Genomic DNA, 101,858 nt, shown 5'->3' on the forward strand with positions numbered 1-101,858 from the left:
AGGGCCAGCGAGACGAGGAACGATTCGCCGCCCGACAGCGAGTGCACGGAGCGCAGCTCGCCGCCCATGTCCTGGTCGCGCACCATCAGGCCCAGCGACGGCTTGTCCGGATTGTCGATGCGTTCCAGCTGATAGCGGCGCGCCAGATGCTGCAAATGCGCATTCGCATAGCCGAGCAGCACTTCCAGCGTGAATTGCTGCGCGTAGTTGCGAAATTTCTTGCCGTCGGCCGAGCCGATCAATTCATCCAGGCTGGCCCAGCGCCGCTCGATGACGGCTTGCGCCTCGATTTGCGCCAGCATCGCTTGCGCGCTGTGGCGCCTGGCGTCGTCCTGCGCGATGGCCAGGCGTAACCGCGTCGCTTCCTGGTTGGCTGCCTGGCGTTCCTGCACCAGCGCGTCGAGCGCCACCTGCAGCGCGGCCTCGTCCATTTCCATCGCTTCCGGCGGCTGCTGCACATGCGCGGCCAGCTGCTGCCGGCGTTCGGCCAGCACGGAAACGGCCGCCGTGTGGCGGTCGGCGATCACTTGCAGGGCGTCGCGTTCGGCGCGCATGGCGTCCGGCGCGATTGCCAGGTGCGCGCGCAAGCCGGCCATGTCGGCGGGCGCGTGAGCAGGATGGGCAAGCTGGAACTGGCGCAGCCAGTCGTGCAGCGCGGCGGTGGCGCCGTGTTCCTGTTCACGCAAGGCGGTCACGCGCTGCGACAGCTGCGCGCACGCTTCGTCCAGGCGTGTGCGCGCTTGGCTGGCCGATTGCGCCGCCGTTTGCTGCTGCGCCAGTTGATCTTTTGCACGCGCGATGGCGCCTGCCAGCGCGCCTTCCACCTCGGTCACGGCTTGGCCCTGCCATAGCGCGTTGCGCCCGGCTTGCAGTGTCGTGCGCTGTTTGTCGGCGGCGGCAAAGGCGGCGTGGGTCTCCTGCGCCGTTTGCTGCGCCTTGCCGGCGGCCAGCAGCGCCGCGTCCAGCTGCGCGGCCAGGGTGACCAGCGCGTGGCCGCGGTGGTCCTGGTCCGCCTGCTGTTTCAGCCATTGCCGGCTTTCCGTTTCGCGCGCGGCGCGGAAGGCGGCCGGGCCGGCGCGCCAGCTGTCTTTCCAGTCCTCGGCGCCGTCGGCGTCGGCGAACGCGCCATCGAGCTGCGCCAGCAAGGCATCGAGCGCGGCGCGCGCCGTCTCGCCCTTGTCGGCGTTGCCCGCTTGCTGCGCCTGCAGTTGCGCCAGCCGCGCTTGGGCATCGGCGACGGTGCTGGTGCAGCGCGCGTGTTCGCTGGACGCCAGTTCATGCGCCGCCTGCGCCTGCTCGCGCCGCGCGCCGGACTGGCGCAGCGCCGTTTCCTGCTGCGCCAGCGCCTGCAAACCGGCCGCATTCGCCGCCAGCTGCTGCGTGAACCAGTCCGCGCGCTGATTTGAGGGCGGCAGTTGTAACGTGTCCGCATACGGCCGCCACTGCGCGTCTAGGGCGGCGATGGCGGGCGGCAGGGCCGCTAGTTCGGCATCCGTTTGCGCCTGCTCGCGCGCCGTCGCTGCCAGCGCCGCCCTGTGCGTGGCCAGTTGTTCCACATTGCCGCGCGCTTGCGAGCGGCAAGCCAGCACCTCATCTTGCAAGCTGGCCAGCATCGCCTGCAAGGCGTCATCGGCGTGGCTATACGGGTGTTCCAGCGCGCCGCAGACGGGGCAGGGCTGCTCGTCCTGCAAGGTGGCGCGCAGCTGCTCGACGCTGGCCGCGCATGCCGCTTCCGCGCCCTTCAAGGATTTTTCCGCCTGCGCCAGGCGCGCTTCCAGCAGCGGCGTTTGCGCCGCTGCTGCCGCCAAAGCCGTACTTTCCGTTTGCGCGGCCTGCGCCAGCTGGGCTGCCCTGGCTTGCCAGTGCGCCAGCGTCTGCTGCTGGCGTGCCAGTTCGCTCCAGGTTTTTTCCGCGCTGGTCAAGATGCGCGCGTGCGCCTCCAGCTGGCCGCGCTGTTCCTGCAGCGCCTGGCCATCGATGGCTTGTACGGCTGCCTGCGCCTCGCGCCGCTGCGCATCGCGCACGGCCAGCGCGGCAGCGGCGCTGGCCAGCGCCGCTTGCGCCGCCTGCGTGGCGTCAAAGGCCAGGCGCACCTGCTGCGCCGATTCGGCCATGCTGGCGTCGGCCGCATCGGCTTGCGCGGCCGCTTGTCCTGCCTGGGCAAACAATTGATCCCACAACTGCCAGGCTTGCGCCAGTGCCTGCCACTGCTGGTGCGATGCCAGCCACAGACGGCCCGCTTCCTGTTCCGCCTGCGCGGCGTGCTGGCGCTGTTGCAGTGCCTGCAGCGTGCTGCGCGCCGCCTCGTTGGCCTGGTCGGCGGCCTGCGCGGCCTGCCGTGCCTGGCCATGCGCGGGCAGTTGCGCCAGGATGCCGGCGTCGAGCGCCTTGGCTTGATCGAGCAGGGGCGCCGCATCGCGCTGCGCCGCTTCACTGGCCAGCAAGGCCGCCGTCGCCAGCTGCACGGCCTGCGCCAGTTGCGCTTCGGCGGCGACGGCTTGCGTCGCCTGCACGCGCGACGCTTCCAGTGCGGCGCCGCTGCCGGCGATGTCGCTGGCCAGGCGCGCCACCTCGTCGATCAGGGGCCGCGCCGGCTGTAGTAATTCCCATTGCGCCAGCGCCGCGCGGCGTTCTTGCGCAGCGGCGCGTTCGGCATCCGCGCTATCGAGCGCCTCTTGCGCGGCCGTCACCTGGGTTTGCAGCTTGTGCGTCTCCTGGTGCCAGCGCTGCTGCAATTCCAGCACCGCCTTGCGCAGGTCGATGTGTTGCAGCGTGGTGTCGGCCGCGCCGCACAGCGCCTCGGTGTCGCTGCGCTCTTGCGGCGACAAGGGCCGCTGGTCGGCCAGTTTTTCGCCCAGGCGTTCGAGGATCTGCTTTTCCTTCTTTGCCCGCTCGAAGGCGCGCATGGAAATGTCGGTATAGATGCTGCTGCCCGTCAGAGTTTCCAGCAATTCACCCCGTTCATTGTCTTCCGTCTTGAGGAAGGTGGAAAACTCGTTCTGCGCCAGCAGCACGGCGCGCGTAAACTGGTCGAAGGACAGGCCGATGCGCTTTTCGATCTCTTCCTTGACTTCCGTCTTGGTGCCGCCGATGGGCTGCAGCGCGGGCAGCTGGTGCAAGCTCATGGCGGTCGCCTGCAGCGCCCCTTCGGCCCGGGTGCGCGAGCGGCGCACGCTCCAGCGCGCGCGGTAGCTGGCGCCGTCGTTGCCGACAAAGTCCACTTGCGCGTAGCCGTCCGGCGTGCCGCGGCGCAGCAGGGTGCGCGTATCCTGGGCGTTGACGGTCTCCTTGCCCACGTCGGGCAGGGCGCTGCCCCGTCCCAGCACTTTCAGCAGGCGCGGCGTGGCGTCGTACAGGGCCAGGCACAGGGCGTCGAGCAGGGTGCTCTTGCCCGCGCCCGTGGGGCCGCTGATGGCGAACAGGCCGGCGGACGCCAGCGGCTCCTGCTGGAAGTCGACTTCAAATTCGCCGGCCAGCGAGGCCAGGTTCTTACCGCTGATTTTCAGGATTTTCATGGTTTTTCAGGAGCAGTCAGGCGCCGGGCAGCAGCAGTTCGGCCAGCGCCGAGAGGAGTTCGGGTGGCGCTTCCTTGGCGTATTTTTGCTGATACAGGCGGCGGAAGATGTCGTCGGGCTGCAGCTGGCCCAATTGGTCGAGCGTCATGTTCTCGGGAGTGCTGCTACGCGCGGCGCTCGACGTTTCGATCTTTGCCAGGCGTACCGGCTTGCCATCGAGCGCCGTTTCGATGCGCGTGCGCAGGCCCGGCTCGGGCGCATCGAGGCGCACGCGCACTTCCAGGAACGGTTGCGCTTCGGCCGGTGCGTCAGGCACGTCGAGGGCCGCCAGCTGCGCCAGCACTTCGGCTATCGGCGCCGGTGTGGCGGGCACGCGCAAGAGGGGCACGGCGCGCGGTACCTCGATGGCGCGCACCGACTGCAGCGTTTCGCCGTCGATATCGAGGCACAGCACCTGGTGGCGGTAGTTCACTTCGGCAAACGACAGGGGGATCGGGCTGCCGCAGTAGCGGATATGTTCCTGGCCGCCGACGGCCTGCGCCTTGTGCAAATGGCCCAGCGCCGCATACGCGATGGACGTATCAAAAATCCCCGACGGCAGCATCTCGGTGCCGCCGATGACGATGCGGCGTTCAGAATCGTTCGACATTTCGCCGCCCACCATGTGGCAGTGGCCCATGGCAAGGATGGCTTGCCCCGGCTGGCGGCGCGCCAGCGCCAGGTCCGTCAATTGACGGTACAGCAGGGCGATGCCGCCCAGGTAGGCATCCTGGGTGTCGCCGGCGGGCAGCTTCGGCACGTCGCCGGGGCGCAAAAAGGGCACGGCCAGGCACCAGGCCTGCACCTGCCCATCGGCGCCCGACAGTGGCAGCAGCAGGCGCTCCAGGTCGATGTCGCCATCCTCGCCGCGCAGCAAATGGCCGATGACGTGCGTGCCGTGCGCGGCCAGCAGGGGGCCGGGCGCTTCCAGCCGTCCGGCCGAATCGTGGTTGCCGGCGACGACGATCAGCTGCAGCGCGGGCAGGCGCGCGCGCGCCTGCTGCAGGAACACGTACAGCTGCTTTTGCGAGGCGGCCGACGGGTTGGCATTGTCAAACACGTCGCCTGCCACCAGCAGCACGTCGACGCGTTCGGCCACGAGCGTGTCGAGCAGCCAGTCGAGGAAGCGCTGGTGTTCGTAGCCCCGTTCATAGTTGTGCAGGGTCTGGCCCAGATGCCAGTCGGAAGTGTGCAGCAGGCGCATGGTGGGGCAAGGGTAGGGAAGACAGGCGCCAATATAGCAGGAATGATCGGGGTCAGACCCGTTGGGGGCAGGTTTCCTGGTAGGGAACTTGCCGATCGCGAAGCGACTGACCCCAGCCTTCAGTTGGGCTTGCCCTAAACCATCAAGCCGTCAATGCGCCGGCTCTGTACGTGTTACGTCCATCCTGCTTGGCCTGGTACAGCAGCACGTCGGCGCGCTGCAGCAGCACGGCAGGGGGGATGTCTTCGTCGCGGTAGAAGGCCAGGCCGATGCTGGCGGAAATGCGCACGCTGATGCCATCGAGTTCGAACGGTTGCTGCATGGCGGTGACGATCTTTTCCGCCAGCGCGGCCGCGTCCTCGGGCCGGGCGATCTGTTCCATGATGATGGTGAATTCGTCGCCGCCCAGGCGGGCGATGATGTCGGTGACGCGCATGGTCTGCGTCAGGCGCTGGGCGAAGGCGCGCAGCAGGGCGTCGCCGGTGCCGTGGCCATGTGTGTCGTTGACGGGCTTGAAGCGGTCGATATCCATGTACATGACGGCCATCAGGTGCTGTTGCTGGCGACTGGCGTGCATGGCGTCGCTGAGTTTTTGCTGGAAGCCGGCACGGTTCGACAAGCCGGTCAGCACATCGACCTGGGCCAGCTGCAGCAAGCGCTGTTTTTCGCGCTTTTGCACGGTGATATCCTGGCGCATCACGTGAAAACCCGCCACCTGCAGCTTGTCTTCGCCGATCTGCGGAATGTAGATCACTTCCAGGCAGCGCTCGATGCCTTCTTTTTCATCGTCCTCTTCAAAACTCAGGGTTTCACCCGCCAGCACGCGCTCGATATACGGCGCCACCGTGCGGTAGCGCGCCTCGCCGACGGTTTCGCGCACGCTGCAGCCCAGCGCTTGCCGACCCGTCAGGCCGAATTCGCGCTCATAGGCGATGTTCAGGAAGCGGTAGACCTGGTCGGCGTCGATGTAGGCGATCATGGCCGGCAAGGTGTCGGCGATGGTGCGCAGGCGCGCTTCGCTCTCCAGCAGCGCCACTTCCGATTCGCGCAAGGTGGTGATGTCGTCCAGGCTGCCCACGTAGCCATCGATCTGGCCGTCGATGAGGATGGGGGCAATTTTGACGGAGACCCAGACCAGCCTGCCGTCGGGTTGCAGGCAGCGCAAGGTGGACTGGAAAGGCGCGTGGCTGCGCTTGAGCTGTTCCAGCGCCACGTGCATCAGCGGATAGTCGTCCGGGTGCAGGGCGCTGGTCCAGCCGGCGCCCAGGGCGGCGGCGCGCGGCAGGCCCGTGATCGATTCGAAGGTGCGGTTGACGTAGGTGCAGCGGCGCTGGCGGTCCAGGCGCACCAGCCCGAGTGGCGAGGCGTCGTTGACGGCGGCCAGCTCCGCCTGTTTCTGGCGCAGTTCCAGTTCCTGCTGGCGGCGCTGCGAGACATCCTCGGCGATGCACAGGATATGTTCGATCTGCTGGCGCTCGTCGAACACGGGCACGGAAACGGCGCGTAGGTAGCGCAGGCTGCCATCGCGCAGGCGCAGGGGCTTTTCCGTATGGTCGATGACGCCGCGCTCGGCCAGGATGGCGCGGTCGTCCTCGGCATCGTGCAGGCCGAAGCCGGGCGGAAAGGCCTGGCAATCGGTCTTGCCGATGACGTCGGCGGCCAGGTGGCCGGTGATGTCCTCGGCCGCCTTGTTCCACACTTCCATCTGGCCGAAGTTTTCGGGACGCGCGCTTTTCACGTAGACCAGCACCGGCAAATGGTCGATCAGCGACTGCAGGAAGCTGCGGTTATCCTGCAACGCCAGTTCGTCGTGCTTGCGCGCGCTGATGTCGCGCGAGGTGACGGCCACGCCATCGGCGATCGGCACCACCTGGTGGCGCAGCCAGCGCGTGCCGCCCGAGGCCAGCGTCAGCTCGAATTCATCTTCCAGCGGCTGGCCCGTTTCCATCACCAGCACGAAGCGCTTGAAAAAACGCTCGCCGCGCAGCAGCGGCACCTGCGGCAGCACGCGCTGGCCCAGCAGTTCGGAGCGTGGCTTGCCCAGCATGTCGGCGGCCCGCTCGTTGACGTCGGCGAAGATGAAGTCTTCCACCGGCTTGCCCGGCGCGGGGCGCCAGGCCTTCAGCAGCAGCACGGCATCGAGGCTGCCCTGGTGCGCCGCGCGCAACAGGGCCTGCGTTTCCTTGGCCTGGCGGATGCTGCGGCGCAGGCGCGCACTCTGGCGCATCAGCAGGCCCGTAAAGCCGGCAATGAGCACGCTGGCGGCGAGCAGCGCGCCGACATACGTCAGGCGGCGCTGTTCGAAGCGTGCCAGGGCGACGGCGCGGCTGACGCCTACCACGGCCAGCAGCGGGTAACGCGGCAGTTCGCGGTAGCTGTAGATGCGCGCCGTCGCGTCGACGGGTGGCTCGATCAGCAGTTCTTCGGGCGCGTGTTGTGGTGGTCCCGGCATGCGGAAGTCGATGCGGTCGCTGAGGATGCGCTGTTCGCCGATGCGCCCCACCGTCAGGCCGCTGTCGCGCGCCACCAGCATCAGCGCGCCCTGTTCATCGAGGTCCAGGCGGTCGTAATCGTCGACAAAATAGGTCGGGTCGACGTGGATGATGATGGCGCCGGCAAAGCGGCCCTGGGCATCGTTCAGGCGGCGCGCCAGGCGGATGGTCCAGTGCTTGCTGGCCGCGTCGAGCATGGGCGTATCGACCATGGCCGTGTCGGATGCATTGGCGGCCAGCGCCCTGAAAAATGCCTGGCTGGCCAGGTTCTCCGGCCAATACGCATTGGCGCTGTCGATCACATTGCCATGCGCGTCGATGAGGGCGATCGGCAAGGCCAGCTTCGACGGCAGCACGCTGTCGAGCAGACCCTGGCGGCGCGTGAATTCATTCAGGCGCAGGCCGCCCTCCGTTTCCTCGTATTTGAGCTTGAACAATTGCGTGGCGTGATCGGTCTGGCGCAGGGTGAAACTGGTATGGTCAGCCAGGGTGCGCGCCAGCGACTGACTGACGGCCACGGCGTCGCGCACGGCGCTGGCGCGCTCCTGGCCCATCTGGTAAAAGACGGCCGCCCACAGCGCCAGCAGCAAGATGAGCGCGAACAGGGGCACCAGGCTGAGACGGTACAGGCGGCGGGCAAGGCGTTGCAGGGGTCTTGTTATCGCTATCACGGGCGCTTGCAGGCTAGAGTCATGGAAAAGGGGAACGTGGAGGAGCGGCGTGGCGCGCATGATAGCCGATTCGACCTGCTTGCGCTGCGCCCTGTTGCTGTCCTCATCGTCCGTTCGTAGTCTGTCGCTGGTCCTATTCTGCGTTAATTCTGCGTTAAATCAAATATGCGTGGCGCTGCGCATGCTAAAAAGAGCGCCGCAGTGGTGGCACGGGCATGGGAAGTGGCAGAAAAAGTACAATTCGACCTACATCGTCATTAAAATGGTGACTTCATCCTCCCATATCGAAAGTTGTCATGCAGAGTAAAAAGCCCGACGCGGCAAGACTGGACAAGATCGTGGCCGAAGCGCGCCGCGCCGCCGACCAGCGCGAGAGCGGCTACCGCGAGCGCTCGCTGAAGATGTATCCATGGGTATGCGGCCGCTGCACGCGCGAATTCACGCGTGCCAATGTGCAGCAACTGACGGTGCACCACCGCGACCATAACCACGACAACAATCCGCCGGACGGCAGTAACTGGGAATTGCTGTGCTTGTATTGCCACGACAATGAGCACTCGCGCTACCTGGAAGCGGACCGTGGCGCAGGCCTGCTGTCGGCCGAGGTGGCGCCCGCCACGCACAATCCCTTCGCCGCGCTGGCCGGCCTGATCAAGAAGAAGGACTGAGTGGGCCGCGCCGCTTCCCCATGCGTATCCTGCTGACCGAAGACGACCCGCAACTGGGCCGCGCCACGCAGATCGGCCTGGAACAGGGCGGCCATGCCGTCGACTGGGTCACGAGCGCTGAACACGCGCATACGGCCGTGCGCCTGCACGACTATGGCTGCATCCTGCTCGACCTGGGCTTGCCGGGGCAGGACGGCATGCAGGCGCTGGGCATGCTGCGCGACAATGGCTACAGCGGCGCCGTGCTGATCGTCACGGCGCGCGACACGGTGGGCGAGCGCATCGCCGGGCTGGACGCGGGCGCCGACGACTTCATCGTGAAACCGTTCGACCTCGACGAGCTGGCCGCGCGCATCCGCAGCGCCTGCCGCCGCGCCGCCGGCCGCCTGCGCGAGCACCTCGTGCATGGCGAGCTGGTGCTCGATATCGCCGACCGGCAGGTGACGCAAGGGGGATTGCCCGTGACCTTGACGGTCAAGGAGTTCCGCATCCTGCAATTGCTGCTGGAGCACGGTGGCCGGGTGCTGAGCCGGGAACAGCTGGAGAAAAACCTGTACAGCTGGGGTGATGAAGTGGAGAGCAATGCCGTGCAAGTACACATCCACCACCTGCGCAAGAAGCTGGGGCGGGACTTGATACGCACGGTGCATGCGATCGGTTATTGCATCGACAAGCCCAAGGTGGATTGACGAAGGCGGCCCGCAGGCCGCCCGCTTGATCAGAAATCGACAGTCGCCGACAGCCACAGACGGCGTCCGTCCAGGCTGTTGACATAGCGGTTGGCGTAGGTCAACTTCGGCGCCGATGAACCACGGTACGGCTGGTAGTCGATGAAGTCCTTGTTGAGCAAGTTGTACACGGCCGCGTTCAGGGTCACGCGCTGGTTCAGCTGATAGCTGGTGCCCAGGTGCAGCATGGTGTAGCCCTTGTAGTCGCCCAGCGCGGCCTTGGCGGCGCGCGTGGAAGCCGAGGTGCCCGGATCGCGGAAGCGCTCGCTGCGGTACTCGGCGCGCAGCCAGCCGTTCCATGCGCGCGAGATATCCCACGACAGGCGCGCGTTGACGGCGTGCTTGGGCGTGTCGCTCAGCGGCTTGCCGGCGTTGCTGCCGCTCTTCTGTTCGCTTTCCGTGTAGGTGTAGTTGGCGCTGACCGACAAGGTCTTGCCCAGGGGGAAACGGGTGTTCAGCTCGACGCCGCGCGTGACGGCCTCATCCACGTTGACCGACTGGCCAAACGCATCGACGTTGGGCCAGTTGCCGAAGCTGACGCAGCCGGGACGGTTCGGCGAGGGACGGTAATCGCAGTTGACGAGACCCGTGTCCGTCGTGATCTTGTCCTTGAATTCGTTGTTGAACAGGGAGCCGCTGGCCGTCCAGCCGGCCAGGTTGTCGAAGTAGGCGCCGATTTCCGTCGTCGTGCTCGTCTCCGGCTTCAGGTCCGGGCTGCCGACGAGGGGAATCGTGCCCTGGCCGCCGAAACCGTTGATGCCAGGCGACAGTTGTTCCACGCGCGGCGTCTTGTAGCCTTTGCTGACGCCGCCCTTGACGGTCCAGCTCGGCGTCGCGTTCCACACGGCATACGCGCGGGGGCTGGTCTGGCCGCCGAAGATGCTGTGATCGTCGTAGCGGGCGCCGAAGGTCAGGGCAAGATGCTCCAGCACCTGCCATTCGTCTTCCACGAACAGGGCTTTTTGCGTGAATTCGAATTTCTTTGGCGCCACGCCATCCGTCATTTCCGCTTTCCACCATTGCGCACCGACGGTGGCCATGTGTTTGCCCAATGGCATGACCAATTTGGTGTCAAATACCTGGCTTTCCACTTCCAAGGTGCGCGCGCTGCCGGCGACGGCGCCCGGCGTGCCCGGCGGAATCGTGCGGCCCAGGGTTTCCGTCTTGTTCACCATGTAGCTGCTGTCGAGCGTGCCGAAGCCGAAGCGGCCCGTGTGCGACAGGGTCCACTGGTCGCGCTTGTATTTCTGTTCCGGGCCGTAGCCGCCCTGCACCGATTGGGTGCCCAGTTGGCCGTTCGAATTGTCGTAGGTCTGGCGGCCCGCGTCGGCATCCAGCGTCACGGTGTGGTAGCGGTTCGGCGTGTAGGCCAGGCGCGCGCCAAAGTTTTCAATGTCCGCACGCACGGGGTTGGCGCCCATGTTCGGCGCGGTTCCCGGACCATCCGCGCCGTCGTAGCGGATGTCGGCCGCATCGCGGCGCTGCTTGCTACCGCGCAGGGACAGGCCCAGCAGGTCGGTGGCGATGGGGCCGCTCAGGTAGAAGCGACCGTTTTTCACGTCGCCAAAGTCCGATTCTTGCTGCAAGGTGTAGTCGGCCGAGACGGAGCCCATCCATTGCTTGCCCACCTTGCGCGTGATGATGTTGATCACGCCGCCCATGGCGTCCGAGCCGTACAGGGTCGACATGGGGCCGCGGATGATCTCGATGCGCTCGATGGCGGCCAGCGGCGGCATGAAGCTCGTTTGCGTGCCGCCGAAGCCGTTCGGCGTGACGTTGCCGGCCGCATTCTGGCGCCGTCCGTCGATCAGCACCAGCGTGTAGTCGCTGGGCATGCCGCGGATGCTGATGTTCATGCCGCCCGTCTTGTCGCCCGCCGCGCCCACGTCGATGCCCTCCACGCTTTCCAGCGCCTGCGTCAGGTTGCCGAAGCGCTCCTTCGACAGTTCTTCACGCGTCAGCACGGTAATAGAAGCCGGCGCCTGCTTGATATCCTGCTCGAAACCGGAGGCGGAGACCACCACTTCGGGCATGCTGGCTGGCGTGCCCGTCTGGGCGTAGACCGGCAGGCAGGACAGGGCGGCCATGGCCAGGGCCAGGGTGGTGGGACGCGGCAGGTGCGCGCGGCGGGTGCGGTTGGACATGCAAACTCCTGGAGGGTGAATTAGTTATTGGTCTGGTTTGTTTGGGGAATGGGAATCATGACAGTAATAAGAATCATTAACAATTACGGGCATGGCTTCCCAAAAAATATGTCGTTTCGGATCATGCGCAGAAGTTCTTAAGAGATTCTTAACAAGCTGGCCGGGAATGCGCCGCGCTTGCTTGTCGTCGGCTGCGGCGTCGTGCGCCTGGGCTGCGTGCATTGCCGGGCAAGCCGATAGCGATAAAACGTGCAAGTGTCACGCGGAATGCGGTATCTTTCAGCTATGCCTAGCCCACACCCGCCCATTTCTTCCGACCTCCCCCCGTTATCGCTGGCCGCCGCGCGCGCCTTGCACCTGGCCGCGCAAGGCTTGCTGCAAGCGCGCCGCAAGAAGGCCGTGAAGGCCGACGTGCTGGCCGCCGTGCGGCAGATGGGCGTGCTGCAGATCGACACCATCCACGTGGTGGCGCGCAGCCCGTATCTGGTGCTGTGGAGCCGGCTGGGCGATTATCCGCAGCCGTGGCTGGAGCAATTGCTGGCCGAGGGCGCGCTGTTCGAATACTGGGCGCATGAAGCGTGCTTCGTGCCCATCGAAGACTATGGTTTGTACCGCCACCGCATGCTGGACCCGGCCGCCATGGGCTGGAAGTATTCAGTCAAATGGATGGCCGAGCAGGGCGACGCTGTGGCCGCCGTGCTGGAGCACATCCGCGCCAACGGCGCCGCGCGCTCGGCGGACTTCGAACGCACGGACGGCAAGGTGGGCGGCTGGTGGAGCTGGAAGCCGGAAAAGCGCTCGCTCGAAGTGCTGTTTACGTCGGGCGTGCTGATGATCGCCAAGCGCCATCAGTTCCAGCGCTATTACGACCTCGCCGAGCGCGTGCTGCCCGGCTGGCACGATGGCTTGCTGCCGCCTGAAGAGCAGGTGCGGCGCCACCTGCTGCTGGCCAGCGTGAAGGCGCTGGGCCTGGCGCGGGCCAGCTGGATCAGCGACTACTTCCGCACGAAGCAAGCGCGTGCCAGCCTGGCGCACGATCTGCAGGCGCTGGTGGACGAGGGCGCGCTGCTGCGCTGCGCGGTGGCCGGCTGGGATGATGCCGTGTACGTGCATGCGGATCACGCGGAGCTGGCGCGCAATGCCACCGCCGGCAAGCTGGCGCCCACCCTGACGACGATTTTATCGCCGTTCGATCCCGTCGTGTGGGACCGGCGCCGTGCGCTGGAACTGTTCGGCTTTGACTACCGGCTCGAATGCTATACGCCGGCCGAGAAGCGCCGCTATGGCTATTTTACGTTACCGATTTTGCGGCGCGGCGCGCTGGTGGGGCGCCTGGACGCCAAGGCGCACCGCGCGCAGGGGCGCTTCGAGATCAAGTCGCTGGCGCTGGAAGACGGCGTGCGCCTTAGTGCCCGCCTGGTGCAGGACGTGGTCGGCGCCGTGCAGCGCCTGGCGCTCTGGCATGCCTGTCCCGCGATTGATATTGCGCAAGCGCAGCCGGCAGCCTTCGGTGCGCTGCTGGCTGAGGCGCTGCACGACGGCGGCGCTGCCGCAAGGCGGGCCGCATGATGCTGCCACCGGCCCCACCCGAACTGCTCGACGCGAATGGAGTTCCATGCTTTGGCCGCTACACGGGGCAATTGAACGCCTTCGACTGGGCCGCGCTGGCGCCGCCGCACGCGCGCGGCGCCCTCTGGCGCCTGTTTCACCACAAGCGCTGGCATTACGTGGCCCTGTCCACGCCCACCCTGTTCTGCGGCGTGGCCATCGTCGATCTGGGCTGGACCAGCACGGCGTTCGCGTATGCCTTCGACCGCCACAAGGGCAAGATCGTGGCCAGCTTTTCGCAGGATGGCATCCCCGGCCTGTGCGCATCGGTGGCGCCGCACGCCGCTGCCAGCAGCCGTTTCCGCTTCCTCTCGCACCTGATCTCCATCGAGGCGCAGCCGCAGCAGCGCTACCGTTTGCGGCTCGATTGCGGCCATTTCGGCATCGATGCGGAATTCGGCCCGCCCGTGGCGCCGACCCTGCTGGCGATCGGGCCGGTGGCCGAAGGCGGCAGCGTGCATGCGACGCAAAAGTCGGGCGGCCTGCCCTTGTGGGGCACGGTGCGCTGCGGTGCCATGGGCTACAGCTTGGACGACGGCGTGGCCAGCTTCGACTATTCGAACGGCTTGCTGGCGCGCGAGACGGAATGGCGCTGGGCCTCGGCGCACAGCCTGGACCTGGGTTTCAACCTGCAGGCCGGCTATTTCGGCGCGCATGAAAACGCGCTGTGGCTCGATGGCCAGCTGTATGCGCTGGGCCGCGCGCATTTCGACTTCAATCCCGACAATCCGCTGGCGCCATGGCACGTGTGGACGGACGACGATCTGCTGGACCTGCATTTCAAGCCGGAAGGGGCGCGGCGCGAAGACAAAAACCTGGGGATCGCCGCCAGCCGCTACATCCAGCCCATCGGCACTTTCAGCGGCTGGGTACGCACCAGCGCGCAATCTCCCAAGCGCATCGTGGCGCAGCTGGCGGGCGTGACGGAAAGCCACCGCTCGCGCTGGTAGGCGCGCGCGGTTTTTTTGCGAAACGCGCCACAAGGTCAAGTTTTTTTGACAGCGCATCCTATACACTGGCGCAGCCACTCCGGCAATCCCGCTCCGGCAATCCATGAGGCCAGAACATGAGTATCCGTAATCTCGACAAGTTGTTCAAGCCGGCCTCGGTGGCCCTGATCGGCGCCACGGCGCGCGACCACAAGCTGGGCGCCATCGCGCTGGCCAATCTGCTGGGAGGCGGCTATCAAGGGGACATTTGGCCCGTCAATCCCAAGTACGACGAGCTGATGGGCCTGAAATGCTACCGCAAGCTGTCCCAGTTGCCCAAGGCGCCGGACCTGGCCATCATCTGCACGCCGCCCGCCACCATCACGGCGCTGATCCGCGACCTGGGCGCGCTGGGCACGCGCGCCGCGATCGTCATGACGTCCGGCCTCGATCCGGTGCGCGAGCAGTCGCTGCGCCTGGCCATGCTGAAAGCGGCCAAGCCGCATCTGCTGCGCATCCTCGGCCCCAACAGCATGGGCTTGCTGGTGCCGAAACTGGGCTTGAACGCCAGCTTCGCCCACCTGGGTGCGACCAGCGGCAAGATCGCCTTCGTGTCGCAATCGGGCGCGCTGGTGTCGGGCGTGCTCGATTGGGCCAACGCGCACGGCGTGGGCTTTTCCAAGTTCATTTCGCTCGGTGGCAGCTATGACATCGATTTCGGCGACCTGCTCGACTACCTGGCCGGCGACATCGACACGGCCGCCATCCTGCTGTACATGGAAGACATCCAGGCGGCGCGCAAATTCATGTCGGCGGCGCGGGCGGCAGCGCGCAGCAAGCCCGTCATCGTCCTGAAGGCGGGACGCGAGGCGGAAGGCGCCGCCGTGGCGGCCTGGCACACGGGCGCGCTGGCCGGCTCCGACGCCGTGTATGACGCGGCCATCCGCCGCGCCGGCATGCTGCGCGTGTATTCGGCTGAAGAACTGTTCGACGCCGTGGAAACGCTCACGCATATCCGTTCGCAGCGCGGCGAGCGCCTGGCGATTTTATGCAATGGCGGCGGTCTGGGCGTGATGGCCACCGATGCGCTGGTGGGCAGCGGCGGCAAGCTGGCCGAGCTGTCGCCCGATACCGTGATCGCGCTGGAAAAGGCGCTGCCACGCGGCTGGTCGCACGACAACCCCGTCGGCTTGCCCGGCGACGCGCCCGTGCAGCGCTATGTCGACGCCATCAAGCCGCTGCTCGACGAGCCGCAGGCGGACGCCTTGCTGCTGCTGCACGCGCCCACGGCCATGGTCTCGTCGATCGACATCGCCGAAGCCGTCACGCCGCTGATCAAGGCCACTTCGCGCACGGTGCTGTCGTGCCTGCTTGGCGGCACCACCGTGGCACCCGCGCGCCAGGTCTTCAACCGCGCCGGCATTCCCACCTACGATACGCCGGAAAAGGCCGTGCATGGCTTCATGCAGATCGTGCAGTACCGGCGCAACCAGGAAACCCTGATGCAAGTGCCGGCGCAGCTGCCCATGTCGGCCACGCCGCGCCGCGCGCGCGTGCGCGAAATCGTCGCCGCCGCGCTGGCGGCCGGCCAGACGGTGCTGGGCGAGTGCCGCTCGAAGGAAATCCTGGCCGCCTACGGCATTCCGGTGGCGATTACGCGCATGGCGGCCGACGTGGAAGAGGCGCTGGCCGTGGCGACGGACATCGGCTACCCGGTGGCGCTGAAAATCCATTCGCCCGACATCGCCCACAAATCCGACGTGGGCGGCGTGGCGCTCGACCTCGACACGCCCGACATCCTGCGCGCGGCCGCTGCCGCCATGCTCAAGCGCGTGCGCCGCATGCGCCCCGACGCGCTGATCGACGGCTTTACGGTGCAGCAGATGGCGCGCCGGCCGCAATCGCATGAACTGATCGTCGGCGTCACCACGGACGCCGCCTTCGGCCCCGTCATCCTGGTGGGGCAGGGCGGCATCGCCGTGGAAGTGACGGCCGACCATTCCATCGGCCTGCCGCCGCTGAACATGGTGCTGGCGCGCGACATGCTGGCGCGAACGCGCGTGTCGAAACTGCTGGCCGGCTACCGCAACCAGCCGCCAGCCGACATCGACGCCATCTGCTACACCCTGATCCAGGTGGCCGAGCTGGTGGCCGATATCGGCGAGCTGGCCGAACTCGACATCAACCCGCTGGTGGCCGACGCGGACGGCGTGATCGCCCTCGACGCGCGCATCCGTTTGCAACCGGGCCAGAAGAGCGACCGCCTGGCCATCCGCCCGTACCCGCAGGAGCTGGAAGAGCAGGTGACGTGGATGGGGCAATCCATTTTGCTGCGCCCCATCCGCCCGGAAGACGCGCCGCAGCACATGGACCTGTTCAATGCGCTGGATCCGGACGACGTGCGCCTGCGCTTCTTTACCTCCATGCGCGAGCTGCCCGTGTCGCAGCTGGCGCGCCTGACGCAGATCGATTATGACCGCGCCATGGCCTTCATCGCCACGCACACGGGCCCGGACGGCAAGCCGGAAACCCTGGGCGTGGTGCGCGCCGTGGCCGATCCGGACAATATCCACGCCGATTTCGCCATCGCCGTGCGCTCGGCCCTGAAAGCCAAGGGCCTGGGCCATATCCTGTTTGAAAAACTGGTCGACTACTTCCGCAGCCGCGGCACGGAAGCGCTGGTGGGCGAGGCGATGGCGCGCAACAAGGGCATGCAGCGGCTGGTGAAAAGTTTTGGCGGCGAAGTCACGCCATCGGAAGAACCGGGCGTGGTCAACCTGCATATCGGCCTGCGCGCGCCGTAAAAGAAAGCGCGGCTGGCCCGCCGCGGGTTTGTGCAGGATCAAACCCACCGCTGTCGGTAGTCTTTACACTTTCACTTCCGGGATCAGACATCCAGCGCATTTTCGGGAGTGAGTGCATGCTTACGGCAACATATATATTGGTTTCCCTGTCGGTAGAACAGGCGAGTATCCGCATGAGTTTGTTGGCATTTCAAAAATACATGCAGGTGCAGTTGCGCCAGCAGAGCAGGCTGAGCCTGGCCCAACTGCAGTATACGGGCGACTGGCTGAACCGGCTGTACCAGGGCGGCTACTGGCGCAAGGTGGAGATGTATCTGGTGCCCGCCATCCGCCAGGCCGCGCCGCCTGCCGACGGCTCGCTCGACGGTTTGCTCAATGAGCTCAATGGCTTGAACCACGTGGCGCTGGAAAGCATCAATCTGGTGCAGCAGCGCGCGGGCGCCGCCATCGACCATTCCGAATTGCAGGCCGAGCAGCTGTGCGCGGCCATCGACGCCTTTTGCGCGGCCTTGCTGCAGCGCCTGGAAAAAGAAGAGCGCGAACTGTTCGCGCTGGCCCGCAAGGTCATCGTGGGTGAAGCGTGGTTTGCCATCGCCTATCAGTTCCTCGCCCACGATGCGCGCGCGCAGGAAGCGCGCCGTGGCAAGGCGCAAGTGCTGCCCTTTGTTTTGCCCGTACCGGGCACGCCTGCGGGCGCCGCTGAAACCGCGGGAAGCGCCGGCACCTCGGCGGACGATGCCTTGGCGGCCTTGCCTGCCATGCAGCAGCCGCTGCGCGCGCAAGCTTGAGCGGGTAGCGAGCGCCCACCCCGTCCGCCCGTTTGCACCGGCTGCGCGCCTCTGATTTTGCGCTGGCGCCAGCCAGGAAGAAATCTTGTGTTAGTCATTTGGTAACTTGTACAGACCTGTCCGATGCAATACCCCGGGCTTTGTTATGATGGTGGTTTTGATCCACGCGAAACCCGTCATGTTCGAATTTCTTTTCAAGCGTTCTGCCAGCAAGCCTTCCGCACCAGACCCTGTCGTGGCAGAGCAGGCCGCCGCCTCGGCGCAGAGCGCATCGCGCCGCGCCGAACAGGTTGCGCGTGCCCACGCCGTGGCGGGCGACGAAGCCGCCGCTGCCGATTTTATTGTGTCCAGCGAATTTGCCGATGCCCGCCTGATCGCCGCCGAACACGTGCATGCCTTGCCCCTGTTGGAAAAAGTCCATCAGGCCATGCGCAATACGGACCGCCGCGTCGCCAAGCTGATGCAGGGCCGCATCGACCTGATCCGCCACCAGGCGGCGGAAACCCAGCGCGCCCAGGCCAGCATCGACACGGCCCAGCGCCTGTTGAACGATGACAAGCTCAGTCCCAACCAGGTAGCCGAGCTGGACCGCCAATGGCAAGTCATCAAGGCCACACCTGAACTGGCGAGCGCCTTTAGCGCTGCGCGTGCCGCGCTGGCCGCCCGCCTGGAAGCGCAAGTGGTGTTGCAGCGCGCCGTGATCGACGCCGTCGCCGCCGCGCGCGCGCTGGCCAGCAATGGCCAGTCCGCCGGAGAACTGGCGCAGGCGCTGGCCCGCCTGGATGCGGAACATGCGCAGCATGCACAATCGCCCGAGCGCGCCTCCTTGCCGAAGCACCTGGAGAGCGATTTCGTCCAGGCGCGCGAGCAGGCGCAGTCCGTCTTGCAAGCGCTGCAGCAGCACCAGGCCGTGTTCGACGCGCGCCAGGCCGCACTGGCAGAATGGCAGGCGCAGGACGCCGCCACCCTCGACATGGATGCCCTGAAACGCGCGTGGCAAGCCTTGCCGCGCCTGCCTGAATCCAGTTTGTCCGATAGCCTGCAGCAGCAATTTGCGGCCCTGCTGGCCAGCGCCCCGGCGCCCGTGCAGACGGCAGCGCCAGAGGCCGCAGCGGCCCATGCCGAGCCTGGACCTGTACCTGTACTGCGCAAGCCGCGCCAGGAGCTCGCGCCCGTCTCGAAAGAAGCGACGGAGCAGTTTTTCAAGGTGCTCGACGCCATGGAAGCGGCGCTGCAGGATGGTTTGCTGCACGTGGCTTCCGAGCATGACAAGACTTTGCGCGATAGCAAGCACGGCCGTTTGACGCCGGCGCAAGCGGACCGCCTGGCCCACGTGCGCGGGGAATTCAAACGCCTGGCCGACTGGGCGCGCTGGGGCGGCAACGTGTCGCGCGAGGAGCTGGTCAAGGCGGGCGAGGAATTGCCGGCACAGGAACTGCCAATGGCCGAGCTGGCCAAGAAAGTGGGCAGCCTGCGCGAGCGCTGGAAGTCGCTCGATACCTTGTCCGGCCCGGCACCGAAATCCCTGTGGGAACGTTTCGACGCCGCCTGCAGCCTGGCATACGCGCCGGCGGCCCAGCATTTCAAGCAACTGGCCGAAGAGCGCCACGGCAATGCGGCCAAGGCCCAGGAACTGATCGCGGAAACGGCGGCCCTGGCGGCCGAAGAGAGTACCGACTGGAAACACGTCGCCTCCGCATCGCAGCGTTTGCGCCAGGCGTGGACGCGCCTGGGCACCATCGACCGCAAGGAAAAGAAACGCCTGGATACGGAGTTCGGCGCCGCGCTGGACGCCTTGTCGAAGCCGCTGGACACGCAGCGCCAGATCGAGACGGCGCGGCGCGAACAATTGATCGTCGAAGTGGGCTTGCTCAAACCATCGGAGCGCAACACGGTCGACATGCTGAAAGCCTTGCAGGACAAATGGCAGGAACTGGCGAAAGCCCTGCCGCTGGAGCGCCGCGCGGAACAGGCGCTGTGGCAGCGCTTCCGCGCCGCCTGCGATGATATCTTCTCCAGGCGCAAGGAAACGGCCCACGCAGCCGACCACGAGCGCCGCGAACACCTGCATGCGCGCGAAGCGCTGTGCGCCAGCCTGGAAACGGCCGTCGTGCCCGAGGGCGACGACAAGGCGCGCAGCGCCTTCATCCAGCACTTGCTGCGCGACACGCGTGCCGCCTGGAACGCCACCGGCCCCGTGCCGCGCGCCAGCGAAGCGAAGATCGAGCAGCGTTACCAGGCGGCTGTGGCTGGCGTGCAAGCGCAAGCGGATGCCATCGCCGAGCGCGCTGGTGCGGCCCAGGCCAACGCCCTGCGCGACAAGCTGCGCCTGGTGCAATCGCTGGAAACCGCACTGGCGGATGGCGATGCCGGCGCCGACGCGCAAGCGTGGAGCGAGCGCTGGAGCGCCTTGCCAGCGCTGGACACGCAATATGAACGCAGCCTGCAGCAGCGCTTTGCCGCCGCCCAGGCGGCATTGGGCGAGGGCAACGCCGCCTACGTGCAGCAATTGCAGGCCAACCAGGAGCGCTTGCGCGATGAAGTGTTGCGCCTGGAAATCGTCGCCGGCGTCGACAGCGGCGCCGAATTTGCCCGCGACCGCCTGAAAATGCAGGTGGAGGTGTTGCAATCGTCGCTCAAATCGGGCCAGAAGCCGCTCACGCAAGCGTCGCAGCTGATGCAACTGTGCGCGATTGCCGCCGCCACCGATGCGCGTACGGCCAGCCGTATCGAAACCTTGCTGCGCCGTATCGGAGGCCATGCCAAATGAGCACTTCCGTCCGTGTCCAGCAAGCCGATTTTGACTTGAGTCAAGAAATCGCACAATTGCGTGCAGGCAACCCCAAGGTGGGCGCCGTCGTCGGCTTTGTCGGCACGGTGCGCGACATGAACGAAGGGCTGGACGTGGCCGCCATGGAACTCGAGCACTATCCGGGCATGACGGAAAAGTCCATCGAAGCCATCGTCGAGCAGGCGCGGGGCCGCTGGCCCCTGTCTGGCGCACTGGTGATCCACCGTGTGGGTCCCTTGCTGCCGCAGGAGCAGATCGTGCTGGTGGCCGTCTCGTCCGCCCACCGGGGCGAGGCTTTCGCCGCCTGCGAATTCATCATCGACTACCTGAAGACGGAAGCGCCGTTCTGGAAGAAGGAAGACACGCCGGAAGGCGCGCGCTGGGTCGATGCGCGCGACAGCGACGAGACGGCGCTGGACAAATGGACGGCAAAAGCACCCGCCATTTGAGGCGTTTCTGCCGCGCACACCAGCATTTGCAAGAATGCATCAGTTTTCTGTTTTGTGTATGCTTGAAAAGTACTGCCTCACCCCAATTTGGTTAACAACTAATTAACCGGGAGCGCTTTTCATGCGACAAGACAAACTCACTACCAAATTACAGGAAGCCCTGGCCGATGCGCAAAGCTTGGCCGTGGGTAACGACAATCCCTATATTGAACCAGTCCACCTGCTGACGGCCCTGTTGAACCAGGACGACGGCGGCGCCCGTTCGCTGTTGCAGCGGGCCGGCGTCAATGTTGGCGGCCTGTCCAAGGCCCTGGGCGCCTCGATCGAACGCTTGCCGAAGGTGTCGGGCACGGGTGGCGACGTGCAGGTCAGCCGTGAATTCGTGGCCTTGCTGAACCTGGCCGACAAGGAATCGCAAAAGGCGGGCGACCAGTTCGTGTCCAGCGAAATGGTCTTGCTGGCCATGACGGACGACAAGTCCGATTGCGGCAAACTGGCGCGCGAAAACGGCCTGACCCGCAAGGCCCTGGAAGCGGCCATCGACGCCGTGCGCGGCGGCAACAAGGTCGATTCGCAAGAGGCCGAAGGCCAGCGCGAAGCCTTGAAAAAATACACCTTGGACCTGACGGAGCGGGCACGCAAGGGCAAGCTCGACCCTGTCATCGGCCGCGACGATGAAATCCGCCGTACCATCCAGATCCTGCAGCGCCGCAGCAAGAACAATCCCGTGCTGATCGGCGAACCGGGCGTGGGCAAGACGGCCATCGTCGAAGGCCTGGCGCAGCGCATCGTCAACGGCGAAGTGCCCGAGTCCCTGAAAGGCAAGCGCGTGCTGGCGCTGGACATGGCCGCCCTGGTTGCCGGTGCCAAGTTCCGCGGCGAGTTCGAAGAGCGCCTGAAGTCCGTGCTGAAGGAACTGGCCATGGATGAAGGGCAAACCATCGTCTTCATCGACGAAATGCACACCATGGTGGGCGCGGGCAAGGCCGACGGCGCGATGGATGCGGGCAATATGCTGAAACCGGCGCTGGCGCGCGGCGAACTGCACTGCGTGGGCGCCACCACGCTTGACGAGTACCGCAAGTACATCGAGAAGGATGCCGCGCTGGAACGCCGTTTCCAGAAAGTGCTGGTCGACGAGCCGACCGTGGAGGCGACCATCGCCATCCTGCGCGGCTTGCAGGACAAGTACGCGCTGCACCACAAGGTGGAGATCACGGACGCGGCCATCATCGCCGCTGCCGAGCTGTCGCACCGCTACATCACGGACCGTTTCCTGCCCGACAAGGCGATCGACCTGATCGATGAAGCGGCGGCGAAGATCAAGATCGAGATCGACTCCAAGCCGGAAGTGATGGACAAGCTGGAACGCCGCTTGATCCAGCTGAAGATCGAGAAGGAAGCCGTCAAGAAGGAAAAAGACGAGGCGTCGTTGCGCCGCCTGGCCCTGATCGACGAGGAAATCGTCAAGCTGCAACGCGAATACAACGACTTCGAGGAAATCCTGAAGGCGGAAAAAGCCGTGGTGCAAGGCAGCACGCACATCAAGGAAGAGATCGAGCAAGTCAAGCTGCAGATGGAGCAGGCCACGCGCGAAAGCAACTGGCAGAAAGTATCGGAGCTGCAGTATGGCAAGCTGCCGCAGCTGGAAGCCCAGCTCAAGCAGGCTGACAGCGGCATCCCGAAACGCGATCCCGACCAGCCGAAATTGCTGCGCACGGAAGTGGGCGCCGAGGAAATCGCCGAAGTGGTGTCGCGCGCGACGGGCATCCCCGTGTCGCGCATGATGCAGGGCGAGCGCGACAAGCTGCTGCATATCGAAGAAAAGCTGCATGAGCGCGTCGTGGGCCAGGATGAAGCGATCACGGCCGTGGCTGACGCCATCCGCCGCTCGCGCGCCGGCCTCTCCGACCCGAACCGTCCATATGGTTCCTTCATGTTCCTGGGACCGACGGGCGTCGGTAAAACAGAGCTGAGCAAGGCGCTGGCGACCTTCCTGTTCGATACGGAAGAATCGATGATCCGCATCGACATGAGCGAGTTCATGGAGAAGCATTCCGTGGCCCGTCTGATCGGCGCGCCGCCCGGCTATGTGGGTTACGACGAGGGCGGCTACCTGACGGAAGCCGTGCGCCGCAAGCCGTACAGCGTGATTTTGCTCGACGAAGTGGAAAAGGCGCATGCCGACGTCTTCAACGTGCTGCTGCAAGTGCTCGACGATGGACGCATGACGGATGGCCAGGGCCGCACGGTGGACTTCAAGAACACCGTCATCATCATGACCTCGAACCTGGGTTCGCATAAAATCCAGGCCATGGAAAGCGATGACCCCGGTGTCGTGAAGCTGGCCGTGATGGCCGAGGTGCGCTCGCACTTCCGTCCCGAATTCGTCAACCGCATCGACGAAATCGTCGTGTTCCACGGCCTCGACGAGAAAAACATTGGCGCGATCGCGAAGATCCAGCTGAAGATTCTCGAAGAACGCCTGGCGCGCATGGACATGCAGCTGAGCTTGACGGACGCGGCACTGCAGCAAATCGCCGAAGCGGGCTACGACCCGGTGTATGGCGCCCGTCCGCTGAAGCGGGCGATCCAGCAGCAGATCGAAAATCCGCTGTCGAAGCTGATCCTGGAAGGCAAGTTCGGCCCGAAAGACGAGATCCGCATCGACGCCCAGAACGGCAACCTGGTGTTTTCGGGTGCGCAAGTGGGGCTGGACAAGGTGTAATGTTGGCAGGTCAGTCCCTGCGGGATTGGAAGCTCCCCCATTGGGGTAGCTTCCCCCGCCGGGTCTGACCCCAGTTTTATGCTGTGGAGTGTTGGCGCAAGCTAACATCGGCATAATCTAAAGCAGGGCGGTATCAGGCTAGACCTGATGCCGCCCTTCTTGCTATCATCGTCACTATTTTCTGATTCTTCTGGAGGCGGTACGATGGCACACACATGGCAAGCAGGACGGCGCATTGGAGTGGGACTGACCTTGGCGGCGGCCGTGCTGGCATTGCCTGCCCACGCTCAGGAAGAGAAGGTCCTGAACATCTATAACTGGTCCGACTATATCGGCGACGATACGATCAAGAATTTTGAGAAGGAAACGGGCATCAAGGTACGCTACGACGTTTTCGATAATAACGAAATCCTCAATGCGAAACTGGTGGCGGGCAAGTCCGGCTACGATATCGTGGTGCCAACGGCCCAGTGGGCGCGCCTGCAGATCGATGCGGGCCTGTTGCGCAAACTCGACAAGAGCAAGCTGACGAACCTGGGCAACCTGGACCAGAACCTGCAGGCCAAGCTGTCGAAGATCGACCCGAACAACGATTACCTGGTCGACTGGCTATGGGGCTACACGACGGTGGGCATCAACGTCAACAAGGTCAAGGCCGCGCTGGGCGGCATGCCCATGCCCGACAATGCCTGGGACCTGATCTTTGACCCGAAATACGCGGCCAAGCTGAAATCGTGCGGCGTGTCCTTCCTCGACTCGCCGTCGGAAGTGCTGCCGGCCGCCCTGCAATACCTGGGCAAGCCCGCGTACTCGAAAACGGCTGGCGACTATCAGGAAGCGGGCAAGGTGCTGCAAGCGATCCGCCCCTACGTAACCCTGTTCAGTTCGTCAGGCTACATCAACGACATGGCCAACGGTTCCGTCTGCGTAGCGCTGGGCTGGTCGGGCGACATCAATATCGCGCGCCAGCGCGCCATCGATGCGAAAAACGGCAATGTGATCCAGGTGCTGGTGCCGAAGACGGCCGCGCTGATGTTCGATACCATGGCCATCCCCGCCGACGCGCCGCATCCGAACAATGCGCACCTGTTCATCAACTACATTTTGCGCCCGCAAGTGCATGCCAGCCTGAGCAACAAGGTGTTTTACGCGAATCCGAATCCGGCCAGCATCAAATATGTACGCAAGGATATCGGCGAGAACAAGGCCATCTTCCTGTCGGATGCCGACAAGCAGCGCATGGCGGCGCCAGAAGCGACCACGGCCGATATCCGCCGATTGATGACGCGCATTTATACGAAGTTCAAGACGGGAGTTTGAGGTAATAGCTCCCTACAAAACTGTAGCGAGCGGAAGGGAGTTGTGATCGAGAAGCGGAACTGTGCTTTAGCACAGTGAGCATCGCAGATTGCAAATCGCGACGCGCAGTAAGTTTTGTCGGGAGATACAAGGATGGCGCGAGGGACGGGCCGGTAGGCCGTCACTGGCGCCATGCGATAGTGCCGAGGTGAACACTACTCGTGGTAGCGGTCCATCAGCTTGTGGTGACTGCCGCGCATTTCTTCGATCAGTTCAAAGGCGACGAAGCCGATGATGGCGGCGAAGATGGCGATGAAGAGAAAAACGAGGAAGGTGATTAACATGGTCTTTCAGCCGCCGTTGGACGGCCGTCCGCTGGGTTGCTCAAGGTGCCGGAGCAGGGCTCTTGCACGTAGTTGATGCAATTAAACTCTAGCAGATCGGCAGCGCTTTACAAGGCTGCCGAGTTGCAATTCCTGCCAGTATTTGTCCCAGCGCACTTTTTGTGCATTTCCTGCTTCAGCACCCTTATTTCACCACCCTCATTTCACCACCAAATCATGCGCCATCACGGCCTTCAAATACACGCTGATGGGGTCGCCCGGCTCGCGCTGCGAAAACCACCACGCGCTGGCCTTGCGCATCTCCCATTCCTGCTCCTCGCCCGTCAGCAGCAGGGCGGCCGCCTGGCCCAGGGTGGGCTGGTGGCCGACGATGAGCACGGTTTCCTTGCCGGCTGGCCAGTTGGCCGCCTTGAGGATGTCTTCCGCCTCGGCGCCCGGTGCCAGTTCCGGCATCAGCTTGAACTTGCGCCCCAGCGCTTCCGCCGTTTGCAAGGTGCGCAAGGCGGGGCTGACGAGGATGCGGCAATTTTCCGGTAGTTGCGAGGCCAGCCATTCGCCCATGCGGCGCGCCTGTTTCTGACCTTTGATGGTCAGGGCGCGTTCGAGGTCGGGCAGGCCCGGCTCGGCTTCTGCGTGTCGCCACAAGATGAGATCCATGCTGTGCTCCTGTGTGTAGAATTGCCTATTCGCCGACCTCCGCGCCCGGCGTGCCCAGTGTGTGCATCAAATACTGCTGGGCGCTGAACGGCGTTTGCTTGCCGCGCGGCTTGCGGCGCGCGTAGTGGCCCGTCGGCTCCAGTTCCCATGCATTCGTATTATCCTTCAAATACGGATTGAGGCCCTCGGCGATCACGCGCCGCTTCAGCGCACGGTCCAGCACGGGGAAGGCCACTTCCACGCGGCGGAACAGGTTGCGGCTCATCCAGTCGGCACTGGCCAGGTAAACATCGTGCGCCAGGTCGTTGCGGAAGTAGTAAATGCGGCTGTGCTCAAGGAAACGGCCGATCACGGAACGCACCTTGATGTTTTCCGACAGGCCAGGCACGCCCGGCTTCAGGGTGCAGGCGCCGCGCACGATCAGGTCGATCTTCACGCCATCAGTCGAGGCCGCATACAGGGCGCGGATCACGGATTCATCGACCAGCGCATTGACTTTGACGATGATGCGCCCGCGCCGGCCGGAGCGGGCGATCTTCGCCTCGTTGCGGATGGCCTTGATGATTTCGCTTTGCAGGCCGAACGGCGCCAGCCACAAATGGTTCAGGTTGTGCGGCTTGGTCAGGCTGGTCAGGTGGATGAACACTTCGTTCACTTCCACGGCCAGGTCCTGGTTGGCCGTCAGTAAACCAAAATCCGTGTACAGCTTGGTGGTGGTGGGGTGGTAATTGCCGGTACCCAGGTGGGCATAGAAGCGCAGCGCGCCGTCTTCGCGGCGGATGACGAGCGCCACCTTGGCGTGGGTTTTCAGGCCCACCACGCCGTACACGACTTGCGCGCCCGCCTGTTCCAGCTTGTCGGCCCAGTTGATATTGGCTTCTTCGTCGAAACGCGCCATCAATTCCACGATGACGGTCACTTCCTTGCCCATCTTCGCCGCCGTGATCAGTGACTCCATCAAGTCCGAATTCATGCCCGTGCGGTAGATCGTCTGCTTGATGGCGACGACGGACGGATCGTAGGCGGCGCTGCGGATGAAGTCGATTACCGTCTGGAACGACTGATAGGGATGGTGCAGCAGGATGTCGTGCTTGTTCAGCGCGGCGAAGATGTCGTTGCCGATGGCTTTGTGCGCGAGGCCGGGGAAGAAGGGCGGGAAGCGCAGCTCGGGCTGCTTGACGTGGTCGATCATTTCCGACAGGCGCACCAGATTCACGGGGCCGTTGACTCTGTACAAACGGCTTTGGTCCAGGCTGAACTGGTCGAGCAGGAACTGCGACAGTTCCGGTGGACAATTGCGTGCCACTTCCAGGCGCACTGAGGTGCCGAACTGGCGCCCCACCAGTTCGCCCTTCAGGGCCTGGCGCAGGTTCTTGACTTCGTCTTCATCGACCCACAGGTCGCTGTCGCGCGTGACGCGGAATTGCGAATAGGCAATCACCTCACGCCCGGCGAACAGGTCCGAGATGTGCGCATGGATGACGGAGGACAATAAACAGAAGGACACGCCGTCACCGGAAATGTCGTCCGGCAGCTTGATGACGCGTGGCAAGACGCGGGGTGCCTTGACAATGGCGATCGCCGTGCCGCGTCCGAACGCATCCTTGCCGCTCAGCGAAACGATGAAATTGAGACTTTTATTCACCACTTGCGGGAACGGGTGAGCCGGGTCCAGGCCGATCGGTGTCAGCAGGGGGCGCACTTCGCGGTCGAAATACTGCTTCACCCACGCGCGCTGCGCCTCGTTGCGGTCGCTGTCGCGCAGCAAATGCACGCCCGCTTCGCGCAGGGCCGGCAAGACGTCGTTATTTAATATCTCGTACTGGCGCTCCACCAGCGCGTGGCATTCCTTGCCGATGCGCTCCAGGTTGGCCGCCAGGGCAGGGTGGCCCGCCAGCGTACCGCCGATGCTGCCGGCCGCCAGCAGGCTGGCCACGCGCACCTCGAAGAACTCATCCATGTTGCTGCTGACGATGCACAGGTAGCGCAGGCGCTCGAGCAGCGGAATGTTCGGGTCTTCCGCCTGGGCCATCACGCGCCGGTTGAAAGTCAGTTGCGACAGTTCGCGGTCAAGCAGGATGCCCGATTTGGTCACTTCCATGTGCAGTTCAGGTTTCATATTCTTTTGTCTTTGCAGATAGTTAATTCTAGCCGTATTTCATCATGTATGACGCGCTGTGAGTGTAATCATGAAATATGACGTAAGCGTGACATACGCTGTCATAAAGCGCCGCCCGTCCTGTCATTTTTCATGACGAAAAGGGTACTCCTCGGGGCGTAGCTAATTATTTCAGGATTTTTTACCCATGTCATAAAGCTGTCATATTCGCTTGCTAGACTGCGCAGCATTCAACCGGGACTTTGAGCCCTAACAACCCTGAGGACTTGATATGCAAATGAAGCAAATGTTCAAATTTATCGTCGTGGGTGCTTCGGCAGCGATGGCATTTTCTTCCGCTTCCGTCATGGCGGCAGATATGACAGGTGCTGGTGCAACCTTCCCGTACCCGATCTACGCCAAATGGGCTGAAACATACAAAGCCAACACCGGTAACGGCCTGAACTACCAGTCCGTCGGCTCCGGCGCTGGCATCAAGCAAATCAAGGCCAAGACTGTTGAATTCGGCGCCTCGGACATGCCTTTGAAGGCAGAAGAGCTGGAAGAAGCTGGCCTGATGCAGTTCCCAGCCATCATGGGCGGCGTGGTCACCATCGTCAACCTGGACGGCGTAACCCCAGGCCAGCTGAAAATGACGGGTAAAGTCGTCGGCGACATCTACCTGGGCAAGATCACCAAGTGGAGCGCGCCTGAAATCGCCGCGCTGAACAGTGGCGTCAAGCTGCCGGATACGGAAATCACCGTGGTGCACCGCGCCGACGGTTCGGGCACGTCCTTCCTGTTCACCGACTTCCTGTCGAAAACCAACCCGGAATTCAAATCGAAAATCGGCGCCGGCTCGGCTGTGAAATGGGCCGTGGGCGTGGGCGGCAAGGGTAACGAAGGCGTCGCCGCCAACGTGCAGCGTATCAAGGGTTCGATCGGCTACGTCGAATGGGCTTACGCCAAGAAAAACAAGATGTCGCACACCCAGTTGCAAAACAAGGACGGCAACTTCATGCAGCCTGACGACGAAAACTTCAAGGCAGCAGCCGCTTCGGCACCTTGGACGCAAACCCCAGGCTTCGGCGTGGTCCTGACCGACCAGGCTGGCAAGAACAGCTGGCCTATCACGGGCGTGTCGTTCATCCTGATGCACAAAGTCCAGGCTGACGCAGCCAAGGCTAAAGAAGTCCTGAAATTCTTCGACTGGGCCTACAAGAACGGCGGCGCCGCTGCCGTTGAACTGGATTACGTGCCGATGCCAGCATCGGTCGTGAAACTGGTGCAGGAATCGTGGAAAGCCAATTTGAAAGATGCATCGGGCAAAGCGATCTATTAATTCGATAGATTGACCAGATAAGTACCCATCCTTGTCCCCGCCAGCAGCACGGCGGGGCAGGGAGTTAGCCAGGACCGCCCGCAAGCCCTTGCAGGCGTTCCCGGCTAAAAGAGCACGATAAAAATAGCAGTACCTGCAGTACCACCCACATGGCACATTATGAGCGCACAATCTACCTCCTCCACGATCCCCATGCCAGGCGGCACCATGACCGATTCCATCAGTCACGCGCAAATGCTTTCCACCATGCGCAAGCAGCGCTTCCAGGATTTCATGTTCCACAAGGTGACGATGCTGTTCGCCCTGTCGGTGCTGATCGTCCTGGTCGGCATTATCATCTCGCTGATCATGGAATCGATACCGGCCTTCAAGACCTTCGGCCTGCATTTCATCGTGTCGGCAGAATGGGACCCCGTCAATGACCAGTACGGCGCCCTGATCCCCATCATCGGCACCCTGGTGACGTCCGTCATCGCCCTGCTGATCGCCTTCCCCGTCAGCTTCGGCATCGCCCTGTTCCTCACGGAAATCTGCCCGGCCTGGCTGCGCCGCCCGCTGGGCACGGCTGTCGAGCTGCTGGCCGGCGTGCCATCGATCATCTACGGCATCTGGGGCCTGTTCGTGTTTGCGCCCCTGTTTGCCGACCACGTCCAGCCCATCCTGAAAGCCACCTTGGGCAACGTGCCCGTCATCGGCCAGCTGTTCAGCGGTCCCATGATGGGCATCGGCTTGCTGACGGCCGGCCTGGTGCTGGCCATCATGATCATCCCTTTCATCGCTTCCGTGATGCGCGACGTGTTTGAAATCGTGCCTGCCGTGCTGAAAGAATCCGCATACGGCCTGGGTTGCACACGCTGGGAAGTGGTGCGCAAGATCGTCTTGCCATACACCAAGACCGGCGTCGTCGGCGGCGTCATGCTGGGCCTGGGCCGCGCACTCGGTGAAACCATGGCCGTGACCTTCGTCATCGGTAACGCCAACAAGCTGTCGTGGTCGCTGTTTGCCGCCGGTAACAGCATCACCTCGCTGCTGGCGAATGAATTCGGCGAAGCGCAGTCCGAGCTGCACGTCGCTTCGCTGTTCTCGCTGGCGCTGATCCTGTTTGTCATCACCTTTATCGTCTTATCCGCCGCCAAGCTGATGCTGGCAGGCATGTCCCGCAAGGAAGGCACGAAATGAGCCAACTCAGCCAAGTTAGCACGCACGACGTTCCGGCCAAGCCGGCCATGAACCCTGTCTACCGCAAGCGCCTCTTGATGCACCGCATCGGCATCGCCCTGTCGGTGGCCGCCATGGCCCTGGGCCTGGCCGTGCTGGTGTGGATTTTGTTCACGCTGGTGATCAAGGGTTTCGGCGCCCTGTCCATCGATATGTTCACGCAAACCACGCCGGCCCCCGGCAGCGAAGGCGGCGGCTTGATCAATGCCATCGTCGGCAGCGCCCTGATGGTGGGCCTGGCGACTGTCGTCAGCACCCCGATCGGTATCCTGGCCGGCATCTACCTGGCCGAATACGGCGAAGAAAACAAGTTTGCGCAAGTGACGCGCTTCGTCACCGACATCATGCTGTCGGCGCCATCGATCGTCATCGGCCTGTTTGTGTATGCGCTGTACGTGGCGCACGTGAAACACTTCTCCGGTTACGCGGGCGCCATCGCGCTGTCGCTGATCGCCGTGCCGGTGGTGGTGCGCACGACGGACAATATGCTGCGTTTGGTACCGAACAGCCTGCTCGAAGCCGCGTTTGCCCTCGGTGCGCCGCGCTGGAAAGTCGCCACCCTGGTGCGCTTGCGCGCGGTCAAGGCCGGTGTCATCACTGGTGTGCTGCTGGCCTTGGCCCGCATCGCCGGCGAAACGGCGCCGCTGCTGTTCACGGCCCTGAATAACCAGTTCCAAAGCTTCAACATGAATGCGCCGATGGCCAACTTGCCGTCCGTCATCGCCTCGTTCGCGATGAGCCCGTACGACAACTGGCGCTCGCTGGCCTGGGGCGGCGCACTGCTGATCACCTTCAGCGTGCTGGCCTTGAATATCCTGTCGCGCACCGTGTTCAGCCAAAAAGTCCCTAATTAAACAGATACCGAGCGAAGCGAACCCATATGAATACGCAAATGAATCCAGCACAAGACCTGGCACCAAAGAAAAAAACCATCGAGATTTCGGGCCTGAACTTTTTTTACGGCAAAACGCAAAGCTTGCATAACGTCAATCTGGACATCCACGAAAAGAAGGTCACGGCTTTCATCGGCCCGTCCGGTTGCGGCAAGTCGACCCTGCTGCGCACCCTGAACCGCATGTATGACCTGTATCCGGGCCAGCGCGCGGAAGGCTCGATCCTGTACCGCGGCCGCAACGTGCTCGACGCGGACCAGGACGTCAACATGCTGCGCGCCAAGGTCGGCATGGTGTTCCAGAAGCCGACACCGTTTCCCATGTCCGTGTACGACAACATCGCCTTCGGCGTGCGCCTGTATGAAGACCTGTCGAAGGGCGAGATGGATGAGCGCGTCGAGTGGGCCCTGAAAAAGGCCGCGCTGTGGGGCGAAGTCAAGGATAAGCTGAACAAGAGCGGCCTGTCGCTGTCGGGCGGCCAGCAGCAGCGCCTGTGCATCGCGCGCGGCGTGGCCGTGAAGCCGGATGTCTTGCTGTTAGACGAGCCGACCTCGGCGCTGGACCCGATCTCGACCTCGAAGGTGGAAGAGCTGATCAGCGAACTGAAACAGGATTACACGATCGCCATCGTGACGCACAATATGCAGCAGGCGGCGCGCTGCTCCGACTACACTGCCTATATGTACCTGGGCGAGCTGGTGGAATTCGGCGAAACGGACCAGATTTTCATGAATCCGGCCCGCAAGGAAACGCAGGATTACATCACGGGCCGCTTCGGCTGATCCACCCAGAATAACGACATACAAGACAACTGAATACGGAGAGACAGCATGTTAGGCGAACATTCATCCAAGCAATACGACAACGAACTCGAAGCGATCCGCTCGAAAGTGCTCCTGATGGGCGGCATCGTTGAAACCCAGTTCCTCGACGCGATGACGTGCTTTCGCATCGGCAACCCGGAACGCGCCGACCGCGTGATGCGCGAAGACGACGTCGTCAACCAGCTGGAAGTGTCGCTGGACGACGCCTGCAGCCATTTGATCGTGCGCCGCCAGCCGGCCGCCAACGACTTGCGCACCATCATGGCCACCATCAAGGTGATTACCGACCTCGAACGCGTAGGCGACGAGGCGACCAAAATCGCCCGCGTGGCGAAGAATCTGCACAAGCGGGGCAACGGCGTCGTCAACCATTACGAGATGGTGCGCGGCATTGCCAACACGGCCACCGACATGCTGCACGATGCGCTGGACGCGTTTGCCCGCAACGATGGCAAGCAGGCCTTACAATTAATTGCACAAGATGCCATCATCGACCATGAGTTTCGGTCTATCATGCGCAACTTGATCACCTTTATGATGGAAGACCCGCGCACGATTTCGGCGGCTCTCGATACCTTGTGGGTGGCCAAGGCCATCGAACGGATCGGCGACCATGCGAAAAACATCGCCGAATACGTGATTTACGTGGTTGAAGGCAAGGACATCCGCCACACCAAGGTGGCTGCTCCCGCCATTTCCGAGGAGCTCCCTGAGTAAGCTTTATGGCATCTGATAAAACCACGGTATTGATTGTTGAAGATGAGCCGGCCATCGTTGAACTGGTGACCTATTCGCTGCGCGAATCCGGCTGGAATTGCTGTTCCGTACAAAACGTTGCCGATGCCTGGGAATTCATCCAGCACCGCACGCCGCACCTGATCCTGCTGGACTGGATGCTGCCGGACCAGACGGGCTTGCGCCTGCTGTCGCGCATCCGCGCCGACCGCAATTTCGCCGCCATCCCCGTCATCATGCTCACCGCCAAGAGCATGGAAGAAGACAAGCTGGCCGGCCTGAACAGCGGGGCCGACGATTACGTCACCAAGCCGTTCTCGCCGCGCGAGCTGCTGGCGCGCGCCAAAGCGCTGTTGCGACGCAAGAGTCCGGAACACGCGCAGGCGCCCATGCGCGCCGGCAACGTAGCGCTGGACCCCGTCAGCTGCACCGTGATGATGGATGAACAGAAGATCGATATCGGCCATGCCGAATACAAGCTGCTGAAATTCCTGCTGGCCCATCCGGAGCGCGTGTTTTCGCGCAGCCAACTGCTCGACAAGGTGTGGGGCGACCATGTGGTGATCGAGGAACGCACGGTCGATGTCCACGTATTGCGCTTGCGCAAAGCCTTGAAAGAGGCGGAAAGCCTGATCAAGACGGTGCGCAGCGTCGGCTACATGTTGTCTGAAAAATAAAGCCTGTCTCTTATGAATCCGAAATTGCTGTTCTGGGTACCGGCCGCCTTGCGCATGGTGCTGGCGCTGCTGGGCGTGGCCATCGTCTGGTATCTGTTTGGCGCCACGTATGCGCTGGGCATCGCCTTCGTGTTGATGGCCATGATGGTGTTCGTGCAGCTGTCGTATCTGTTCCAGCTGAGTAACTGGCTGGACAATCCGCAAAGCGCCAAGCTGCCCGACGGCTGGGGCGCCTGGACCAGCATCTTCGCGCGCCTGTACCGCATGCGCCGCGACGACGAGAAAAACCAGGCCGAGCTGACGGAATGGCTGGCGCGTTTCCGCCAGGCCATGCACCTGCTGCCGGACGGCGTCGTCATCATGGACGATGTGCTGTTCCTTGAATGGTGCAACCCGGCCGCCGAGAAACACCTGGGCCTGACGCACGAACGCGACAAGGGCATGCGCGTCACCAACCTGATCCGCAGCCCCGAGTTCATGGATTACATCATCCTGGGCCGCTACGACCAGCCGCTGACGATCACTTTCCGCAACCGCAAGCTGATCGTGCAAATCATCCCGTTTGAAAACCGCCGCCAGATCCTCGTCACGCACGATGTGACGGAAACGGAACGCATCGAAATGATGCGCCGCGACTTCATCGCCAACGCCTCGCACGAACTGCGCACGCCGCTGACGGTCATCGTCGGCTTCCTGGAAATCGCTTCCGCCGAGCTGGACCTCGATGCCGCCACGCGCGCCGCTCACCTCAAGCTGATGACGGAGCAGGGCCACCGCATGCAGCATCTGATCGAGGACATGCTGACCCTGTCGCGCCTGGAATCGGTCGACTACCCGCTGCGCCCCGAACCGGTGGATATCAAAAAGCTCATGCAGCAGGTCTTGCGCGACGCCAAGGGCCTGTCGGCCGGCAAGCACGACATCAAGATGGAATGCAACGGTCCCGACGTGCTGGGCAGCTACGACGAGCTGTACAGCGCGTTTGGCAACCTGGCCTCGAACGCCGTGCGCTATACGCCGGCCGGCGGCAGCATCACCCTGCGCTGGCAGGATGGTCCGGCCGGACCTCAATTCATCGCGCAAGACACGGGCATCGGCATCAGCCAGGAACATATTTCGCGCCTGACCGAGCGTTTCTACCGCGTCGATAAGAGCCGTTCTCGCGAAACCCAGGGCACGGGCCTGGGCCTGGCCATCGTCAAGCACGTGCTGCTGCGCCACGGCGGCACGTTGGCCATCCAGTCCGTGGCCGACAAGGGCAGCAGCTTCATCGTCAGCATGCCGAAGTCCGTCGTCACGCCGCTGCAGGGCGAGTTGCTGGTCAAGTAGTCTGGTCAAGTAGTCCCGGGGAGGGGAGTTCCCTCCCTGTTTCTGCGGCGACTGGTGCAATGTTGGCATAAGTCGTTACAATCGTGCCATGACTTTAATTAACACTTCTTTTCGCCACGCCGGCGCGCAGCAACTGGCCCAGTCGCTGCAGGCTGCGCGCCAGAACACGCTTTCCCTGTTCGACTGTTATGTCAGTGCCGGGCTGGACGTGGTGGCTGGCCTGCCCCGCCATCCGCGCCTCAATCCACCGTTATGGCAGCTCGCGCATATCGCCTGGTTCGCCGAGTGGTTCATCCTGCGCGAAGCCGCTTCCAGCCATCCGGCCGACGCCATCTACAATTCCCTGCTGACGCGCGGCGACGATATGTTCGACGCCAATATGCTGGAGCAGCGTGCGCGCTGGAAGCTGGAACTGCCCAGTCCGGGCGCCGTGAAAACGTATTGCCGCGAAGTGCTCGACCGGGTGCTCGATAAACTCTCGCGCGAACCCAACGTCGACAGTGCCCTGGCGCCGTACCGGCTGGCGCTGGCGCAGGAAGACTTGTGTGGCGAGGAAATGCTGGCCGGCTTGCAATGGCTGGGCCTGGAAGCCCCCGAATCCCTGGCTGCCAGCCCGGCTTTGCCGCCAGGTGCGGGCGAGATCGCCTTTCCAGGCGGCTCCATCGTACTGGGCTCGCCGCGCGGGGCCGGTTTTGCCTTCGACAATGAATCGCCGCCCCATGCCTGCTATGTGGCGCCGTTTTCCATCGATGCTTGCGCCGTATCCAACGCCCAGTTTGCCGATTTTGTCGCCGATGGCGGCTACCAGAACCGCCAGTTCTGGAGCGCGGCCGGCAGCGCCTGGCTGATGCGGCAGGAGCGTTCGTCGCCCATGTACTGGCTGCGCGAAGCGACGCAGTGGCGCACCATGCGTTTCGGACAGCGCACCACCTTACCGCCGAATGAAGCCGTGCGCCACATCAATCTGTATGAAGCGCAAGCGTACTGCGCCTGGGCGGGGCGCCGCCTGGCGACGGAGGCGGAATGGGAGTATGCTGCGCTGTCCGGCCACCCGCGCTTTCACTGGGGCCAGGTATGGGAGTGGACGGCGACGCCATTCGAGCCGTATCCGGGCTTTGCGCCCGATGCCTGGCGCGAGTATTCGGCGCCGTATTTCATGCAGCACCAGGTGCTGCGCGGCGCCGCCTTCGCCACGCCGCCGCGCCTGCATTCGCCCCGCATGCGCGCCTTCCACGCGCCCGAACGGGGCGACATCTTTGCCGGCCTGCGCACCTGCGCCTGGTAGCGCGCCGAGAACAGACATCATTTCAGGATACCCTTGAGTACAGATAACGCCCCGCAGTTCATTCCAAAACGCATCACGCCCACGCCGGAGCAGGTCGCCATCCAGACGGCGCAAAAGAAAGTGGTCTTGATCGACGCCAATGCCGGCGCGGCCAAGACGACGACCCTGGCCCTGCGCCTGGCCGAGGCCTTGCACCGGGGCCGCGCGCCCGAACGCATGCTGGCCCTCGTCTTCACGGAAGCGGCGCGCGTGGCCCTGCGCCAGCGCCTGCTGGAAGTGGGCGTGCCGCTCGGTGTCGTCAAGCGCCTCGTCATCGACACCTTCGACGCCTTTGCCGCCAAGGTGCTGCTGCAGCTGGAAAACATGCAAGTGGCATCCATGCGCAGCGATGAAGAGCTGCGCCCCGTGGCGTGGGAAGCACTGGAAGTGGTGTCTGAGAAGTATGCTCACCGCTATCCGCTGGAAATCAACACGACCAACGGGGCGATTGCCGAATTCCTGAAGTTGCAGTTGCGCACCAAGGCGCGCCTGGATTTTCAAAATCCTGACTTCGAGAGCAATTCCCTCGATGACAACCTGGAGCTGCTGGGCATGTCGCGCACGCATTATCTGTGGCTGCGCGAATACGAAGCCTTGCGCGGCGCCGACACGGGCGATATCCAGTTCCGCGCGCCGTTCGACGCCACCTACGACCTGGTGCGCATGCTCGATGGCGACGAACCCCTGCGCCAGCAATTGCCGGCCTTCCAGATCATCGTGGCCGATGAATTGCACGATTTGAACGAAGCGTCGTTCCGCCTGCTGACCATGCTGATACGCCGTGGCAACGCGTTTTTCTGCGGCGCCGGCGACAAGGATCAAGTCATCTATACCTGGTCGGGCGCCGATCACCGCTTCTTGCGCCAGCGCTTCGAGCAGGAATTTCCCGCCTTGCAGCGCCTGCCACTGACGGCATCTTACCGCTACGGCCCCCAGCTGGCGCAGGCCGTGGGCGTGCTGAAAAACAAGGCCAGCGTGTCGGCCCTGTCGCGCGCCACGCATATCGACGTGCTCGAGTACGACCATACGCAGCCGCAGGCGTGCAGCGCGCAGCTGATCGCCGCCCTCGAACACGCGCATGCGGGCACCACGGCCATCTTGCTGCGCGACCGCGACCAGGCCATCCGCGTGGAAACGGCCCTGTTCCAGAGCGGCATCGCGTATAGCCTGGTGGACATGAACAGCTATCTGTTGAGCCTGGAAGTGCTGATGCTGCGCGGCATGGTCGCCATCGCCCGCAAGGATTTACATGCGATCAAGAGCGGCCCGCGCCGTGGCGAGATTCTCGAAGCGCTGGTGGCCTTCGCGGAAATCCCGTTTACGCGCGGTGAGCTCCAGCAAGCCAAGGCCGACGTGGCCAACTATCCGGATTTGCTGGAAGGCTTTTTGACCAACCAGCTGGCCAAGTCGCACAACCAGGACAAGGCGGCGCTGACCCTGGCCGCCGTCGATTACCTGCGCGCGCTGCCTCCCGATGCTCTGGCGGGCGACGCCCTGCAGCACATTTTTGGCCTGATGCAGCTGGAACAGACGGCGCGCCGCATCTATGTCGACCCGGCCCAGGCGCGGGTTGTCGCCCGTTCCCTGCACGGTTTCATTGCCGTGTGCCGCGAAGCGGGCGTGGCGCTCGGTGGCTTTGCCGGCTGGCTGGGCGAGATGGAAGAAGCCGTGACGGTCTCGACCGGCAAGGCCAAACTGGTGATCGCCTGCATCGACCAGATCAAGGGCCTCGAATACAACCATGTCATCTTGCCTTACCTGGCCGTCGATGAATTCCCGCGCAGCAAGACCGACCCGCTGGAAGAGGAAAACCGTTTTTATGTGGCCGCCACGCGCGCGCGCGACAGGCTCACCTTGCTGACGCCGGAGGACCCCGCCTGGCGAAGCCGCTACATCGCCGCCCTGCAGCTGAAAAACAAGATTGTTGCGCCGAAAGCATAAATCTTTTGCCGTGCGGCCGCTTTTTGTGAAAGACGAAAGCGGGCATACTTTGTTCATGTGATCGCTTTTGATCTGAATTAACAAAGCTAACCAAGGAGGAACGACGCCTAACAAAACCGTAGCGAGCGGCGATGATTTGTGGCTAAGAAGCGCAACCGTGCTACAGCACGGTGAGCATCGCAGGCCGCAAAGCGCGACGCGCAGTAGGTTTTGTTTGGCGTCCACGGTATGAAAGTATTTTTGACAGGTGCAGCAGGTTTCATCGGCAGTTCCATCGCGGCGGGCCTCGTGCGCGCCGGCCATCAGGTCACGGGCCTCGTGCGCAAGCCGGAACAGGTGGCCGAGCTGGCTACCATCGGCGTACAAGGCATCGTCGGCACGCTCAATGATCGCGAACTGCTCATCGAGCAGGCGAAGGCGGCCGATGCCGTCATCAATGCGGCCAGCAGCGACCACCGGGCCGCCGTCGAAGCCATCATTGAAGCGCTGGCTGGCAGCAACAAGCCTTTCCTCCACACGAGCGGCTCGTCCATCGTGGGCGATGCCTCGGGCGGCGAGGGCACAGAGCAGATTTACTTTGAAGACAAGTTGCCGGCGCCCACGGCGGACAAGGTGGCCCGGGTCGCCATCGATGAGCTGGTGCTGGCCAGTGCAAACAAGGGCGTGCGCGCCAGCGTGCTGTGCAACACCCTGATCTACGGCCACGGCGCCTTGCCGCGCGACAGCGTGCAGTTGCCACGCCTGCTGAAACAGGCGCGCAAGAGTGGCATCGTGCGCCACGTGGGGCCGGGCCGCAACATCTGGTCGAACGTGCATATCGACGACGTCGTCAGCCTGTATTTGCTGGCGCTGGAAAAGTCTCCGGCCGGCACGTTTTACTTTGTCGAGTCGGGCGAAGCGGCCTTCCGCGACATGACGGCCGCCATCGCCAAGGCACTGGACCTGGGTCCCGCGCAGGATTGGCCGTTGCCCGAGGCGATCGCCGAATGGGGCTATGAGATGGCGTCCTACGGCCTCGGTTCCAACAGCCGCGTGCGCGGCGCACGGGCGCGCACCCTGCTGGGCTGGCAGCCGCAGGGGCCATCGGTGCTGGAGTGGATCAAGCACGACATGCTCCAGCCGCCGCACGCCATCGCCGTTTGATGCAGCTCAGCAAAGCGACATCTGTGTGCGCTAGCGAACGGTGCTGTTTTGCGATCAGGAGTATGATGGCTTTGCTTGGTTGAGACGCACTGCCGTGAAGTTGGCGGCATGTTCGATCTTCCAGCAGGTCAGCCGGTCGCCTCAAGGATCGGCACCAGATTTCTGTTCGCGTTTGCGCCATGCGGCCATGCGGCTGTGCACTGCAACTCCAGGTCGTGGTGTGTACTGCGAACCCCTTCAAGGCCGGCCCTAGCCGGTCTTTTTTTGCCTGTCGTTCCGGCCCCTGCGCCATTCACCGTCGCCTGTCCGCCATTCGCCGAAACGCAGTTCTCGCGCGGCCGAAATCCGCGTATCTTTACGATCAACCAACTTCAAGGGGCGACCGTGAAACCTGAACCAGCTTATTGCCGCCGTACCCAGCTGCTGTGGGGCGTGCTGCTGATCGCCATCGGCGCCATCATCCTGCTGGACCGGCTCGATGTGATCTATCTCCACGATTACTATGCTCTATGGCATTATTGGCCGCTGATACTGGTCGTCTTCGGCCTCAACAAGCTGCTCACGCCCGTGTCCGCCAAGCAGGTACTGAGCGGCCTGTGGCTGATCTTTTTTGCTGCCTGGTGGTATGTGTCGTACGAAGAACTGTGGAATTTAAATTTCTACAATAGCTGGCCAGCCTTGCTGATCGCCTGGGGCGTGGGCCTGGTGCTGGAACCGCTGCTGAACAAACATTTTATTGCCTACCGGGAGTCCGAGCATGAAAAATAAACCGCCGCTGCACTCGCCATCGCAGATCGTGCTGGGCGTCATCGTCATCGGCCTGGGGCTGTTGTTCCTGCTCGATAACCTCGGTTTTATCAATGTGCGCTACACCTTTCGCTTCTGGCCCACGGCGCTGATCGTGTTTGGCTTGCTGAAACTGTCGCAAAGCCGCAGCGCGAACGGCTATTTGTTGGGTGGCATGCTGGTGCTGCTGGGCGTGGTCTGGACCCTCAAGCACATGGGTATCTTTTACATGAACTGGGACTTGCTGTGGCCCTTGCTGATCATCGGCCTGGGCGTGGCCGTGGTGTCGAAGTCCTTGCCCGGCGCACAGCAGCGGCAGCGCCGCCGGCGCTTTGCCTCGCAGCAAGACAGCACGGCAGCGCCTGACTCTTTCGGCCAGGCCAGGAATGGCGCCGTGTCGCTGGACAAGGACGCCGCCGATACCAGTGCAGCGCCCGGCGCCAGCGGCCAGGCGGACGACGACAGCATCATCGAAGTGACGGCCATCCTCGGTGGCTATGTGCGGCGCGTGTCGTCGCAGCGCTTCAGGGGCGGCGATATCAATGTCATCATGGCCGGCTGCGAAATTGACTTGCGCCAGGCATCGATCGAAGGCGAAGCCGTGCTCAACGTGTTCGCCTTGTGTGGCGGCGTCACCATCAAGATTCCGCCCGACTGGAGCGTGGTGTTGCAGGGCACGCCCATCCTCGGTGGCTTCGAAGAAAAGACCATCGTGCCACCGAACCAGAACAAGCGTTTGTACGTGACGGGCTACGCCATCATGGGCGGCCTGGAAATCCGCAACTAGGCGCGCATGTCCGGGCCCTTGTCGAAGCGGCGCGGCGCCGTGGTGGTGTTCCTGGTGTGCATCGCGCTGGGCCTGGCGCTGGCGTTCATCCTGGCCAGGGTGGCCCGTGCGCCCTGGCTTAACGCCGTGCTGCTGGTGGTGCCCGCCACGCTCGTGTATGCGATCGGTTCGGGTTTTTCCGCGTTTTACCTGTGCCGCGCCTATCCCTTGCACGCGCGCCATCCACTCGCCATTGCCGGCGTGATGGGCGTGGCGGCCCTGTTTGCGGGCTTGCTGTGGGCCACCTTGCTGCAATTTCTGAACAGCGTCAGCCTGTTGCTGGAGCTGCGCTGGCTGGGCGTGGACCTGACGCAGTCGCTGCTGGCCCTGTTCTTCGGCCTGGGCGCGCTGCTGTATTGCCTGGCCGCCGCCGTGCATTATCTGTTGCTGGAATTCGTGCGCGCCAGGATGGCCGAACAGCGGGGCCTGGAAGCGCAGCTGATGGCGCAGGAAGCGCAATTGCGCATGCTGCGCACGCAGATCGATCCGCATTTCCTGTTCAACAGCCTGAACTCCATTAGCGCCCTGACGTCCATCAATGCGGCGGGCGCGCGCCAGATGACGGTGCAGCTGGCCAGTTTCTTCCGCCAGAGCCTGAGCCTGGAAGCGCACAAGCACATTACCGTGAAACAGGAACTGGTACTGATCCGCCATTTTCTCGCCATCGAGCAAGTGCGTTTCGGCGCACGCCTGCAAGTGGCGGAAGCCATCGACGCCGCCGCGCTGGCGTGCCTGCTGCCGCCCATGCTGATACAGCCGCTGGTGGAAAATGCCGTCAAGCATGGTATCTGCGGCTTGACGGAGGGCGGCTTGATCGATATCGAGGTGCGGCGCGCGGGCAGCCTGTTGCAGATTGCCGTGCGCAACCCGGTGGATGCGGATCAAGGGCCAGCTCGCGGCAATGGCGTAGGGCTGCAGAACGTGCGCCAGCGCCTGGCCGGCGCGTATGGCCACGAGGCCAGCGTGCATTGGGGCCGGCGCGACGGGTATTTCGAAGTGATGATTTCCATGCCGGCGCAGACCGGCGACACGGAGGAAGCATGATGCAGGCAAGAATGCGGGTGGCCATCGTCGATGACGAATTGCTGGCACGCAGCGTGTTGCGCGAATACCTGGCGCGCCATGACGATATCGACATCGTGGCCGAGTGCGCCAACGGTTTTGATGCCGTCAAGGCCATCGCGGAACTGGAACCGGAGCTGGTGTTTCTCGACATCCAGATGCCGCGCCTGGACGGCTTTGAAGTGGCCGAGCTGATCGGCGCGAAGACAAAGCTGATCTTTGTCACGGCCTACGACCAGTATGCGCTGAAGGCGTTCGAATGCCATGCCCTGGACTACCTGTTGAAACCGTTCAGCGAACAGCGCTTCGACCAGGCGCTGGCCCATGCGCGCGCCCACCGCAGCACGCCCGAGGCTGTGCAAACGCTGGCGCGCGAGGCGGCCATGCGCGCCGCGCCGCTGGACCGCGTGCTGATACGCGACGGCGCCAAGGTCCATGTGATCGCCAGCGCCCGCATCGACTACATCGAGGCGCAGGACGATTACATCAGCATCCGTTCCGAGGGCAAGTCCTACCTGAAAAGCCAGACCTTGGCGGAGCTGGAAGCCCAGCTCGATCCCGCCAAGTTCCTGCGCGTGCACAGGTCGTATCTGCTCAATATCGACGGTATCCGCCGCATCGAGGCGGCTACCAAAGACAGCCACGTGGCCATCTTGCGCGATGATACGCGGATCCCCGTGAGCAAGGCGGGCTACCAGAAGCTCAAATTGCTGGTTGGCTAGCTGGCCAGCTGCACATCCCACCAGGTGGGCAAGAGCTGGCGGATTTCCGGGCGCGAAAAACGGTCGTCGATCAGGTACACGACGCCCTTGTCCGACTGCGTGCGGATGACCCTGCCGGCCGCCTGCACCACTTTTTGCATGCCAGGATACAGATAGGTGTAGTCGTAGCCGGCGCCGAAGAGATCGCCCATGCGCTGGCGGATCTGCTCGTTGACGGGGTTGATCTGCGGCAAACCCAGGGTGGCGATGAAGGCGCCGATCAGGCGCGCACCGGGCAAGTCGATGCCTTCGCCAAAGGCGCCACCGAGCACGGCAAAGCCGATGCCGCGCGTCTCCAGGCCGAAACGGCCCAAAAATTGCGCGCGGGCAGCGTCATCCATGCGGCGCGGCTGCTGCCAGATGGGCACGTCGGGATAGTGCTGGGCAAACAGGGTGGCCGTCTTTTCCATGTAGTCGAAGCTGCTGAAGAAGGCCAGGTAGTTGCCCGGCGTTTCTGCGTACTGGCGCGCCATCAGCTGGGCGATGGGCAGCAAGGACGCGGCGCGGTGCTGGTAGCGCGTGGAAATGCTGTCGGCCACGCGCACGGACAATTGCTCCGCCTGGAACGGCGATTCCACGTCGACCCAGGCCGTGTCGGCCGGCATGCCCAGGGTGTCGCTGTAGTAATTCCAGGGACTCAGGGTGGCGGAAAACAGGGCCGTGCAGTGGCTGGCCGCAAAGCGTTCCTTGAGGAATGGGGCAGGGACGATATTGCGGATGCACACAGTGCTACCCGTGTCAGTCTTGCTGACATCGAACAGCGAATGCGCGCCAAAGCTCTCTGCCAGGCGGTTGATCAGCAGCACGTCGAAATAAAAGCGCTGCAAGTCTTCATCCAGCGCCGCCGCATGCTCGGCCAGGTAGTCGCCGATGGCCGTGGCCACCCCTTGCAGGGCGCCAAAGAATTTCTCGGGCAAGGCGGGATGCACGTGGTAATCGCCATCCTGTTCTTTTAATAAAGCCGTCCACTGGCGCGAGAGGCGGTCCAGCGGCTTTTTCAGCCCTTCGGGCGCGAACTTGCGCAGCAGCTTCAGATTGATCTGTTCCAGCTCGGCCGAATACATGCTGCGCGCGCGCGACACCATATTGTGCGCTTCGTCGACCAGCACGTTGACTTTCCAGTCGTGGGCCAGGGTCATGCCGTACAGCATGGCGCTGAGGTCGAAGTAATAATTGTAGTCGCCGATGACGACATCGCTCCAGCGCGCCAATTCCATGCCCAGATAGTAGGGGCAGATACCCTGCTGCAAGGCGATGGCGCGCACGGCTTCCTTGTCCAAAATTAAACCGCTGGCCAGCGCCACTTCGCGCGCCAGCGGCAAGCGGTCATAAAAACCCTTGGCCAGCGGACACGATTCGCCGTGACAGGCTTTGTCCGGATGTTCGCAGGCGCTGGCCTTGGCGCTCAATTCCAGCACCCTCAAGGGCAGCAGCGGCGCGCTATCCTTGAGGATGGCGCAGGCGTCGAGCGCCATTTGCCGGCCCGGCACCTTGGCGGCCAGGAAAAACAGTTTATCGAGGCCATGCGCGGCTGTCGCTTTCAACATGGGGAACAGGCTACCCACCGTCTTGCCGATGCCCGTGGGCGCCTGCGCCAGCAAGCCGCAGCCACGGCTGCTGGCCTTGTACATGGCTTCTGCCAGCTGGCGCTGGCCCGGACGAAAGTCCGCATGGGGAAAGGCCATGCTGGTGAGCTGCGCGTCGCGGCTGGCGCGGTGCGCCATTTCCTGCTCGGCCCAGTCGAGGAAGAGGGCGCAATGCTGTTCGAAGAACAGACGCAGCGCCTCGGCCGTGCATTCCTCGTGCATGACGGTTTCTTTCTGGCTCACGATGTCGAAGTACACGAGCGCCACGCGCAGCATGGGCAGGTTCAGCTGCCGGCACAGCAAATGGCCATAGATGCGCGCCTGCGCCCAGTGCAACTGGCGGTGGTTGGCGGGCATGGCGTCCAGCTCGCCGCGGTAGGTCTTGATTTCTTCCAGCTGGCGCCGGGCCGGATCGTAGCCATCGGCGCGGCCCCGTACATGCAGGGGACCAAAGTCGCCGGACAGGCTGATTTCGCGCTGGTAATCGTCGTCGCGCCGGCTCGTGACGGTGGCGTGGCCGGCCATGCCTTCCTGCGCCGTGGGCGATGGTGTGAAACGCAAGTCCAGGTCGCCCACCTTGGCCGTGAATTCGCACAGGGCGCGCACGGCGATCGTGTACCTGCTGGCGCTCATGTGGCCACCTGCCACTGCAGGTAGCACACGCTGACGGGCATGGCGTGCTCGGCGCAATACGCGATCCAGCGCAGCTGGTTGTCTTGCAGGCGGTCGCCCGGACCCTTGACTTCGATCATGCGATAGCGCTGCTCTGCCGGCCAGAACTGGATCAGGTCGGGAAAGCCGCTGCGGTTGCTTTTGATGTCGAGCAAGATGCGCTCGAACGCCTTCTTCAGGTGCTTGGCCGGGATGCAGGCCAGCGCCAGGTCCAGCAAGCCATCCTTGAGCACGTCCCAGCTGACGAAGGGCGAGACGACGCCGTGCTTGGCGGCAAGCGTGGCGCGTATCGTCGCTGGATAGGTGCCGTCGTCCAGCTGCGCCAGGCAGGCGGCGAAGTCCAGGCTGCGGCGCTGGTGAAAATCGGCGCTGTGCAAGTCGGCCGGGCCACGGTGGAACGGGTGGAAGAAGGCGCCCGGCATGGCTTTGAAGATGGCGGGCCAGCACAGCAGTCCGAACAGCGAGTTGATCAGGGTGTTTTCCACGTAATACACGGGTGCGTCGTCCTGCATCAGATGTTGCTGCACCACGCTTTCCACGTAGTACGCTTCGCCTGGATACGGTAGCAGCAGGTCGATACGCTCGACGCTGGCCGCCACGTTGGCCGCCTGTTTTTCATGGCCCAGCTTGCGCCGCAAACGGGGTGCCATGCGCAGCAGCAATTGCTGTTCCGCTTCGCTTTCCGGCGCGGCCAGCGCGATCATCAGGCGTTCGTAGGCCGCTTGCGGCTGCTCATCTTTTTCCATCACGCGGATGGCGCGGCCCCGCGCGCCCGGATAGCGGCAATCGGCGTAGGCGCGGTAGGCGGCGGGCCAGTCCTGGCATTTCTCCAGATGCTGGGCGATCTGGAAACGCAGCTTGTCGCGCCGGCTGGCCAGCCAGGTATTGTTCTCGGACAAGGGCAACGCGGCCAGTTCCTGCAGCACCTCGTCCGCCGGCGCGCTGTCGTTGTAGCGTTCGCGGCACTGGTGCAGCACTTCATAGTGTTCGATATCCTGGCGCGTGCGAAAGCCGCGCGATTGCGGCGAGAATTCCACCTTTTCGTATTGGTACACACCGAGGTCGGACAGCACGAATTCCGACCAGTCCTGGTGATAGTTGCCAAAGTAAATCAGGCGCAGGCGGTCGCACAGCGCTTGCAGGCCGATGCGGTACAGCACGTCGCCGGAGGCCGGATGCCATGCGGAAAACGCTTTATTGTCCGCATGCTGCTCGCGCAAGGCTTCCAGCTGCTCGGCCTTGCGCGCCGCCTTCAGGGGCGTGGCGAGGTGGAAGGCCTGGGCGATTTCCCCTTTCAGCAGTTGCTCGAACAGCTCATCGAGCGCAATGACGGGATCGGCCTCGACCCAGCCCGTGGCGAGCAAGGGCAGGGCGGCGGCGCGCGTGTCGCCGATTTCCGGGTAATTGAGCTTGCTGGCGCGAAACAGACAGCCCTTGCGCATGACGAGGCGCACGAACAGCGCGCGCGACGGCTGCGGCAATGCGCCGAATGCGGCGATGAACTGCGTTTCTTCAGCGCTCAGCAGATCGGCATAACGGGCGCCTATCCAGTTCAGCACGTCCTGGAAATTGTCCAGATAGTACAGGGGATTTTCCAGGACTCTCAGCATGGGGATGGTAATAGGGCAAGTGGCAAGGCGATGACTTTTACTGTGTTTATATACAGTTTAAACCTTCCGCCGCCGCTTGCCCAGCGAATTATCTTCAGCCAGCCGTGCTGTAGGCGAAACAGCTGTCGAACTTTTCGTAAGGAATGCATTCCTCACGCAGGCTGGCCAGTTCTATATCGGTCAGTAAGCCCCGGTGTGCCTCTTTTCTTCCTTTGGGTAGCATGACCTCGTAATCGACGATATCCCTGGCCAGCAGCGCGGACAGGACCTGCGCCTGTTCCGGCGTCAGGTAGCGCGCATGCGTGCCCAGGGTTTTTGCCAGTTGCTCCTTGAATGTCTCGTCGCTGACCTCGTTGTAGGTATCCTGGTCGGCCATGCTGTTCAACAACATGTGAAACAGGAAGTCTTGCAGGTTTTTCGCCAGGTATTGAGCTTCATTCTGGTCATGCCACAGCAGCACGATGGGCGTCTCGCCATCCTGCTGGCTGGAAGCGAAAAAGCAGTAATGGTCGCCCGCGCCCGTTTGCGCGAAGGGGATGAAGCGGAAGGCGGGGTCGATCTGCCGGTAATCGTCCGCGTCGCGCAAGGTGTCCGCTGCTTCGGCAACGGCCTCGATATTGAGCAATTCGAAATCATCGGCATGCAGCAGCAGGGTGGGTTTATCCTTTAATGTGGGATAGACCAGCTTGTACCAGTCGGGGCGATATTCGCCCACGGCCAGCATGCCGTCGCGCTCCAGCTGGCGGTACAGCGAAGGATAAGTAAAGCCGTGTTGCTGCTCAATTTCTGACAGTGTCATGTTTGCCCTGTTCAACGTGATTCATGCGGCAATGATAGCCGAGGCGACGGCGTGCACGGCAGTCATGCGGGATGTAATTAATAGACATTTAGTTTACTAATGTGGCATGGGCACGTAGTCTTGCCAGACACTATCCATCGAGCCTGCATGAAAAACATCATCCTGATTTCCGCCGCCTGTCTGCTGGCGCTGCTGTCGACCATCGGCGCCTCGCTGCCATACCCCATCCTGCCGCCGCTGTTCGCCGCCGAGGCGCCGAATGCCTTCAATAATTTTCTCGGCTTGCCGTCCAAATTGCTGTTCGGCCTGGCGCTGACCATCAACCCGCTGGGCTTGCTGATCGGCTCGGCCTTGCTGGGCCCCTTGTCCGACCGCTATGGCCGCCGCCCCTTGCTGATGCGCACGGCCGTGGGCGCCGCCATCGGCCACGCCATCACGGCCTGGGCGCTGGTGATCCAGTCCTACCCGCTGTTTATTGTCGCCCGTTTCATCACGGGTTTGCTGGAGGGAAACGGTGCCGTGGCGCGCGCCATGCTGGCCGACCAGCTGACTGGACCGCTGCGCCTGCGCGCCATGTCGTGGCTGAATGGCGCCTTTTACCTGGGCTGGCTGGTGGGCCCGATCCTGGCGGGCGCGACCCTGCATTGGGGCGTGACGGTACCGTTCTGGATCGCCGCCGCCGCGCTGATGCTCGTCGCCGTGCTGGTGGCGGCCGGCTTGCCGCGCGAAACGCCGTCGCTATTGACGACGTCGTGGTGGCAAGTGGCGCGCGACCGGCATTCGCTGAACCTGCTGCGCCATGAAGAGCTGCGCACCCTGTTCATCGTGCAACTGGCGTTCACTTGCGGCGTGGCCAGCTTCTACGAGTTTTACCCGCTGTGGCTGGTCGAGACGGCCGCTTACCATGCGCAGGAGATTGCCTGGGTGAATGTGGGCCTGTGCGGCACGATGACCATCACCTCCTTGCTGGCGGGCGGGCCCAGCCGCCACGCGCCGCTGCTGCGCGCCAGCTGGTATGCGTGCGGCGTGGCGCTGGCCGTAGGGATCCTGGCGCTGGGCAACATCTGGGTGGGCATCGCCGCCATCGTGCTGTTCGGCATACCGAATGCGCTGTACAACACGGTGATCCAGGGCTGGTGCGCCGAGCGCTTCAGCGCGCACGGGCAGGGCGCCGTGATGGGCTTGCTGGCCACCACCTTTTGCATCGCCAACATCATCGTCGCCCTCAGCGGCTCCGTGCTGACCCTGATCGACACGCGCCTGATCCTCGTCGCGGGCGCCGTGTCCGCCGCCTGGGCCGCGTGGCGCATGGTAGCCTGGCGCCGGCAGCTGGACGGCGCCGTTGACGCGAAGGCATGCGAGGATTTATGCAGCTAAGTAGGTCGTGGGAAATTATTGTGAAGTTATGACGAACAGAACCGGATGCTCTGCAAGGCGCTCGCTGCGACGCAGTGCGAGCACTGCTAGCAGCGGGCAACACCGCAGAGCGCCGGTTATGGAAGTCAGAAATCACAATAATTTATTGCGACCTACTTAGGAGCTGCTTATCTTTCGACGGGTATTGGGGGGCGGCGAATATCTGCTGAAGGGGGCGGTGCGGGTACTGGATCGTGCCGGTGGATTCGTTGTAGGTCGGGTAGGTCGGATTAGCGCGCAAGCGCGTAATCCGACATCACCATAAGCGCCAACAATGTGTCGGATTACGCGCGGCGTTGCCGCGCTAATCCGACCTACGGCTTACTTCTTGGCAGCCTTCGGCTTGGCCGCCGGCGCCGCCTTTTCAGCCGCAGCTTGTGCGCCCGCCGTGGCCTGCGCCACTTGCGCGCTGGCCTTGGCAATTTGATCTTCCACGGTTTTCACGGCTTGTTTGGTGGCCTTGGTGACTTGCTCGTAGCCGAGGAAGGCATTGTCGATGGCGGCCTTGACGATGGCCACGGCGTTTTCCGAGCCTGGCGGCACGTTTTTCGTGACGTCGTAGATCAGGGCGCTCAAATTGCTTTTCGCTTCGGCCACATGGGCTTCGGCGGCCGTGGTGAATTCCGTGTGGATTTCCTTGATGATGTCGTCGAGTTGCTGTTTATATGCTTTTGCGCCGGCCACGCCTGGTTGCAGCTGGGCGGCGGCGGCGGCCATGGCGGCCTTCGGATCCTTGGCCTGGCTGATTTCCTTGCCGGCGGCAAGGCCATCCTCGATGCCGGACTTGGCGGTGGCCATGTTCAGCGCCAGCACCTGTTCCACGCCTTGCACGGCCTTGGAGGTGAGGGTGTTGAAGGTCATCAGCTGGAATTCAAACAGGGCCTTGGTGGCCGATGCGAATTGTTCGGGATTCGTAAACATGTGGTCTCCTCGGTTTGAATAGATACGTTCTTATCGTTCCATACTCTTTCGACGCCGCAATGCCATCGCTTGATCTCAAGCCGGTGCCCCGTGTGGTCATGCCCCCATTATTTAACAAGCGCCGGTTTTTCGCAACGGCTATCTTTGTAGGGGCCAGAGGCCAGTTCCCAGCCAAATCCCAAGGTCGATTGGGCGCACGACAGGGTGCCGTCGACCTTGCTGCGCCACTGGTACCAGGGCGCCGGTCCGGCCATTGCGCAAGCGCAAGCGGCCAGCAGGGCTGTGGCGATCAGGTATTTCATAGGTGCTCCGAAAGAAAAGCCTGCGGGCATTGTAGCGTGCCTGCCATTCAGGGGGCGGGCGATTGCGGCGCGGCGGCGGGCAGCTGCAGGGTGAAGGTGGTGCCGCTGCCGGCGCCGGTGCTGCTGATGGCGTCGATATGGCCGCCCAGCACGCCCGTGACGATGTTGTGCGCCACATGCAGGCCCAGGCCCGAACCACCGGAACCGAGCTTGGTTGTGAAGAAGGGGTCGTAGACATGCGCCAGGTCGTCGGCGGCGATGCCCACGCCCGTATCGCTGATGGACAGGTTGATCGTCTGCCCGTCGTCGCTGCTGCACGCGGTGATGGCGATATTGCCGCCGCTGCGGCCCTCGAAGGCATGCCGCAGGCAGTTCTCCAGCAGGTTGCTCAGCACCTGGCCCAGGGGGCCGGGATAGCTGTCCATGGCCAGGCCGTCCGGCATGTCTTGCGTCAGGCTCAGGCCGGCGGCCTTGAGGGGCGTGGACATGGGCAGCATCAGTTCGGCGACGAACTGGCGCAGCAGGAAGTGGCGGCGCTGCGAGCTGGCGCGGTCGACGGCGATCTGCTTGAAGCTCGAGACCAGGTCGGCGGCGCGCTGCAGGTTGCGCAGCATGATGGCGTCGGCCTCGCTGGCCTGGGTCAGGTAGGCGCCCAGTTCGGAGCGGCGCAAGCCATCGAGGAAGCTGGCCTGGATTTCGCGCGTGCGCTCGGCCATGGTGGTGGCCACCACCAGGCCGTTGCCGATCGGCGTATTGAGTTCATGCGCGATGCCGGCCACCAGCGCACCGAGCGCGGCCAGCTTGTCGCGGCGCACCAGTTCTGCTTGCGTGATGGACAGGTTTTCCAGTGCCGCGGCCAATTCCAGGTTGGTTTGCTCCGATTGTTCCTTGGCCTGCGTCAGGGCCGCCGTGCGTACGGCCACCAGCTCTTCCAGGTGGGTGCGGTGGCGCTGCAGCTCGCGTTCGTGGCGCATGCGGCCAATCGCGATGCCGGCCAGGTCGCTTGCCGTGTCGATCAGTTCCAGGTCGCGCGCATCGGGCTGGTGCACTTCGCGGTAGTACATGGCGAAAGAGCCGAGCACGCTGCCATCCTGGCCGAAGATGGGGCGCGACCAGCAGGCGCGCAAGCCGAACGGCGCGATCAGTTCGCGGTAGGGGGCCCATAGCGGATCGTGCATGATGTCGCTGACCACCACCGGTTCGCGCAGGAACATGGCCGTACCGCAGGAACCTACGCCCGGGCCGATGGCCATGCCTTCGAGCAGGGCCATGTATTCGGGCGGCAGGCTGGGGCCGGCCGCGCTGTGCATGTGGATGCCGTCGTCGTCGAGCAGCATGATGGAGCACAGCACGCCGCGCGACTGGCCCTCGATCAGCAGCAGCAACTGGTTCAGGGTGGGGATCAGGGGCGCGCCCTTGGCGACCATTTCCAGTAAGGCGCTCTGGCCCGCGCGCATCGCTTCGGCGAGGTTGCGTTCGGTCAAGTCGATGATGCGCGCATGCACCAACTGGCGGCCCGGCACGGACAGGCGCATCAAACGGATTTCGCAGGCGATCGGGTGGCTGTCGCGGTGGCAGCAGCTGGCGCGGAAGACGACGATCTTGCCTTGCAAGGTATCGCGGATCTTTTCTTCCAGCAGTTGCGGCGAGGCGTGGCCATCGTCCTGATGCTTGGGGAACAGCGGTTCCATGCCGCCTTGCAGCAGCTCGGCCAGCGGCATGCCGAACAATTCTTCGGCCAGGTGGTTGGCGTCGATCAGCAGGCGGTTGTCGATGTCGAACAGCAGCACGGCGTCGGGCGAGCCGGCCAGGATGGAGTGGTAATTGACTTCCAGCGTTTGCGGATGCAGGGGCCGCGGCGGCGTGGCAAGGGGGGCGGAAGGGCGGGCGGCGGATGCCTCGGCCTTGTGCAGCGCCAGTTCCATGAGGATTTTTTCCGCCACGTCGCGCGCATTGAAGGGCATCTTGATGTAGTCGGAAGCACCGGCGCCCACGCTGCGGCCCTGTTCTTCGGCGCTGGGGGTGGCTGACATCAGCAGCAGGGGCACGCCATGACGTCCGCCCGCATTGCGCAGGCGCATGCAGGTGGCGCCGATATTCGTGCCCGCCAGGGCTGCGTCGAGCAGGATCAGGTCCGTGCCGCCAGCCGCCAGTTCCACGCCTTCGTCGATATCGCCCGCCAGTCCCGTACCCAGGTTATGCCGGTCCAGCACATACAGCAGTTCGCGCACATCGTTCGGCGAATTGCTGACCAGTAGCACGTTGGCCCGGTCGGCGATGGAAGAAATCAACTGATTCATGGTGTCGCGTCCTTACGCGTAGTGTGAGGCTAGTATTACATCAAGGCAAGGAGGAGTAAACGATAATTCTTGATGGTCAAAAGCAATGCGTTTGCGCGCCGTGTTACGCTGCGTTTTGTGCGTACGGCAGTGCGAGTTCGGCGCGCGCCTGTTCGATGCGCGGGAAATTATCCTCGATCCAGTCGACCAGCACGGCCAGGCGTTCGGCCGCTTCGCGCCCCAGCGGCGTGAGGCTGTATTCCACCTTGGGCGGTATCACCAGATAGGCCTGCCGCAGCACGAAGCCGTCGCCCGCCAGCGCTTCCAGGGTTTGCGCCAGCATTTTTTCGCTGACCCCGCCCACTTCGCGGCGCAGTTCGCTGAAGCGCCGCGTGCCGCTCAGCAGCAATACCAGTACCAGCACGGCCCAGCGGCTGGTCAGGTGGCTGAGCACGGCGCGTGACGGGCAGGCGGCCGCCAGCAGTTGCGCTCCCTGGTTTTGCCGGGCGAGGGCGGCGCGCAGGCTGGCGCCGGGGGTGTCTGTGGACATGATAGTTGGCCTTAACAATTGTCGTTTTAATTCATACTTACCAAAAGGTACGTACTTACAATAAGTAAGTAATACTCCTATTATAGGGTTTTACCACCCACGTACCAAGGAGAAATCATGATTGTCATCACCGGCGCCACAGGCAACCTGGGCGAGCACGTCATCGCCAGCCTGCTCACATCCGTCCCCGCAGCCAATATCATCGCCGCCGTGCGCAATCCGGCCAAGGCCGCCAACCTGGCGGCACTGGGCGTGCAAGTGCGCCAGGCTGACTACAACGATGGCGCCAGCCTCGATGCGGCGTTCAAGGGTGCAACGAAGATTTTGCTGATCTCGTCGAGCGAAGTGGGCCAGCGTGCGCAGCAGCACCAGAATGTCATCGATGCGGCCAAGCGGGCCAGCGTGGCCCTGCTGGCCTACACCAGCGTGTTGCGCGCCGATACGTCGCCGCTGGGCCTGGCTACCGAGCACGTGATCACGGAAGCGGCCATCCGCGCGTCCGGCCTGCCGTACACTTTTCTGCGCAACGGCTGGTACCTGGAAAACCATACGGAACACCTGGCGCCCGTGCTCGAGCATGGTGTGGTGCTGGGCGCGGCGCAAAATGGGCGTTTTTCGTCCGCCGCGCGCGCTGATTACGCTGCCGCCGCCGCCGCCGTCCTGACGGCCGACAAACCGCAAGCCATCTATGAACTCGCTGGCGACCAGGGCTTTACCTTGGCCGAGTATGCGGACGAAGTGGCGCGCCAGTCGGGCAAGGCGATTGTGTATAAAGATTTGCCGCAGGCGGACTTCAAGGCGGCGCTGGTGAGCGTGGGCGTGCCGGAAGGCTTCGCCGACCTGTTGGCCGATTCCGATGCGGGCGCGGCCAAGGGCGGCCTGGAAGACCATGGCAAGCAATTGAGCGCGCTGATCAAACGTCCGACGACGCGCCTGCTTGACGCCGTGAAGGCGGCGCTGGCCAAATAAAGGGGGGGGGGGCGAGGGTGCCGCAGGTCGGGAAGACTGCGCGGCATTCTGGAATGAAAAAAGCCGCAAACTCGTGAAAGTTTGCGGCTTTTTTGCGAATTAGGTAATGGTGCCCACGAAGGGACTCGAACCCCTACACCCGAAGGCACATGGACCTGAACCATGCGCGTCTACCAATTCCGCCACGTGGGCACTGATGTTGCTACTACTATTACTATATCTCACTACTGTACTGCGGACTACAACGAAAACAGCTCGTTGCTGGTGGTGCCCACGAAGGGACTCGAACCCCTACACCCGAAGGCACATGGACCTGAACCATGCGCGTCTACCAATTCCGCCACGTGGGCATTGTGCTGCTTGTTACTACTACTTGTTACTACTATCTTGCTACTGTACTGCGGATCACAACAATCAACAACATGTTGCTGGTGGTGCCCACGAAGGGACTCGAACCCCTACACCCGAAGGCACATGGACCTGAACCATGCGCGTCTACCAATTCCGCCACGTGGGCATTGTTACTGCTTGCTGCTTGTCGCTGCGTGTTCTGCAGCGAGGACAAAATCATAAGGGCTGGCGCGCATTCGGTCAATCAACATTTTGCACTTTTCTTCAAGAAACATGTTTTTTCGCCTGAAAAGGGCTGCTCCCTATGAAAAAAGGCTGAATCTGCCTATTTTTTCAGCGTTTTCTTGCGGGTTTCTGTTCGCGGGCATGTCTGGTGACTTGCTTGTCGGGAGGGGAGGGCTTTTCGCTGTGGAAATGAAAAAAGCCGCAAACTCGTGAAAGTTTGCGGCCTTTTTGCGAATTAGGTAATGGTGCCCACGAAGGGACTCGAACCCCTACACCCGAAGGCACATGGACCTGAACCATGCGCGTCTACCAATTCCGCCACGTGGGCACTGATGCTGCTGTATTACTTGTTGCAAAATAACTTTACAGCAATTCTGCTATTATAGCGACTTGAAGAGTTTTGCGCCAGATGAGCTTTCGCTCCATACTGCACATCAACCCTGTACCGCTTTCCTGCAACTGCATTCCCGTGAAGGTTTGTCGCTGCAAGAGACAAGAATTATAGAGCAATATTTGCCGAAGTCAAATGCATTGCGCAGCTTTTCTCCTTTTTTTCATCGGAGGTCGTCTTGTACTGTTTCCGACACGCTGTCCGTTAGGCAAACCAAGGCGTCCTCCGGTACACTACCGCACATCACCGTGTCAATATTGACGGTGATGTCATCGGTCTTTGTCTTCCGTTTGATCACTGTCAATAACAACTATAGAAATACTTTTGAGCCAAAATACCCACACCATCCCCAGCCGGGAGGACATTCTCGGCATATTCCGCAGCGTCAACGCGCCTCTCGACCCGCAGTCTCTGGGGAAAACGCTGCAAGTGCATGCCGATTCCATGGATGTCCTGGTCCGTCGCCTGAAGGCGATGGAGCGCGACGGCCAGCTCAAGTCTGACGCCAGCGGTGTTTTCAGCCTGGCCGACCAGAGCGCGCTTGTCGCCGGTCGCGTCACCAGCCACCGCGATGGCTTCGGCTTCGTCATTCCCGACGACGCCAGCGCCGACCTGTTCCTGCCTGAGAAAGAAATGCAGAAAGTACTGCATGGCGACAAGGTCATGGCCCGCATCGTCGGCACGGACCGCCGCGGCCGCCCGGAAGGCACGATCGTCGAAGTCACTTACCGCGCCAATAGCCACGTCATCGGCCGTCTGATCCAGGAAAACGGCACCTGGGTCGTGGCGCCGGAAGACCAGCGCATCGGCCAGGACATTTTAGTCACCGGTTCGGTGGGCAAGGCGAAAGCCGGCCAGATCGTCAGCGTCGAGCTGACCGAGCAACCGATGCGCTTCAAGCAGCCGGTCGGCAAGATCGTCGAAGTGCTGGGCGCCCTGGATGACCCCGGCATGGAAATCGAGATCGCCGTACGTAAATTCAACGTGCCGCACATCTTCTCCGCCGCCGCCCTGAAACAGGCAGAAAAACTGCCGTTCGAAGTGCGCGACGCCGACCTGAAAGAGCGTGTCGACCTGCGCGACGTGCCGCTCGTCACCATCGACGGCGAAGACGCGCGCGATTTCGACGATGCCGTGTATTGCGAACCCGTCAAGATCGGCCGCGCCAACTGCTTCCGCCTGATCGTGGCGATTGCCGACGTCAGCCATTACGTGAAGCCGAACGACGCGCTCGATATCGACGCGCTCGAACGCAGCACGTCCGTGTACTTCCCGCGCCGCGTGATCCCGATGCTGCCGGAAAAACTCTCGAATGGCCTGTGCTCGCTGAACCCGGCCGTCGACCGTCTGACCCTCGTCTGCGACGCCGTCGTCAGCGACAAGGGCGAACTGAAGGCGTACCAGTTCTACCCGGCCGTGATCCATTCGGCCGCGCGCCTCACGTATGACGAAGTCGCTGCCGTGCTGGGCAACACCAAGGGACCCGAAGCGGCACGCCGCGCGGACATCCTGCCGCACCTGCAAAACCTGGAAGCCGTCTACCGCGCCTTGCTGAAGGCACGCACGGAGCGGGGCGCCATCGATTTCGAGACGACGGAAACGTATATCGTCTGCAATAGCGCGGGCAAGATCGAAAAGATCATCCCCCGCACGCGCAACGAAGCGCACAAGATCATCGAAGAGTGCATGCTGGCGGCCAACGTCTGCGCGGCCGATTTGTTGCTGCGTAACAAGCATCCAGGCACTTACCGCATCCACGCCAGCCCGACCAAGGAAAAGCTCACGCAAGTGCGCACCTTCCTCAAGCAGGTGGGCCTGAACCTGACGGGCGGCGACACGCCATCGGCATCGGATTACCAGACCTTGATGCAGCAGATCAAGCTGCGTCCCGACGCGGCCCTGCTGCAAACGATGCTGCTGCGCTCGATGCAGCAAGCCGTCTACAGCCCGGACAATATCGGCCACTTCGGCCTGGCGTACGAGGCGTATGCCCACTTCACCAGCCCGATCCGCCGCTATCCCGACCTGCTGACGCACCGCGCCATCAAGGCTATTTTGCAAGGCAAGAAATACGAGCCGAAGCTGTCCGATAAAGTCGTGTTGAACACCAACGTGTCGAACGCCACGCGCAAGCAGCAGGCGAAGGACAAGGCCGACGGCAAGCCGAAGAAGACGGACCTGACGATCTGGGACGCGCTGGGTGTGCATTGCTCGGCCAACGAGCGCCGGGCCGACGAAGCGTCGCGCGACGTGGAAGCCTGGCTGAAGTGCTACTTCATGCAGGACAAGCTGGGCGAGGAATTTACCGGCACCATCACCGGCGTGACCACCTTCGGCGTGTTCGTGCAACTGGACACTTTGTTTGTCGAAGGCCTGGTGCACGTCACCGAGCTGGGCACCGACTACTTCCAGTACGACGATGCGCGCCATGAATTGCGCGGCGAACGCACGGGCAAGCGCTACCAGCTGACCGACCGTCTGACGGTGCAAGTGGCAAGAGTTGACCTGGAAACGCGCAAGATCGACCTGCGCCTGGTCACCGATGCGGAACTGGCGGGCGAAGAAGCGCCGGCCAAGTCGAACGGCGGCGGCAAGCGCAAGGGCGAAAAGAAATCCATGCTCAAGCCAGGTCCAGCGACCGAGCAGCGCCACGAGATCAAAGCTAGCGTCAACAACGGCGGCAAGCCGGGTAATGGTTCCGGCGGGCGTTCCAACGGCGCCAAGGCGCAAGCCAAGCCGGCAGCCAAGGCAGCCGTGAAGGAAGCCCCGAAGGCGGCAGCCCCCAAGGCCGCCGCGCCCAAGCGCAGCAAGAAACCTGCTGCGGCACCTGCCGTAGCGGCACCACGTGCAGTAAAAACTGTATCAAAAACAAGCAAAAGCAAGCGTTAAAAGAAGCGATAACACATGAAGAATAAAATGATTTTCGGCTTCCATGCCGTCACCTCGCGCCTGCGTCACGAAGCGTCGTCCGTGGAAGAAATTTTCGTCGATGCCAGCCGCGTCGATGGCCGCATGAAAGACATGATCGCCGCCGCCAAGGCTGCCAACGTGCGCGTCATGCCCGTCGATTCGTCGCGTCTCGATAAAATCGTCGGCACGCGCCGCCACCAGGGCGTGATCGCCTTTGCGTCGCAGCTGTCGCTGGCGCGCAATCTCGATGAGCTGCTGGACGCCATCGATGGCCCGCCACTGCTGTTGATTCTCGACGGCATCACGGACCCGCACAACCTGGGCGCCTGTCTGCGCGTGGCCGACGGCGTCGGCGCACATGCCGTCATCGTGCCGAAGGACCGCGCCGTGGGTTTGAATACCACGGCCGCCAAGGTCGCCAGCGGCGCCGCCGAAACCGTCCCGTACATCACCGTGACGAATCTGGCGCGCACCATGCGTGAATTGAAAGAGCGTGGCATCTGGCTGATCGGCACCACCGACGATGGCGAAAAAGGCTTGTACGAAGCCGATTTCACGGGCCCGACGGCCCTCGTCATGGGTTCCGAAGGCGAAGGCATGCGCCGTTTGACGCGCGACACTTGCGATATCCTCGTCAGCATCCCGATGTTCGGCTCCGTCGAGAGTTTGAACGTGTCGGTCGCTTCCGGCGTGTGCTTGTACGAAGCCCGCCGCCAGCGCATCGCGAAAGAAGGCTAAAAAACGTCCAGGGCGGCGTTGCATTGCCTCGCCGTACTATTCGTACTGTCTTCGGCAATGCGCCTTGCCCTGAACGTTTTGTAGCGCTTCTTTATATACCGCCGCCCTTGAGGCGGCGGTTGTTTATCTGCCTCTCCGGCAGCACGCCGCCGAATACGCTACCATTTGCGTTCCACCTTATCCATTGTCATTATGTTCCACCACCTGCGCGAAGATATCAACAGCATCATTGAACGTGACCCCGCCGCCCGCAATGGATGGGAGGTGCTGACCTGTTATCCTGGCTTGCACGCCATCGTCATGCACGGTTGGGCGCACTGGTGCTGGACGCGGCACATGAAGTGGGTGGGGCGCTTCATTTCCTATATCGCCCGCATCATCACGGGCATCGAGATCCATCCGGGCGCCGTTATCGGCCGGCGCGTCTTCATCGACCATGGCTTCGGCGTGGTGATCGGCGAGACGGCCGTCGTCGGCGACGACTGCACCATCTACCAGGGCGTCACTTTGGGCGGCACCTCGCTGCACAGCGGCGCCAAGCGCCATCCGACCCTGGAGCGCGGCGTCATCGTCGGCGCTGGCGCCCAGGTGCTGGGCAGTTTTACCGTGGGCGAGTACGCCAAGGTGGGCTCGAACGCGGTGCTGCTCAAACCCGTGCCGTCCGGCGCCACGGCTGTCGGTAACCCCGCGCACATCGTGCAAAAGGATGTCAGCGCCCTGCGCGAGGGCAGCACGGCGCACCTGTTCGCCGCGTATGGCGTCACGCCGAACGGCGACGATCCGCTGTCGAAAGCCCTGCAGGGCTTGATCACGCATGCCGTGGCGCAGGAACAGCGCATCGAAACCATCCTCGTCACCCTGAAGGCGGCGGGCATTTGCTGCCAGGCTGTGCCTGAGTGTGATAAATTTGATTCTGAGCAAATGAACAAGCTGGTTGATTAAGGATACAGGCATGACTACAGACGTAAACATAGCTGAAAACGCAGCAGAAAAGGGCAGTGACAATCCGAATCTGCTCGACCCCTTCGAGATCCGCGTGCTGGCCGTGCTGGCCGAAAAGGAAGCGCTGACGCCGGACAGCTATCCGCTCTCGCTCAACGCGCTGACGAACGGCTGCAACCAGCTCTCCAGCCGCGACCCCGTCATGGCCCTGTCCGAGGAAACCGTGTACGACGTGCTGCAGCGCCTGATGCAGCGCAAATTCGTCAACGGCATCACGCAGGCCGGTGCCAGGGTCGCCAAGTATGAACACCGCATGCGCATCAAGTGGTCGCTGGAGCAAGATAAACTGGCCATCCTGACGATCCTGATGCTGCGCGGCTTGCAGACGGCGGGCGAGATCCGCAGCCGCAGCGGCAGGGTGCATGAATTCAAGTCCGTGGCGGAAGTGGAATCCGGCTTGCAGTTCCTGATCGACAAATACCCACCGCTGGTGGCCAAGCTGGCGGTCGCTCCCGGCGCCAAGGAGCCGCGCTACGGCCATCTGCTGGGCGGCGAAGAAGCGCTGGCGCAGATCGAAACGGCGGCCGGTTTCGCCGGCGCCGTCAGCGCGCCGCAGCAGGGCAGCAGGGTGGCCCAGCTGGAACAGGAAGTGCTGCAATTGCGCAGCGACTTCGATGGCCTGGCGGCGCAATTCGAAGCGTTCCGCAAACAGTTCGAGTAAAGCGGCATCGGCGCGTGACGTTTTCCTTCCTGTGCCACTCCTTACTGCGGCATTGCCTTCATCGTAGTCGTTCTGGCGTATTGGCCCCGCCTGCCGTGGCGTTGCCTGCACGCGCATCGGGCATTTACCTCCTCATCCAAAGGGAATTCATGAAGTTTGCAATTCAAGTCGTACTGGGCCTGTCGCTGGTCTGCGCAGGCCCCGCATGTGCCGCTGCCGCCGCGCCGGCAACGCAGTCCGTTGCACCCGCGCCGGCACACCTCAAGGCCGTGCAGGATCTGCTAGGCGCGATGCAGATTGAAAAAGTGCTGAAAGGCGTCGCCGCCCGCAGCCGCTACGCTGGCGAAAGCCAGAAGCAGGCCGTGCTGACCAAGCTCGACAAGATTCCACCCGCAGAGATTTACCAGCGCCTGGCGCCTGCGCTCACGCGCGCCATTTCCGCCGATACGGCCACCGAGATGTACCGCTTCTATACCACTCCCTACGGCAAGCAGGTCATCCACAAGAAGTACAACTCCGCTGCCCAGCTCATCATGCCGGGCATGACGGCAGCCGTTGCGCCGGAAGAAAAGAAGGAGCGCAAGCGGGCCGCGTACGTGCAGGCGAGCAAGGAGCTTGCGGAGGCTGAACCGGCGATCGAGCACGAAGCGTTCAAGCTGCTGCAAGCGATCAACAAGGAAAAGCGCTGAACTGCGGGCCAGTCTGCCTTGCAGTATGGAAAGTAGGTTCTTCCGACGGCATGCAAGCCGCCCTCGGCAACGAATTGGATGCCAGATGATGATGCGATATGTCTTGACCTTGCTGCTGGCGGTAGGGGTGTTTGACGCGCATGCGCATGGCGACAGCGGCGCAGTGACGGCCCGCAAGGCGCGGGTTGAGAACGGCTTGCTGCAGCCCGTTGCCGTGCGCGGGGCGCCTGTCCATGCCATGCGGCTGGCCGAGCGGATGCAGGCCCTGAACGTGCCGGGCGTGAGCATCGCCGTCATCAATGCCGGCGCGGTGGAATGGAGCGGCTCCTACGGCGTTGCGGATGTGCGGACGGGCCGCCCCGTCACCTCCGGCACGCTGTTTCAGGTAGCCTCGATCGGCAAGCCGGTGGCCGCCCTGGTGGCGGTGCGGCTCGCGGCCGAGGGAAAGATCGATCTTGATGAAGACGTCAACCGGCGGCTGCGCCAGTGGCAGGTGCCCGGTGCGCAGCCGGTCGTGACGGCCCGGGCGCTGCTCAGCCATACCGCTGGCATGCCAACATTCGGCCTGCCGGGCTACGGCAGCGATGCACCGCAGCCGACGCTGCTGCAGGTATTGGCCGGCTCCCGCCCGGCGACGAATCCGCCCGTCACGGTGGACACCCCCGTGGGTGGCCGCTACGCGTATTCCAGCCTCGGCTATGTTGTGCTTGAGCAATATCTGAATGACGCGACTGGCCGGCCGTTCGGCGTCCTGGCCGGTGAAACGGTATTTGCCCCGCTCGGCATGCGCGATACGCTCTATGCGCAGTCGCTGCCGCCAGCGCTCGCCACGCGCGCCGCATCTGGCCATGCGGCGGACGGCAGCGTTGTAGCCGGAAACTGGCGCGCCTATCCGGAACTGGCCGCAGCGGGGCTATGGAGCACGGCCCATGACCTGGCGCTGTTTGCGCTCGCCGTCCAGCGTGCCGCATCGGGACAGGATGGGCAGCTGATCACGCAGCAGCAGGCAAGGGCGATGCTGACGCCCGTGCGCGGCAGTTATGGCCTCGGTTTCGAACTCGATCATGCGGCAGCTGAACCGGCATTCCATCACAGCGGCTCGAATGCCGGCTACAAGGCGCTGCTGTTTGCGTATGAGCGTACGGGGCAGGGCGCGGTCATTCTCGCCAATGGGGATAACGGCTGGATGCTGATAGAAGAAATCGCGCGCAGCATTGCTGCCGAGTATGGATGGGAAGACTATCGCCCGAGGGAACGCGTCGCCGCCCAGCCGAATGCCGCCCTATTGGCCCGGTTTGCCGGTGATTTTGCCGTGTCCAACACGACGCTGCGCGTCAGCCACGAGAATGGTCATCTGTATGTCGCCGGTCCGCCGGTCGGTCCGGTGCCAGTGGAATTGATCCCGGCAGGGGACTACGATTACTTCATGCGTGAAAAGGATGCCACATTGCATTTCGATAACAGTGGCGACGGCAGGATCCAGACACTCACCTTTGTCGATGGCCGGCCGCGCAAGGGTACGCGGCTTGCCGAAGCAGTGCCGCGCGTCGATTAGCGGGGCGAGGGCGCAGGGCGGCCGAGCGGCAGGCGCCGCGGAATTGCCGCATGCGCCATGTTGCTGCGGCCGCTCCCTGTCAGTTTGGCCGCAGTTCCGGTATCATTCGGCATGAATAATATTTCCTTCCAACCGTTTGTTATTGGTGTCGCTGGCGGCAGCGGCAGCGGCAAATCCACCGTATCACAGCAGGTTCTGGCGTCCTTTGGCGCCGACATGGTCTCCGTCGTGATGCAGGACGATTACTACCGCGACCAGACCCATCTCTCCCCTGAAGTGCGGCGCCAGCAGAATTACGACCATCCGCAGGCGTTCGAATGGTCTTTGCTGGTGCAGCACATCCAGGCCTTGCGCAATGGCGAAGCGATCGAGATGCCCGAGTACGACTTCACGCTGCACAACCGCTCCAGCAGGACCATTCCCGTCAAACCTGCGCCGGTGATCGTCATCGAAGGCCTGTTTGCCTTGTATGACGAAGACTTGCGCGACATGATGTCGCTGAAGATCTTTGTCGACACCGCCTCCGACGTGCGCTTCATCCGCCGCATGCAACGCGATATCACGGAACGCGGCCGCTCGGTGGAAAGCGTCATCGAGCAGTATCTGGAAACCGTGCGCCCCATGCACAAGCAATTCATCGAACCGACCAAGCGCAATGCCGATGTCATTTTGCCGCATGGCGCGAATGGCCCCGCGGTCGACATGATTACCGCCAAGGTGGCGAGCGTCATCGGCCAATTGAAGCCGGCCGGCTGACATAGCCCGCTACATTACCGCTCCCCCATCGACTCTGAAAATGTCTTGGTGATCGGTTTCGTCAGGTAGCGCAAGACCGTTTTGCGGCCCGTGTTGATTTCCGCGGTGGCCGTCATGCCGGGCTGGATCAGGATCGGCTGGCCATTCTTGCCCACCAGTTTGCGCCCGCTGGTCTTGATCTGCACGCGGTAGTAGGGCTGCTCGTTACCCTTGTTGTCTTCACTTAAGGTGTCCGCGCTGATGTAGCTGACGGTGCCGCGCAGGCGCCCGTAGATGCCATAGTCGTAGGCGTCCAGTTTCACGGCCGTGGGCAGGCCGGGCTTGATGAAGGCGATGTCGGCCGGCTTGACTTTCGCTTCGATGATCAGGTCATCGTCCGTGGGCACGATTTGCAGGATTTCTTCGCCGGGCTTGGCCACGCCGCCCAGGGTGGTGAGCCGCACATTGCGCACGATGCCGTCGGTGGGCGCGTAAATGTCCGTCGAACCCAGTTGCTCCTTGCGCTGCGTCACCGTCTGCAGCACGCCGGCCAGGTCTTCCTGGGCTTTTACCAGGTCCGTCTGGCTGTCTTGCAGGTATTTGTTGCGCCGGTTGGTGATCTGCGCCTGGATGTCGACCACCTGGCGCCGCAGTTTCAGCACTTCGGCGCGGCTCACATCCCCCGTTTCCAGCAGCGGCAAGTTCATTTCCAGCTCTTCCCTGATCAGCTTCATGGCGCTTTCCAGCGAGCTTACCTCCGCTTGCACGGCACCCTGGCGCTTGCTGAACAGGGCCAGCTGGTTGGCGCGAAATTCCGGAAACGCCTGCAGTTCGGGCGGGAATTTCGGTGCGCCGCCAAACACTTCCGCCTGCAGGCGCGCCACGGCCGCCTTCAGTCCGGCCGCCTTGGCCGTGCTTTCCAGGTAGCTCGTCTCGGCCCGCGTGCGGTCGAAGCGGGCCAGCAATTCTCCCTTTTTCACCACGCTGCCTTCGTGCACGCGCAGTTCGGCCAGCACGCCGCCATCGGCCACCTGGATGATCTGGTTGCGCGAACTGGCGATCACCTGGCCGTTGGCGCGCGTTACCTGGTCCAGCTCCGCCCACGAAGCCCAGGCGATGACGCCAGCCAGCGCCGCCGTGCAGCTCCAGATCAGCAGCCGGCCCCGTTTTGCTTCTTCCCGCGTTTCGACCTTGGCCAGTTTCATGCGACGGCTCCTTGCGCCACCGGCGCAGTTGCGGGACTGGGTACGGCCTGCGGCTTGCCCGACAGCTTGGCCAGGACAAAGTCGCGCGGGCCGTCGAGCAGCACCCGTCCCGTTTGCAGCACTACCAGGCGATCGAGCAGGGGCAAGAGGGCGTTCTTGTGCGTGGTGGCGACCATGGTCACGCCTTCGGCCGCCAGTTCGCCCAGGAGCCCCACGATGCGCGATTCCGTCTTCGCATCCATGGCGCCCGTCGGTTCGTCGAGCAGCCAGATGCGCGGCTTGGCCAGCAGCAGGCGCGTGACGGCGATCAATTGCCGCTGGCCGCCCGAGACGCCCCGTCCTCCTTCCGTGATGGACAGGGCCAGTCCCCGTGGCTGGCCCAGTATCAGCTCGATCAAGCCCGTGCGTTTGGCTGCCGCCAGGATCGCTTCCTCGCCCGGATCGGCCAGTCCCAATAACAGATTGTCGCGCAGGCTGCCGCTGAACAGCCGCGTTTCCTGCGGCAGGTAGCCGATCATCTCGCGCACCACGGCCGGCGCCAGCAGGGCCATGTCGACGTCGCCCAGATATACCTTGCCTTCGGCCGGCTGGTACAGACCCGAGGCCAGTTTCAGCAGGGTGCTCTTGCCCGAACCGATGGCGCCTACCAGGCCGACGCGCTCGCCGGGGCGGATGGCGAGGTTTTCCATTTCCAGCGCCACCTTTTGCGCGCCGCCATACGTAAAGCGGATGCGTTCGAAGCGCAGTCCCGTATCGAGGCTGCGCGGCGTCAGCGCGAACTGCGCGTTGTCGGCCTCGTTGGGCAGGCTGATGACCTGTTCCAGGCCGTCGATCGAGGCGCGCGCATGCGCCCACTGCACCATCACGGCGGGCAGCTGCACGATGGGCATCAGGGCGCGGTTGCTGATGATGGTGCAGGCCATCAGGGCGCCCATGGTCATCTGGTTTTCCGCCACGAACCACGCGCCCATGGAGATCAGCGCCACGTTGGTCAGCTGCTGGAAGGTGGCCGTGATGTTTTGCGACAGGGCCGCATAGTCGCGGATATTCTGCTCCGCGTGGCTGCTCTCGGCCACCAGTTCCGCCCAGCGCGCCTGCATCATCCATTCGGCGCTGCTGCCCTTGAGCGTTTCGACGCCATCGACAGCTTCCACCAGCAAGCCCGCCTTGCGGTTGCTGGCGTTGAGGTTCTTGCGAGTGTGATTTTCGATGGCGCGCTGGAACATCAGGCCGCATACGAGGGCCAGTGGCAGGGCCACCAGCGGCACCACTACCAGCCAGCCGCCGATGACGGTGATCATGGCGAGAAAAATCACGGCGAAGGGCACGTCCGTCAGCACGAATAGGGACGTGGACGTGAGCACGCCGCGCACCATTTCAAAGCCTTTCACTTGCGCCGCCAGGGTGCCGACGGAAGCGGGGCGCGCCTCCATGCGGATGCCCAGCATGCGCTGGAAAAACCATTCGGACAATTCATGGTCGACGTCATTGCAAGAGTGGTCGACGATGCGGCTGCGCACCTGCTTGAGGATGAATTCCAGGCCGATCGACAGGGCCACGCCCACCACCAGCACCCACAGTGTGCTGAAGCTCTGGTTCGGGATCACGCGGTCGTACACCTGCATGGAAAACAGCGAGGTGGCCATGGTCAGCAGGGTCACCAGCGCGGTAGCCAGCACGGCGTCGACAAATACGCTTTTCTTCAGCCACAGGGCGTTGCGCACCAGGCCCAGGGCGCCGGGACGGGCGCCGCTTTTTTCGCTGCGGCGCGGCAGGCCCACGCAAGCCAGGCCGGCCAGCGACGCCAGTTGCAAGGCGCGTCCATCGATGCCTTCGCCGCGCCAGGCGCCGTTGGCGCCGCGCGACTGCAGCAAGCCCCAGCCCGTGCTGGCGCTGTGGACGGCGAATGGCAGCTCCCCCGGCGTCGGCTCGCGTAGCGGGCGCGCCGCGCCTTCCAGCCCGGCCGCCTGCCAGATGGTGGTCAGGACCATGGCGGGGGCGCCGTTGTCGTCGATGTCATCGAGCTGGCGTTGCAGGTCGGCCAGGCGCGCGGCGGGCACGTGCTGGCCCGTCAGGCGGGCGGCGCGCTCGATAAGTGTCAGCAAGCCATGTTTGATGGAGGTGTCCACGCTGTCTCCTGTCTGCATCATGTCGGTGTCAATTCGCTCGCGCCATGGCTGCCGGCGCCGTGCGCCCGGCCAGGGTGCCCGTTTGCGCTGCCAGGCGCAGGCTGGCGGCGATGGCTTGCGCGCGCGTGTCTTCCAGCGAAAACTGCGCCTGGGTTGCCTCGCGCACGGCATTGAGCACGTCGTTCCAGCTCTTGCGGCCGATCACGTACTGGCGCGCATACGATTCGAATACCTGCGTCGAGGTGGTGCTGGCCTCGCCCGCGTTGCCCAGGCGCTGGCGGCTCGCTTCAGCCTCGTTCCAGTCCAGCGTGAAACGCTCGCGCACCTCGCGTTCGGCCACGTCGTGCGCGGCGCGCGCGCCTTCGCGCCGGGCCACGGCGGCGTCCACGCCGGCCTTGGCCGACAAGCCGGCGCCCGGCTGCGCCTGCAGCACCAGCATGGCGCGCGTGCGGTTGTCGGCATTGATGCCGCCCGTGGGCTTTTCCATGCGCAGCACCACCTTCGGCATGTAGGCCGATCGCTGCATGGTGATTTCCGAGTCGGCCGCCTGCGCTTCGAAATCGAGGCGGTGCAGGGTGGGGGAGTAGGCGATGGCCTGGCGCATGACCCGTTCCAGGCTGGCGTCGGGTAGCGGTTCGCCCACGCCGATGCCCGTGGCGCTGACAAGGCGCACCGGTTTGCCGGCCAGCTGCGACAGCTGCGCCAGCGCGTTTTCCAGCGCCTGGCGCGCATTCGATACGTCGTTGGCCGCCTGGTAGGCGCGCGATTCGGCCAGGCGCTGGTCCGTCTGCGAACTGACCGACTGCACCACGCGGCGCTTGATCATGTCCAGCAGGCGCTGGTGCTCGGCCAGGCCCGCCTCCGCCGAGCGCACGCGCGCCGTCTGGCGCAGCGCTTCCGTGTAGGCGGCGATCACGCGCAGGGAGAGGGTCAGGCGTTCTTCCTCGATGGCGGCGCCGGCCGCATCGACCCGGCTGCCGGCCGCATCGATGCCGGCGTCGATGCGCCCGCCGCTCCACAGCGGCTGCTCGATGCGCACCACGCCGCCCGTTTCCTGCGAACCGGTGGGGACTTCGGCCGAGAGGCTGGGAAAGCGCTGCCACTGCGCGCCATCGAGCTCGGCGCGCGCGGCCGCCTGCGCCGAGCGTTTGCCCTGCACGGCGGGATGGCTTTGCAGCGCTTGCTGCAAGACCTGGTCGAAGCTCCAGGCGGTGGCGCCCTGAGCGCCGGCGAAAGAGGATACCGATGCCATGGACACGGCTGCCAGCAAGGCCGCGATGCGTGGCAGTGAGGACAATGCTGAGAAACCGCGTAATCTCATCCCGTATTTTTCCGGCCCGAGGCCTGACGCATTTCAAGGTGTGGCGGGAGCGCGCTGTCTTGCGCTCCCGCTGCCGTGCCAGGCGCGGCGCCTGGCGTGGGTGCCCTACCTCAGACGATGAAGTTGGCCGCCGTCAGCTGCGTGATGTTCACGCCGCTGAGCAGCACCAGCGCCGTGTCGATGGCGTTGGCGTTGCTCAGGTCACTCGAGTGATACACCGTCACGGCGCCGCTGTTTTGCGCATCGGCGATGACGATGTAGCCCTGGCCCGACAAGACGCTGCTGTCGGCCGCGATGGCGCTGGCCGCCGCGCCGATCGACACGGACGTGCCGTCGAAGATGAACAGGTTGTCGTTGCCAAAGTCCGTGCTCAGATTGACGCCCACGGCCACCGCTGCCGTCAGGTCGGCGATGGCCGACATGTCGATCACGTCGCCGCCCGCGGCCGGCAGGCCGGTGCTGAAGTCGGCCACCGTCAGCGGGTTGTGCAGGGCATTCTGGCTCAGCACGAAGAGCTGGCTCGCGTCCGTCAGGTCGGCATGGGCCTGGGCCGCCGCCGCTGCCGCGGCATCGGCATTCGCCGCCACCGTCAGCGAGCCGGCGTCCGTCAGGTCCGCCTGCGCCTGCGCTTGCAGGGCGGCGGCCGCTGCCGCGTCGGCAGCCAGGTGCAGGGCGTTGGCGTCCGTCAGGTTGGCTGTCTGCGCCGCTGCCAGCGCCGCTGCTGCCGCCGCATCGGCAGCCTGGGTGAGGGCCACGGCATCGGTCTGGCCGGCGATGGCTTGCACGGCCGCGGCGTGGGCCGCGTCCGTAGCCGCCACGGCAGCCAGGGCGCTGGCGTCGGTCTGCGCGGCGATGGCGTTCGCTTGTGCCAGGGCCACGTCGGCAGCCTGCGCGTCGGCATTGGCCTGGGCCGCTGCCGCGTCATCCGCATACGCGGCACTCGCATTGGCGTGCGCTTGCGCCGCTGCCGCTGCCGCACTGGCGGCGGCGGCATCGTCGGCTTGCGCCGCTTGCAGGGCCAGCAGGGAAGCGGCGGCCTGCGCCTGCGCCAGCGGCGCGGCGGCATCGGCCGCATGGGCGGCCAGCGCCGCTGCCGCCGCGTTGTTGGCGTTGACCGTGGCGGTCGCTGCTGCCGCATCGTCGGCCTGTGCCGCTTGGGTCAGGGCCAGCGAGGCGGCGGCTTGCGCGGCAGCTGCCGCGGCCGCGTTGTCGTCGTTCTGCGCTGCGGTGGCCGCTGCCAGTGCGCTGGCCGCCGTTGCCGCCGTGCTGACAGCGAGGGCGTCGGCGGCGATGGCGGCCGTGTGCGCGGCGGTTGCGGCGGCGGCATTGGCCGCTGCCTGATTGGCGGCCGTGTCGTCGGCCTGCGCCGCCTGGGCGGCCAGCAGTGATGCTGCCGCTGCGGCGGCGCTGGCGGTGGCGGCGGCATCGGCTGCTGCCGCTGCCGTGGCAGCCGTTTGTGCCAGCGCTGCCGTTGCGGCGGCATCCGCAGCGGCCTGGTCGTCGGCGACGGCGGCGTCGTGCGCTGCCTGGGCGTTGGCGGCATTGGCCGCTGCCAGCGCGGCTGCCGCGTCATCGGCCTGCGCCGCTTGCGTGGCTGCCAGGGTGATGGCTGCCGCGACGGCCGCTGCCGCTGCCGCAGCATCGGCGTCATGCGCGTTTTGCGCCGCCAGCTGGGCGGCCGCTGCCGCGGCGGCGGTGGCGGCGACGTTGGCGTCTGCCGCCAGGGCTGCGTCCAGGGCCAGTTGCGCATTGGCGGCGGCCGTGGCGGCCGCTGCCGCGGTGGCGTCATCGGCCTGGGCATTGAGAGTGGCGGCCAGGGAAATGGCCGCTTGTGCCGCTGCCGCTGCCGCGGCGGCATCGGCGTTTTGCGCCGCGACCGCCGCCGCATGCGCGGCAATCGCATTGGCGGCAGCGGTGGCCGCCGCCGCATCGTCGGCCTGGGCCGCCGCCAGCGCCGCATGGGCGGCCGCCGCATTGGCATTGGCCTGGGCCGCGTCGTCGGCCGCACCCTGGGCGGTGAGGAGGAGGTTCAGTTTCAGCGTCCTGTCATTGTCGGCATCCGTGGCGTTGACATCGGCCGTCACGGCGGCGTTCAGGTTGGCGATGGCCGCGTTGAGCGCGGCGTGGGCATTGAGGGCCGCCGTATCGGCCAGTTGCGCCGCCAGTGTGGCGGCCGCCGAGAGCGCCGCCGTGTGCGCGGCATTGGCGGCGGCATCGTCGGCGGCCAGCGCTGCGCTGGCTGCTGCCAGTGCATTGTTGGCTGCCGTCGCGAGCGCGGCCAGCCCTGCATCTGCCAGCAGTGCGGCATCGGCAAGGACCTGTGCGGCTGCTGCCGCAGCCGCCGTGCTGGCCGCCGTGGCGTCGTCGGCCAGGGCGGCATTGGTGGCGGCGAGCGAGGCACTGGCCGTCAATATCGCCGCGTTGAGTGTGGTCGTGGCCGCAGTCAGGGCTGCCTGGGCGTTGGCAGCCGCCGTGGCTGCCGCGGCGGCGAGGCTGTCGTCAGCCAGGGCCTGGTTCAGCGCGGCCAGCGCGTTCGCCGCCGCCGTCGCAGCCGTGCCGACGGCGAGATCGGCGGCTTGCGCGGCCTGGGTGGCTGCCAGGGAGACGGATGCCGTCAGGGCGGCGGCGGCAGCGGCGATATCGTCCGCTTGCGCATGCTGTGTGGCTGCGGCCGAGATGGCGGCCACGGCGGCTGCCGCCGCGGCAGCCGTGTCGGCGGCGGTAGCGGCAACGGCGGCGGCCGTGGCGTTGGTGGAGTTCAGCACAGCCGCGGCGGCTGCCGCATCGTCGGCCAGGGCCGCATTCAGCGAAGCCAGCGCGTTGGCGGCGATGGTGGCGGCGCTGGCGGCGGCATTGTCGGCCAGTTGCGCCGCTTGTGCGGCCGCTTGCGAGACGTTGGCGACCGTGGCGGCCGTCGCAGCGGCCAGATCGTCGGCGACGGCGGCGGCGGTGGCTGCGCTTGCCGTCACGGCGGCAGCGGCCGTGGCGGCCGCATTCGCGTCCGCCTGCAAGGCCGCATTCAGGGCGGCCAGGGCATTGGCCGCCGTCGCTGCCGTCGCGGCGGCGGCGGTATCGGCCGCCTGCGCCGCCTGGGCCGCTGCCAGCGAGGTGGCAGCCACGCCGGCGGCGGTGGCCGCGAGCGTGTCGTCCAGCTGTGCCGCCGTGGCTGCCGCCTGGGAAGTCAGTGCCAGGGTGGCGGCGGCGGTGGCGGCATTGTCGGCCGCGATTGCATTGTTCAGGGCGGTCAGGGACGCTGCCGCCGTGGCTGCTGTCGAAGCGGCGGCCGCATCATCGGCCTGCGCCGATTGCGCGGCGGCGAGCGACAAGCCGGCCGTGGTGGCGGCGACAGTGGAGGCCAGTGCCGCCACCAGGTCGAACGGATGGGCGGCCGAATAGGCGGCCAGGGCAGCGGCATTCGCGGCGTCGTTGTTGGCGACGGTGGTGAGGGCGGCGGCATCCGTCAAGGCGGCCTTGGTGGCCGCCACGGTGGCGGCCGTGACGTCGAGCGTGTGGGCGGTACCCAGCAGGACGGCATCGGCGAGGCCAGCGACGGTGGCGGCCGCCGTGGAGGCGGTGGCATTGACGGTCGCTACCAGGCCCAGGGCGACGGCATCCGTCAGGTTGGCCGTCGTTTGTGCGGCGGTGGCGGCGGCCGCATCGACGGTGGCCGTCAAGCCCAGGGCGACGGCGTCGGTCAGGGCGGCCGTGGCCGCTGCCGTATTGGCGGCGGCCGTTGCGGCTGTCGAGACGGTGCCCAGGGCCACGGCATCGGTCAGGTTGGCAACGGCGGCGGCGGTGCTGGCGGCCGTGTTGGCGACCGTCGACACGAGGCCCAGCGCCACGGCGTCGGTGAGGTTGGCCGTCGTTTGCAGGGCGGAAGCGGCAGCCGCGTCGGCCGTGGCGACCAGGCCCAATGCCGTGGCGTCGGTCAGCGCGGCGGTGGCGGCTGCCGTATTGGCGGCGGTGGTGGCCGCTGTCGAGAGCGTGCCCAGGGCCACTGCATCGGTCAGGTTGGCAACATTCGTTGCCGTATTCGCGGCGGCAGCAGCGGCCGTGGCGAGCAGGCCCAGGCCGGCGGCGTCCGTCAGGTTGGCCGTCGCCTGCAGGGTGGCGGCCACGGTGGCATCGGCGGTCGAGATCAAGCCCAGCGCCGTGGCATCCGTCAGCGCCGCCAGGTTGGCGGCGGAGGTGGCTACCAGCGCATCGGCGTTCGAGATGAGGCTCAGCGTGATGGCGTCCGTCTGGCCGGCCGTCGTGACGGCCAAGGCTGCGGCCGCGTCGGCTGCGGAAGAGACCAGGCCCAGAGCCACGGCATCGGTCTGATTGGCAACAAATTGTGCCGTCGTCAGCGCGTTTTGCGTCAGCGTATTGGCGGCCGTCAAGGTGGTGACGGCAGTCTGGGCGGCAAGTTCAGCGGCAGCGTCGGCAGTGGAGACTATGCCCAGCGTGCCGGCATCGGTCAGCAAGGCCGTGGAGGCGGCAGCCGCAGCGGCGGCCTGTGCCGCGGCAGCTGCGCTGACGGCCGAGATATCGATCCCGCCCAGCAGGGCGGCCGTTTCCGCCGCCGAGACGGCAGCGGCCGCCGTGGCGATGAGTGCATCGGCATTGGTCAGGCCGGCGATGGTTTGCAGGCTGGCTGCCGTCAGCGCATCGGCGGTGGAGATGCCGGCAAGGATGGTGGCATCGAACAGGGCGGCAGTGATATCGGCATTATCGGCACCGAGCTGCAAGGTATTGACCGTGGCCGTCAGATCGAGCACGCTGGTTTGGCCAGCCGTGACGTTGGCAGCCAGGGCGGCGAGGTTGGCCAGATTGAAGGCATTCAGGGCGACGTTGACGTCCAGCAGGGTGGCTTGCGCATTGGCGGCGGCGGCATCGGCATCGGCCTGGTCGGCTGCTTGCTGCAGGGCGACGACATCGGTCTGGTCGGCCACTGTTTGCGCATTGGCGGCATCGCTGGCGGCGGCTGCGTCGGCAGCGGCCAGGGCGGCCGCATCCGTCTGGTTGGCCGTCGTTTGCGCTGCCAGCGCTGCGGCGGCATCGGCGTCGGAAATCACTTGCAGGGCGGCGGCGTCCGTCAATGCCGCTTGCGTGGCGGCGCCGGCGGCCGTGCTGGCTGCTGCATCGGCCGTGATTTGCAGGGCCGCCGCGTCGCTCAGGCTGGCGGTGACGACGGCATTCGCCGCCACGGTGGCGGCCAGGGCTGCGGCGGCGTCGAGCGCGGCGGCATCGCTACTGGCAGCCAATGCGGCGGCAGCCGCCGCGGCAGCGTCGGCATCGGAAATCAGGGCCAGTGCGGCTGCATCGGTGAGGCCGGCCTGGAGTTGTGCTGCGTCCGACGCCGCGGTGGCGGCATCGGCGATCAGGCCCAGGGTGGGCGCGTCCGTCATGTTCGCTTGCGTCTGTGCATTGGCGGCGTTCGTCGCGGCAGCATCGGCGGCAGCCTGCAGGGCGACGGCGTCGGTGGCATTGGCGATGGCAGCGTCCTGGGCGGCGACGCCGGCAGCGGCGTCCGCTGCCATGGTCAAGGCGACGGCATCGGTCAAGCCCGCTTGCGTGCCGGCCGCGGTGGCCGCATTCGTGGCAGCGGTGGCAGCGATACCGAGTGCCGCGGCATCGCTGGCATTGGCGGCTGTGGCCGCATTCGCTGCCGCGGTGGCGGCCGCGTTCGAGGCGGCAGCAAGGGCGGCGGCGTCGGTGGCGGCGGCCGCGCTGGCGGCTGCGGCTGCGTTGGCGGCATCGGCATCGGAGATCAACGCCAGGGCGGCGGCATCCGTCAGGCTGGCCTGGATACCTGCGGCGACGGCGGCATTGGCGGCGGCGGTGGCCGCCAGGTCCAGCGCGGCGGCGTCCGTGGCATTGGCCAAGGCCGTGGCGGCGGCGGCAGCGGCAGCATCATTGGCCGAGATGACGCCAAGCGCCGCCGCATCGGTCAGCGCTGCCTGGGTGTTGGCTGCTGCTGCGACCACATCGGCTGCATCGGCGATGGCCTGCAGCGCCGGAGCGTTGCTCTGGTCTGCTTGCGTTTGTGCCGCATCGGCAGCGGCGTGCGCGGCGGCGGCGTTGGCGGCCGCTGTGGTGGCGGCCGCATCAGCATTTTGGGCCGCTGTGGTGGCGGCCTGGGAGATGGCAGCGGCAGCGGCAGCGGTGGCCGCCGCGCTGTCGTCATTCGTGGCGGCGGTAGCGGCGGCTTGCGCGCCGGGGACGACGGCAGCCGTGCTGGCCGCCAGCGCATCGTCACTGGTGGCGGTATTGGCGGCGAGTAAGGCTGCTGCCGCTGCAGCGGCGGCCTGCGCCGCCTGCTGGTCGGCCAGGATGGCGGCATTCGCCGCTGCCAGCGAAGCTGCTGCCGCTGCCGCGGCCGCAGCGGCGGCGGCGTCATCGGCCAGGGCGTTGTTGGCGGCGGCGACAGCCGCGGCGGCGGCCAGCACGGCTGCGTCGGTCACGACGGTGGTGGTGGATTGATTTCCCGTGCCACCCTGGCCGCCGGTCGAGCCGCCCGTTCCTCCGGTGCCGCCCGTGCCGCCAGTTCCCGTGCCACCGGTACCTGTGCCACCTGTACCACCGGTGCCCGTACCGCCCGTGCCCGTGCCGCCCGTGCCGGTGCCACCGGTGCCTGTACCGCCAGTGCCGGTGCCTCCTGTCCCCGTGCCACCCGTACCGGAGCCGCCAGCCGCCGCGCCGCCTCCGCCGCCACCGCCTGCTGCGGCGGCAACCAGGCCAAGGCCGCCGAGCGCGCCCAGCACGCCAAGCCCGCCCAGCCCGCCCAGCCCACCGGCCGCCCCGGCACCCGCACCCGCACCAGCCGATGCCCCGGCGACATCCACGACACTGCCGCTGGGGATGCCAGCAGCCCCGGCACCCGCGCCAGCGGCACCACCGTTGTTATCGCTTTGTGGCGTGCCGGAATCGGCAGCGCCGTTGCCCGCCTGGCCTGCGGCCGCGCCACTGCCACCGGCTGCCAAGGCTGCTGCAGCCACCGCCGCGGCCGTGCCCAAGGCGGCGGCATTGCCGTTATCGGCGCTTCCCGTGACTTCCACGACGTTTTCAGGCGGCATGGTCGCGCTGGCATCGGCCCCTTTTATCAGTTCGTCTTCGTCATACTGCTTGCGGTCACCGTCTTTTGGATTGACGACTTTTTTTGCAGGCGTCGTGATCTTGGCGGCAGCGCCTTCGGCATTGACGGGAACTTGGGCTGGATTTGGGGTGGTGGCCATTTGAAAGTCTCCGGAATAGGTTGTATGTTCGTTCAATTTCTTGAGATATTAAAAAATCAATAATATGATTCGTTTCCTTTTATTACTCCGGCGAGGCTTGGGCCGTGGTCGAACTTGGGTGTTACTGATGTTGATAGTGGCAAGTAAAACATAACTGGAAAAAAACCGCTGACTCAACAGAACACTTATTTGGAAATATAAAAAAATATCATTTTTGTATTTATTTCGCATGGCTCCATTTTTGTATTTTCTTAACTGGCAACTCGTTTGCCAGGCGGTGCTCACGGACCGGAAGCGTTATTTGCATGCGATTCGCAGCTGTTCTCCCTATGATGGTAGTTTCAATTTTGAAACTTTCAATTTCATTTTGATCATTTTCCATGAAGCTATTCTGTCAAGTTCTGCTCAGGTAAATAATCACGGATTGTCACGAAATGGGGATTTCCTGCTGAATCTGCTTACATGCCCGGGTGTTTCTGCGTTTTTTATTAAAAAAACATATCGCTATCGAATTGGTAGTTGTTGCTTTTTGGTATGTTTATTATCGAATCTGATTGGAAATAAAATACGATAGAAATAATTATTTTTAATTGTCATATCGAATCCACGCTATCAAATGCATAGTCTTTATCCGGCGAGGCGATGGTTTGATAATCACTATCAAAAAAGTAGTTATTATTTCCGGTAGCTGGATGAGGTAAAAATGGAAAACGCCCCGGCGGGCGGGGCGTTTTGTTACGGGGAAGCGATGGTGCGCTGTCAGCCTTCCTCGCGCCAGCTTCGCAGGCGGATGGCGGCGTAAATCAGCGCCGCGCCTGCCGCCGCACCCAGCCAGACGGCTGGCAATGCCAGGCTGGACCAGGAATTGCTGAACACATCGATGCGCGTCATGTGCGATCCTCCCTCTGCCAGGGCGTGCATTTGCGGCAGCAATTCCGGTTCGAACAGATACCAGCTGCCGGGGAGGGTGCCCAGCAGGGCGCGCCCGATGACATTCATCTGTATCCAGCTGACATCGCTTTCCGTCTGCGTCAGCTTGCCGGCCCAGACTGTCAGGATGAGCAGCAGCAGCGGCACGCCGATAGCCCACAGGAAGACTTTCGACTTGGCCCAGCTCGATACCATCAGCAGCCAGCCCACCGTCGGCAAGGCCCACAGGCAATACACGGGCAGCAAGCCGAACACGCGCAGTGGTCCCAGGTACAGGCCGGATGAGCCTAGCAGTTCGGCAAACACGTGGATGCCGTTGGCCGCCAGCACGCCGCTCAGAATCAGGATCAGGGCCAGCGAAGTCAGACTGGCGGCAGCGGCCACGATCAGCGGCGCGACCAGCAGGGCGATGGCCGCTTTCGACAGCACCGTCTGCGCATCCGAGATGGGCAGCGATTTCCAGAACAGCACGCTGCGGTCGCGGCGGTCGTCATGCAGGGCGCTCAGGCAATAGAAAAACACGAGGAAGCCCAGTGCCAGGAACAGCGGTGCAGCCGCGTACGTGTAGTTGTTGGCGACGGCATCAATGATTTCCGTGCGGCGCGGACCGAAGGTGCGCGTATTGAAGATGGTGCTCCAGGAAATTTCCTCGCCATTGACGATGAGCGCCGTGTGCATTTTGCTCCTTGCGACGGTCGCGGCCGCCATCAGGGCACCCAGCACCGTCATGACGACGCCGATCAGGGCAGGCGTCCACACCAGCATGCCCTTGTGTTCCCACAACTCGCGCCGGAGCAGCCATTGCATCTTGTTTACAGGGGAAATACTCATTGGTACGATCCTTTCATGGTCGCGACAAACAGGTCAGCCAGGCTGGGCGTGCGTACTTCGCCCAGGGCAGCCAGTTGGGTGCGGGCGACGCCATCGAACAGCATCACCGACTTGCCGAATACGCTGCGTTCGCTGATCGGCTGCAGCGCGCGCGCCGGATTCACGTGCTGCGGTCCCACCATCACTTCAATGTAGCGTTCGCCCACTTCTTCCATCGACGAGGCCAGCACGATCTTGCCGTCCCGAATGAACATCAGGTCGCTGAGGATGTGCTCGACTTCTTCGATCTGGTGCGTGGTGATGATGATGGTCTTGTTTTCATCGAAATAGTCTTCCAGCAGGTTCTGGTAAAACTGTTTGCGGTACAGGATGTCCAGGCCAAGGGTGGGTTCATCCAGGACCAGCAGCTTGGCGTCGATGGCCATCACCAGCGCCAGGTGCAATTGCACGATCATGCCTTTTGACATGCTCTTGACCCGCATCTTCGGCGCCAGCTTGGTGTGGGCCAGGTAGCGCTCGGCCTTGCTGCGGTCGAAGCGCGGATGCACGCCGGCGACAAAATCGATCGCGTCGCGCACGCGCAGCCAGCCCGGCAGGATGGCCACATCGGCGATGAAACACACGTCCTCCATCAGCGCGTCGCGCTGCACGCGCGGGTCGCGTCCCAGCACGGACAGCTCGCCCTCGAAGCCCGTCAGGCCCAGGATGGCTTTCAGGGTGGTGGTCTTGCCGGAGCCGTTAGGCCCGATCAAGCCGACGATGCGCCCTGGCGCGATATCAAAGCTGATGCCATCGATGGCCACCTGCTTGCCATATTGCTTGCGCAGGCCGCGTGCGCTGATGACGCTATCGTTGTTCAATGCATTCATGCGCTCTCTCCCTGCGCGCCGCTGTCGCGGCTCGCTTGCAGTAGTTGATCGAGGTCCAGGCCCAGTTGCGTGATGCGTTCCAGCATTGCCGGCCACTCTTCGCGCATGAAGCGCTCGCGTTCACTGGCCAGCAATTTATCGCGGGCGCCATCCAAGACATACATACCGAGTCCTCTGCGTTTTTCCACCAGGGCATCGTCGACCAGTTCCTGATAGGCGCGCGAAACCGTGATGGGATTCAATTGATAATCGGCCGCCACCTGGCGCACCGACGGCAGGGCGTCGCCAGACTGCAGCACGCCATCGAGCATCATGCCCACCACCCGGGCCTTGAGCTGGCGGTAGATGGGGCTATTGTCGTTCCATGCCGCGCTCATGGGATGCGCTCCGACAAGGGTGGGGCGGCGCGGCGCGTGAAAAATGCTGTAGGCATCGGCTTTCCTTGGTGAGTTATTGATATGGTGTTGTAGTGAACTATAGCACTAAAAAATCACATGTCAACAAACGATGTATTTATATCCATCAGGCAACTATAATATTGTTGATTTGAGAATTTTACTTGATAACTTATGGCGAAACTCGTCGCCAGTCACCATGAAAGCGGAAATGATAAATCGATATGGCGAGTTGCAAATGTTGTTCCGGCGCGCCGCTTGCGGCGGCGCCTTGCTGACGGCGCTGAGCGCCTGTGGCGGCGGTTCCGGCGATGGTGGCACGCCTGGCGCGCCCACCGTGCCGACGGCCGAGGCGCCGCGCTACCTGGTGGGCGGCACGGTCAGCGGCCTGGTGCCGGGTGCCCAGGTGGTGCTGGCCAACGGTGCCGAAAAATTGACCGTCACGGCGAATGGCGCCTTCCATTTCGCCGGCAAGCTGGCGGCGGGCGCCAGCTATGAAGGCAGAATCGAGAGTACCTCCGAAGGCCTTGGCTGCAGCATCGTCAAGGGCGCGGCGACGGTGGGTAATGCGGATGTCAACACGCTCGCCGTGCGCTGCCTGCCTGTCGTGCTGGCCGGCGTGCAGGAAAAAATCCAGAGTATTTCCGGAATGGTGCAGGATACGGCCGGCAATTATTACATTGCCGACGCCGTTCTGCAGGTCATCCATAAAGTCACGCCGGCCGGCAACGTGAGCGTGTATGCGGGCATCCCTGGCAAGCCGGGCGCCGACGATGGCGCCGCTGCCAGCGCCACTTTCCACATGGCGGGCGGCGTTGCCGTCATGGCAATCGATCGCGCGGCAAACCTGTACCTCGCCGACAGTTGCAATGCGCAGCTGCGCAAGATCACCCCGGCTGGCGTGGTCAGCACGGTGGCGGGACAGCGCCGCGCGGCGTGCGACTGGTCCAACACGGCGCCGAGCTTTGCCGATGGGCAAGGGACGCAGGCGCAACTCGGGCGCATCGACAGCGTCGCCATGGACATCAATGGGGATGTCCTGCTGACCGATCCGGACCAGCAGATGATCCGTCGGGTAACGCCGGGAGGATTGGTCAGTTCTGAAAAAGTGCTGGATGTGAACGGGTTTTCGATACGGGCCGGCGACGTGGTTGTCGATGCTGGCGGCACGATCTACTTGGGGGAGTTGTTTGGCGGCCGGCTCTTTCGGTGGCAGCAGGGCGTGGCCGTCCTGGTGGCAGGAGGATTCGGCCGGACGGGCAATGATGGCAAGGGCACGGCCGCCAACTTCCTTTCCATCCGTGGCATGGCGCTCGGCCGCGATGGCAATCTGCTGCTGTCCGACCGTGATGCCATTCGCCGCGTGACCCCGGGTGGCGATGTGAGCACGGTAATCGGCCGGACAGTGACGGATGCTGCCGGTGCCGCCGCCGGCTTCTCCTACCTGGGCACCTTGCTGCAAGACAGTTCGGGCGCCATTATCGTCAACGATGCCAACATGCATCGCTTGATCAGCGTCAGCGCGGCAAAGGTATTGTCCCCCCTGTCCTTTCTGCCGGGCAGTATCGGGCCCAAGGACGGTGTGGGTGCTGCGGCTCGCCTGGGGTACGTGAGCGCCGCGCGCATGTGCAGCGATCCGGCGGGTAACGTCTACATGCTCGACCGGGCGAACAAGGTGCTGCGCCGTCTTACGCCAGACGGTAGTTACAGCATCTACGCCGGTATTGCCGGACGCGCGGGCAGCGATGACGGACCACGCGCCAGCGCGACCTTGCTTGCGCCTGTCGCGATCGCCTGCGACCAGGAGGGTGGGGTCTATCTTGCCGACCGGGCCCCTGCTGGCGCTGCGTATAATCTGCGCAAGATCAGCAAGGACGGGGTGGTTTCCACCGACGGAGCGTTACCCAGCATTCCAGGCATTACCACAGCGGAATACCTGCTGGGCGTCGACAAGGATGGCTATGTCTTCTGGCAGGGCTGGGGGCTCGATAGCATTCACCGGCGCGCTCCTGGCGGCGCGTTCACCTCGCTGGTCTCATTTGAAGCCTTGGCACGCTCGCTGGGCGATACGGAGTATGAATGGCAGGACATGCTTCCGGCCAGCATGGTTTTTGACAGCAAGGGCAATCTGTACTTTGATGATGTCGTGCATCAAGTTGTCTTCAAGGTGGACCGTGCCGGCAAGGCCAGCGTTTTTGCCGGCACCCTGAAGAAGGGCAGCGGCGGCGATGGGCCGCCCGGGGTGGGGGGCTTGCCGTTTTCAGGTGCCACCAGCCTGGCCATTGATGCCAGCGACAATCTGTACATGAGCGGCCAGGGCCGGCTGCGCAAGATCGATGCCGCCGGCGTCATTTCCACGCCAGTGTTGCCGTGGGGTTATCCGAACGTCGGCATCCTTGCTTACGGTAATGGTACCTTGTTTGGCTTCACGACGCAGGCAATGCTGCAGACACCGTTACCCTAAGTCGTGGCATTCATGCGCGGCTGACGCAGTTGCAGCCGCGCCTGCAGGTCCAGCGCATTGAACAGGGCGGCGCCGGCTGCCGTATTGTCGAAGATGCACCAGCTGCCGGCCTGCACTTGTGCGCGCAGGGCGGTGGCCAGGCTTGCCAGATAGTCGGGCGGGTAGTCAGAGTAATAGATTCTCGGGTTGCCATGCAGGCGCAGGTAGGCAGTATCCGTGGTCGGCACATGCGGGCCTGGCTGGCCGGCTGGCGGATCGGCGCGCACGCGCGTGATCGCATGTTCCTGCAGCATGGCGGTGGCGTCCGCCGCGAACCAGCTGGAGTGGCGCGCTTCGCAAGCGAGCATGCCGTCGAAGCGCTGGCGCAGCGCATGGAAAAATGCGCCGGCCACGTCCCCATCAAAGCGCAGGCTGGGCGGCAACTGCACCAGCACGCAGCCCAGTTTACTCCCCAATTGCATGACTTCTCCCGCAAAGCGCTCCAGTTCGGCCGTACAGTCACGCAAGCGCCGTTCGTGCGTGATGCTGCGTGGCATTTTCACGCTGAAGCGGAAGTGCTCGGGCACGCTGGCGGCCCAGCGCGCGTAGGTGGCGGGCTGGTGTGGGCGGTAGAAGGAGCTGTTGATTTCCACGCAGGGCAAGACACTGGCATAGCGCTGCAGATGGCTGCCATCGAGGGGGAAGTGGCTGGCGGCGGCGCTGGAAAGACTCCAGCCAGCCGTGCCGATGTAAATAGTGTGCATGGCGCCATTACAGCAAGGCCAGGCGGGCGCGGCTATCGGACAAACGCCCGTGCGGCGGTCGGCGCAAGCCTAGTCGATGATCTCGCCGCTCAGGTCATGGCGCGTGATGTTGCCGCGCGCATCGATGGCGATCCAGCCGCCGCGTGGCTGTTGCGGCGCCGTCACGTCGCATTCCCAGTCGGGCAAGACATAGCGCAAGGTATGGTCAACCTGGTGCACGGCAGGGCGGTGCGTGTGGCCGTGGATCATGATGGTACTGGCATGTTCGGCAAACACTTGCGCGACAGCATCGGGGGTGACATCCATGATATCCATGGATTTTTCGCCATTGTGCGCGCGGCTGCTCTGGCGCAAACCGTCGATGATGGCCTTGCGCTGCGCCAGCGGCATGGACAGGAACTGTTGTTGCCAGGCAGGTTGGCGCACCATGGCGCGAAACTCCATGTATTGCACGTCTTTCGTGCATTCGGCGTCGCCATGCAGCAAGACGATGCGCCGGCCGGCAATCGTGACCACATGCGGTTCGCTGAGCAGGGTGGCGCCGGCGGCGGCGGCAAAGCCGGAGCCGACAAGAAAGTCGCGGTTGCCGGCGATCCAGTAGACGTGCACGCCGGCATCGCTGACGGCGCGGATGGCGGCCGTCATGCGCGCATTGAACGGGTCTTCCAGGTCATCGTCGCCGGCCCAGTATTCGAACAGGTCGCCTAATAGATACAGCGCTTGCGCATATTGCGCATGGTGTTCCAGGAAAGAAAGAAACGCCACGCTGGTGCGCGGGTGCGAGCTCTGCAGATGCAGGTCGGAAATAAAGAGTGCGGCAGGCATTGTCATCGTTCAACGCTCCCAAAAAGTGATGTGCATGGAGAGGCGAAAACGCTGCAATGCCTGTTATTCATGATGCTGAAGCCTGATTACGCGGCTTCTACCTTCTCGATGATGACGTCCGTCACTGGCACATCGGCGAACATGCCGGTGCGCGAGGTTTTCACGGCGCGGATGGCGTCGACGACTTCCTTGCCTTCCGTGACTTTACCGAACACGGCGTAGCCCCAGCCGTCCTGGCCTGGATAGTCGAGGAAGCTGTTGTTCTTGATGTTGATGAAGAACTGGGCCGATGCCGAGTGCGGATCCGACGTGCGGGCCATGGCCAAGGTGTAGGTATCGTTTTTCAAGCCGTTCTTGGCTTCGTTTTCCACGGTGGTGTCGGCAGGCTTTTGTTTCATGCCTGGCTCGAAACCGCCGCCCTGGATCATGAAGCCGTCGATGACGCGGTGGAAAATCGTGTTGTCATAGTGACCGGCTTGCATGTAGGCCAGGAAGTTGGCAACCGTTTTCGGTGCTTTTTCGGCGTCCAGTTCAGCGGTGATCTTGCCCAGATTGGTGGTGATGATGACGGAGGTCATGATGATCCTTAATAAATTAGATGAAGAATGATTCGACGGCCCCCGTGGTTCAGGGCCGCAAAAACGCTATTTTACAGTTTTGCGGGCGCTGATTTGAGTAAAGTCACCGATTCGATCACCACGGGGGTGACGGGCACGTTCTGGTGCGGTCCCTTGTCCGCCACGGGCACGGCCTTGATCTTGTCGACCACTTCCATGCCACTGACGACTTTGCCGAACACCGTGTAGCCGAAGCCGTCGCGGCCAGGGTAGTCGAGCGCACCGTTATTGTTCACGTTGATGAAGAATTGCGCGGTGGCCGAATGCGGGTCGCCAGTGCGCGCCATGGCGATGCTGTAGGTGACGTTTTGCAAGCCGTTTTGCGCTTCATTTTTGATCGGGGCCTTGGTGGCTTTCTGCTTCATGTTCTTGTCGAAGCCGCCGCCCTGTATCATGAAGCCGTCGATGACGCGGTGAAATACGGTGCCCTTGTAGTAACCGCTTTTGACATACTGCAAGAAATTGGCCACGCTTTGCGGCGCTTTTTCCTGGTCCAGTTCCAGCACGATCTCGCCCATGCTGGTTTTCAGGGCTACGTGCGGCGTGGGGGCGAGGGTAGCCGAAGGGGGGGCGGGGGCAGCTGCGACGACGGCGCCGCCCAGAGTGAGGCCGGCAAACAGGGTGCAAAAACGCGCCAGGAAAGACAGGCGTTTCGATTTGATTTCTTGCATGAAGGTGTCCTTGATCGTTATTTTTCTCTAAACTTGCTTTAATTGTAAAGAAATGAAAATTTGCTTGAGCAGCGTAAAAACCTGATCCATATCGGGCCAGTATGGTTTTTATCAATGTTATACTTGACCGCTAACGCCCTGATTCTAACAAACAAGAACAACACTATAGCGGCTCGACCAGTCTTGGCGCACACGGCAGTTCAGTGGCGCGGCACCCCCGGTGTCCGCGCCTGTCTGTCGTTTTGCCAGGCTGGTGGCCGCTCCACTTGCAAAGTACGATGAGCAATCTAAAGATTTACAACACCCTGGCTCGCGAGAAGCAGGTATTCGTCCCGATGGAAGCTGGCAAGGTACGCATGTACGTCTGCGGCATGACCATCTACGATTATTGCCATATCGGCCATGCGCGCATGATGATGGCGTTCGACGTCATCTACCGCTGGCTGAAAGCCTCCGGTTTCGACGTCACCTACGTGCGCAACATTACGGACATCGACGACAAGATCATCCGCCGCGCCGTGGAAAACGGCGAGACGATTTCCCAGCTGACGACGCGTTTCACCCAGTACATGGATGAAGACACGGCCGCGCTGGGCATTTTGACGCCCGACCACACGCCGCGCGCCACCGAGTACGTGCCGCAGATGCTGCGCCTGATCGAACAGCTGGAAGCGAAAGACCTGGCTTACCAGGGTTCGGATGGCGATGTCAATTACGCTGTGCGCAACTTCCCCCACTACGGCAAGCTGTCGGGCAAGTCGCTCGACGACCTGCGCGCGGGCGAGCGAGTCGACGTGAATACGGGCAAGCGCGATCCGCTCGACTTCGTGCTGTGGAAGTCGTCGAAAGAGTCCGAGCCGGAAGAAGTCAAATGGGATTCGAAGTGGGGCAAGGGTCGCCCGGGCTGGCATATCGAGTGCTCGGCCATGTCCTGCGCCTTGCTGGGCGAACAGTTCGACATCCATGGCGGCGGCGCGGACTTGCAATTCCCGCACCACGAAAACGAGATCGCCCAATCCGAAGGCGCATTCGGCCATACCAGCGTGAATTACTGGATACATAATGGTTTCGTGCGTCTGGACAATGAAAAAATGTCCAAGTCGCTCGGGAACTTCTTCACCATCCGCGAAGTGCTGCAAAAATTCGATGCCGAAGTGATCCGCTTCTTCATCCTGCGCGCACACTACCGCAGCCCGCTGAATTACTCGGACGTGCACCTCGATGATGCGCGCCTGTCCCTGACGCGCTTGTACACGGCGCTGGCCGACGTGGCGGTGGAAGAGGGCGCCATCGACTGGAGCGAGGTCCATGCCGTGCGCGTGCGCGACGCCATGGATGACGATTTCAACACGCCGCTGGCCGTGGCCGCCCTGTTCGACCTGGCGACCGAAGTCAACAAGTACAAATCGCCGGCCCTGGCGCGTCAATTGAAGGGTTTGGCTGGCGTATTCGGCTTGCTGGAGCGTACGCCGCAGCAATTCTTGCAAGCGACCGTCGGCGCTGCCGCCGGTGGGCAGGACGAGGCTGCCGGCATCGAGGCGGCCATCGCGGCGCGCAGCGCGGCGAAAAAGGCGCGCGATTTTGCCGCATCGGACAAGATCCGCGCCGAACTGTTGGCGGCGGGCATCATTCTTGAAGACAAGCCTGACGGCTCGACCAACTGGCGCCGCGCATGATGCCAACGTCCAGGGAAAACGGGGAAGCCCCCAAGGTGACGGACTTGGCGCAAGTGATCCAGGTGCCGCACTACTGGGAAGAGGCGAAGATCGAGCTGATGAAGCGCGACCGCATCATGAAAAAGCTCATCCCGCAATTTGGCGACCTGCACCTGGTCGGCCATAGCGACCCGTTTACTACCCTGGCCCGTTCGCTGGTGGGGCAGCAGATCACGCCCAAGGCGGCGGATGCCGCCTGGAAAAAGCTGTTGGCTGCTTGCCCGAAATGCACGCCTTCGCAAGTGCTGAAGGCGGGCGCCGAGCAACTGTCCGCCTGCGGCTTGTCCAAACGCAAGACCGAATACATCCTCGACTTGGCCGACCATTTCAAGGCCAAGCGCGTGCACGCGAGCCAGTGGGACCAGATGGATGACGAAGCCGTCATCGCCGAACTGGTGCAGATCCGCGGCATCGGCCGCTGGACAGCCGAGATGTTTTTGATATTTAATCTGTTACGGCCGAATGTCTTGCCGCTCGACGACCCCGGTTTGATCCAGGGCATCAGCGTCAATTATTTCTCCGGTGAACCAGTTTCCCGCAGCGATGCGCGCGAAGTTTCCGCCAATTGGGAACCGTGGCGCACCGTGGCGACGTGGTATTTGTGGCGCAGTCTCGACCCTGCAGCCGCCCCTGCCGCACCCGATGCAGCCCCCGGCGCAGCAGCCGGTACGGTAAAATAAACATAGATGACGCCGCGCGCCCTGGCGCCGTGGCCGGTAAAACCTGGAGGTACAATGACTAAAACGACTTTCCTCAATTTTGAACAGCCGATCGCGGAACTCGATTCCAAGATCGAAGAGTTGCGCTTCGTGCAAGACGATTCGGCCGTCGACATCTCGGAAGAGATCGACCGCCTGGCCAAGAAGAGCCAGCAGCTGACCAAAGATATCTACGCCAAGCTGACGCCGTGGCAAGTGGCGCAGATCGCGCGCCACCCGCAGCGCCCCTACACCATGGATTACGTGAATGAAATCTTTACCGATTTCCACGAATTGCATGGCGACCGCAGCTACGCGGACGATCTGTCCGTCGTTGGCGGCCTGGCCCGCTTCAACGGCCAGCCGTGCATGGTCATCGGCCACCAGAAGGGCCGTGACACGAAAGAGCGCGCCCTGCGCAATTTCGGCATGCCGAAGCCGGAAGGCTACCGCAAGGCCATGCGCCTGATGAAAGTGGCTGAAAAATTCAACTTGCCCATCTTCACCTTCGTCGACACGCCAGGCGCCTTCCCCGGCATCGACGCGGAAGAGCGCGGTCAGTCGGAAGCGATCGGTCACAATCTGTACGTGATGGCCGAACTGAAAGTGCCGCTGATCGCCACCATCATCGGTGAAGGTGGTTCTGGCGGCGCGCTGGCCATCGCCGTGGGCGATGCCGTGCTGATGCTGCAGTACTCGACCTACGCCGTGATTTCGCCGGAAGGCTGCGCCTCGATCCTGTGGAAGAGCGCCGAGCGCGCTTCCGACGCGGCCGAAGCGCTGGGCTTGACTGCCCACCGCCTGAAAGCCATGGGTCTGATCGACAAGATCATCAACGAACCGCTGGGCGGCGCCCACCGCGATCCGAAACAGATGGCCACCTTGCTGAAACGCGCACTGGCCGACACCCTGCGCCAGTTCCACGGCATGAAAACCAAAGACCTGCTGGCCGCGCGCCATGAAAAACTGCTGAGCTACGGCAAGTTCAAGGAAACCACGCCGAGCGAGTAAGCCGTCGCCGGCCAGTGCAGGTCGGCGTAGGTCGGTGTAGGTCGGCTTAGCGCAGCGTAAGCCGACGTGACGTAAGCCGACAAGACAGTAGAACACACCAGGGACAGTCCGCTAAACGACACCATCCGTTTAGCAGCCTGTCCCTCTTTGCATTCCCGGAGTTCACATTGAAAAAGCAACAAACCGCCACCGTGCCCGACATCTTCGCCCGCGCGCTGGACGCCTGCGTGCCGCCAGCCGGCATCCCTGTCGGCATCGCCCTCAGCGGCGGCCTCGATTCCGCGGCCCTGCTGCACCTGGCGCATGCCTGGGCGCAGGAGCACGGCGTGACCCTGCACGCGTTTCACGTGCACCACGGCCTGAGCCCGAATGCGGATGCCTGGCTGGCCCATTGCGAACAATTGTGCGCCGGCATGGGCATCGCCTTCGAGGCGCGCCGTGTCACCCTGGAAAAGAATGCGAAGACGGGCACGGAAGAGGCGGCCCGCAAGCGCCGCTATGCGGCCCTGGGCGAGCTGTGCGCGGCGCACGGCGTGCGCCTGCTGCTGACAGCCCACCACCAGGACGACCAGGCCGAGACGGTGCTGCTGCAACTGCTGCGCGGTTCCGGTACAGCCGGGTTGTCCGGCATGGATGGCGCCAACAGCGCGCCCGAGCTGCTGGGTAACCCGGATCTGGTGATGGCGCGCCCGCTGCTGTCGGTGTCGCGCAAACAGCTCGAAGCATATGTGGCGCAACATGCGATCACACACATCCACGACGAGTCGAACGACGACCCCCGCTTTGCCCGCAATGCTCTGCGGCATCAGGTGATGCCCGTGCTGGCGCAGGCGTTTCCCGGTTTTCAGGAGCGCTTCGCCCGCAGCGCCCAGCATGCCCAGTCGGCACAGCGCCTGTTGACGGAACTGGCGACGCAGGATTTGCTAAATTGCCTCGATGGCGATTGCATCGAACTGGCGAAGTTGCGCGAGCTGAGCGTGGACCGCTGCTACAACCTGCTGCGCCACTGGTTCGGCACGCGCGGCTTGCGCATGCCATCGACGGCGTGGCTGGCGGAAATGCTGGCGCAATTGCTGGAGGCACGGCCCGATGCGCAATTGCTGGTGACGCATCCCGAATGCCATGTGCGGCGCCACCGCGACCGGCTGTACCTGACACCGAAGCTCGATGACCTGGCCGGCATGCGCGAGCGTGACGACGCGGGCATTCCCGGCCTGGAAAAGGCTGGCCAGCAATTTGTGTGGAAAGGCGAGGCGAGCCTGGCCTTTCCCGCGTATGGCGGCGTGCTGCATTTCGATGCGGTCGAGGGCGAAGGGCAGGGGATTGATGTTGCCTGGTTGCAATCTCAAACCTTGACGATCGATTTCCGGCAGGGTGGCGAGCGCCTGAAGCTGGCCCTGAATCGTCCCACCAAGAGCTTGAAATACCATTATCAGGCGTTTGACGTGCCCGCCTGGGAGCGCGAACGCCTGCCACTTGTCTGTGCGGCGCAACAATTGCTGTATGCGGCGGGTATTGGCCTCGATTGTCATTGCCTGAGCCTGCTGGAGCGTCCTCGCGTGACCCTGCGCTGGCTCTCCTGCTGAGCGTAAGGACAGCCGCCACGGCCACTCTCGGGGTGGCCGGCAAGTGGCTGCCCATGCGCTCCCGACTGCATGGATTGGTTATTTCCATATGCGCAATCGGTATGAGCTAATGCGCTTTTTAGCTTGTTATTTTGCATTGCGGCATGTAGAGTAAAGCCCTCCTTTTTTATTCTTCTTGAGCGGAAACTTCACTCTTATGGCTTTAATCGTCCACAAATATGGCGGTACGTCGATGGGCTCGACTGACCGTATCAAGAATGTCGCCAAGCGCGTTGCCAAGTGGCACGACGCTGGGCATCAAATCGTGGTGGTGCCATCGGCCATGTCGGGCGAAACCAACCGCCTGATTGGACTGGCCAGGGAAATCATGGATCAACCCGATCCCCGTGAACTTGACATGATCGCCTCGACAGGCGAACAGGTGTCCGTCGGCCTATTGTCGATGGCACTGCTGGCGATCGGCAAACAAGCCGTATCCTATGCTGGCTGGCAAGTCGCGATCAAGACCGATTCCGCCTTTACCAAGGCACGCATCCAGTCGATCGATGACGAAAAAGTCAAACGCGACCTCGATGCAGGCAAGATTGTCATCATTACCGGTTTCCAGGGCGTCGACGAGAACGACAACATCGCGACCCTGGGCCGCGGCGGTTCCGACACGTCGGCCGTGGCGATTGCCGCTGCCATGAAGGCGGCCGAGTGCCTGATCTTCACGGACGTCGACGGCGTCTACACGACCGACCCGCGCGTGGTCTCCGAGGCGCGCCGCCTGAAGACCATCACCTTTGAAGAAATGCTGGAACTGGCTTCGCTGGGTTCCAAAGTGCTGCAAACGCGTTCGGTGGAATTTGCCGGCAACTACCGCGTGCCCACGCGCGTGCTGTCGTCGCTGACCGACCCGATGTTGCCGCTGGAAATAGAAGCCAATTCAGGCACCCTGATTTCGTTTGAGGAAGATACAAACATGGAACAAGCAGTCATCTCCGGCATCGCCTTCAACCGCGATGAAGCCAAAATCACCGTGCTCGGCGTGCCCGACCGTCCAGGCGTGGCGTACCACATCCTGGGACCGGTGGCGGATGCGAACATCGAAGTCGACATGATCATACAGAATCAGTCGGTCGACGGTAAAACGGACTTCACCTTCACCGTCTCGCGCGGCGAATATACGCGCGCGCTGGCCGTGCTGGAAGCGAACCGCGAATCGCTGGGCGCGGCCAGCATCACGGGCGACGCGAAAGTGTCGAAACTGTCCGTCGTCGGCGTGGGCATGCGCAGCCACGTTGGCGTGGCGTCGCAAATGTTCCGTACCCTGTCGGAAGAGGGCATCAACATCATGATGATCTCCACTTCCGAAATCAAGATCTCCGTGCTGATCGATGAAAAGTACATGGAACTGGCCGTGCGCGCGCTGCATAAAGCGTTCGAGCTGGAAAAAGCGTAAATATCAAAAAATATTGCCCCACGCCCTTGACCAAAGGGGGGGCAGTCGATATTATGACGTTCGTCGCTGCAGCGCAGTTAGCTACAGAGACATAGTTGAGTAATCAGCTAGGAGACGTGGCCGAGTGGCCGAAGGCACATCCCTGCTAAGGATGCATACGGCTTATACCTGTATCGTGGGTTCGAATCCCACCGTCTCCGCCAGAATCAAATAAAAAAGCCTCCCCTGCGGGAGGCTTTTTTATTTGTCTGGACGGAACGGTGGGATGCGAAGACGGAGCGCCCTGAAGGGCGCGCAGGCTCTCCGAATCGCCCATCTGCCGCGCCCCGCGCGGCCCCGTTGGCCGCGCAGCGGCCAACGCCGTCCCCTCATCTCAGGCAGTAGCGGCCAGCGCATGCGCCGACCTCTGCCTCCCCAAATAAATTCTTTCCCCTATCCCTCCCATGTCACGGGCCACTGCCAGCGCCGCAGCGCCAGAGCACAAGCCCACGGAGCGCTTTAACAGGCAGCCGTCGGCACCGATGACTTGCCTGCTGTCCTGGTGGCGCTGGGGAAAAACGACGCCGTGATGTGCGCCCGCCCCCGGATTCTGATCCGCTTGAAGATGCTGGTGCCTGTCCGGACTTGCAAAATGATAGAAACGCCCTGGGCTGAAGTCGACCTTGAGAACGAAACTTGGGCCACCCCGTGGCAGCGAATGAAGATATCAAAGGCCCGCTGCAACGTTCGGCCAACGCCGCCCGCGAAATCAAGGCCATGATCGGCGACTCGGCCGAGCGCGTCGACGCGGGCAGCAAGCTGGTGGACGAGGCGGGCGCCACGATGGACAAGATCGTGATATCCGTCAAGCAAGTGGTCGACCTGATGAGCGAGATCGCCGCCGCCAGCCAGGAGCAGAACCTGGGCATCGAACAGGTCAACCAGGCCATCACGCAGATGGATGAGGTCACGCAGCAGAACGCCGCCCTGGTCGAAGAGGCGGCCGCCGCCGCCGGCAGCCTGGAAGAGCAGGCGGCCAGTCTGGTGCGGGAAGTGGGGGTGTTCAAGCTCGATGCGGGCGCCGCTGCCGGTGTGCTTGCTGCGCCCGCGCATCCGGGCCGCTGACAGGCAGGCTGGCGGCCAGGATGTCGTTCGGCATGGCGTTTCGTGGACGTTGCAGGCAAGCGTTCGGCAAAACGGCAGAGAATGGGATTGTGGCGGCGTGCGACCAAGCTGGGCATGTAAAGCGCGGCGCGCAGCGAGGTATTGCCGGTACGACTGATTATCGTGCGCCCCTTCACTGAAGTGCCGGAATTGCGCTGACGAGGAGTGACGCCAAGAAAGGCAGCAAATGCCTTGGCGTTGCAAAACCGACGAATGTCGCCTAACTGTCCCAGGATTCTTGCGGCTGTGGCCATGCCAACACCAGGGATGCTGACAAGAAACTGGGCATCATGTTTCAGCCTGGGATGGCGATCAATATGCCTGAAATGGAAATGCTGAACATTGCCAAAACACCTCTGTTATTTTATTTTTTAGCTTCATATGCTTGTGATACTTTTGGTGAAATTTTGAGCAATGGAAGATCGCGTCAGATCACTTTAGCGCCAAAGATACTGGAAGTTGCTTGTTTTTACACTTCGCTGTTGTAGGCTATTGTGATCTATGGTTACTTTGTTTCCAATTCGAAACTTGCACTTCTACCATAATTCGTAATAAAATCAAGTGGTTACATGAAAGCCATCTAGTAAAATAGAGGGATTTTTTTATGAGTGTAAATTTCGGGTGTAATTTACTTCGCCACCACCAGTGCCGAAAGTTTATCCAGCGCCATGCGCTGAGCATCCACCTGCAGGTGGGCATAGCGCTGGGTTGTTTGCACATTGGCATGCCCGAGAATCTTGCTGATGGTGTAGAGGTCCACGCCCAAGCCCAACATGATGCTCGCGCAAGAACGGCGCAGGCCATGGAAATTCACATGAGGCATGCCCGCCTTCACGCGCGCGCGGCGCCACGATGACTGCACACCGTACAAGGTCATCTCCTGAATCGCTACAAGTTCACTAGACACCCGCGAGCCGTTCAAAATGCCTTCGCTCAAACTCTACTGGCGAAAGCCTGTTATTAAATCCGTGACGGCGTTTCGGATTGTAGAACATCTCGATGTAGTCGAAGATGTCCTGCCTGGCGTCATCCCTCTCGCAGGTCGCGCAGATCGTCGGCGACCTTGCGGTAGCCATAGACTGTGCCGCTTTCCAGCCATGACTGCTGAATGTGAACGAGCAGGCGCTGGTCTTCATTGGCCCGCTTGCTTTCCGGCTGAAGGCACCACGCATAAAAACCGCTGGGATGAACTCCCATCATCTTGCACAAGCGCCGCACCGGAAATTCGTCCTGTACTTCCTGAATGAAGGCGTACCTGACCCGGACGTCTTGGCAAAGTACACCGCAGCCTTTTTCAAGATATCGCGCTCCTCGGTGACGCGCTTCAATTCGGCCTTCAGTCGCCGCATCTCGTCGGACGGGGCGTCCTGGACCTTGCGCTCGGCTTCGGGTACGCCGTGCCGCTTTGTCCACGCATAGATGCTGTGGATACTGACAGCAAGCCGTTCAGCGACCTCGGCCGCCGGGTGCCCGTGCTTAACAACCTGCTTGACCGCTGCCACCTTGAATTCTTCCGTGTAACGCTTACCACTCATGATTTCTTCTTTGCCTAAATTATGGCTCAGGAGTGTCTACGATGGTCGTGGTGATTCAGAACGATGTTGTGGCCGTAGCATGCTGTTGAGTAAAACGGAAGAGCTCGGGGCCGCAGGGGAGGGCCAGTTCTTGCTGAATGTCACCCTTGCTCAAGCGAGCCGTTTTTTGCCAAATATATTGTATAAGCGATGTGCATAGGCATAGGCGACGCCAGTTAGCATCATTGGGGCGAAGCGTGTAAACAGGAACCGTCGCATGATGTAGCGTGCACCGGGATAACGTAGGTCGCCGTTTACATGAACGGGCGACTTGAACGTGGATGCGACGGTAATTCCAAAATGGTCATCGACAGATGCGACTGCATGCCACCAGTAAACCGGAATGTAGAGGGCATCGCCTGCGTGGACTGTGACACGATATGGCATGACGGCCTGAATTTTCGGAAACTTTTCCGTATCGACATTGTATAAATATCCAGTTTTCGTGGCTGGCGGATAGAGCGCATCCCATGTCTTGCTGTCTGGAGGTAATAACAATACTTCTTTGCTGCCTACGACCTGCGACATCAAGGCTTCATCCGTGGGGTGGAAATGCCAATCTGTGTAGGAATTGCGATAAAAGAAGGCACGAAATCGAGGATACATCCGGGAGCCCTTCCATTCCGTCAGGAAACTATACCAGCTGAGATCCTTGCAGAGCTCCCCCAATGCATGACCAGGAAGTAAAGGGATGCTATGCAACACCAGTTGTTCAGATTTGGTATGGGCACGATCCAGAAATTCATGAAACGTCAGCTCTTGGAAAATGTCGATATTGTGTTGCTGTAGGGTGGGCACTATGTCCTTCTCAGCCATATGCGCATATTCCGATGCGGGCGCAACGCGTGCTTTCATGGCCGGGTTCTCTGTTTCGCGTTTCAGGTACTCAAGCGAACACCAGTTCTTGTACGCTGGCCAGTGTTTTACGGCACCTTGCAGCAGGCAGGGTTTGTTTAATGCAACGTAATTGCGATAGAACTCCTGCGGATTCAGATCGGCAGCAGATATTACAGGAATTGATAAGGCATTTTTGTAATTAGGTGTTTTGGACAAATCCCAAGGGCAGAGTTCCTTGGAAATATAGGTTAATTCTTTTTTGGTCTTCTTGCTGGTCATATTCTTCCAATTTCTTAAAATATAATTATTTTCGTAGTGGTTACCGTCGATATAGGGTGGGAGGGCGGTAGCCTGTTCTGTTGCACGATATGAAATTGCAAATAGTATTACAAATTTCTGTGTTCCTGAGAACGCGTTCATTGGTTGACCAACTATCGCTCACTCGCCCGCTCACTTGCTCTCTGCGGTTCACGAAAATTCGCCCAAAACGGTGGCATCGTTCGATTGAAATAAATTATTGCCAGATTAGGATATTTAATGTATAACATTAAAATTAAGAAAAGACAATAGCGTTTGTTGGATCAGAAGCAAGGCATGCAAAAAACCTGGTGACGAGTGGCGCATGCTGCAAGCATGAGTGGAGAAATCTGGAACGTTACGCATTGCCATTGGGTGGGTTGTCAAAGGAAGAAACGGTAATTAATTCCGTTTCAATGGACTGTCATTCTTGATAGTGTATCCTGTTGCACTTATGCATTTTGGTGTCGGGAATTTATAGTATTTCAAAAGAAAAGGACTGCATTTGATGTTGCGGAGTTCGAGTTTTTGGGAAAGATTTCCGTTTTTGAACCGGTTTGTTTTGTTTGTTGCAATGCCTGTTCTTTTATTTCTGTTGATCCTGGCTATATTTATATTGCGCGGCGGTCCAACTAGAAGTGGCGAATTGCGTCTTGCCGGATTGAATGCCTCTGTCAGTATTTATCGCGCTGAAGGGGCCATGCCGCGCATTGAGGCAATCACTGAACATGATGCGTATTTTGCACTGGGGCTGTTGCATGCCCAAGAGCGGCTGTGGGAAATGGAAATGCTTCGTCGAACGGGAGCGGGGCGCTTGAGTGAGGTCTTTGGTAAGGGAGCATATGCCTCCGATCTGCTCATGAAGCATTTGAGGCTGTATGCGAACGCAAAAAAAATCTGGCTAAATTTGGACGCCAAGAACAAGGTGTTACTGCAATCGTATGTCGATGGCGTAAATTCCGGAATTCATGAGACCAGGGTCTTGCCACTTGATTATTATATAAATGGTTTTCAGCCAGAGCCTTGGGCTCCAGCCGATTCTCTAGTTCTTCTTCAGTTGATGGCTTGGAATTTTTCTGGTAATGCAAGTGATGAACTTCGCCGCCTATTACTGACTAATAAGTATGGAATTGATGTGGCTGGTGAATTGCTGCCAGGAATACCCAGTGATATGGCCGATGCATTCCGTCCGAATGGAACGGCGCTCAGTAAAGAGTATATCAATTCAAAAATTATCGGCTTGCCGGAAGACGCACCGCGTAATAGCATTGCTTATCGTGGTTGGGTTTTCGCGAGTGCATGGGGTGCGCATGGTTTCCCTATCCTGGGAAGTGATACTTTCCCTCCCACGTCACTTCCTGTCTCTTGGTATTTCTCTGAAATGAAAAGTGACAGGTTGGTTATTTCTGGAGCCACCCTGCCGGGCCTGCCCATTTTTTTCTTCGGGCGGAATGCAAGAGTTGCATGGACACTCACCGGAGCCACTGCTGATACGCAGGATCTAATCCTCGAAGAAATTAATCCACTGAACAGGAATCAATATAAAGTGGGTGACGTATACGAGGAAATGAAGCTGGGTCTTGATACGATTCAGTTAAAAAAGGAATTTTTGCGTCCAGCCTCCAGGCCACAAGAAATTCTTGTGCGACGCACCCGTAACGGCGTGGTGATCAGCGACGTTCCAGGTATTTCGGAAAACAAGGTGCTCACCTTGCGATGGACTGGGGATGATGATATGGGGGGGACATTTTCAGGCCTGATGGGGATGAATCATGCCGCTAATTGGAGCGATTTCGATTCGGCCCTGTCGACGTATGTAACCCCCGTCTACAGTTTCCTCTACTCAGATATCGATGGAAATATTGCTTACCTTGCTCCTGGTCGTTATCCGATCAGATCGTCCGGCAATGGCAAGGTACCCATCCGTGGCGGCGGCATTCGGCCGGTGTGGCAAGGTTTTATGGACTATTCCGCTATCCCTAGGGCAATCAATCCCCCGGAAGGTTTTTTAGCCATTGAGAAAAACACACTTTCTCAACTGCAATCATGGAGTTCCAGCCCCGCTGCCATTGCTGCACGCGTAGGTTTACCGTCCAGTCCATTCGTTGCAGGCGGTGCCGGCAAGCATATCTCATCCACGGGAATACTTGCCCTGCAGGAATATTATGCACCTGGCTTGGCTTCCGAAGCGGCGTTGATGCGGATGCGAGCCGTCAAGCCTTCCTCTGCGCAGCAACAAGGCGTATTGCAAGCGTTGAAAAAGTGGGATGGGCGTTTGCTTGAAGAAGGGATGTTGCCTGCCATCTATGTAGCATGGCGTTCACGTTTACGCCAGGTCATCCTGGGTGGTCTACCCGTTAACGGTCCCGCACAAGAGCCTTCGGATGCTTATCTTGTCGCTGGTGATCTTGCCGAACATCTGATGACGGCACGCGGCGAGCAATGGTGCAACGTGGACAAACGCTTATCGCAGGCGAGCTGCGATGGTTTGCTGGAGAAGACTCTGACGGCTGCACTGGCGGATTTGACTACGTTGATTGGAGCAAATGAGGGTGATTGGAATCTTGCCTCACTTTGCAGGGCGGGTCGCCATCGCGGCGAGGGAAGCATTGGAGAATTGCCCGCGGCCAATCGTTTTCTAAATAGGCTCGGCTCAGCCTCGGATGCTCGCGCGCATGACTTTACCTGGACATGTATACGCCAAGACCAATCCATAGATGGGGTTTTCAGGCAGTTTTCTGGCGTGCGTGCCGATGCGGCAGGGGATCGTTGGCTCGTTGATCTTGGTACTGAAGATGGCCCGAGGCCACAACCTAATGTATCCACTACTGGAGCGCTTCCATCGCGTTTCCAAATCCGCTCGGAGCAGCCGGGAAGCTTGCCTGGAGTCAATCGTAGCATGTCAGAAAAGCAGTTATTTATCTTGCCGTTGACTAAAGAAAATAGGTAATCCCTCATGGAGCTCAAGCGTCTTAGCGATCTTTTTTGGAAGTCATCGCCAAATATATTTTTCATTTCCATTGTACTAGGAGCGATAACCGGGGTTTTATATTCGTTGTTGGTTCCATTCTTGATGTATTCGGTTTCCACCGATGTGGATGTAGCTGAAACAAGAACCTTGGTGGCTCCATCTTTTTCTGAGACGCCTACTTCGACCTTGGCGATCGCATTTTTTGCGACGTGCTTGTTCATCGTGATTATGAAGGGACTATTCACTGTTCTGTCCATGTATGTGGCGAATCAGGCCTCGGTGCAGCACAGGCTTTGGTTGTATCGGCGCATCGGCATGTTGAAGTTGATCGACTTGGAAAGAATAGGCCATTCTAGGCTCATTAATATATTAAATATAGATATTCCAACAATCACTGCCGGGGCCGTAGGATTGCCACAAATATGGATCAGCATCGTCACGGTGATGGGGGTGATGGGATACCTAGTACATTTGAATATGCGAGTTTTTTGGTTTGTCATGGCGGCCTTGGTGATTGCAATCCTGACGTATCAGATACCACTGATGATTGTGACGCGGCTATTTCAAAACTCTCGGGAGAGCTATGATTTTGTGCAGCAAGGGGTGAGTGGCTTAGTTTATGGTGCAAAAGAATTAAAATTGAATCGTAAAAAATATGAAGCTTATTTCGAACAGGAGTTGTTGTTTCCTGAAAATAATTCTTTGCGCGATAACCTTAAGGGAAATTTGTTTGTTATTTTTCTGCAAAGCTATGGTGAGGTAATTTCATTTTTAGTTATTGGAATTGTCGTATTTTATTTCAGGTATATCTTTGCGATGACGTCCAATGAGTTATTGGGGATTGCGATGGCATTGTTATATCTGGTAGGACCGGTTGGCTTGATACTGAGTGCCATGGGAACTGTCAGGCGCGGTCAAATTTCACTACAAAAATTACATGAATTCTATCAGGAGATAACTGTTGGTGTTTCTGATAATGTCTCCGTCGACGTCCCGGCATGGGAGTGGATGGAGGTTCGCGATGTGAGCTATTCATATAGCGAAAATGAAAGTGACTTCGGACTGAGGAACGTTAATTTGAGATTCCTGCGAGGTCAGATTAGTTTTATTGTTGGAGGTAATGGATCTGGAAAGTCGACCTTGAGCAAATGTCTTTCTTTTCACTACTATCCATCAAGTGGAAAGATTTTGCTTGGGAAAACCATCATCGATGGCGCGAATATTGAATCTGGCAGGAGGTTTGTTTCTGCGATATTTTCTGATTATTACCTTTTCAAGAGACTATATATTGATCAGGGGGAAATACGTATTGGTGAAATAGAAAAATATTTGAAGTACCTTGAGTTGGATAAAAAAGTTTCCATGGTAGGGGATTGCTTTACGACTACGAATTTATCTGATGGTCAAAAAAAACGCTTGGCGTTATTGGTCATGTTGGTGGAAGACCGGGATATATGTATTTTTGATGAATGGGCTGCAGATCAAGACCCCAGGTTTAAAGAGATTTTTTATACGAAAATATTGCCTGATTTGAAAAGAAAAAATAAGGTAATCATCGTTATATCGCACGATGATCGCTATTATAAATATGCAGATCAGATTGTCACGATGGAAAATGGTGGTGTCGGAAACGTCGAACTGAAGGATATCGGAGTTGCGGAGGTGGCTGTCGAATGCTAGGAGTCTAACTGTTTCTTATTTTCGGAAGTTTTTTGCTTGCTAAAATTCTCGTTCAATTTTAAGTGATTTAAAGGCAATAGATGCTCACAATAGTAGAAATGCTGAAGCAACGCGCGCTTTTGCACCCCGATGAAATTTGCTACACGTATCTGGAAGACCTGGACGCGGAGTCAAATTTAAGTTATCGACAGCTACATGAATCGGCCGAACGATTGGCACATGGTCTGTTGCAACTTGCAGAAAAAGGTGATCGGGTTTTACTGTTGATGCCGTCAGGGCTTGAATATATCCAACTTTATTGGGCATGCCTGTATGCGGGGTTGGTGGCTGTTCCCTTGTATCCGCCGAAGACCAACGACCGGGGCGGCAAGGTGAAAAATGTCATTGCTGACTGCAGTCCGCGCCTCGCTATTCTAGGGGACCGGCTGAGTCAAGGGCAGGAAGCAGAATTTGCAGCAGAAAATTTGCTGTTTTTACTGTTTTCCGATATCCGGACAAATGTCGTGGCTGCAATGGAGCTTTCTCTTCCAGTTGCTGAGGATTTATCATTTTTGCAATACAGTTCCGGATCGACGGGATCGCCGAAAGGCGTGATGATCTCCCACGAGAATATCGTCGTCAACGTACAGGCTCTCGGGACTGCCACTGAAACGAATGATGGCGATGTCTTTGTGAACTGGTTGCCATTATTCCACGACATGGGCATGGTTACGTCCATCTTGCTCCCTTTCTATGCGGGCGCGCGCTCTATTATCTTTTCTCCGCTCAAGTTTTTCAGAAATCCCCTTTTCTGGTTTCAAGTAATAAGCAAATATCGAGCGACCTTTTCCGGAGGGCCTAATTTTGCCTATGATCAATGCGTGCGGAAATATTCCGCTAGCGTCATGGATGGCCTGGATTTACGAAGCTGGCGCGTGGCCTTGAATGCGGCCGAACCCGTTCGCAGCGAAACCTTGCTGAATTTTGCAGCGGTGTACGCACCTGCAGGATTCCGGGAAAGCACATTCATGCCTGCCTATGGCATGGCCGAGGCGACGGTTTTCCTGTCCGCAGGTGAGCTGCTTGAACCACCGCGCATCATGGCCGTGGATGGCGCTGTATTGCAAGGTGGCCGGGCCTTGCCGGTAGCTGGCACGGAGCCGGGGGCCATGCATATCGTTGCCTGTGGTTTTGCGGCAGAAAATCATGAAATTGTAATTGTCGATCAGTTGAAAAAGCTGCCCGACTATCTGGTAGGTGAAGTTTGGGCAAGCGGTAAAAGTATTTCTCGGGGTTATTGGGGAAAGCCGGAGCTTTCCCAGGTGAGTTTTGACGCCTTTACCGAAGATGGCAGCGGACCCTATCTCCGGACTGGCGATCTGGGTTTTTTTGCCGATGGCGAGCTTTACATACTTGGTAGACTCAAGGATATTTTGATTGTCCAGGGGCGTAATATTTACCCTCACGATATTGAAGATAGCGGCCGACGCTCACTTCCGTATGAGGCCGCAGGCGACTGCGTGGCATTCGGCGTGCCAGGCGATGGTACGGAAGATGTCGTGTATGTTCAGGAGGTGCGCCCGCGCTTTTTGAGTTGCAGTTTCGATGTTCTTGCCGCCACGATACGGGATAGTGTTTTTTCCGCCACTAACGTGTTGATACGCGAGATCGTCTTTACGGCCGTTGGGGCGGTCCTGAAAACCACCAGCGGCAAGGTGATGCGCTCGCAGATCAAGTCGGCGTATTCCGACGGACTGCTGCCCCCTCTACATATCAGTGCTCTGGATTTCTCAGAGCATGATTATGCTCCGCTGCTTACGGAGACTGAACACCAGCTTGCAAGGCTCTGGCACGAGATTCTTGATTGTCCCGGTGTGCATGCCAATTCCAACTTTCTCCACCTTGGAGGCAATTCGCTGGCAGTCACGCGACTGCTGGTAGAAATCCGTAAGCAATGGCATGTCGATTTGTCGCTGGTAATGATATTTACTAGTCCTGTACTGTCCGTATTAGCAGTATTAATTGACCAAGCTAGCAATGTGCAAGTCTCCGCCATGGTAGTCCGGCCCGAACTCGCTGCCGAGCCTGCTGCACTCTCCTATGCGCAGCGCAGATTGTGGTTTCTGGCACAGTTAGATAAGGCGGCGGACGCTCAGCATAATATTTGCGTGACGATGTGCATTACGGGGTTGCTGGATAAGAATGCGCTGCATCTTGCATGCCTGGATATCTTTGAGCGTCACCATAGTTTGCGTACGATTTTTTACGCAGGCATGGATGGAGAGCCTTTGCAGGCGATGCGCCAGGCGAAGGGGTTCCGCATCGCAGAACATGATTGTGCTGATGCTATGGACGAAGCAGCTGCACTCCGGGCACACTTGCATGCCGAGGCGGCTAAGCAATTTGACCTGGCTGCGGATCTGCTGATGCGCGTGTCGCTTATACGGACCGGCCCGAATGTACAGATACTTCAAGTTACGGTGCATCATATTGCGTCCGATGGCTGGTCGATGGGCGTGTTGCTCAAGGAAATATCTGCCCTTTATAACGCGCATTTCCACGGCTCATGCAATGCTTTACCGGCGCTGCCAGCGCAGTACGTCGACTATGCGCGTTGGCAACGCCAAACGCTGGCAAGCGGTGTGTGCAGCGAGGACGAGGCGTATTGGACGCGGCGGCTGCATGGGGCACCTGTGGTTCATAATTTACCACTGGCAAGTGTTCGCCCTTCCCGCATGAGTGTTGCCGGTGCTTCCTTCAAGTCACACATAGCGCCTGATGCGGCCCGCGCTTTGCTGGATCTGTGCAATCAACAGGATGCCACTTTGTTTATGGGCCTGTACGCGGTATTTTCCCTGCTGTTGGCGCGCTATAGCGGCGACATTGATATCGTGATCGGCACGCCCATTGCCAATCGGCGTCATGCGGAAGTAGCCGATCTGATCGGTTTTTTCGTCAATGTCGTGGTATTGCGTGGTGACATGTCTGGCGATCCTTGCTTCCTGGATGTGCTTGCTCAGGCACGGACTACAGCAGTCGAGGCATACCAACATCAAGATTTTCCGTTTGATAAGGTTGTTGAGGCATTGAAACCGGTACGCGATATGTCAGTGTCACCGTTGTTTCAAGTGCTGCTCGCGCTTCAAAATTACGATGTGCCAACGGTAAACCTGGATGACCTTGAAGTCTCCGCCGTTGAAGAAATCGATTTGTATGCGAAATATGAGCTCGCGTTGAGTGTGACGCCCTCTGACGGGGGATTCGAATTGCGGTGGCAATACAATTCGGACTTGTTCGATTCAATGCTGATCAGCCGGATGGCTGCCAACTTTTCTATATTGCTGTCGGCACTCGTTGCGCGGCCACAGGTCCGGTACTCAAGATTGCTGGAGATTGCAGGTGCAGAGCAGCAGTACCTGTTGCAGACGCTGAACGCGACGCAGGCGGACTATCCGCAGGAGCATTGCATCCATGAGCTGTTCGAAGCGCAGGTGGCGCGCACGCCAGCGCAGGTGGCGCTGGTCTATG

The 101,858-nt window shown here is 62.1% G+C and carries 71 protein-coding genes, 5 tRNA genes and 4 pseudogenes (1 of these 80 running past the window's edge); 45 read left to right on the plus strand and 35 right to left on the minus strand.

Features of this window, described 5'->3' with window-relative positions; genetic code table 11:
- The 3 genes from ACP7EG_RS20445 to ACP7EG_RS20455 form a co-directional block, all read right to left on the minus strand.
- Positions 1 to 3,515: the 5' portion of an AAA family ATPase gene (locus tag ACP7EG_RS20445; protein ID WP_426089066.1), read on the minus strand. The gene continues 244 nt to the left of window position 1, outside the view; only the first 3,515 of its 3,759 coding nucleotides appear in the window; it begins with the start codon at positions 3,513 to 3,515; the stop codon falls past the left edge of the window.
- Positions 3,516 to 3,531: 16 nt separating this feature from the next.
- Entirely contained in the window at positions 3,532 to 4,758 is a 1,227-nt protein-coding gene (locus ACP7EG_RS20450) for an exonuclease SbcCD subunit D C-terminal domain-containing protein (protein WP_426089067.1), read from the minus strand.
- A 142-nt stretch (positions 4,759 to 4,900) separates the two neighbouring features.
- Positions 4,901 to 7,921: a PAS domain-containing protein gene (locus ACP7EG_RS20455; protein ID WP_426089068.1), complete on the minus strand. Its 3,021-nt coding sequence runs from the start codon at positions 7,919 to 7,921 to the stop codon at positions 4,901 to 4,903.
- A 296-nt stretch (positions 7,922 to 8,217) separates the two neighbouring features.
- Between ACP7EG_RS20455 and ACP7EG_RS20460 the strand changes: the two genes are divergently transcribed.
- Both ACP7EG_RS20460 and ACP7EG_RS20465 read left to right on the plus strand, forming a co-directional pair.
- Entirely contained in the window at positions 8,218 to 8,589 is a 372-nt protein-coding gene (locus tag ACP7EG_RS20460) for a YajD family HNH nuclease (RefSeq protein WP_010396763.1), read from the plus strand.
- 20 nt (positions 8,590 to 8,609) lie between these two features.
- On the plus strand, positions 8,610 to 9,278 hold the full coding sequence (locus ACP7EG_RS20465; protein ID WP_426089069.1) for a response regulator: 669 nt from the start codon (positions 8,610 to 8,612) through the stop codon (positions 9,276 to 9,278).
- A 29-nt stretch (positions 9,279 to 9,307) separates the two neighbouring features.
- On the opposite strand, the gene ACP7EG_RS20470 is transcribed toward ACP7EG_RS20465, so the two are convergent.
- Positions 9,308 to 11,461, minus strand: a complete 2,154-nt coding sequence (locus tag ACP7EG_RS20470) for a TonB-dependent receptor domain-containing protein (protein ID WP_426089070.1) — start codon at positions 11,459 to 11,461, stop codon at positions 9,308 to 9,310.
- Between the two features lie 285 nt (positions 11,462 to 11,746).
- Here ACP7EG_RS20470 and ACP7EG_RS20475 point away from each other — a divergent pair, with 285 nt between their 5' ends.
- The 8 genes from ACP7EG_RS20475 to ACP7EG_RS20510 all read left to right on the plus strand — a co-directional run bounded on the left by ACP7EG_RS20475 (position 11,747) and on the right by ACP7EG_RS20510 (position 24,878).
- Positions 11,747 to 13,030, plus strand: coding sequence for a winged helix-turn-helix domain-containing protein (locus ACP7EG_RS20475; RefSeq protein WP_426089071.1), 1,284 nt, complete (start codon positions 11,747 to 11,749; stop codon positions 13,028 to 13,030).
- The gene (locus tag ACP7EG_RS20480; RefSeq protein WP_426089072.1) at positions 13,027 to 14,019 is read left to right on the plus strand and encodes a DUF2804 domain-containing protein; all 993 of its coding nucleotides are present in this window, start codon (positions 13,027 to 13,029) and stop codon (positions 14,017 to 14,019) included. The genes ACP7EG_RS20475 and ACP7EG_RS20480 overlap by 4 nt, the downstream gene beginning before the upstream one ends.
- Before the next feature lie 116 nt (positions 14,020 to 14,135).
- Positions 14,136 to 16,802, plus strand: coding sequence for a bifunctional acetate--CoA ligase family protein/GNAT family N-acetyltransferase (locus ACP7EG_RS20485; RefSeq protein ID WP_168208540.1), 2,667 nt, complete (start codon positions 14,136 to 14,138; stop codon positions 16,800 to 16,802).
- A 173-nt stretch (positions 16,803 to 16,975) separates the two neighbouring features.
- Positions 16,976 to 17,590 carry a hypothetical protein gene (locus tag ACP7EG_RS20490; protein WP_426089073.1) on the plus strand — a complete coding sequence of 205 codons (615 nt, stop codon included), beginning with the start codon at positions 16,976 to 16,978 and terminating at the stop codon, positions 17,588 to 17,590.
- Between the two features lie 178 nt (positions 17,591 to 17,768).
- Positions 17,769 to 20,360 carry a DUF349 domain-containing protein gene (locus ACP7EG_RS20495; protein WP_426089074.1) on the plus strand — a complete coding sequence of 864 codons (2,592 nt, stop codon included), beginning with the start codon at positions 17,769 to 17,771 and terminating at the stop codon, positions 20,358 to 20,360.
- Complete coding sequence (moaE, locus tag ACP7EG_RS20500) at positions 20,357 to 20,830, plus strand: molybdopterin synthase catalytic subunit MoaE (RefSeq protein WP_116743876.1); 474 nt, start codon at positions 20,357 to 20,359, stop codon at positions 20,828 to 20,830. The genes ACP7EG_RS20495 and moaE overlap by 4 nt, the downstream gene beginning before the upstream one ends.
- A gap of 121 nt (positions 20,831 to 20,951) precedes the next feature.
- Positions 20,952 to 23,558: an ATP-dependent chaperone ClpB gene (gene clpB / locus ACP7EG_RS20505; protein WP_426089075.1), complete on the plus strand. Its 2,607-nt coding sequence runs from the start codon at positions 20,952 to 20,954 to the stop codon at positions 23,556 to 23,558.
- Between the two features lie 204 nt (positions 23,559 to 23,762).
- The gene (locus ACP7EG_RS20510) at positions 23,763 to 24,878 is read left to right on the plus strand and encodes a polyamine ABC transporter substrate-binding protein (protein WP_096234762.1); all 1,116 of its coding nucleotides are present in this window, start codon (positions 23,763 to 23,765) and stop codon (positions 24,876 to 24,878) included.
- Positions 24,879 to 25,072: 194 nt separating this feature from the next.
- Here the strand turns inward: ACP7EG_RS20510 and ACP7EG_RS20515 are convergent, their stop codons facing one another.
- The 3 genes from ACP7EG_RS20515 to ppk1 form a co-directional block, all read right to left on the minus strand.
- Positions 25,073 to 25,201 (minus strand): hypothetical protein, encoded by a 129-nt coding sequence (locus ACP7EG_RS20515; RefSeq protein WP_257224845.1) that lies wholly within the window; start codon positions 25,199 to 25,201, stop codon positions 25,073 to 25,075.
- Positions 25,202 to 25,399: 198 nt separating this feature from the next.
- Positions 25,400 to 25,858, minus strand: a complete 459-nt coding sequence (gene sixA, locus ACP7EG_RS20520; protein WP_426089076.1) for a phosphohistidine phosphatase SixA — start codon at positions 25,856 to 25,858, stop codon at positions 25,400 to 25,402.
- Between the two features lie 25 nt (positions 25,859 to 25,883).
- Positions 25,884 to 27,977, minus strand: coding sequence for a polyphosphate kinase 1 (gene ppk1, locus ACP7EG_RS20525; RefSeq protein WP_096234764.1), 2,094 nt, complete (start codon positions 27,975 to 27,977; stop codon positions 25,884 to 25,886).
- 271 nt (positions 27,978 to 28,248) lie between these two features.
- Here ppk1 and pstS point away from each other — a divergent pair, with 271 nt between their 5' ends.
- The 14 genes from pstS to ACP7EG_RS20595 all read left to right on the plus strand — a co-directional run bounded on the left by pstS (position 28,249) and on the right by ACP7EG_RS20595 (position 42,778).
- Positions 28,249 to 29,298 carry a phosphate ABC transporter substrate-binding protein PstS gene (gene pstS, locus ACP7EG_RS20530; protein ID WP_426089077.1) on the plus strand — a complete coding sequence of 350 codons (1,050 nt, stop codon included), beginning with the start codon at positions 28,249 to 28,251 and terminating at the stop codon, positions 29,296 to 29,298.
- A gap of 207 nt (positions 29,299 to 29,505) precedes the next feature.
- Entirely contained in the window at positions 29,506 to 30,477 is a 972-nt protein-coding gene (pstC, locus tag ACP7EG_RS20535) for a phosphate ABC transporter permease subunit PstC (protein ID WP_225240714.1), read from the plus strand.
- Entirely contained in the window at positions 30,474 to 31,370 is an 897-nt protein-coding gene (gene pstA, locus ACP7EG_RS20540; RefSeq protein ID WP_096234765.1) for a phosphate ABC transporter permease PstA, read from the plus strand. Before pstC ends, pstA begins: the two co-directional genes overlap by 4 nt.
- Positions 31,371 to 31,408: 38 nt before the next feature.
- Complete coding sequence (gene pstB, locus ACP7EG_RS20545) at positions 31,409 to 32,191, plus strand: phosphate ABC transporter ATP-binding protein PstB (protein ID WP_373629715.1); 783 nt, start codon at positions 31,409 to 31,411, stop codon at positions 32,189 to 32,191.
- 48 nt (positions 32,192 to 32,239) lie between these two features.
- Positions 32,240 to 32,950: a phosphate signaling complex protein PhoU gene (gene phoU / locus ACP7EG_RS20550; RefSeq protein WP_071078202.1), complete on the plus strand. Its 711-nt coding sequence runs from the start codon at positions 32,240 to 32,242 to the stop codon at positions 32,948 to 32,950.
- Between the two features lie 5 nt (positions 32,951 to 32,955).
- Positions 32,956 to 33,645 (plus strand): response regulator, encoded by a 690-nt coding sequence (locus ACP7EG_RS20555; RefSeq protein ID WP_034755074.1) that lies wholly within the window; start codon positions 32,956 to 32,958, stop codon positions 33,643 to 33,645.
- A gap of 12 nt (positions 33,646 to 33,657) precedes the next feature.
- The gene (phoR, locus tag ACP7EG_RS20560) at positions 33,658 to 34,974 is read left to right on the plus strand and encodes a phosphate regulon sensor histidine kinase PhoR (protein ID WP_426089078.1); all 1,317 of its coding nucleotides are present in this window, start codon (positions 33,658 to 33,660) and stop codon (positions 34,972 to 34,974) included.
- A gap of 88 nt (positions 34,975 to 35,062) precedes the next feature.
- The gene (senA, locus tag ACP7EG_RS20565) at positions 35,063 to 36,259 is read left to right on the plus strand and encodes a selenoneine synthase SenA (protein WP_426089079.1); all 1,197 of its coding nucleotides are present in this window, start codon (positions 35,063 to 35,065) and stop codon (positions 36,257 to 36,259) included.
- A 33-nt stretch (positions 36,260 to 36,292) separates the two neighbouring features.
- Positions 36,293 to 38,239 (plus strand): UvrD-helicase domain-containing protein, encoded by a 1,947-nt coding sequence (locus ACP7EG_RS20570; RefSeq protein WP_426089080.1) that lies wholly within the window; start codon positions 36,293 to 36,295, stop codon positions 38,237 to 38,239.
- 228 nt (positions 38,240 to 38,467) lie between these two features.
- The gene (locus ACP7EG_RS20575) at positions 38,468 to 39,382 is read left to right on the plus strand and encodes an NAD-dependent epimerase/dehydratase family protein (RefSeq protein WP_426089081.1); all 915 of its coding nucleotides are present in this window, start codon (positions 38,468 to 38,470) and stop codon (positions 39,380 to 39,382) included.
- 384 nt (positions 39,383 to 39,766) lie between these two features.
- The gene (locus ACP7EG_RS20580) at positions 39,767 to 40,150 is read left to right on the plus strand and encodes a LiaF transmembrane domain-containing protein (RefSeq protein ID WP_426089082.1); all 384 of its coding nucleotides are present in this window, start codon (positions 39,767 to 39,769) and stop codon (positions 40,148 to 40,150) included.
- Positions 40,140 to 40,955, plus strand: a complete 816-nt coding sequence (locus tag ACP7EG_RS20585) for a LiaI-LiaF-like domain-containing protein (RefSeq protein WP_426089083.1) — start codon at positions 40,140 to 40,142, stop codon at positions 40,953 to 40,955. The genes ACP7EG_RS20580 and ACP7EG_RS20585 overlap by 11 nt, the downstream gene beginning before the upstream one ends.
- Before the next feature lie 6 nt (positions 40,956 to 40,961).
- Entirely contained in the window at positions 40,962 to 42,038 is a 1,077-nt protein-coding gene (locus ACP7EG_RS20590) for a sensor histidine kinase (RefSeq protein WP_426089084.1), read from the plus strand.
- An 11-nt stretch (positions 42,039 to 42,049) separates the two neighbouring features.
- A complete protein-coding gene (locus ACP7EG_RS20595) occupies positions 42,050 to 42,778 on the plus strand; it encodes a LytR/AlgR family response regulator transcription factor (RefSeq protein WP_426089125.1) in 729 nt (242 codons plus the stop codon).
- On the opposite strand, the gene ACP7EG_RS20600 is transcribed toward ACP7EG_RS20595, so the two are convergent.
- From ACP7EG_RS20600 to ACP7EG_RS20610, 3 genes are all read right to left on the minus strand, one after another.
- Complete coding sequence (locus tag ACP7EG_RS20600; protein ID WP_426089085.1) at positions 42,775 to 45,036, minus strand: helicase C-terminal domain-containing protein; 2,262 nt, start codon at positions 45,034 to 45,036, stop codon at positions 42,775 to 42,777. The two genes, ACP7EG_RS20595 and ACP7EG_RS20600, sit on opposite strands and share 4 nt — an antisense overlap.
- On the minus strand, positions 45,033 to 46,685 hold the full coding sequence (locus ACP7EG_RS20605) for a VRR-NUC domain-containing protein (RefSeq protein WP_426089086.1): 1,653 nt from the start codon (positions 46,683 to 46,685) through the stop codon (positions 45,033 to 45,035). Before ACP7EG_RS20605 ends, ACP7EG_RS20600 begins: the two co-directional genes overlap by 4 nt.
- 94 nt (positions 46,686 to 46,779) lie before the next feature.
- A complete protein-coding gene (locus ACP7EG_RS20610; protein WP_426089087.1) occupies positions 46,780 to 47,484 on the minus strand; it encodes an SMI1/KNR4 family protein in 705 nt (234 codons plus the stop codon).
- A 147-nt stretch (positions 47,485 to 47,631) separates the two neighbouring features.
- Between ACP7EG_RS20610 and ACP7EG_RS20615 the strand changes: the two genes are divergently transcribed.
- A complete protein-coding gene (locus ACP7EG_RS20615) occupies positions 47,632 to 48,861 on the plus strand; it encodes an MFS transporter (RefSeq protein ID WP_426089088.1) in 1,230 nt (409 codons plus the stop codon).
- Between the two features lie 360 nt (positions 48,862 to 49,221).
- On the opposite strand, the gene phaP is transcribed toward ACP7EG_RS20615, so the two are convergent.
- The 4 genes from phaP to ACP7EG_RS20635 all read right to left on the minus strand — a co-directional run bounded on the left by phaP (position 49,222) and on the right by ACP7EG_RS20635 (position 52,952).
- Positions 49,222 to 49,821: a TIGR01841 family phasin gene (phaP, locus tag ACP7EG_RS20620; protein ID WP_071078191.1), complete on the minus strand. Its 600-nt coding sequence runs from the start codon at positions 49,819 to 49,821 to the stop codon at positions 49,222 to 49,224.
- Positions 49,822 to 49,928: 107 nt separating this feature from the next.
- Positions 49,929 to 50,123 carry a hypothetical protein gene (locus ACP7EG_RS20625; RefSeq protein WP_071078190.1) on the minus strand — a complete coding sequence of 65 codons (195 nt, stop codon included), beginning with the start codon at positions 50,121 to 50,123 and terminating at the stop codon, positions 49,929 to 49,931.
- Between the two features lie 47 nt (positions 50,124 to 50,170).
- A complete protein-coding gene (locus ACP7EG_RS20630; RefSeq protein ID WP_426089089.1) occupies positions 50,171 to 52,423 on the minus strand; it encodes an ATP-binding protein in 2,253 nt (750 codons plus the stop codon).
- Between the two features lie 103 nt (positions 52,424 to 52,526).
- Complete coding sequence (locus ACP7EG_RS20635; RefSeq protein WP_426089090.1) at positions 52,527 to 52,952, minus strand: winged helix-turn-helix transcriptional regulator; 426 nt, start codon at positions 52,950 to 52,952, stop codon at positions 52,527 to 52,529.
- A gap of 117 nt (positions 52,953 to 53,069) precedes the next feature.
- Between ACP7EG_RS20635 and ACP7EG_RS20640 the strand changes: the two genes are divergently transcribed.
- A complete protein-coding gene (locus tag ACP7EG_RS20640) occupies positions 53,070 to 53,921 on the plus strand; it encodes an NAD(P)H-binding protein (RefSeq protein WP_426089091.1) in 852 nt (283 codons plus the stop codon).
- A gap of 107 nt (positions 53,922 to 54,028) precedes the next feature.
- Here the strand turns inward: ACP7EG_RS20640 and ACP7EG_RS20645 are convergent.
- From ACP7EG_RS20645 to ACP7EG_RS20660, 4 genes are all read right to left on the minus strand, one after another.
- Positions 54,029 to 54,113: transfer RNA gene (locus ACP7EG_RS20645), tRNA-Leu, on the minus strand.
- A 73-nt stretch (positions 54,114 to 54,186) separates the two neighbouring features.
- Positions 54,187 to 54,271: transfer RNA gene (locus ACP7EG_RS20650), tRNA-Leu, on the minus strand.
- A gap of 82 nt (positions 54,272 to 54,353) precedes the next feature.
- Positions 54,354 to 54,438 (minus strand) — tRNA-Leu (locus tag ACP7EG_RS20655).
- Positions 54,439 to 54,740: 302 nt separating this feature from the next.
- A tRNA-Leu gene (locus tag ACP7EG_RS20660) sits at positions 54,741 to 54,825 on the minus strand.
- Positions 54,826 to 55,212: 387 nt separating this feature from the next.
- On the opposite strand from ACP7EG_RS20660, the gene rnr reads away from it, so the two are divergent.
- From rnr to udk, 7 genes are all read left to right on the plus strand, one after another.
- Positions 55,213 to 57,777, plus strand: a complete 2,565-nt coding sequence (rnr, locus tag ACP7EG_RS20665; protein WP_426089092.1) for a ribonuclease R — start codon at positions 55,213 to 55,215, stop codon at positions 57,775 to 57,777.
- Positions 57,778 to 57,792: 15 nt separating this feature from the next.
- Positions 57,793 to 58,536: a 23S rRNA (guanosine(2251)-2'-O)-methyltransferase RlmB gene (rlmB, locus tag ACP7EG_RS20670; protein WP_141168549.1), complete on the plus strand. Its 744-nt coding sequence runs from the start codon at positions 57,793 to 57,795 to the stop codon at positions 58,534 to 58,536.
- A gap of 192 nt (positions 58,537 to 58,728) precedes the next feature.
- Positions 58,729 to 59,478: a serine O-acetyltransferase gene (gene cysE, locus ACP7EG_RS20675; protein ID WP_096234783.1), complete on the plus strand. Its 750-nt coding sequence runs from the start codon at positions 58,729 to 58,731 to the stop codon at positions 59,476 to 59,478.
- Between the two features lie 10 nt (positions 59,479 to 59,488).
- Positions 59,489 to 60,199 (plus strand): YceH family protein, encoded by a 711-nt coding sequence (locus tag ACP7EG_RS20680; RefSeq protein WP_152284473.1) that lies wholly within the window; start codon positions 59,489 to 59,491, stop codon positions 60,197 to 60,199.
- 149 nt (positions 60,200 to 60,348) lie between these two features.
- Positions 60,349 to 60,888, plus strand: coding sequence for a hypothetical protein (locus ACP7EG_RS20685; RefSeq protein ID WP_426089093.1), 540 nt, complete (start codon positions 60,349 to 60,351; stop codon positions 60,886 to 60,888).
- 103 nt (positions 60,889 to 60,991) lie between these two features.
- Entirely contained in the window at positions 60,992 to 62,443 is a 1,452-nt protein-coding gene (locus ACP7EG_RS20690; protein ID WP_426089094.1) for a serine hydrolase domain-containing protein, read from the plus strand.
- A gap of 111 nt (positions 62,444 to 62,554) precedes the next feature.
- Positions 62,555 to 63,199 carry a uridine kinase gene (udk, locus tag ACP7EG_RS20695; protein WP_426089095.1) on the plus strand — a complete coding sequence of 215 codons (645 nt, stop codon included), beginning with the start codon at positions 62,555 to 62,557 and terminating at the stop codon, positions 63,197 to 63,199.
- 14 nt (positions 63,200 to 63,213) lie between these two features.
- Here the strand turns inward: udk and ACP7EG_RS20700 are convergent, their stop codons facing one another.
- The 8 genes from ACP7EG_RS20700 to ACP7EG_RS20735 all read right to left on the minus strand — a co-directional run bounded on the left by ACP7EG_RS20700 (position 63,214) and on the right by ACP7EG_RS20735 (position 78,057).
- Entirely contained in the window at positions 63,214 to 64,383 is a 1,170-nt protein-coding gene (locus ACP7EG_RS20700; protein WP_426089096.1) for an HlyD family type I secretion periplasmic adaptor subunit, read from the minus strand.
- On the minus strand, positions 64,380 to 66,512 hold the full coding sequence (locus tag ACP7EG_RS20705; RefSeq protein ID WP_426089097.1) for an ATP-binding cassette domain-containing protein: 2,133 nt from the start codon (positions 66,510 to 66,512) through the stop codon (positions 64,380 to 64,382). Before ACP7EG_RS20705 ends, ACP7EG_RS20700 begins: the two co-directional genes overlap by 4 nt.
- Before the next feature lie 28 nt (positions 66,513 to 66,540).
- Complete coding sequence (locus ACP7EG_RS20710) at positions 66,541 to 67,809, minus strand: TolC family protein (protein ID WP_426089098.1); 1,269 nt, start codon at positions 67,807 to 67,809, stop codon at positions 66,541 to 66,543.
- Positions 67,810 to 67,943: 134 nt separating this feature from the next.
- On the minus strand, positions 67,944 to 75,050 hold the full coding sequence (locus ACP7EG_RS20715; protein WP_426089099.1) for a hypothetical protein: 7,107 nt from the start codon (positions 75,048 to 75,050) through the stop codon (positions 67,944 to 67,946).
- Positions 75,051 to 75,270: 220 nt separating this feature from the next.
- On the minus strand, positions 75,271 to 75,432 hold the full coding sequence (locus ACP7EG_RS20720; RefSeq protein WP_426089100.1) for a hypothetical protein: 162 nt from the start codon (positions 75,430 to 75,432) through the stop codon (positions 75,271 to 75,273).
- 377 nt (positions 75,433 to 75,809) lie between these two features.
- Entirely contained in the window at positions 75,810 to 76,811 is a 1,002-nt protein-coding gene (locus ACP7EG_RS20725) for a hypothetical protein (protein ID WP_426089101.1), read from the minus strand.
- Positions 76,808 to 77,680 (minus strand): ABC transporter ATP-binding protein, encoded by an 873-nt coding sequence (locus ACP7EG_RS20730; RefSeq protein ID WP_426089102.1) that lies wholly within the window; start codon positions 77,678 to 77,680, stop codon positions 76,808 to 76,810. The genes ACP7EG_RS20725 and ACP7EG_RS20730 overlap by 4 nt, the downstream gene beginning before the upstream one ends.
- Positions 77,677 to 78,057, minus strand: coding sequence for a GntR family transcriptional regulator (locus ACP7EG_RS20735; RefSeq protein WP_071078177.1), 381 nt, complete (start codon positions 78,055 to 78,057; stop codon positions 77,677 to 77,679). The genes ACP7EG_RS20730 and ACP7EG_RS20735 overlap by 4 nt, the downstream gene beginning before the upstream one ends.
- A 229-nt stretch (positions 78,058 to 78,286) precedes the next feature.
- Between ACP7EG_RS20735 and ACP7EG_RS20740 the strand changes: the two genes are divergently transcribed.
- Positions 78,287 to 80,539: a hypothetical protein gene (locus ACP7EG_RS20740; protein WP_426089103.1), complete on the plus strand. Its 2,253-nt coding sequence runs from the start codon at positions 78,287 to 78,289 to the stop codon at positions 80,537 to 80,539.
- Here ACP7EG_RS20740 and ACP7EG_RS20745 read toward each other — a convergent pair.
- From ACP7EG_RS20745 to ACP7EG_RS20760, 4 genes are all read right to left on the minus strand, one after another.
- The gene (locus ACP7EG_RS20745; protein WP_426089104.1) at positions 80,536 to 81,282 is read right to left on the minus strand and encodes a DUF72 domain-containing protein; all 747 of its coding nucleotides are present in this window, start codon (positions 81,280 to 81,282) and stop codon (positions 80,536 to 80,538) included. The two genes, ACP7EG_RS20740 and ACP7EG_RS20745, sit on opposite strands and share 4 nt — an antisense overlap.
- A 69-nt stretch (positions 81,283 to 81,351) precedes the next feature.
- Entirely contained in the window at positions 81,352 to 82,107 is a 756-nt protein-coding gene (locus ACP7EG_RS20750; RefSeq protein ID WP_426089126.1) for a UDP-2,3-diacylglucosamine diphosphatase, read from the minus strand.
- Positions 82,108 to 82,193: 86 nt separating this feature from the next.
- On the minus strand, positions 82,194 to 82,685 hold the full coding sequence (locus tag ACP7EG_RS20755; protein WP_099759823.1) for a peptidylprolyl isomerase: 492 nt from the start codon (positions 82,683 to 82,685) through the stop codon (positions 82,194 to 82,196).
- A 71-nt stretch (positions 82,686 to 82,756) separates the two neighbouring features.
- Entirely contained in the window at positions 82,757 to 83,395 is a 639-nt protein-coding gene (locus tag ACP7EG_RS20760; protein WP_426089105.1) for a peptidylprolyl isomerase, read from the minus strand.
- A gap of 278 nt (positions 83,396 to 83,673) precedes the next feature.
- Between ACP7EG_RS20760 and cysS the strand changes: the two genes are divergently transcribed.
- The 7 genes and pseudogenes from cysS to ACP7EG_RS20795 form a co-directional block, all read left to right on the plus strand.
- Positions 83,674 to 85,071, plus strand: coding sequence for a cysteine--tRNA ligase (gene cysS / locus ACP7EG_RS20765; protein WP_426089106.1), 1,398 nt, complete (start codon positions 83,674 to 83,676; stop codon positions 85,069 to 85,071).
- Positions 85,071 to 85,790, plus strand: a complete 720-nt coding sequence (locus tag ACP7EG_RS20770) for a DNA-3-methyladenine glycosylase family protein (RefSeq protein WP_289953354.1) — start codon at positions 85,071 to 85,073, stop codon at positions 85,788 to 85,790. The genes cysS and ACP7EG_RS20770 overlap by 1 nt, the downstream gene beginning before the upstream one ends.
- 54 nt (positions 85,791 to 85,844) lie before the next feature.
- Positions 85,845 to 86,819, plus strand: a complete 975-nt coding sequence (locus ACP7EG_RS20775; protein ID WP_010396889.1) for an acetyl-CoA carboxylase carboxyltransferase subunit alpha — start codon at positions 85,845 to 85,847, stop codon at positions 86,817 to 86,819.
- Positions 86,820 to 86,986: 167 nt separating this feature from the next.
- A complete protein-coding gene (gene tilS / locus ACP7EG_RS20780) occupies positions 86,987 to 88,405 on the plus strand; it encodes a tRNA lysidine(34) synthetase TilS (protein ID WP_426089107.1) in 1,419 nt (472 codons plus the stop codon).
- A 196-nt stretch (positions 88,406 to 88,601) separates the two neighbouring features.
- Entirely contained in the window at positions 88,602 to 89,849 is a 1,248-nt protein-coding gene (locus ACP7EG_RS20785) for an aspartate kinase (protein ID WP_332859072.1), read from the plus strand.
- Between the two features lie 110 nt (positions 89,850 to 89,959).
- Positions 89,960 to 90,052: transfer RNA gene (locus tag ACP7EG_RS20790), tRNA-Ser, on the plus strand.
- Positions 90,053 to 90,515: 463 nt separating this feature from the next.
- Positions 90,516 to 90,953: pseudogene (locus ACP7EG_RS20795) on the plus strand (methyl-accepting chemotaxis protein); the annotation flags it as partial.
- An 89-nt stretch (positions 90,954 to 91,042) separates the two neighbouring features.
- Here the strand turns inward: ACP7EG_RS20795 and ACP7EG_RS20800 are convergent.
- Positions 91,043 to 91,309, minus strand: a pseudogene (locus ACP7EG_RS20800) (transposase); the annotation flags it as partial.
- On the opposite strand from ACP7EG_RS20800, the gene ACP7EG_RS20805 reads away from it, so the two are divergent.
- On the plus strand, positions 91,310 to 91,480 hold the full coding sequence (locus ACP7EG_RS20805; RefSeq protein WP_426089108.1) for a hypothetical protein: 171 nt from the start codon (positions 91,310 to 91,312) through the stop codon (positions 91,478 to 91,480).
- 140 nt (positions 91,481 to 91,620) lie between these two features.
- On the opposite strand, the gene ACP7EG_RS20810 is transcribed toward ACP7EG_RS20805, so the two are convergent.
- The 4 genes and pseudogenes from ACP7EG_RS20810 to ACP7EG_RS20825 all read right to left on the minus strand — a co-directional run bounded on the left by ACP7EG_RS20810 (position 91,621) and on the right by ACP7EG_RS20825 (position 93,682).
- On the minus strand, positions 91,621 to 91,929 hold the full coding sequence (locus ACP7EG_RS20810; RefSeq protein ID WP_426089109.1) for a tyrosine-type recombinase/integrase: 309 nt from the start codon (positions 91,927 to 91,929) through the stop codon (positions 91,621 to 91,623).
- A pseudogene (locus tag ACP7EG_RS20815) lies at positions 91,892 to 92,026 on the minus strand (IS3 family transposase); the annotation flags it as partial. The gene ACP7EG_RS20810 and the pseudogene ACP7EG_RS20815, both read right to left, overlap by 38 nt.
- Positions 92,025 to 92,527 (minus strand): annotated as a pseudogene (locus ACP7EG_RS20820) (transposase); the annotation flags it as partial. The pseudogenes ACP7EG_RS20815 and ACP7EG_RS20820, both read right to left, overlap by 2 nt.
- A 150-nt stretch (positions 92,528 to 92,677) precedes the next feature.
- On the minus strand, positions 92,678 to 93,682 hold the full coding sequence (locus ACP7EG_RS20825; protein WP_426089110.1) for a cupin-like domain-containing protein: 1,005 nt from the start codon (positions 93,680 to 93,682) through the stop codon (positions 92,678 to 92,680).
- A gap of 526 nt (positions 93,683 to 94,208) precedes the next feature.
- Between ACP7EG_RS20825 and ACP7EG_RS20830 the strand changes: the two genes are divergently transcribed.
- From ACP7EG_RS20830 to ACP7EG_RS20840, 3 genes are all read left to right on the plus strand, one after another.
- Positions 94,209 to 96,650: a penicillin acylase family protein gene (locus tag ACP7EG_RS20830; RefSeq protein WP_426089127.1), complete on the plus strand. Its 2,442-nt coding sequence runs from the start codon at positions 94,209 to 94,211 to the stop codon at positions 96,648 to 96,650.
- A 6-nt stretch (positions 96,651 to 96,656) separates the two neighbouring features.
- On the plus strand, positions 96,657 to 98,351 hold the full coding sequence (locus ACP7EG_RS20835; protein ID WP_426089111.1) for a cyclic peptide export ABC transporter: 1,695 nt from the start codon (positions 96,657 to 96,659) through the stop codon (positions 98,349 to 98,351).
- Between the two features lie 98 nt (positions 98,352 to 98,449).
- The coding region (locus tag ACP7EG_RS20840; RefSeq protein ID WP_426089112.1) for a condensation domain-containing protein at positions 98,450 to 101,858 on the plus strand (3,409 nt) is incomplete at its 3' end.

It is taken from the genome of Janthinobacterium sp. PSPC1-1, assembly GCF_049897625.1.
In the GTDB taxonomy this organism is placed as follows: domain Bacteria; phylum Pseudomonadota; class Gammaproteobacteria; order Burkholderiales; family Burkholderiaceae_D; genus Janthinobacterium; species Janthinobacterium tructae.

Excerpts from the sequence above, each read along its gene's own strand:
- ACP7EG_RS20450 (WP_426089067.1), bottom strand. The coding sequence starts at position 4,758 with ATGCGCCTGCTGCACACTTCCGACTGGCATCTGGGCCAGACCCTGCAC.
- ACP7EG_RS20460 (WP_010396763.1), top strand. The coding sequence starts at position 8,218 with ATGCAGAGTAAAAAGCCCGACGCGGCAAGACTGGACAAGATCGTGGCC.
- ACP7EG_RS20465 (WP_426089069.1), top strand. The coding sequence starts at position 8,610 with ATGCGTATCCTGCTGACCGAAGACGACCCGCAACTGGGCCGCGCCACG.
- ACP7EG_RS20470 (WP_426089070.1), bottom strand. The coding sequence starts at position 11,461 with ATGTCCAACCGCACCCGCCGCGCGCACCTGCCGCGTCCCACCACCCTG.
- ACP7EG_RS20475 (WP_426089071.1), top strand. The coding sequence starts at position 11,747 with ATGCCTAGCCCACACCCGCCCATTTCTTCCGACCTCCCCCCGTTATCG.
- ACP7EG_RS20480 (WP_426089072.1), top strand. The coding sequence starts at position 13,027 with ATGATGCTGCCACCGGCCCCACCCGAACTGCTCGACGCGAATGGAGTT.
- ACP7EG_RS20485 (WP_168208540.1), top strand. The coding sequence starts at position 14,136 with ATGAGTATCCGTAATCTCGACAAGTTGTTCAAGCCGGCCTCGGTGGCC.
- ACP7EG_RS20490 (WP_426089073.1), top strand. The coding sequence starts at position 16,976 with ATGAGTTTGTTGGCATTTCAAAAATACATGCAGGTGCAGTTGCGCCAG.
- ACP7EG_RS20495 (WP_426089074.1), top strand. The coding sequence starts at position 17,769 with ATGTTCGAATTTCTTTTCAAGCGTTCTGCCAGCAAGCCTTCCGCACCA.
- moaE (WP_116743876.1), top strand. The coding sequence starts at position 20,357 with ATGAGCACTTCCGTCCGTGTCCAGCAAGCCGATTTTGACTTGAGTCAA.
- clpB (WP_426089075.1), top strand. The coding sequence starts at position 20,952 with ATGCGACAAGACAAACTCACTACCAAATTACAGGAAGCCCTGGCCGAT.
- ACP7EG_RS20510 (WP_096234762.1), top strand. The coding sequence starts at position 23,763 with ATGGCACACACATGGCAAGCAGGACGGCGCATTGGAGTGGGACTGACC.
- ACP7EG_RS20515 (WP_257224845.1), bottom strand. The coding sequence starts at position 25,201 with ATGTTAATCACCTTCCTCGTTTTTCTCTTCATCGCCATCTTCGCCGCC.
- sixA (WP_426089076.1), bottom strand. The coding sequence starts at position 25,858 with ATGGATCTCATCTTGTGGCGACACGCAGAAGCCGAGCCGGGCCTGCCC.
- ppk1 (WP_096234764.1), bottom strand. The coding sequence starts at position 27,977 with ATGAAACCTGAACTGCACATGGAAGTGACCAAATCGGGCATCCTGCTT.
- pstS (WP_426089077.1), top strand. The coding sequence starts at position 28,249 with ATGCAAATGAAGCAAATGTTCAAATTTATCGTCGTGGGTGCTTCGGCA.
- pstC (WP_225240714.1), top strand. The coding sequence starts at position 29,506 with ATGACCGATTCCATCAGTCACGCGCAAATGCTTTCCACCATGCGCAAG.
- pstA (WP_096234765.1), top strand. The coding sequence starts at position 30,474 with ATGAGCCAACTCAGCCAAGTTAGCACGCACGACGTTCCGGCCAAGCCG.
- pstB (WP_373629715.1), top strand. The coding sequence starts at position 31,409 with ATGAATCCAGCACAAGACCTGGCACCAAAGAAAAAAACCATCGAGATT.
- phoU (WP_071078202.1), top strand. The coding sequence starts at position 32,240 with ATGTTAGGCGAACATTCATCCAAGCAATACGACAACGAACTCGAAGCG.
- ACP7EG_RS20555 (WP_034755074.1), top strand. The coding sequence starts at position 32,956 with ATGGCATCTGATAAAACCACGGTATTGATTGTTGAAGATGAGCCGGCC.
- phoR (WP_426089078.1), top strand. The coding sequence starts at position 33,658 with ATGAATCCGAAATTGCTGTTCTGGGTACCGGCCGCCTTGCGCATGGTG.
- senA (WP_426089079.1), top strand. The coding sequence starts at position 35,063 with ATGACTTTAATTAACACTTCTTTTCGCCACGCCGGCGCGCAGCAACTG.
- ACP7EG_RS20575 (WP_426089081.1), top strand. The coding sequence starts at position 38,468 with ATGAAAGTATTTTTGACAGGTGCAGCAGGTTTCATCGGCAGTTCCATC.
- ACP7EG_RS20585 (WP_426089083.1), top strand. The coding sequence starts at position 40,140 with ATGAAAAATAAACCGCCGCTGCACTCGCCATCGCAGATCGTGCTGGGC.
- ACP7EG_RS20590 (WP_426089084.1), top strand. The coding sequence starts at position 40,962 with ATGTCCGGGCCCTTGTCGAAGCGGCGCGGCGCCGTGGTGGTGTTCCTG.
- ACP7EG_RS20595 (WP_426089125.1), top strand. The coding sequence starts at position 42,050 with ATGCGGGTGGCCATCGTCGATGACGAATTGCTGGCACGCAGCGTGTTG.
- ACP7EG_RS20600 (WP_426089085.1), bottom strand. The coding sequence starts at position 45,036 with ATGAGCGCCAGCAGGTACACGATCGCCGTGCGCGCCCTGTGCGAATTC.
- ACP7EG_RS20605 (WP_426089086.1), bottom strand. The coding sequence starts at position 46,685 with ATGCTGAGAGTCCTGGAAAATCCCCTGTACTATCTGGACAATTTCCAG.
- ACP7EG_RS20610 (WP_426089087.1), bottom strand. The coding sequence starts at position 47,484 with ATGACACTGTCAGAAATTGAGCAGCAACACGGCTTTACTTATCCTTCG.
- ACP7EG_RS20615 (WP_426089088.1), top strand. The coding sequence starts at position 47,632 with ATGAAAAACATCATCCTGATTTCCGCCGCCTGTCTGCTGGCGCTGCTG.
- phaP (WP_071078191.1), bottom strand. The coding sequence starts at position 49,821 with ATGTTTACGAATCCCGAACAATTCGCATCGGCCACCAAGGCCCTGTTT.
- ACP7EG_RS20625 (WP_071078190.1), bottom strand. The coding sequence starts at position 50,123 with ATGAAATACCTGATCGCCACAGCCCTGCTGGCCGCTTGCGCTTGCGCA.
- ACP7EG_RS20630 (WP_426089089.1), bottom strand. The coding sequence starts at position 52,423 with ATGAATCAGTTGATTTCTTCCATCGCCGACCGGGCCAACGTGCTACTG.
- ACP7EG_RS20635 (WP_426089090.1), bottom strand. The coding sequence starts at position 52,952 with ATGTCCACAGACACCCCCGGCGCCAGCCTGCGCGCCGCCCTCGCCCGG.
- ACP7EG_RS20640 (WP_426089091.1), top strand. The coding sequence starts at position 53,070 with ATGATTGTCATCACCGGCGCCACAGGCAACCTGGGCGAGCACGTCATC.
- rlmB (WP_141168549.1), top strand. The coding sequence starts at position 57,793 with ATGAAGAATAAAATGATTTTCGGCTTCCATGCCGTCACCTCGCGCCTG.
- cysE (WP_096234783.1), top strand. The coding sequence starts at position 58,729 with ATGTTCCACCACCTGCGCGAAGATATCAACAGCATCATTGAACGTGAC.
- ACP7EG_RS20680 (WP_152284473.1), top strand. The coding sequence starts at position 59,489 with ATGACTACAGACGTAAACATAGCTGAAAACGCAGCAGAAAAGGGCAGT.
- ACP7EG_RS20685 (WP_426089093.1), top strand. The coding sequence starts at position 60,349 with ATGAAGTTTGCAATTCAAGTCGTACTGGGCCTGTCGCTGGTCTGCGCA.
- udk (WP_426089095.1), top strand. The coding sequence starts at position 62,555 with ATGAATAATATTTCCTTCCAACCGTTTGTTATTGGTGTCGCTGGCGGC.
- ACP7EG_RS20700 (WP_426089096.1), bottom strand. The coding sequence starts at position 64,383 with ATGAAACTGGCCAAGGTCGAAACGCGGGAAGAAGCAAAACGGGGCCGG.
- ACP7EG_RS20715 (WP_426089099.1), bottom strand. The coding sequence starts at position 75,050 with ATGGCCACCACCCCAAATCCAGCCCAAGTTCCCGTCAATGCCGAAGGC.
- ACP7EG_RS20720 (WP_426089100.1), bottom strand. The coding sequence starts at position 75,432 with ATGGAAAATGATCAAAATGAAATTGAAAGTTTCAAAATTGAAACTACC.
- ACP7EG_RS20725 (WP_426089101.1), bottom strand. The coding sequence starts at position 76,811 with ATGAGTATTTCCCCTGTAAACAAGATGCAATGGCTGCTCCGGCGCGAG.
- ACP7EG_RS20730 (WP_426089102.1), bottom strand. The coding sequence starts at position 77,680 with ATGAATGCATTGAACAACGATAGCGTCATCAGCGCACGCGGCCTGCGC.
- ACP7EG_RS20735 (WP_071078177.1), bottom strand. The coding sequence starts at position 78,057 with ATGAGCGCGGCATGGAACGACAATAGCCCCATCTACCGCCAGCTCAAG.
- ACP7EG_RS20740 (WP_426089103.1), top strand. The coding sequence starts at position 78,287 with ATGATAAATCGATATGGCGAGTTGCAAATGTTGTTCCGGCGCGCCGCT.
- ACP7EG_RS20745 (WP_426089104.1), bottom strand. The coding sequence starts at position 81,282 with ATGCACACTATTTACATCGGCACGGCTGGCTGGAGTCTTTCCAGCGCC.
- ACP7EG_RS20750 (WP_426089126.1), bottom strand. The coding sequence starts at position 82,107 with ATGCCTGCCGCACTCTTTATTTCCGACCTGCATCTGCAGAGCTCGCAC.
- ACP7EG_RS20755 (WP_099759823.1), bottom strand. The coding sequence starts at position 82,685 with ATGACCTCCGTCATCATCACCACCAATCTGGGCAAGATCACCGCTGAA.
- ACP7EG_RS20760 (WP_426089105.1), bottom strand. The coding sequence starts at position 83,395 with ATGCAAGAAATCAAATCGAAACGCCTGTCTTTCCTGGCGCGTTTTTGC.
- cysS (WP_426089106.1), top strand. The coding sequence starts at position 83,674 with ATGAGCAATCTAAAGATTTACAACACCCTGGCTCGCGAGAAGCAGGTA.
- ACP7EG_RS20770 (WP_289953354.1), top strand. The coding sequence starts at position 85,071 with ATGCCAACGTCCAGGGAAAACGGGGAAGCCCCCAAGGTGACGGACTTG.
- ACP7EG_RS20775 (WP_010396889.1), top strand. The coding sequence starts at position 85,845 with ATGACTAAAACGACTTTCCTCAATTTTGAACAGCCGATCGCGGAACTC.
- ACP7EG_RS20785 (WP_332859072.1), top strand. The coding sequence starts at position 88,602 with ATGGCTTTAATCGTCCACAAATATGGCGGTACGTCGATGGGCTCGACT.
- ACP7EG_RS20805 (WP_426089108.1), top strand. The coding sequence starts at position 91,310 with ATGCCTGAAATGGAAATGCTGAACATTGCCAAAACACCTCTGTTATTT.
- ACP7EG_RS20825 (WP_426089110.1), bottom strand. The coding sequence starts at position 93,682 with ATGACCAGCAAGAAGACCAAAAAAGAATTAACCTATATTTCCAAGGAA.
- ACP7EG_RS20830 (WP_426089127.1), top strand. The coding sequence starts at position 94,209 with ATGTTGCGGAGTTCGAGTTTTTGGGAAAGATTTCCGTTTTTGAACCGG.
- ACP7EG_RS20835 (WP_426089111.1), top strand. The coding sequence starts at position 96,657 with ATGGAGCTCAAGCGTCTTAGCGATCTTTTTTGGAAGTCATCGCCAAAT.